Below are 115,343 nucleotides of genomic sequence, written 5' to 3' on the forward strand. Positions count from 1 at the left end.
ACCAATTCGATTGGACTTTCTAAACGTTCCAAGTAGGCTTTTAACTGAGTTTTGATGTTTTGGTCTAACATTTTAAATCTCCAAAGGAGTAAATTTTTAACTTGTTGAGAATATTACGATAAAACTTAAAATAGGTAAAACAGTATGTTTTTATGAATTTAATCGGTTTTACCGAACAAAAAAATTTATTCTTAGATTTTCTGTCCAATTCTCATGGCTCGATGTTTAATATTCTGAGCCAAGACGTAGCTCATCAATGCAATCAGTAAAGCCAATAAACTGACTCCCCAACACAATAATTTGACTATTTCAGAGAGTTGGTGAGCTTGATCAGCCTGCTTTTGAACATTTTGTGCCAATGGAGTAACCGCTTTCCCATAAATTTGCTGTTGCATACTCCAAAGCTGTTCAGGCTTAAAACCGTATTCCATAAAATGTGGATCTTGTCTTTCCGCACGAATTACGTGAGTTAAATACGGCAATGCAGTGTCTTTATCTACAGGTCGATGTAATAGCGCCGTTTGCGCCAGAAGATAATTTTTCACTGCATCTGGCGGATTAATATTTTTCAACTCATGAAAAATTGGGCTATTTTGAATGTTGTGATCATAAGCCACTAATTCTGTGTAAGCTTTGGCTTCATCACTGCTGCGGTCGTATTGTAAATAAGTTAAACCTGACCAAATCAGAATAAATCCAATTAACCACGCCACAAAGCGTAAAATCAATGAACCTAAACGTAACTGAAAAAATCTAAATTTTTTTAAAATTCGGACAAAAACAAAAGCACCAAAGAATGCAGCAAAAAGCTTTAAGATCAACCAGCCAAACCAAGACAACAGACTGCTAAAATAATCAGGTTGCTGATGAGTCAACAGTTGGTCGCCAATTGCCACAGGAATGTGAAGTTGCTCAACTTGTTGACTTAGATCAAAAAAACTAAACACCAATGTCTGTTGAGTAAACGAAGCAAGCAACGCAACAATAAAAATTCCAGTTGCTGTCAGCGTCAGTAGCATCACGCGATGTTGACGCTTTTTGAGTTGGGTCAACCGAAACTGTATCGATTGAACATTCATCGGAGCATTTTCGATGGGTGGCAACCTACTCTCCTATCGCTGTTTCACATATGACTGTTGATATTTTTTACTGCTTTGAAACAGTATTCTGACTCGACTCAATCACCAATTGATTTAGATTTTCTTGAAGTGAACGCAATCTGGTTGCCGCTTCATCACGCTTTTGCATGCCTTCTTTTTGAACCTGAATCACATCATTTACTGTTTTAATGAGGGTATTTTGTACATGTTCAAGGGTTTCAATATCAATCACAGCGCGTTGATTTGCTCTAGCTGTATCGACTGAATTTTGATGCAATAAATCTGCGTTGCGTCGCAATAACTCATTGGTGGCATCATCAATATTCTTGGCCAATTGCACGCTATTTTTCTGTTCCTGCAATGAAATTGCTAAACTAATTTGGTTTTTCCATGCAGGTAAAGTGATGTTTTTAATCGCGTAGAATTTATCTACTAACATTAGATTATTGGACTGAATAATACGAATCATGGGCAAAGTTTGCATGGCAGACTGCTGAAGAACCTGTAAATCACTGACCCGTTTTTCTAAATTATTCGCCAGATGGTTTAAATCATAAATCTGCTGTGTGCTATGTTGATCCTGTTCTTGCTGACTCAAATCGGCAATCTGCTGTTGAAGCTCCTGTTGTTTAATTTTACCCGCAGCAACATGAACACCCAGTTGTTTATATTCATCTTGAACCGCACCAAACATTTTGTCCAAGGTGTTGACACGTGTTTTGAGTCCATTCTGCGACTGTTCAATTTCCTTAACCAAAGCATCAATCTGCTCTTTGGTGGTATTGAAATGTTGATCAAAACTTTGTTTGGCACCTTTAATTTTGTTGAGCAAGCCGCCCAAAATTGGAATCGATGAGCCTTTCGGTTTATTTAATATACTGGATGTATTGAGTTGCTGAGCAACCTGAACCACTTCATTTAACTTTTGCCCAGTCGCATCGAGGTCTTTATTTTGAACCAGATTCAGTAACTCGTCGGTATAGGTTGAAGTTTTGCTTGCAATATCTTTTCCATACTCTGAAACGCGACTATGCGTCATGTCCGCCAAAGCCTGATGTGCATCCATCACCTGAGCAAAGTCTTCAGGTTGCAAACCGAGCTCTTTTAAATTAAGCCGTTCAAACTTCTGTTGCTGAAGCTCGGTGGACTGTTCAACCCATATATTTTGATGGTCTGATTTAGCATCTGTCATGGCTTAATTCCTATTTTTCTCTAATGATTTTCTTAAAGTATTCATCAATATTTCACGACTACGATCCAGCTTTTGCAACTCTACAACTGAATGTGTTTGCATGCTTTGCTGCAAATGATATTGCCAAGCAGGAATTAAAACCTGTTGAGCTTCTTTAAAACGATCCAATAGTGTAAAGGAAAGTTGCTCAGCCAGTTGCATCTGGGTAATGGCAATATCATTACTTGCCTGTAAAGTCTGCAAGGTATTTATTTTTTTGGATAATCTTTCAGCAAAATTATCCAGTGGGTGCTGCTGTTTCATAAACGCAGGATATTCATGTAAAAACTCTTGAGCGGCCACAATGTATTTTGCCATTTGCTCTCGTAAACCTAATACCTGCTGCACGCGTGCCTGTGATTTTTGAATTTCGATCTGCAAACGTTGACTCAAAAAACTGGCTTGATCAATCAGACCTTCCAATTCATTTAAGTAATTCAACTGACCATGATCATGTTCAATATCAATACCTAACCATTTTTGCAGTCCATTAAACTTACGTTTTTTAAGCACTTTATTAGATTGCGCTAACTTATTAATTAATTGAGAAATGATCTGACTCAATTCTTGATTCAATTTGGGGTCAACACCATTAAGTAATACGGACTGCGCTTGAATCAGTTGATCGGCATAATGATTCAGTTGATATTGGTTATCCAGTAGAGGTACCAGATCATTGCGTTTAACCGCCAATATTGCTTTTGGATCAACCTCAATCTGATCCAGCGGAATCAATGAATTAAATTGGGTCATAATCAAGCCATGTTTTTCGTCAATTTATCATAGGTAAAAAACAAGGAGGTGCAAAGTCTATTTTTATTTCAACTTGATGATTTTATGTTAAATCTTAAATTTTCCATACAACCATCAAAGCACTATGTATTACAAATATTTGCCTTCTCGCTCAGGCTGATAAATGACCTTTTCAATTTTAATTTGCATGAATTGGCCATCTGGCTGGGGCCATTCAATGCTTTGCCCTTCTGCAAGTCCCAAAATCGCAGCACCAACAGGTGCTAAAATATTGACCTGAGTTTTATCACCTGTAAAATCATGCGGATAGACCAAAACAATTTCGATAGACTCCGTTGAAGGTGCAATGGTCATACTGACTCGAGAATTCATACTGACCACGTTAGCTGGTACTTGATCGGGATCAACGACTTCTGCTCTTGCCAGTTCATTTTCCAAATGCTGCATAGTAACTGTCGTAGTTGGCTGATGTTCAAGCATCGTTTCCAAACGATGTAAATCCTGTGAGGAAATAATAATATTAGGTTGTTTCATTTATAAATTCCTTGAATTTATCAATTTTAAAAATAGGGTCTTAGGAATCTAAAGAGGATTATTTCGTAATAATTTGAGTAGTTCAAGGTACACATTCTCGTGCCGGCGATTGAAACGATACTCGGTTTCTTTCAAATGCAAATAGAACGTATGTTTGGCTACTCCATTGAATTTTGCTAATCGCCTTTTGGCATAGCTCCAGAAGGATTCAATGCCGTTAATATGTCGATCTCCATTAGCAAATTCATTCACTCCATGATTGACTCGAAAGTGCTTATCATAACCAATATCGACTAAGCCATCGTAACCACGCCAACCATCAGAATGAATGATTGTTCCTAAATCGACATGCCCACGAATAATAGCTTGTAGTGTAGTTCTGGAGCAATCTGGGACAATTTCTGTATATACTTTACCGTTGCGTTTTAATAAGCCAAATACGATGGTTTTGCCATAGGCTCCTCGTCCTCGTTTACCTCTTACACGATGAGCACCAAAATAAGATTCATCAACTTCTACATCACCTTGCAAAGGTGAAATGAGTTCACAATGCTCAGCGATTCGATGGCGGATTTTAAGAAAAATAGAATTAGTAGAACGGACTGAAATACCAATCAATTCTGCTGTGTTAGAAGCAGTTAAATCTAGGGCAAAACAACGAATGAGTTGTCTGAATTTAGCCTCTGTGATTTTAGAACGACAATAGTACCTATTTTTTATATTCATATTAGGAAGTTACCATAAAATTGAAATATGTTTGCTTCCTAAGACCCTAAAAATAAATAACTTAAATATAATCTTATTGTTCTATCAGATTTTAGTTCTGATCCTTAAAATATTCACATATAAAAAAAAGCTCCCTTGAGGGAGCTTCTTCTCAAGCAATGTGCTTAGTTCGCATATACAGGGAATTTTGCACACACAGCTTCTACTTTGGCTTTAACATCAGCAATAACTTTCTCATCGCCTTTGCTATCAAGTACATCTGCAATCCAGCCAGCCAAATCACGGACTTCAGCTTCACCGAAACCACGAGTGGTGACTGCTGGTGTACCAATACGAATACCAGAAGTTACAAATGGAGAACGTGGATCATTCGGAACTGCATTTTTATTGACCGTAATGTTGGCATTGCCTAACCATGCATCCGCATCTTTACCTGTGATGTCTTGTTTAATTAAAGACAATAGGAATAAATGGTTATCTGTACCACCAGAAACGATATCATAACCACGTGAAATTAATACTTCCGCCATCGCTTGAGCATTTTTTACCACTTGTTGTTGATATGCTTTATATTCAGGTGCCATCGCTTCTTTAAAGCAAACCGCTTTCGCTGCAATTGCATGAACCAATGGCCCACCCTGATTACCCGGGAACACAGCAGATTGAAGTTTTTTCTCAATTTCTTCATTGGCTTTGGCAAGAATCAAACCAGAACGTGGGCCACGAAGTGTTTTATGCGTCGTAGTTGTCGTCACATCCGCAATTTGAACTGGACTTGGATAAACACCTGCTGCAACCAAACCAGCAACATGCGCCATATCAACAAACAAATAAGCACCAACTTTATCCGCGATATCACGGAAACGCTGCCAATCTACCACACGACTGTATGCTGAGAAACCTGCCACGATCATACGTGGTTTATGTTCTAAAGCTAAACGTTCAACTTCTTCATAATCAATTTCGCCAGTTTCAGGATTTAAACCGTACTGAATGGCATTGTAAGTTTTACCAGAGAAGTTCACTTTTGCACCATGCGTCAAGTGACCACCATGTGCAAGGCTCATACCTAATACGGTATCACCAGCATTAAGCAACGCCAAATAGACAGCAGAGTTAGCTTGTGAACCCGCATGCGGCTGAACATTGGCATAATCAGCACCGAAAAGTTCTTTAGCACGGTCAATCGCCAGTTGTTCAATCACATCTACATATTCGCAACCGCCATAATAGCGTTTACCAGGATAACCTTCCGCATATTTGTTAGTCAGTTTTGATCCTTGCGCTTCCATCACCGCAGGAGAGCAATAGTTTTCAGATGCAATCAGCTCAATATGTGCTTCTTGGCGCGCGTCTTCAGCGTCAATTGCTTTGGCTAATTCTGGATCAAATTCAGAAAGAGAAATGTTGGCAAACATTAGCGAGGGTCCTATGTAGTAGGGCTTTTAAGCCGTGCTAAGATTGGGCGCTATTGTAGCATGAAGTTTGACATTAAGCAGAATGAACTTTACTCAGTTTGAAATAAAAATGGCTCAGGTTATCTACCTAAGCCATTCCAAATAAAAGTGTAGATTATTTAGCCAGCATATTATCGACATCGACTACAATATTTGAAATATTCAATGCATACGCAGTGCCATGATCCCATTTCACTGAATTAGTATCGTCGGTAATATATTGAATGGATGTACCTTTATCTTTAGCGGAATTTACCAAAGCATTGGTTGCCAAGCGTGGTACGGTCGTATCATTGCTTCCCTGATATATCGTAATTGGAGTGGATACTTTAACCGTTAACGGTTGAGCATCCTTACTGATAAAGTTCTTGACCACAGGAATATCCAGGAAATTATCCTGAGTCCGTCCGTAACCAGTTAAACTGTTATTATTGGTCGTTGCATATCGAGTCATTCCACCAGCAAAATTATAAGCCACCGCATCAGCACACGCCGTTTCTGCCGTAGCAGCAATACTTGCTGAAGGTTCTTTAAAAATTTGGGTGTATTTTAAATCTGGATTTGGATTACGCAAGCCTGCACTAATTAAGGCGGTAAACATATCCAAACCTGCATAAACTGGAATTTGAACATTTGCAGGTTGATTGGCAACTGACTGTTCACCTAATGTTAAAATCGAATCCAAATGCGATGCCGGTGCCACCGCAACGGTTCCTTTATAGTCGAGTTTGGCACGTGATGCATATTGTGCTGCCCCCAAAGCTGCTTGCCCACCCTGTGAATGCCCAACAGTCACCCATTTTTTATTGACTTTGCTCCCCAAATAATTTCGTGCAGCAACAACGGCATCGGTAATGGAAAAAGCCTCACTTTTTACATTTAAAAATGGATGCAATTCTTGACCACTTGGTTCACCTAGTCCTTCATAATCAGGTGCGACCACCACATAACCTTTCTCTAAAAATTGAGTAATCATATTTTTGACGAATTCATTCATTGGCAGTCTGGTTGGCGCACATTGGTCTGCAACACCTGTTGTTCCATGCGCCCACACCACGACTGGCCATCCACCTACAGGTGCAGCACCTTTAGGCGTAAAAACCAATGAAGTTGCTTGAACTTCCTTATTATTCACACCCAACATCTTATAAGTCATGACTAGGCTTTCACTTGCAACAGCACTCATATCAGTTGCGCTATAAGCATCCATTCGAATAAGCGGATTTGATATATTGTTTTCGGGAATATCTGAAGGCGGTTTAAAAAAATCATCCCAATCGTTGTCATCATTACATGCTGATAAAAATATTGCCGAAGAAATTGTACAAACCGTGAGTAATGTCTTGTTCACTTTATTATCCTTAAATGTATTCAACGTTCTTGTTGTGTTGCATTTTGATGCAAATTATAAATTATGCTTTTTAAATGATTGAAACAAGTTTGAGATACAAAGTGATACATAAGCTTAGGCATTAATCTGATGCTTTTCTCAGATCGTCAGCAATGTTACATTTGCATCACGTTGTATGATTGAGATCATTTATTCAATGACTGCTATTATTCTGGATACTGAAACCCATACGCTCAATGGGTTACCGATAGAAATTGCCTATGCCCCTATTATCATTCATGACGGCAAAATTAGTCTGGATAAAAGTCAATTATTTGATCAGTTATATCAAGTCAACCAACCAATCTCATACGCAGCCATGGCGGTGCATCATATTTTAGAATCGGATCTTGAAGGGCAACCCCTGTTTACTTCTTTTGAACTACCTTCCGAAACACAATATATTATTGGGCATAATGTAGACTATGACATAAATGCCATTGCAAAATGTGGTGTCGACACGCAACAGATTAAGCCTATTTGTACTTTGGCACTTGCGCGCAAAGTTTGGCCACAGGCAGATGCACATAATATTTCAGCCTTAATTTATTTAATTTCCAAAGGAAGCGAAAAAGCCAGAGAATTATTAAAAGGCGCACACCGCGCGGATGCAGATATTATTCTGACGGCCAATATTTTGATGCATATTGTTCATCATTTAAATATTGAGAATATTGAAGCTCTGTATCAAGCCTCTGAACAAGCGCGAATTCCAAGCAAAATCAATTTTGGTAAACATAAAGGTACGCTGATTCAGGACTTGCCAAATGACTATGTCAACTGGTTATTACGTCAGGATGAGCTGGATCCTTATTTAAAGAAAGCATTGGAAAACACTGTGATTTAAAAAATAAGCTTATGATTATTCGACTATTTTCATATTAGTGTAATTTTCTCGTTTTATGTTAATTGCCAATTTATAAGAGCAGGATAAATGGGGCATGTCTCACTATGATAAAACAGCTAAAGGACATCATGCACTTAACCATCGTCATCCCATGCTTAATGTCAGGCAACGTCGCCTATTATTATTAATTGGCACAGATGATTTTCATCGACTCAGTGACGAACTTAAACATAAAATTGCCCCACCGGATTTAGTTCTACAACTTGAAGAAATGGAGCTAATTCATTGTTCTATTAAGCACCAATCTCAGACAATTCCACTTGATTCTGAGCTGAGTCATCATCAAGGAAATAAATTTACCCCAGACGATACTCAAAAAATACCGTTAAAAATTTCAAATAAACGTATGAGTCATTCCGTTCAGCGTCCTTCTACGTCACAAACTCACTTCATTTCATTTGAACAGAGTGCTAATGGCGAAAATATAGCCAATTTCAACCTATTGACTATTGAAGAGATCAAACTGTTAATGACTAACACCTTATCTCAATACTGTGGTTTACTGGCGCAACAATTGGTTGAACAAATTAAAGCGGCTAATCATTTTAAACAGTTAAAAGTTTGTCAAATGCAATGGATTACACATTTGCAGGAAAGCCGGATTCCACCTCAGCAATTGAATCATACCTTACAGCAGATCAACTATGCTTTACATGATCTTCAAAATAATTAAATTTTAACTCAATCATAGCTTATTATTTTTACCATACAGTCAAATTTTAGTGGAATTTTAAAATAAACAACCCATCTTTGATGACTAGCTAGTCTATTATTTAAGCAGAAATACGACTAAAGATTTAGACCCAATTTTAAAAATTCACAGTATTATAGATACACACAAGAAATATATTGTATTTCTTAACGTTATATCAGTTTAGCCCTTTAGCTCACCTCGGTGAGCTTTTTTTATGATCAACTTTTAAATCCAATAAGCAAGAAAAATACCGAGAAAAATAATCACACCTACCCAACGGTTATGACGAAATGCCCAAAAGCACATTTGAGGCTCTCGTGTTCGAGTTTTTGACCATTGATAAAAATAATCGGCAGCAACAATTAGCAAAGCGATCAGCCCCCATGGATACAAAATATCAGCTAAATATAAGGAGCCTCCAATCAGAATAATACTCATCAATTGAAGCAATGAAATAATTTCGATATCGTATTTTCCAAACAATATCGCGGTCGATTTCACCCCTATCTTCAAATCATATTCGCGGTCTGTAATCGCATATTGAGTATCGAAAGCAACCGTCCAACATAAATTCCCAAAATAAAGTAGCCAACATGTCCAATCTAGCGGCTTACCCATGGCTGTAAACGCCATAGGGATCCCCCATGAAAATGCCATACCCAAGACTACTTGTGGTAAATGGGTATAACGTTTCATAAACGGGTAAATAAAGGCAAGTGCTAGTGCACCAAAGGCACAATAAAAGGTCTCAATCGGTAAGAAAAACAACATACAGGCACTGGCAGCCACCAAGATTGAAAATACCGCAATTGCTTCTTTGGGCTGAATGATACCAGTCGCGAGCGGTCTAGTTTTAGTTCGCTCAACATGACCATCCACTTTGCGATCCGCATAATCATTAATGGCACAGCCTGCCGCGCGCATAAAAATGGTACCAAATACAAAAGCCAACAAGATATGTAAGGGTGGAATACCTTCTGCTGCAATCCAGAGTGCCCACATCATAGGCCAAAAAACTAGCTCAGTACCAATCGGTTTATCAAAACGACATAAATAATAATAAGCTTCTAAACGTTGTCGCCAAGTGATGGATTGTACTGCTGCCATGTCTTACCCCTGCTCGTTCTGCTTTTGGATAAAGTTTTCAAAAGTTTTGAGAAATGTTTCTTGTACTATAAATTTGCAACCATGCCAGACATAGCAACTTTGTCGTGTCCAGCCATCCTCTAAATAAATGACTCGACGTTCGCAATCAGGATTGGTGCGTTGAAATAACAATTTACCGATAGGTTTTGTACCAATATGCTGAAAGATTCGAGCTTTTTTTTGTAAGCTAAGGATAGGAAAAATACTTTTTGCCTTGACCCATGGTTCTGCTTCGCAGCCATAGAGCAAACTTTCCCGTACCCATGCAGTATGTGCATGTGGCATTTTCATCCACTGACTATCTATAAAATTTAATCGTTGATAATGTTCTTTGGTCGGTACAACTTTAAATTGACCCGATGCTAAGTCGGTCAGTTGTTGAGTTAAAGAGCCCGATGCATACAACCATTTTTTTAATTCAGGAGTTAAAATTTTTTCCTGCTTAAGTTTAGATTGTATGTTTGGCATAACACGCTCACTTTGATCAGAAAGGCTAGTTTAACTGAATTTTTGTTGTGAAGATGCTGTGTTTTTAGGCAACATTCTTTTATTCATAAATTTGTAATAAATTTCACCATTTGAGAAAATTTTCATATATCATATAGGGCATTTATCGCAGGCATAGCTTAAGACCATTATGATGAATGACAAATTCAGATTTATTTTGATGTATGGTGGAATATTCTGGGGCTGTGGTTTCACTATTTTAATGTTACTTTATCGCTATTTCTTTTTGAATCAACCAAGCCTACCAATTACAGCATTCGCTGTTTATTTTAGTATCTGCTTCATTGCAGGACTGGTATGGGGAAGTTTAGTTCATCATGATATTCAAAAGAAAATAGTCAGTTAATGATTGTTCAGAAAAGTGTAAAAGCCAGTTTTTAAACTGGCTTTTGTGTTTTTAGCATTTGATCAAATCAGGCAGATGCCGAAACTTTTGCAGGCACACCACTATGAAAACGAAAAACGTCATCGGGTGTCAAAATTAGATTTTTTTCAACTTCACGAATATGCTCAATGCGCTGTTGAATATCTTCTTCTGGATTTTTCATTTTCGCGGTGGTCGCCACATCCATTGCCAAAGCGAGATAATCTTCAAAATGACGGGATTCTGATTTTAATAAATACCGATAATAACGTCCTAGTTCGTCATCGACCAACGGAGCAAGTGCATGAAAACGCTCACAGGAACGGGCTTCGACAAAGGCCCCGACAATCATGACATCGATCAGTGCTTCAGGTTCATAGGTTCGAATTTCTTTACGTAACTCCCCTGCGTATCGCCCTGCACTTACAGCTTGCCATTGCTGCTCTCGTTTTTTCATCAACTCAAGCACTTGCTCATAATGCAACATTTCTTCACGCACCAATTGCGCCAGTTTGACCTGTAGCTCAGTAAAAAAACTGTAGCGAAACATCAGGTTCATCGCGGTGCCTGCTGCTTTTTTTTCACAATTGGCATGGTCTTGCATCAACAAATCCAGATGATTCATCGCTTCATCTAACCATGCTTGGGGAGTTTCACAGCCTAAAAATGCGATTACTGGCTGTATGAGTTCATCATAGTTGGGATTTGACATGTCAAAAACTCTTATCGGGCTGCCTGAATTGCAGCTTTCATTTGTTGTACCGCTTGAGCCAAACCAACAAAAATACTATCCGCAATAATCGAATGACCAATATTTAACTCATGAATCTGTGCAATCGCAGCAATTGGCGCGACATTGTCCAGATTTAAACCGTGCCCTGCATTCACAATTAAACCTTTACTGGCTGCATATTCTACACCCTGAATGATGCGGGCAAGTTCGGCTTGTTGTTGCTGATCGTTTTCAGCATCGGCATAAGCACCCGTATGGATCTCAATGGTAGGCGCACCACAAGCGATTGCAGCATCAATTTGAGCCAGATCCGCATCGATAAATAAAGAAACTTCACAACCAATTTCAGCCAAAGCCTGAGTCGCGGCTTTAACTTTTTCCAATTGACCTACAACATCCAGACCACCCTCAGTGGTCACTTCCTGGCGGCGTTCAGGTACAAAACAAACGTGATGTGGCTTAATTTCTTTAGCAAACTCCACCATTTCATCGGTGACTGCCATTTCCAGATTCATATGCGTTTTGAGTAAAGGACGCATACGACGTACATCATCATCCTGAATATGACGGCGATCTTCGCGCAGATGCAAGGTAATACCTTGTGCACCTGCCTGTTCACAAACCAACGCTGCCTGAACTGGATCTGGATAAGTCGTGCCCCGCGCCTGTCTTAAGGTCGCAACATGATCAATATTCACACCAAGTAAAGCAGCCATAGATAAGTCCTGAGAGAAAAATTAAGAATGTGATTGTGTACTTTGTATCCAGAGCTGGCGACTTTTTAAAGGTCGGTCTCCTAGCAAGGAGGTCAGCATTTGGCGGTATAGTTTACCTAATAATTGCAGTTGTTCGGCAGAAAATTCGTCGCCTTCGACGTAATTATGCATACAACAAATCAATTCACCGAATAAGGTGGTAGAACTCCGACTGGCAACAGGCAAAAAACCTTCCGTTGCCTGAAACTGATAAGACATCATTGAACTGATCGGCTGTTGATTACAATCTACATGAAAATCAACTGCATAGCCTAATTCTTGCAATAATGCATGTTCAAACTGACGCAAAATTTGTCTTAAAAATAATGCAGGTTGTGTATGTGTCGATAAAAGTTGCAACTGCACCAGCGTTTTTTGATATTGACTAAAAGTGTGCGGCATAGCCTCTTCTAAAGGGCACAGACGCAGCAGGATTTCATTGAGATAAAATCCTGCAAAAAATGCATCACCATGAAAAAAAACAGGATGATTTAAAATTTCAAGCTTCGTGAAATTTTTTAAATCGCCTTTGCCGGTTGCCTGTAAAGTAATCGGCTGGTACTGAGGGGGCGGGGTTTGTCTAAGAATACCATCCATACGACCATATTCTTCAGTAAACAAATGCACGATATGGCTTTTTTCCCGATATTTTCGATGATGAACCAGATAGCCATGAATTACTTCATTACGCATAAACGAAGTTAGTCATCCTTTTTTTTATCATCATCGCCATCAGGAACAACTGCACCTACTACAGCCGCAGTGCCTTTCACAACAGCTTTAGTCGTGCCGTAGGCAACTTTGACTGGGACAGTCACGATTTTAGTAATACACCCTTGTAGCATCATTACACAGGCTAAAATGCTCAAACACCGTATCATGACTGTCATTGTCTATCTCAATCCGTTTTTATTTTAAATGTCGCTATAGCCCAGACTTTTCAGTGCACGCTCATCATCTGACCAGCCACCTTTCACCTTCACCCAAAGCGTGAGCATGATTTTCTGTTCAAACATCTTTTCCATGTCTGTACGCGCTTCCATGCCGATACGTTTCAGTTTAGCCCCTTTTTCACCAATCACAATGGCTTTTTGACCCGCACGCTCTACAAAAATAGTGGCATCAATATAAGTACAGGCAGGCTTTAAGCGACCTGTTTTTTCATTGATGGTTTCTTCTTCGGTTTTGAATGACTCAATTTGAACCGTTAAATCATACGGCAATTCTTCACCCAACTGGCGCATGATTTTTTCACGTATAATCTCACTGGCCAGAAAACGCTCTGAACGATCAGTAATTTGATCCATTGAATAAAGTGGCGGTTGGAATGGCAAATATTTTTCAATGGTGTCGCGTAAATGATCCAGATTTGCACCACGTAATGCCGAAACAGGTACAATTTCCGCAAAATTCATGAGTTTTTCGCGTTCACGAATCAGCGGTAAGGCTTCATTCTTGTTTTCAAAAGTGTCTAATTTGTTAATGACCAGGATAACTGGCATATCTGCATGTTTCAGTTTTTCCAAAACCAGTTCATCATTTTGCGTCCACTTTTGTGCATCCACCACAAATAAAACCAGATTCACATCGCGTAAAGCTGAATGTGCCGCACGATTCATCATTTTATTAATCGCACGGACTTCTTTTTTGTGCATGCCCGGCGTATCGACAAAGACCGCTTGCGACTTTTCACGTGAATCAATCCCCACAATTTTATGACGTGTGGTTTGTGGCTTACGCGAAGTAATTGACAATTTTTGTCCCAACAAATGGTTCATCAGCGTGGATTTACCAACATTTGGACGTCCAACAATCGCAACAAAGCCGCTTCTAAAATCACTAGGAATAGTGACACCTTGTTCACTAAAGAATTGATCAATCAGTTGATTGCCCTGATTTTCAGTGTTTGAAGTTTCAGGATTTTCATTTGAATCTGGATTGACTTGATCAGAATGCATGGACATGCAGGCTATTGCTCCAATAACTTTAATATTTCTGCCGCCGCTGCCTGTTCAGCAAAACGTCGACTTGACCCCTCACCTAGTATATTCGGCAGACCATCTACCGTACACTGCACTTTAAAGTGCTGATGAGGTGCATCACCCTGAATATCTACAACCTCGTAAACAGGGAGAGGTTTTTTACGTGCTTGTAGATACTCTTGTAAACGCGATTTAGGATCTTTAAGCTGATCACTTGGCTCAATATGATCCAGATATGGCGTATACCATTTTAAAACAATACTTTTAAGTAGCTCTAAATCACCACTGTCGACATAAATTGCACCGATAATGGCTTCTACTGTGTCAGCTAAAATCGATTCGCGATGATGTCCACCCGATTTTAATTCACCCGTGCTTAATATTAAACACCGACTAAGTTTCAAATCGTTTGCAATTTTGCCTAGAGCTTCCTGACGTACCAGTGTAGCACGCATACGGGTAAGCCGACCCTCATTTTCATGCGGATAAGCTTGATATAAATAATTGGCAATGATCATGCCAAGTAATGAATCGCCCAGAAACTCCAGACGTTCATAATTGTATTTGTGACTGACAGATCGGTGTGTTAAAGCAAGCTGAAGCAACTCAGCTTGTTGAAACTGATAACCAATCCTGCTCGGTAATCGAGGATCACTTAGCTTGGACTGACCTTTGATCAAAATTTTTCTCGAATGTTAGAACTAAATCAATATTGAATAAGAAAGGTTTTCTTATCTCATATTTCTTGCTGACGTTGAGACCATTGTTCGTTGTGACTTTGACAATATCCTTAAAATTTAAATCGCGGATATTGTTCATTTGCAAACGTTGATCCATTTGTGTATCAAACTTACTTGGTGTGATGTCTGAAGGACTGTTTTTCACCAATTCTTCAATTTGGTTATTAATCACACGGTCATCCCAATAGGCTGGCCATAATGCAACGGCAGCCTTGACTGCCAATGCAAATAAAACTACCCCAAATAAAATCGCTAAATACGAAGCACCTTGCTGAGACTTACGCATTTTAAATATTCCTAGTCGTGTTTTTAGTCAATTTTCCCATTACGACTGAACGATGGAATTTTCAAACCAGGTTCTTTGTGCATCCAGATATAAAATGCGCGACCTGTTAAATTTTCCTCAGGAACAAATCCCCAGAAACGGCTATCCGCACTTTGGTCACGGTTATCCCCCATTGCAAAATAATGCCCTTTCGGAACAGTCACTTCCCAATATAAACCATCTTGATTCGAATATTTACCATTTTCTACATAATTGATGAACGGTGCCTGACGTGCAACATTTACACCTTCAAGTTCGCGCATGGTAAAAGTATGATCCCCCAATGTCTCTTTATGATAAATTGAGGTTGGTGTGTCTAAAATGTCTTTCTCACGATGGAATTCTGTCGCCACTTTAGGAACTTTTTGACCATTAATACTCAACTTACCATGATCATAGACAATATGATCGCCCGGCAAACCAACCACACGTTTGATGTAGCTAATGGTCGGTTGTGGTGGATAACGAAATACAATCACTTCACCGCGTTTAGGTTCACCGACATCCATAATTTTCTTATTGATGATTGGTAAACGTACGCCATAGTCAAATTTATTCACCAAGATAAAATCACCCGTTTCCAGTGTAGGTACCATGGAATCTGATGGAATATTAAATGGTTCGTATAAGAAAGAACGTAAAATTAAAACAACAGCCAGAACAGGCCAAAAGTCATATGCCCAAGTAATCAGAAAATTTTCATTCTCTCGTCCTTTGCTTGCACGCTGTTTAAAAACCAGCTTGTCCAGCAGCCACACGATAAAAAACAACAGTGTGACTGGAACGAGAATCAAATTAAAATCAAAATCCACAAAACCTCACTCGCAGCACTGCTGCTCGCCTTGTGGCTGGACAAAGCATACGCTTGCCAGCCTTTATCTATCGACTTTTAAAACCGCTAAGAACGCTTCTTGTGGGATTTCAACACTGCCCACTTGTTTCATGCGTTTCTTACCTTCTTTTTGTTTCGCAAGTAATTTCTTCTTACGCGACACGTCCCCACCGTAACATTTTGCCAATACGTTTTTACGCATGGCTTTTACGGTAGAACGCGCAATAATCTGTGCACCAATCGCAGCCTGAATGGCAACATCAAACATTTGACGTGGAATCAGATCTTTCATTTTTTCAACCAGCGCAATTCCACGATGACGTGCATCCTGACGGTGACAGATCATAGCCAAGGCATCGACCTTTTCACCATTAATTAACACGTCAACCTTAACCAGAGATGAACTTTCAAAACGCACAAAGTTATAATCTAAAGATGCAAAACCACGTGAACAGGATTTTAATTTATCAAAGAAATCCATGACCACTTCAGCCATCGGAATTTCAAAGGTCAAAGACACCTGATTACCCAAATATTTCATGTCTTTTTGCACACCACGACGCTCGATACACAAGGTCATGACATTGCCCAGATATTCCTGTGGAACCAGAATATGACATTCAGCAATCGGCTCACGTAAGTCTTCCACCAAACTCCCGTCTGGCATTTTTGAAGGGCTGTCGATATAGATCGTATCCCCTTTTTTGGTCAAGGCTTCATAGACAACCGTAGGTGCAGAACTGATTAAATCCAGATCGTACTCACGCTCTAAACGCTCTTGTACGATTTCCATGTGGAGCATACCCAAGAAGCCACAACGGAAACCAAAACCGAGTGCATCTGAACTTTCAGGTTCAAAAAACAAAGCAGAGTCATTAATTTGCAGTTTTTGTAAGGCTTCACGGAATGGTTCGAAGTCACTGGCGTCAATCGGGAATAAACCTGCATAGACCTGTGGTTTAACTTTTTTGAAACCCGGCAAAGTCGCAACTTCAGGTGTTGAAGACAAGGTAATGGTATCACCCACTGGTGCACCAAAAATATCTTTGATCCCCGCAATGACGAAGCCCACTTCACCTGCTTCGAGAATATCGGTTTCAGTGTGTTTTGGGTTAAATACCCCGACAGAGGTAACCGGGTGAACCTGACCTGTGGATTTGACCAGCATTTTATCGCCTTTACGAATGCGACCTTGCTTGATCCGAACCAAAGACACCACGCCTAAATAATTATCGAACCATGAGTCGATAATTAAGGCTTGCAACGGTGCATCACGGTCACCTTCTGGCGGTGGAATCACATCGACCAAACGCTCAAGTACGCCTTCAACCCCTAAACCTGTTTTTGCAGAACAGGTTGGCGCATCTGTGGCTTCAATTCCAATAATTTCTTCAATTTCATGAATCACACGCTCAGGTTCTGCCTGCGGTAAATCAATTTTATTTAAAATTGGAAGAACTTCTAAACCTTGTTCAATTGCGGTATAGCAGTTGGCAACAGACTGCGCTTCTACGCCCTGCGCTGCATCCACAACCAATAATGCCCCTTCACAAGCCGCCAAAGAACGCGATACCTCATAAGAGAAATCTACGTGTCCCGGTGTATCAATAAAATTCAGTTGATATTCCTGACCATTGGGATGAGTATAATACAGCGTGACTGATGCCGCTTTAATGGTAATGCCACGTTCACGCTCAAGCTCCATTGAATCCAAAACCTGAGCCTGCATTTCACGGTCTTGTAAACCACCGCACATCTGAATAAAACGGTCAGCCAAAGTTGACTTGCCGTGATCAATGTGGGCAATGATCGAAAAGTTACGAATGTTTTTGATATCAACGGATTTTTTAGCCGACGCCATAGATTACTCTGAAAAAAAGTACATCTTTAAACGCAATACTTCACACAGTATGCAAGATGTAAAAGGACTGTCCTAAATTGCTGCACAGTATAAGCAACCACACATTAAAAATATAGTGCGATCATTCCGCTTTTAAAACTATTCATGTAATCATCAGCAAATATACGACCTACATAAATTTTATGATTTAAAAACACAACACAATGCAATTGATTTAGTCATAGCTGATGGTGAAATCAATTGCATTGATGTCTTGAGCTAAAGGCTGATAAGTTTGGGTAAAGGTCGGCGACATACGTTTTGGTCGACCCGTACTAATTTCCACACAAGCCCATTTGGTTTTAGCAACGAATAAGATGCTCTGGTCTTTAGGACGATAAAACACATATTGACGTGATAAATATAAGCTATCAATCGCATCCAACCATGTGCGAAGGATCACTTCATCACCTTCAAAAGCGGCTTTGCGATATTGTATATGATGCTCCACCGCCACCATGGCATGATTCATTTCCAGATACTGTTTTAAGCCTAGTCCCAGCCGATCTATATGTGCTGTTGCAACATCCTGCATCCACTGTACATATTTGACGTTATTGACATGCCCTAATTGATCAATATGTTCAGGTTGAACCTTGAGTTTTAAATCAAAAATCGCACTCATTAATTCGCTATTCCACGTTTCATCGGACTCATCCCTATTCAACTTATACGCTGTATTTTACCTGAAATATCCAATAAAAAAGCCACTTCAAATGAAGTGACTCTTCTTAATCCTAATGAGCATTTATTTAATTCGTAAACCCAACATCGCACTTTGCCCTTGACGAATAATTGAAACCCGTGCAACTGAGTTTTTCGGTAAAGCAGCGACAGTTTTAGCAAAATCATTGGTATTTAGAATGGCTGTGTTATTGATCTGAGTGATCACATCACCTGAAATAATATTGGACTGTGCTGCCAGCCCACCACGTGTTACATCCTGCACCAAAATACCACCACGTACATCTAAACGTGATTGTTCGGCTGGCGTCAGGTTGCGAATTGCCATACCCAGTACTGGACCATTTTGTTGTGTGGCACGTTCTGAAGTTGCTGGCGTATCATCTGGTGCAGTGGTTAAAGTGGCTGAAATAGTACGTGGTTTTCCATCACGCAATACATCTAGCTGAATCGTTTGTTTTGGCATGGTGCGATTCAAATAGTTTAAAAGGTCAGATGTACGTGAAATTGCAGAACCATTATATTTCATAATGATATCGCCTGATTTTAGACCCGCTTTGGCAGCAGGTGAATCTGGGGCAACTTGAGTAATGAGTGAACCCTCTGGTCGCGGTAAATTGTAAGCATCCGCAAGGTTACGATCGATATCCTGTAGCATTACACCTAAGTAGGAACGTGTGACTTTACCCGTGGTTTTAAGCTGTTGCACGACGTCCATCGCGACATCAATCGGAATGGAAAATGACAAGCCCATATAACCGCCTGTCCCACTAAAAATACGCGAGTTCACACCAACGACTTCGCCACGCTGGTTAAACAGTGGTCCGCCTGAGTTACCCGGATTTAAAGCGACATCGGTTTGAATAAATGGAACTGAGGTTTCACCCATCATATTTCGTGATTTTGCGCTGACAATCCCTGCCGATGCAGAATAATCAAAACCGAATGGCGAGCCAATTGCCAAAACAGGCTCCCCCACTTTAAGCTGATCAACATTACCAATTTTTAAAGATGGATAGCTGGTTCCATCCACTTTAAGTAACGCCACATCGGTACGTTCATCACTACCAATCACTTTGGCATCAATTTCACGTCGATCCTGCAATGTAATGGTAATACGTGAAGCATCCTCTACTACGTGATGATTGGTCAGCAAATAACCGTCATTACTAATAAAGAAAGCACTGCCATAGCCAGTTTTTTCCTGCGGGGTTTGTTGTTGTGGAATCACCACCTGATTGCCAAAAAAACGACGCAAAATTTCTGGTACTTGTTGTTGTAATAACTCTTCCTGAGTCATTTTTTTCACAACATTCACGCTCACCACTGCTGGACTGGCTTGTTCGACCAAACTTGAGAAATCAACAGGGGTTGCAGCATCCGCTTGTACAGCAGCCATAGTAAATACCATGGCATACATTCCATTTTGTAAATAGCGACTTTTCATGTAGCACAAACTCACACACTGGTTCTAGGTTTAACTCAATTGTTTTAGCACAACTTTTTTTTCATTTCCGTAATAATATGTGTATTATTTTTAGCAATGAAAAAATGTATTCTTCCATTCAATTTTTTGCGTTTTGATCATTTCAGTTTCAAACGTTTGAACGTTTTATTGAAATTTCGAGTTAGATTTAAGCATATAGAGTCTTGCCTTTTCTTAAAAAAAAGCGTGTTATTAGCAAACTTTTTGTAAATTAGCTGATGGACATGCCTGATTCAAACACAACTCATCATTTTGATGTGATCATTGTGGGGAGTGGCGGCGCTGGTTTAAGCCTCGCTTTGTCATTACCAAGTCATTACAACATTGCAGTTCTCGCAAAATCCACGTTGACGGAAGCCAGTACTTTTTATGCACAAGGCGGTGTCGCTGCGGTACTGGATGAAACAGATTCCATTCAACAGCATATTGATGACACCATGATTGCAGGCGCACATTTATGTGAACTTGATGCCGTCAAACAAACGGTTGAAGGTGGACGTCCATCAGTTTATTTTCTTTTAAATCATGGGGTTGAATTTACTCTTGATGAAGAAGATCAGCTTCATCTGACTCGTGAAGGCGGTCACTCACAGCGTCGTATCATCCATGCAGCCGATGCAACAGGCAAAGCCATTTCGACCACATTGGTACAACGCGCCAAAGAACAAAAAAATCTCACAATTTTTGAAAATTACATCGCCATTGATGTCATTACATTACATAAATTAGGGCGAAAAGATCAAAGTAATCGTGCCATTGGACTGTATGTGCTCGACGAAAAAACTGAAAAAGTGCACACCTTTTTAGCGCCATTTACCGCACTTGCCTGTGGCGGTGCAATGAAAGCCTATCTTTATACGTCTAATCCAGATATTGCCACGGGTGACGGGATTGCCATGGCTTATCGTGCAGGTTGTCGCGTGGCGAATATGGAGTTTAATCAATTCCATCCAACCTGTTTGTATCATCCACAAGCACGATCTTTTTTAATTACTGAAGCCATGCGCGGCGAAGGCGCGTATTTACGCCTGCCTGATGGCGAGCGTTTCATGCTGCGTTTTGATGAGCGTGCTGAATTGGCACCTCGTGATATTGTAGCTCGAACGATTGACCATGAAATTAAACGTTTAGGGATTCGTCATGTTTGGCTGGATATTACCCATAAACCCGCCGAGTTTATTCAGGAACATTTTCCAACACTTTATACTCGCTTGCTTGAACTGGGCATTGATATCACCAAAGATATGATTCCAGTGGTTCCAGCGGCACATTATACCTGTGGTGGTGTGGTGGTAGACGAGCATAGCCAGACGGATATCGAAGGCTTATATGCGATTGGTGAAACGTCTTATACAGGTTTGCATGGCGCAAACCGTATGGCCAGTAATTCACTACTCGAATGTTTTGTCTATGGCATGAGTGCGGCACAGGATATTCAGAATAAATTTGATTCAAGTTTTAAATTGCCCAATGTTCCCGCTTGGGACGAATCACAGGTCACAGATGCAGATGAAGACGTGGTAATTTTGCAAAACTGGGATGAATTGCGTTCGACCATGTGGAACTATGTGGGGATTGTACGCACGACCAAACGTCTGGAACGTGCCTTACATCGTATTGAAATGCTGAAACGGGAAATTAACGAGTATTATCAGGACTATCGGGTCAGTAAAAACCTGATCGAACTCAGAAACTTGGTTTTAGTTTCAGAAATGATTGTGCGCTGCGCCATGCAACGTAAAGAATCTCGTGGCTTACATTACACACTAGATTATCCTGAACTAGGAACAGAACTACGCAAAACCGTACTGACTCCGCCAAGTTTTGAAGTTGAACAACCGTTGGTGAATGTGATTTAAACGCCAAACATCAATAAATAAATGCGTGGAATATATTTTCCACGCATTTTCTATTCCAAATATTCTATTTTAAATAGCTTAGTGCTTGCTCAAACACCAATTCAGGGGCTTGTGTCGCGTCCAGACGTTTGACCCGTTCTGGATATAACTGATGTAACTCTTGATAGCCTTCACGCACGCGCTGAAAAAATTCGACTTTTTCCTGTTCAAAACGGTCTAACGCGCCACGTTCACGCGCACGCGACATCCCCAGTTCAATCGGCGCATCTAGCCAAAAGGTAATATCTGGCATCTGTGAGACAAAAGTTTGATTTAAAATACTCAGTTTTTCTTTGCTTAAACCACGCCCCGCACATTGATAGGCATAACTGGCATCGGTAAAACGATCACTGAGGACTGTTTTTCCAGCATGCAAAGCGGGAATAATCACCTGTTCCAAATGCTGCGCACGCGCAGCATAAATCAATAAAAGTTCGGTGTCATGCGACATTTTTTCTTCATGATTGACTGCAAGCAGTAAATCTCGGACGCGTTCAGCCAGTGGCGTGCCGCCGGGTTCGCGAGTTAATACAATCTGTTCACCCTGACGCTCAAAATACTCATAAATCTTGCGAATGAGCGTAGTTTTGCCCACCCCTTCCGTGCCTTCAAAGCTAATGAACATATAATCTTCCTAAATTTTGAATACTCATGTTTTTGGCTACTCGCTTTTTGATCGAAGCACGGACAAATAATCCTGAACCGCCTGATTATGTTCTTGCAAAGTGGCACTAAATTTATGTCCGCCATTCCCCGTCGCCACAAAATAAATATTGTTTGAGTTGTCAGGATGCATCGCAGCTTCAATCGCTTTTTTGCCTGGCATTGCAATCGGGGTTGGCGGCAAACCCGACATGGTATAGGTATTATAAGCAGTCGGTGTACGCAAATCCTGTCGACTAATTTTTCCTTGATATCGATCACCCATACCATAAATCACAGTTGGATCGGTCTGCAAACGCATTCCCAGTTTTAAACGGCGTACAAATACTCCAGACACTTGCTCAAGCTCACGGTCCAGACTGGTTTCTTTTTCAATAATGGATGCCATGATCAAGGCTTCATACTTATTTTTATAAGGCAAATCGGCTGCGCGATTTTGCCATGCTGCATCTAAAGTTTTCATCTGATAATGATATAAATCGGTCAGAATTTTTTGATCACTTTCCCCTTTGGAAAAGAAATAAGTATTCGGGGCAAATAAACCTTCAGGATGTGAATACGGCAATCCCAATGCTTTTGCGATGTGTTGTTCAGGTAAATTTACAACTGATTTGGTGATATACCGATCTTTTTTTAGATTGGCAATGAGTTGTTTAAAGGTTGTTCCTTCAATGACCTGAACCCGAATCATTTGTGCATTTTCAGCATTGGACAACATCACTAGAACTTGTCGAATACTCATGCCTTGAGGGATTTCATACACGCCGGCTTTCATGGTGTCATGAATAAAAAATTTCTGATAAATCTTTAAAATTAATGGAATTGAAACCTGATTTTCCTTTGCCAGACGTTCAATAAAATGCGAATACGTATCCCCACTCGCAACGACCAATAATTCCTTTTTACCTTTGACAGGATAATTTTTAAATAGATTCATCCATAATAGGCTAAATACAGCAATCACCAATATGCAAAAGACCAGCAGCCATTTTCTATTTTTCGCAAAAAAACCGATTTTACTTGGCGGCTTCTTTTTGTTCTTGGCTTTAGCTTTGTTCGAAGGTTTTGACATATCAGTGAATCTGGTTCAGTTGAAGGGTATGAAAAAGGTCTACACAAATTTGGGCGTCTAAGGATTTTCCATCAAGATGGGTCACGGCTTTCATCGGGCTGAGAGCATTACAAAAAAACAGTGCCTGAATATTGGCAATCTCATCCATATCGACAAAACCATGAGCCACAGGCACATTAAGTTTTTCCATACGGGATAAAATTTCCGCTCGCATCACACCGTGCACGCCATTATAACGAAGTTCAGGAGTAATCCATGTATCTTTTAAATAAATAAAGCAATTACTGCTCACACCTTCCACAATTAAACCTTGTACATCGGTGACTAAGGCCTCGAGCCATTGTCGTTGATCGGCTTCTTGTTTAAGTAAAACCTGTTCTAGCCGATTTAATGTTTTTAAGCCAACCAAGTGCGGCATACTCATGCCCATCACCTGATTTAAAACACCACTTGGTATCAATTCAGGTTGAAATGACGTTTGATGTTTCGGATAAAACCAGACATACACATCGGCATGCTGCTCTGGCAAGCTATAGCCACGCTGCCCCACTCCACGACTAATGATAATTTTTAGCGTACCATCCAAAACATCGAATTGATCCTGTAGTTGTTGCAGACTTTTTTCAATGAACGACAAATCTGCTTTGAGATATAAATACGCGCAGCTATTTTTTAAACGCATCAGATGTCGCGCTTTTAATTCAAAATGTCCCTGATAAATACGTGCTGTGGTAAAGCATCCGTCACCATAGTGAAAGGCACGATCTTGTAAATCCAGTGCTTCCACTTGTTCTGCATTTTTAAAACACCACATGTCCAAACATCCCGTTGATTTTCTTGCTTAGTTTAAAAACACCTAAGCTTTTTCTATTTCTTTTTTATTCATATAAAATTCATTTTTTATTATTTTTTATGGATAACAACTCGCAGTATGCTGCACGCATGTTCAAAACATTTCGATATATTTGAGGGAAAAAACATGCGTTTAGCACAATTAAAGGTGGGGATTCTAGCGACGTTGATCTCAGTGTCATCTTTTGCAGCCACAGACTTTTTAAACGTTTCATATGATCCAACACGTGAACTATATGAAAACTTTAATAAAGAATTTGGTGCGTTCTGGAAACAACGTACAGGTCAGGATGTCAATTTTAAACAATCCCACGGCGGTTCAGGCAAACAAGCCCGTGCAGTCATTGATGGCCTACAGGCAGATGTCGTGACCTTGGCTTTGGCAGCGGATATTGATGAAATCGCTAAAAATGCAAAATTGCTCCCGGCGGACTGGCAAAAGAAATTTCCACAGAACTCTACGCCTTATACCTCAACCATTGTATTCCTTGTGCGTAAAGGAAATCCAAAAGGCATTAAAGACTGGGCTGATATTGTAAAACCAGGCGTTGAAATTATCACACCGAATCCAAAAACATCAGGTGGTGCGCGCTGGAACTATTTAGCTGCATGGGCTTGGGCAAAGCATCAATATGGTTCTGATGCCAAAGCACGTGACTTTGTTCGTCAGATTTATAAACAGACCAAAGTTTTAGATTCTGGTGCACGTGGCGCAACCACGACCTTTGCTGAACGTGGCATTGGCGATGTGTTACTGGCTTGGGAAAACGAAGCGTATTTAGCACAGCGTGAACAACCGGGTAAGTTTGAAATCATCACACCATCACTTTCAATTTTGGCAGAACCACCTGTAGCCATTGTTGAAAAGAATGTGAAAAAAGATGGCAATGAAAACTTAGCCAAAGCTTATTTAAATTTCCTGTATTCACCAAAAGGCCAAGATATTGCCGCGAAAAATTTCTATCGTCCACGTAATGCAGACATTTTAAAACGTTACAGCAGTACCTTTAAGCCATTAAAACTGGTGACGATTGATAAAGAATTTGGTGGCTGGGCTAAAGTGCAAAAACAACACTTTGACAATGGTGGCGTTTTTGACCAAATCGTCAAAGAAAACAATACCAAGTAATCGGTGTATTTAAGGGAGCAGTCGCATGTTACATACAGTTATCGTGCCGGGGGTTGGAGGTAGTGAATATCAACACTGGCAATCATGGTTACAACGTGAACTGACCAACTGCTCCCGTGTGCAACAAAAAGACTGGAATCATCCAGTCTTGGATGAATGGGTTGATCAACTGCTTGCAACTGTCCAGTTGATTGATCACCCGATTCAAATTGTGGCGCATAGTTTTGGCTGTTTAACCAGTGTCGCAGCATTGGCTGAACATCCTGAGCTACGAAAAAGAGTCAAGCATTTAACCTTGGTTGCGCCTGCTAATCCAGCACGTTTTGGTGAAGCCGGATTCGCTCGCAACAGTACTCAAGATTATGCCCATTACTTTCACCAGTTAAAAATTGATGTACCGACCCAACTCATCATCAGTGAAAACGACCCGTGGTTACATGTTGATGATGCCATGCGTCTGGCTCAGGCTTGGCAGATCAAACCTGTCAATCTTGGGCAAGTCGGTCATATTAATGTGGCTTCAGGCTTTGGTCCTTTTCCAGAAATTTTCGATTATATTCTTCAGGAAAAACAGCCACATCGACTCATGCCCTATCGTGATCAATATTCAATGATCAAATACGCGATTTAGTTTTTTATTTAGATTTTGTTTAGATTTGCCTGCTATTTGTCAGGCGTACTCTTTTAGGAGTTCTCATGTCGCAGCGATCCCGAGTGCTGCCAGGATTTGGTCTTTCACTAGGTTTTACCCTAGCGTATTTATCACTCATTGTCCTTATTCCGCTTTCAGCCGTTTTTATCAAATCTTTTGGGGTTGGCTGGGATGGTTTATGGGAAATATTGAGTTCAGAACGAATCCTCAAGTCATTGCAGCTTAGTTTTGGTACTGCTCTTATTGCAGCTTTAGTCAATGTTATTTTTGGCTCTCTATTGGCATGGTGCCTAGTACGTTATACCTTCCCCGGTAAGCGTTTAATTGACGCATTGGTAGATTTACCTTTTGCCTTGCCAACAGCAGTTGCAGGTATTGCCCTCACTTCGTTATATGCGCCTACCGGCTGGATTGGCCAATATTTGGCACCCTTAGGTATACAAGTGGCTTATACCCCAATCGGGATTACCATTGCCCTGATTTTTATCGGTATTCCGTTTGTGGTACGGACCGTACAACCTGTACTTTCGGATATCGAAACAGAACTGGAAGAAGCTGCTTCTGCATTAGGTGCGAATCGTTGGCAGATTGTCAATAAAATTATTTTTCCGATCTTACTGCCTGCATTACTTACAGGTTTTGCCTTAGCCTTTGCACGTGGTGTCGGTGAGTATGGCTCGGTTATTTTCATTGCAGGTAATCAGCCATTTAAAACTGAAATTGCACCGTTAATGATTATTTCTCGTTTGGAAGAATACGACTACCCTGCTGCCACAACGATTGCAGTGGTCATGCTCGTGATTTCCTTTGTAATCTTACTCCTGATTAACCTTATTCAGGCGTGGGCAAGCCGTCGTACTGGGAGAACCGTGAAATGAGTTTAGTGACCAGCAGCAATGCACTTGCAGTCAAATTACAATCACGTGATTCTACCCGTGAACCAACATGGGTACGTTATACCCTACTGACCATCGCTTTGATCTTTTTCTTAAGTTGTCTGATCTTGCCCTTGGTTTTGGTTTTTGTAGAAGCTTTTCGTCAAGGAATTGATGTTTATGTAAATGCTCTCACCAATCCAGATACTTTATCTGCGGTCAAACTCACACTGCTTACTGCCGCAATTGCTGTGCCTTTAAATGTGGTATTTGGTGTTGCGGCAGCTTGGGCAGTTGCCAAATTTCAATTTCGTGGCAAATCCATTTTAACCACGCTGATTGACTTACCATTTTCAGTTTCACCTGTTATCGCTGGTTTAATGTTGGTTTTGATGTTCGGTATGCAGGGTTGGTTTGGACCGTGGCTGATGGATCACGATATTAAAATCTTGTATGCCGTGCCTGCTATTGTACTTGCGACTGTGTTTATTACTGTTCCTTTTGTCGCACGTGAATTGATTCCTTTAATGGAAGCGCAAGGCACAGAAGAAGAAGAAGCGGCAATTGTCTTGGGTGCGTCTGGTTGGCAAACCTTCAGAAAAGTGACCTTACCCAATATCAAATGGGGACTGCTGTATGGTGTGATTCTGTGTAATGCCCGCGCAATGGGTGAATTCGGTGCAGTTTCAGTCGTTTCAGGTCATATTCGCGGTGAAACCAATACTTTGCCCTTACATGTCGAAATTCTCTATAACGAATATACCTACAGCGCAGCCTTTGCAGTGGCATCTTTACTGGCATTTCTGGCCATTATTACCCTCATTTTAAAAACATGGGTGGAAATACGTCAGGAAAAACAAAACAACCGAAATGATTCAGCAGCTTCTTGAGGAATGACCCATGAGTATTCAAGTTAAACATATTGAAAAACACTTTGGTGCATTCCACGCACTGAAAGATATTTCACTCGATTTTCCAGAAGGACAATTGGTGGCACTACTTGGCCCATCTGGCTGTGGTAAAACGACCTTACTGCGTATTATTGCAGGTTTGGAATCCGCAGATTCAGGTCAAGTGTTACTCGAAGGCAATGATGCAACTAAAGTACATGTCCGTGAACGTCAGGTGGGTTTTGTCTTTCAGCATTATGCGCTGTTTCGTCATATGACCGTATTTGACAATATTGCCTTTGGTTTACGTGTTCGTCCACGTAATACCCGTCCAAATGAAGCTGAAATCAAAAAACGAGTCACGCGTTTGCTGGATCTGGTTCAACTTGGTTTTTTAGCAGATCGTTATCCGGCACAGCTCTCTGGTGGTCAACGTCAACGTATTGCGCTTGCTCGTGCATTGGCGGTTGAACCACGTGTGTTATTGCTAGATGAACCTTTTGGTGCGCTGGATGCCAAAGTGCGTAAAGAATTACGCCGCTGGCTCAGAACCTTACATGACGAATTGCATATTACCTCTATTTTTGTAACCCATGATCAGGAAGAAGCACTTGAAGTTGCCGATCAGATTATTGTCATGAATAAAGGTAATGTTGAACAAATTGGTTCACCACGCGAAGTCTATGAAAAACCATCTACCCCGTTTGTATTTGACTTTTTAGGTCAAGCCAACCGTTTTGATGGTGAACATCACGATGGCATCGTACAGATTGGTGAAAATAAGATCATCCTGCCTTCAACTGCTCAAGCGCCACAAGGTAAAGTCATTGCTTTTGCCCGCCCAGATGAGTTACATATTCATGCCCAACCGCATGAAAATAGTATCGAAGCTATTTTTGTACGTGAACTATGGATTGCAGGAAAAGTGATTGCCGAATTACAGGATCGTCAAGGTCGCTTGATTGAAATTGCACTCAGCCCTGAAGAAGCCAGACAGCATCAATTCAGACCGAATCAAAGTGTCTGGGTCAGCGCTTCGCAGCTTCACTTATTTGCCGATCAAGTTGCCTAGATTCAATTTGAGGATGCTGTGTATGCATCCTCAAAAGAGAGATAAAAATTATGAATTTTCAACAATTAAGAATCATACGAGAAACTGTCCGTCAAAACTTTAATTTGACCGAAGCTTCGGCAGCGCTTTACACCTCTCAATCGGGTGTGAGTAAGCACATTAAAGATTTAGAAGATGAGCTGGGCGTTCAGCTTTTTATTCGTAAAGGTAAGCGTTTGCTCGGTTTAACTGAACCGGGACAAGCATTGTTGGGTATCGTAGAAAGAATGTTGGTCGATGCTGAAAATATTAAGCGTCTTGCTGATGATTTTAATAAAGTCGATGAAGGTACGCTAACCATTGCCACCACACATACTCAGGCACGTTATGTCCTTCCCCCAATCGTCAATCAGTTTAAAAAGCTTTTCCCAAAAGTGCATTTAGTTTTGCAACAAGCCAGTCCGACAGAAATTTCTGAAATGCTGCTGCAAGGTGAAGCTGATATTGGTATTGCGACAGAATCTCTGACCACTGAGGAAAATCTGGCCAGTGTTCCGTATTATCAATGGCAACATAGCATTATTGTGCCGCAAAGCCACCCATTAAGCACGACCACGGATATCACATTAGAAGCTTTGGCCAACTTCCCGATTATTACCTATCACGGTGGATTTACGGGTCGTTCAAAAATTGACAAAGCTTTTGAAGATGCAGGTATTGATGTCGATTTGGTCATGTCTGCTCTGGATGCCGATGTCATCAAAACCTATGTTGAACTAGGCATGGGAGTCGGCATTGTCAATGATGTTGCTTATGATGCAGAGCGTGATTATCGCTTAAAACAAATTAAGACCGCTATTTTTGGCTTAAATACCACGTGGATTGCAGTGCGTAAAGGACATTTGCTGCGTGGCTATGGCTATGAGTTTATTTCGCTCTGTTCACCAGAAGCAGATATTAAGGCACTCAAAAAAGTGGCTTATCCTGATGAATAATCAGATATTATAAAATTTTCTTCATCACGATTTAGACCCTCTTTATTTTTCTCGCTAAGGGAGAAATAAAAAGGGCGTATAAAAGAAATCTATTGTTATTGGCTAAAATTGACATAAAAAAAGAACCGCAATCTGCGGTTCTTTTTTTGGAAAACTGAAACCAGATAAATTTCTTGTTTCAGATTTTCTGCTATTAACGTTTGATAGAACGTGACATACCAGCAAAACGTTGTTTGAATTTGTCAATACGACCGCCAGTGTCCACATTCTTTTGTTTACCAGTATAGAATGGGTGGCAAGCTGAACATACGTCAAGATAAAGTGTTTCTTTACCTAAAGCAGAACGAGTTTCAATCACGTTACCGCAAGAGCAAGTTGCAACTAATGTTTCGTATTTTGGGTGAATATCGGCGCGCATGGTCGATGACTCCTAATTTGAAGAAAGGCTTAAGCTGTTATCGCAATTGATCACTCTTAATATTCAATTCCAATGAATCCAACACTAAGGAAAAGGCTGGTCGACTCAATGAGGTTACACAGCAGATCAACACCATAACAGACCATTTCTCTTGGCCCACCGAGACGAATCCGTCAGAGCTAAGCACAACAAGTGGGCATTATTATATACCTAAAAAAGCCAGATGGCGAATTATTCAAGAACTGTTTTATCTTTCGGTGCGACTGGTTCATGCTTTTTTGACCAATAATTTGCAATAACACCGCACACCATCAATTGAATTTGATGAAAGATCATAATCGGTAGCACAATCATCCCCAACGGTTGTCCGCTAAATAAAATTTGCGCCATGGGTACACCACTCGCCAGCGTCTTTTTGGAACTACAAAAGAAAATGGTAATTTGATCGGCTCGATTAAATCCAAGCCATACAGGTACAAATAATGCAAGCAGCATAATGATGGTCAGTAAAACCGAACACGCCAAGACCAGATAGAATAATGTCACTAGGCTCACCTGATGCCAAAGCCCCGCAACTACAGCACTACTAAAAGCACCGTAAACCACCATCAAAATGGTGCCTTGATCAAATGCTTTGACAATACCTGGCACTTTTTTCATGTAAGGAAAAATCTTAGAACGAAATACCTGTCCCAAAATAAAAGGAACCAATAATAACAACGTGATCTGTATGATCGATGTAGTCGGATCATAGTTATGTTTCGATTGACCAAAAATAAAAAAACTGACCAATACAGGCGTAATAAACATACCGATTAAATTTGAAAATGAAGCACTGCATACCGCTGCCGCAACATTACCTTTCGCCACAGAGGTAAAGGCAATAGAAGACTGAACTGTCGATGGCAAAAAGCACATAAACAAAAAGCCCCAGTATAATTCCTGCCCCAATACAGGAAGTAGCAGCGGTTTTGCCATTAAACCCAGAATCGGAAACACGACAAAAGTAAAAGCAAAAACCAGTACATGCAGTCTCCAGTGTAAAATCCCTTCAACAATGGCTTCTCTTGAAAGTTTGGCACCATGCAAGAAAAATAAAATCGCGATGGCGATATTGGTTACCACTTCAAAAATACTGGCCGCATGACCCGACACAGGAACAATACTTGCCAGAGTCACCATCAAGATCAGTAAAACAGTAAAACGATCCAACGCCAGTAATTTGAACATCGCATGACATCCCATAAGTCATTCATAACAAAGCCCGATACATGAAAGTTACCGAGAAGTAAATTGTCATGTTATCGAGCTTGCTTGATAAAGCCAGTTTTCAAATAAAATGTTCAGTATTTCTTTAAAAACTTAACTTCTAAATCAGATAGATACACTCGGCTATTATATGCATTTTCACTCGAATTAAACACACTTAACCCAAGATAAACTGCTTCATTCAAGCCTGAATAAGCTACATATAAACCACCAATACTTATATATCAGTGCTCTTGGATGCAAGTGCCTGATGTTCTTTCAACAATTTTGCCACCCACACCACTAAAACTAGAATTGGAATACCAATCAGCGTGGTCATGAGGAAAAATTTTGGATAACCAATGTGAGTCACGATCGTACCTGAATATCCACCCAACAATTTAGGCGTTAAGGTCATTAAAGAACTGAAAATCGCATATTGAACGGCTGTAAACGACACACTGGTTAAACTCGATAAAAATGCAATAAACGCCGCGCCCGCTAGTCCTGACGCCAGATTATCCACAATAATGGCAAAGTAAAGCCAATGAGCACTATACGCCTTAATTACCTTGCCCTTCAGCTCTGTACTTGCATTTGAGTCGATTTGTACAGGTGTAATCGATTCAAGTTCAATATTCAATGCCTGACCTTGACCTGAATCAGCAAGCGTATAGTGTCGTTGAGTTTGAATTAAACTCTGACCTTGGGACGAAATCGCTTCCGCTGAAATCACTTGAGTCGATGAGTTTTTTAAAGCCTGAGAATCAATAATTCCGCTGAAATTACCCGTTGCATCCAGTTTAGTTTTAAAACTTTTGCCATCTAGCTTTAACATAATCGGTTGTTCGGTACTTAACTGATCAACCGTTAAGCCCGAAACTTGTCCTTTGACCACCACACTTTGTTTTAATTCTTCGGTCGATAATTGATTATCACTGGTTATTGGTAAAAGCTGAATTTGGGGTTCGCCTACTTTCGCACTTAAATAAGGCAAATTGACAGAAACCGAATCTGCCGGACTTTGAGCAAACTGACTTTGAACCTGAATTTGACGATTTTCCGCTAAAACTGAATTTGGAACGGATAACTTAAAATATCCGACTTCATCGGTTTGTGCCGTATAGTGGTGTGTCCCAATCTGAACCTGTACATCTGCCAAAGGCTGACCTGATTTAACCAAACCAATAAAAATTAAATTGGTAGAACTCGCCAGCACAGCACCGACAAACATCAATTTCATAATGTTCATGCGCTGTGCAAGTAAACCACCCAAAAAACCACCAATCAGACTAAAAATAACCCCATAAACTTTTACCGCTTCAGCAATTTGTTCTTTACTAAAATTTAAGTCTTGATAAAAAACATTAGAAATGACACCCGCAATAATGTCTGAGATCCGATAAAACCCAATTAACAGCAACAATACCAGCGCAAGTTTTACGCCATAGCGTTTAAAGAAATCAAGAACAGGTGCAACCCATGTTTCCATTGCCATCTGTCGGTTCACAACACCTACCCGTACCAACAGATAGCCAACCAACAAAGCACATGCAGCGGCCGTTAAAAAACGTAAAGCTTCCAAACCAAATAAAGCGGCGGTATCGGTAATATTTGCAGCACTGGTCACTAAATCGGTGACATTTCCAGAATAAATATAAGTCACCACAAAGCTTGCCACGGCGACAAAAAACACAAACACCAAACGATAATAATCACTGCGTTTATAGTCTTTATATACTCGGTTGACTTGCGGTTCACGAACAACCAAAGTGGTGATGATTCCCACCAACATGACTGCTGCCATGGTTAAATAGGTATATTTCCAAGCTTCATAAATATAATTACCTTTTGAGGTGCCCAAATATGCTGCTAAAAATAAAGCACCTGCACCCGCTACAATCATCCCAATCCGGTAACCTGCGTTATAAGTTGAGGCTAAAACCGTTTGCATTTGCGTTTCGGCAAGCTCAATCCGATAGGCATCAATCACAATATCCTGTGTAGCAGCAGAAAAGCCAAGCAATACTGCTCCAACAGCCATCTGAATCAAATAACTTTGACCAAGCGATGGATCAGAAAAAGCCATAATACAAATCGCAATCACGATCAGTACTTGTGCAATCAATAACCACGCGCGACGCCGACCCAATGTTTTAGTCAGAACAGGAACCGGAAGTTCATCAATCAAGGGCGCCCATACAAACTTAAAAGAATAGCCTAACGCTGCCCAACTAAAAAAAGTCACTGCACTTTTATCAATACCGGCTTCCCCAAGCCATAAAGATAGGCTCGAAAAGATCAGGAGAATGGGAATCCCCGCTGAAAATCCCAGAAATAACATAATCAGGGCACGACGATCGAGAAAGGCTTCAAAAGCAGCTTTCCATCCAGTAGTTTGTGTGGTCATTCGGTTATTATTTTCCAAAGATTTTATAAAACAGCCTATTCAATCGCGTTCTGAGCAAGCTTTCAATATGGTTTATCAAAAGCTGAACATTTTAATCAATAAAAAATGCGTTGAAGCTTGATATTTTGTCCTAAACCTGTATACCTTTAAATCTTACCTCTAGTTTATTTTTGGATTTCACCTGTGACCCAAAGACACGATCAAATGGCTTCAACTTTATCTTCAACTCCAACCACAGCGACAACTCTAAAAACCAATAACCTACCTACAGCATTTGAGCAAACAGAGATTCAAGCGACATTAGACAAAACCACACTTAAACCTGAGCAATTGACACATACGCCAGATCTGGACAAAATTCCATCATCTACACGTCGTATCAAACCACTGAATAATTTTCTGGGTCAGGATCGCGCCCGTGCTTCTGTAGAGGCAGGCATCTCTCTACCTTATTCAGGCTATAATATTTTTGCAGTCGGTACAGCAGGTTTAGGCAAACGCACCATGATCAAGCGTTTGCTCCAACAACATGCCAAAAATATGCCGACCCCAGATGACTGGGTCTATGTCAATAACTTTAAAAATGCGCGTCAGCCACTTGCGCTTCGTTTTCCAGCAGGTCAAGGTCCAAAATTTCAAAATGCCTTACATCAGGCATGGCAAACCATCTTAAAACAACTTGAACGACGTTTTACCGCTGAAACCTATCACAATCGTATTGAACAGATTCGTCAGGAAACAGGTGACGAACAACAAGAGGCTTTGGTTGAACTGACCAAAGAAGGCGAAACACTTGACCTCAAACTGATTTCTCGCAATGAAGAACATTGCTTTGTACCTGTACATCTAAAAGATGACCAAGTTCAGGAAATGACGCAAAATGAAATCAATGCGCTGACCACCAAGCAACGTGCTGAAATTGCAGCCAACATGCGTTACATGGATAAAAAACTTGAACGCTTAGGACTGCATTTGGGTGATCTTGAAGACGATGCACGTGATCAGGTGTCTGAATTGAATCGTGACATTGCCAAACAAGTGGTTTTACCTCGAATTGACCTGCTCATTAAAAAAAATCAGAGCGTGGTCGGACTTGAAGATTACTTACAACGTTATGCTGAAGATATTATCCAGAATGTCGAAACCATTTTGGCGCAGGAAGAAGATGATTTTTCCCCTGCACTGTTTAATCGAGTTCCCGCTCGCTATCAAGCCAATGCCATTGTAACCAACAAGCCCAACGCTGGCGCACCAGTGATTTTTGAAGACTTCCCAACCCATTACAATTTGTTGGGGCATGTTGAACAGCTTACTCAAAATGGTACGATCACTACTGATTTTACTTTAATTCGTCCTGGTTCTTTGCATAAAGCCATTGGTGGTTTTTTGATGCTGGAAGCGGAACAATTGCTTGAGCAACCTTATGCATGGCAAGGGCTAAAACGTGCGTTGAAGTCTGGACAACTCAAACTTTCTTCACTTGAGCATATGCTGACCCTGACAGGTAGTATTTCAATTGAACCTGCGGCAATACCGCTTGATATCAAAGTGGTTTTATTAGCGGAACCTGAAATTTATTATGAAATTTTAGAAGTTGAACCTGAGCTCGGCAGCGTATTTAAAATTCGCGCCGACTTCACCGATACATTACAACGTAATGACAGCAATGAGCAGGCTTATATGCAACTTATTGCCGATTATGTTCAGGTCGACAAGCTCTTGCCTTTTGATCGTTCAGCATTATCAGCATTGTTGACCGATTCAAGCCGTCAGGCAGAAGATCAAAGTTCCTTGTCTTTACATGCATCTACATTGGGTGATTTGATCCGTGAGGCGCATCACCATGCCTTTACTGCCGGTGACAAAACCGTTTCTGATAGGCATGTGAATCAAGCCCTGCATCATCGTCAGTACCGCTTGGGGTATTTGCGCGAATTGTACTGGCAAGATTTATCACGCGGTACTCAGTTGATTGAAACTCAAGGTCATCGTTTGGGTCAGATCAATGCATTATCTGTCATTCACTATGCAGATGTTGAATTTGGCTTACCTTCACGCCTAACTGCTTCGGTGTATCAAGGTGGTGGCGATATTCTGGATATTGAACGCAGCGTAGAATTGGGCGGTTCATTACATGCCAAAGGCGTGTTGCTGATGTCGAGCTTCTTAAAAGCGCATTTTGGTCGTTCGCAAATTTTACATTTTTCTGCGGCATTGGCTTTTGAACAAAGCTATGGACAGGTCGATGGCGACAGTGCAACCGTTGCAGAGCTTTCGGCCTTAATTTCAGCGATTAGCCAGATCCCCATTGATCAATCATGGGCGATTACAGGTTCGATGAACCAACTTGGTCAGGTTCAACCGATTGGCGGTGTCAATGCCAAAATTGAAGGCTTCTATGATGCTTGTAAACTACAAGGTTTGACGGGCAAACAGGGCGTCATTATTCCGCGCCAAAACATGCAACATCTAATGTTGCGTCAGGATGTGATTGAGGCAGTCGAAGCAGGTCAGTTCCATGTCCATGCGATTGAAACCATTGATCAGGCTTTAGAAATTTTGATGGCTCGACCTGTAGGCGTACTGGATAAAAAAGGTCGTTATAGCAAAGGTTCAATATACGCTGCGGTGATGGAGCAGCTTGAATACTGGCAAGCCATTGAAGATGGTGACGAAGTTGATGACGAGCCAAAGAAAAAGAAAAAAAAGAAGAAAAAGGCAAAAAATGAAGATGTGGAAAATGAAACTGCTGTAGAAGAAGCTGCGGTTTTACATCCTGTCTTTAGACGTCGCAGAAAATAAGATAATCCATAAAAAAACAAGCCTCATCACGAGGCTTGTTTTTTAGGGCATAAAACTTAACGTTTTGGTAATGGAATATATTGAGAGCTTTGGTTCTGGCTCTTACGCTCACCCACTTTAACGTCCAATGTCGCTGTTTGACCGTTGCGCTCCACTTCCAGCCTCACTGTCGTGTTCGGTGCTTGTAGTGCCACATAATTAATTAAATGCGACGCTGAATCGATCACTTCATCATTCACTTTTAAAATTTTATCGCCCACTTTGACACCAGCCTGATCGGATGGACCGCCACGTAATACATCGGCCACCACTACGCCAGCCTGACGCGGTGCTAACACATCATCCTGATCCTGATTGGGCGCAACCAGACTAATACCCAACCAGCCACGAATCACACGACCATCTTTTAAAATTGAATTAAGCACCTGCTGACAAACCTGCGCAGGAATCGCAAAGCCAATACCTAAAGAACCACCAGACTGCGAAAAAATCGCGGTATTTACCCCAATCAGATTTCCTGCGACATCAATCAACGCTCCACCAGAGTTACCCGGATTAATTGCAGCATCAGTCTGAATAAAATCCTCATAAGTATTAATGCCCAAATCAGAACGACCTGTGGCAGAAATAATACCTTGTGTGACGGTCTGGCCAACTCCAAATGGATTGCCGATGGCTAAAACCACATCACCCACTTCATTACCACTTAACTTAAAAGGCAGAACAGGGAGTTTATCCAATTCAATTTTAATGACTGCCAGATCGGTATCTGGGTCTGTTCCAATCACTTTTGCAACCGCACGACGACCATCATTCAATCCAACCACAATTTGATCTGCCTGCGCAATCACGTGATTATTGGTTAGAATATAGCCATCTGGTCGTACAATCACACCCGACCCCAAACTATTTTCATTTTCCTGACGCGGTTGCGGCAACTGATTACCAAAAAATTCACGAAAAACTGGATCATTGAGTAAAGGATTTGCGGCCTGCTTTATTTTTTGTGTGGTAAAAATATTAACCACGGCAGGTGCAGCTACTTTTACAGCTGCACTATATGAAACCACTCCCCCTGCACGTGACGTATCAACCAAAGGTTTGACATTTTCAGCGGGCATTTTTACGCCATCAGCAGCCACAGGCGCTTTAGGCTGGTTTAATTTTTGCCATGAAAGAAAACTGATAATGACAATGATGAGAAGTATCCACGGTAACCATGTAAAAGCACGACGCACGTTTACATCCTCTAAGTATGATTTAATTTATTGAAGAAAAAAGAGTTTACTTATTGTAAAGCATAAGCTTATCGATAGCTGAAAAACATAAAAAAGATTTGTCTAGCTTTAGTTACCATTCAAAATGTGTTTTGATGAACTTGGTTGAATAGATTCAGAGTCAAGTTATTCATGGCAAATTTAAATGACATTATCAAATGGTGCGATCAAACGTTATTGAGTGCAGAGTTTAAAGATTATGCGCCCAATGGTTTACAAATTGAAGGTAAAGCGGATGTAAAACGTATTGTGTCTGCGGTGACCGCATCTGAAACAGCGATTGATGCCGCCATTGAGCTAAAAGCAGACTTATTATTGGTTCATCATGGCTATTTCTGGAAAGGTGAGCCGTATCCAATTACAGGGATGCGCGGCAATCGAATTAAAAAACTGATTCAACATGATATTTCCTTAGTGGCTTATCATCTACCTTTAGATACACATCCAACTTTAGGCAACAATGTCGCAATTGCCGACCTTTTAGAGCTTCAAGATATTGAAGCATTAGACAGCAGTGAACGACATCCCATCGGCAATATTGGTTATTTAAAACAGGCAGTTTCGCCTGAAGAGTTTCAGCATAAATTACAACAGGTTTTCGACTTTAATATTGTTCATTTACCTGCCAACAAATCCAGTATTCACAAAGTCGGCTTTTGTACAGGGGGTGCTCAGGATTTTATTGCCAAAGCTGCACTGCAAAATTGTGATGCTTATTTGTCTGGTGAAATCAGTGAAAGAACTTTCTATGAAGCCCAAGAGTTAAATGTACACTATTTTGCCTGCGGACATCATGCCACAGAACGTTATGGTGTTCAGCGTTTAGGGAAAGCATTAGCTGATCAATTTTCACTCGAATATCATTATGTTGAGTTGAATAATCCAGTTTAAGTCGTATTTATTACAAGTATTTATATATACGTATTAGTTCGAGCTTTATTGTGTATTGTTATTTAAAACAATCACCTTTTGCATAAATAATCATTTACAATGAAGCCACTTTATTCTACTACCCAGCTAACGCAAGGAATAGGAACATGACAACCATTACTTTACCTGCTTTACCTTATGCTTATGATGCACTTGAACCACATATCTCTAAAGAAACTTTAGAATTTCATCACGATAAACATCATCAAACTTATGTGACTAACCTGAATAACCTGATCAAAGGCACAGACCTTGAAGGTAAAACTTTAGAAGAAATTATCCAAGCATCTGCGGGTGACTCATCTAAAGCAGGTATCTTTAACAATGCCGCACAAGTTTGGAACCATACGTTTTACTGGAACTCAATTGCTCCAAACGGTGGTGGTAAACCGACAGGCGCGATTGCAGCAAAAATTGATGAAGCATTTGGTTCTTATGAAAAATTTGCTGAAGAATTTGCCAATGCAGCAACGACTCAATTCGGTTCAGGTTGGGCATGGTTAGTGGCTGACGAAGTCAATGGTAAACTTTCAATTACTAAAACTTCAAATGCAGATACTCCACTTGCGCATGGTCAAGTTGCTGTATTGACGATTGACGTTTGGGAACACGCTTACTATATCGACTACCGTAATGCACGTCCTAAATACATTTCTACTTTCCTTGAAAGTCTGGTGAACTGGGATTACGCAAATGCAAAACTTGCGGGTCAACCAGCAGGTGTAGAAAAATAAGTTTTATTTTTCAAAAACCGCTCATCATTGAGCGGTTTTTTTTGACGTAATTAAAATGACAAATACCTATTTTGATGAATAAAACAGCATAAGTTTCTGTTTTGATGATAATTAAGTCATTTAACCCATGTTTTGAATTTTTATTCTTGACCTCATGTCAAGATGTGCCTAGAATGCGCATCAGATTCTCCAATAGCTCAGTCGGTAGAGCGACGGACTGTTAATCCGCAGGTCCCTGGTTCGAGCCCAGGTTGGAGAGCCAAAACTAATCTCCCATAGCTCAGTCGGTAGAGCGACGGACTGTTAATCCGCAGGTCCCTGGTTCGAGCCCAGGTGGGAGAGCCAAGATTCGAAAAGCCCACATATTTTTATGTGGGCTTTTTTTATTGCTATGATTTTTTCAGTTCTACACAAAATAGAAAAACAGCTTGGCTCTGCTCGCTGTTTTATCTTTCAGTTAGGTTAAACCACATAGCGGTCAGGACGATGGTTCAAAGCCAATATCAAATTGAGAATGACTGCGCCTAATATCGAGATCGCCAATAATGGCCAACTCACAAAGGCAATTGAAGCCAATAAAATGGTAATGTCCAAACCCATCTGAATTTTACCCGCTGGCACACCGTAACGTTCTTGTAAAAAGAGTACCAATAAATTAAACCCACCCAAACTCGAGCGATGACGAAATAATATTAGAAAACCTAATCCCATCAATACATTGGCAAGGATGGTGGCATACAGGGGGGTTAATCCATCCACATGAATAAAATAAGGATGTATCTCCGTTAAAACAGACAGTAATCCAACAGCTAAAAAGGTTTTTATCACCATCTGAACACCTAACCGCTTATAAGCCAAGTAATAAAATGGAATATTAATCAGAAAAAAAACCAGACCAAATTTTAGTCCTGTCACATAATGAATCAGTAATGATAAACCTGCTGTTCCACCTGTAAGTGTTCCCGCTTGCTGCATCAGCATCATGCCAAATGAGATAATAAATGTCGCAATGATCATGGCTAGACCATCTTCGATATGGGAATGGGACGACTCTTTTACGGATGGAATCATATCTGCTTTAGCCGTCATATTAGTCATGTAATTTATCCATGTTCATCATTTGATGATTTTCTTTAATGCGCTCAAGCACAATAGATGTATGACAATTACTGACGCCAATCTTAAGCGTGGTTAGTTTGTTGATCAGTTGACTCATTTCATTTAAGTCACGCACCATGACTTTTAATACGTAGTCAAAGTTTCCAGTCAGCTTATATACTTCACGAATCATATTCTCATGACGTACAAAATCCAGAAACCTTGCTAAGACTTCATCACTATATTGCAGTAATTTAATTTCAATAATGCCCATAATCGGCTGTAGCTCAGCCTCAGGATGGAGCTGCGCATAATATCCTTGAATCATACCGCGTTGTTCTAATGCAATTCGACGACGAGAACACTGCGAAGTTGAAAGCCCAATAATTTCAGCCAGTTCCTGATTACTCAATCGGCCGTTGCATTGCAAATGCTGTAAAATTTTATAATCATATTCATCAAGGGAATCATTCATTGCAGTTTTACTCACATGATCAGCTCGTCATCATCTTTAGTGTTGTGTAAAAGAGATATCATTCAACAAAAAACTAAGATTCATGGATAAGACAAGTACCCAGTTATCATAAACGCTTAAGCGAGTATCATGCAATAATATTGTATAGAATATTAATAGAAGAAATAAAAATGTAATTAACAAAAAAATAAGGGCAAATATTGCATAAAACTTCTATTGCTACTGTGAAATCCAAAAAATGGCTGTTCTGTTGAGGTTCCATCCAAGATAAAGTTGAATCGTTGATCTTACTCAATTTGCCTAAATTTAAACCATCTGCCATTTTTTTAATATTTTCATACTATTGAGGCTTGACCAATGCTCTTTAGCCACTTAAAATCCTACACCAGATTCTCCCATAGCTCAGTCGGTAGAGCGACGGACTGTTAATCCGCAGGTCCCTGGTTCGAGCCCAGGTGGGAGAGCCAAATTTTTAACCCACTCTATATGAGTGGGTTTTCTTTTGAGTGATTACAGAGCGTGTTTAGTTCATCTCAATTTTTCTTTTTGAGTCTTGGCTCTATCGCCAGCTTAGTGCTGATTTTTATTTGTTTAAAATCTTTTTTTATTTCTAAGCGACAATTTTTTGCACGTGCTCCCATGACAGCATTTGAAGCTAAAATGTTTTATCGGCTGAAGACTGCACTGCCGCATCACCATATTTTGGCTCAGGTTGCATTTAGCGCGCTCATCACCAATGACCATCTTAAAATAAGACGTAAATTTAATCGGAAGGTCACGGATTTTGTCATTCTTAATGAAACACTAGACGTGATTGCCATTGTTGAGCTAGATGATCCAAGTCATTTAGAAAAGATGCAAGAGGATCAATTACGCGACAAGATGTTGAAAGAAGCTGGATATGATGTATTTCGATATACAGAAATTCCAAATATTCGCCAATTGCAAAAAGATATCTTGTAAATTTAAGTCATTAACTCATGAAATTTTAATTTACTCAGCAGCGGATGAACTATGCTTTTTTGCAATTTCTTCGTGTTGTTGTTTATATTTTCTCTGATTTTCAGCATCACTTTTAGCTGCTAAAAATGCCATACTAAGAATGAAGAAAAGAAAACACAGACCTAATCCCATAAAGAATAAAGCTTGACGATTAGGTTTAGCTGACATTTGCATGCTCGTTTATATGAAAAATTGAATATGCAATAGTATAACAAAGAACAAATCAGGAAAAATCAATTCAGTTAAATTTAAGGTTTTTATTTTCTCTATTTCTCAGACAGTAAAAAAGATAAAAAAACCCCGATAAATCGAGGTTTTTTGAGATCGTAATAAATTAGAAACGATAGCCCAAACCAACAAAGGTCACGATTGGATTGATTTCAATCTCACTTTTACCAGTTACAACTTTAGCACCACCTAATGTATTAGAAACAATATCTAATTCTGCATTAGTTTTAAGATGTGCATACGATACAGAAGCTGTCGCGAACCAATCTTTGTTAAAGTTATAGTCTGCGCCAATGGTCGCAACTGGAGCTACAGCATCATCAATATTCACCTTTGATACTGCAAGCCCTAAATTTCCTTGAGCTGCTTGAATAGCAGCAGCCGCAGCTTGTCCAGCAGGACCAGAATTAGCCAGTATTTTACCAATTCCTTGACCATATGGACCTGCTAAATAACCAGTCATTGAAGCATTTAATGCAGGGTTTACATCACTATCCAATTTAAAATTTGAAAAGTGCGCATACATAATACCCGCCCCCACGAATGGACGGAATTTACTATTTACAGTACCAAATTGATATTTTGCTAATAATGCTGGTGTATAAGCATCAACATCACCCACTTCACCAATTTTTCCTAAATCAACAGATGGTCCAGGAAGAGAAGCACCACCTAAATTTATACCTTTAAGAATCGTTCCTTTTCCATCAATTTTCATTTTTGGAGGATAACCACCAACAAATTCAAGTGACACATTATCATTCACATAATAGTCAAAAAGAATCGCAGCAGTATCAGCATCATCTATCTCAAAACCTGCATCAGGATCTGAGGTTGTAATAGTTTTACCTAAATTTAATGCTCCAGCAACACCCTGTTTTTCACCTTGAGGCATAATGTGCATCCAACCTGCGGATACCCCAAAAGTTTTACCGTCTGAAGTTGCTGCTTGTGCTGCAAAGCTGGTCGCCAATAAAGCAATTGGGAGGAGTGCTGTTGTTAATTTTCTCATGGGAAATCCTGTCTATTTGTCGTAAATACGATAAGGTCTAAGGTATCCAAACCTTATTGTTCGACAATTATTAGAATAAATACTTAAAAGATCAATACAGAGTTAGAACTTGAAAGTTCAATTATTTATAATTATATGAATTTTCGTATAATTCTTTTTATAATTTTTACAGATAAATGTGATGAGCAATATCATATTGCTCATCTTTGTTTAAATTTTAGAAACGGTAGCCGACACCGACATAAGTAATTAATGGATCTAGATCAACTTTAGTCGTTGCATGAATTAACTCTTTTCCTGTTTTACTGTCCGTGACGCTAATGGTTGCTTTGTTATTAAAGTTCGGCATATAAGTTAAAGACATAGTTGAAAACCAACGATCAGTGAAATCATAGGTAAAGCCTGCTGTAACTACTGCACCAAAAGCATCATCAGTATCTACTTTTACGTGAGGGTCAGCTGAAGATTTACCTGAATTCTGTAAAGCTTCGCCTGCTTTACCGTCAAGTACGTTTTGTACCATATGTCCTGCATTGATCAAATCTTGTTCAACACCACCATTTAGTTTAATTTTATCAAAGTAGCCATAAACAATCCCTGCACCCAAATAAGGTCTTAATTTGTTTACGCCTGATTTACCAAAATGATATTGCGCAGTTAGTGCTGGTGTCCAAGCACGAACTTCTGCGGCTTTGCCATGTGCATCAAGATCTGTGATTAAAATATCTTTTTCTAAATGGAGACCATCGAATACTTTACTTGTAGTGCCAAAAGCATCAGCAGAAACACTTGCTACAATTTTACCTTTTCCATCAATATCCACTTTTGGCGGCACACCACCTATGAGTTGCAATGAGACATTGTCATTAATAAAATAGTTTAAAGTTAAACCGAGTGTATCTACATCATCAGCCTCTAAACCAGCATTATTTGTCCACTCACTGATTCCACTAACATTTGCATTTCCACTAAATGCTGCGGGTAATTTATCATTCTTTATGAAAGTATCTACTAAACCTTTTATAAAACCTGGTTTAATCGCATCATACTTTTCTTGAAAGTTGGTACCATATTCCGTCAAATCAGAAGCCTTAATATCTCCGACTTTATACGCGCCACCCTCTTCAACTGCTGTATTAATATGAGTTGAATTCGCCTTTCCTTGTGGCATGACATGTAACCAACCCGCAGAAACAGACCAACGTTTAAAATCCCCACTATCGGCATAGGCTAAATGTGTAGATAAAAGAAATACCGTAGGTACGACCGTTTTCAATAACTTTTTCATGATTCTAACTATCCATAAAAGCGTTCATTATTTTTCTGGTCTTAGAACCCCTTTCTAAAACCATGTGTAGGATATTAGAATATTTACTCTAAATTCAAGAAAATATATTATACTTTTCACTTAAATTTTCACTTAAATTTCAATTCTTGTGATCAACTTTGCATCTTGTTTACAATTATTTTTTATTAGATTTAACCGCAATAAAAAAATCACCTAAAAAGGTGATTTTGCAATAATTAAAGTGGACTCAATATTAACTTTCAATCTTGTCAAATTTACGATTTCTTAAACTTAATCGACCTCTGAGCACATCAGAAAACATTTTCCAGTCAGAAATAAAGCTATAAAGTGGCTGCTTAAAGCTAGCTGGCTTGTTTTTTTCGAAAATGAAATGCCCCACCCATGCACAGGCATAACCCGATAGCAAACCATAAGCGACATATTTCGATTGACGCTTACGAATCGCCTTACTTAGAAAATAAAGTCCTAAACTGCTACCTGTCACATGCAAACGACGGCTCAGAATGTCACGATGCTCTGTTAAATAGAAATGATAAAATTCCTGATAATTTTTAATTGGTAATTGAACATTGGGTGTGTTAACTGAACTTTTTGGAAATTTTACTGGCGCATTCATCGTCTTCATCCTGAGACCGTTTATTTATTTAACCACTCTAAACACTGTTTAAAAAAAAGTCTATTGGATCTACTTAAAACTTTATAGCCTACTTCATGCCAATTTAAACGTGCGTTGATTACACAGGCTTTACTCAAAATATCTTTTAAAACACATGTTTAATGTTATGCTAAATAAAACTAAACCCTTAAATTATAAGTATGTTTCAGGAGAAAATTCATGGTCGAAATCGAATTAAAATTTCAGCTTCCTGAAAATAAGAAAAAAAGTGTTTTGCAAGCACTGAAAGCCAAAACCGCACAGAAAATTCGTTTACAAGCCAAGTACTATGACACAGCAGATCGCTTACTTGCACAGCATCATATGGCCATTCGTTTGCGTCAGGAAGGTGACAACTGGGTTCAAACCTTCAAAGCATCTGGCAAAAATCATCTGGAACGTATTGAGCACGAAGTTCATTTGGGACAATGTAACGTTGAACCCGAATTAAATCTTAATCTATTTTTTGAAAATAAAGCGGTTAGAAATTTGCTTGATCAGGTATTAGGTGAACAACAGGATCAATTAACGCTACAGTTCAAAACAGATGTGAATCGTACTTTTAGAATTATTTCAATTGATGAAACCGATATTGAAGTCTGCTTGGATGATGGCATCGTTTCCACCGCAGAACAATCAGAAAAAATTTGTGAAGTTGAGTTTGAATTAAAACAAGGCTCACCTGAACAATTAATTTTATTTACCCAAGACTGGGTGAAAAAATATCAACTTTGGCTGGATGTGCGTAGTAAAGCCGAACGTGGCAATTTATTATCAATTAAACAAAAAGCATCACAAGCGGTGAAAGCCAAACCCTTGATATTAAATAACCACGATTCTACTGATATTGCAGTTCGTAAAATGGTGGCGAATGTATTGCAACAGTTGCTGCCCAATGTTGCAGTCATAGCGGATGGCGTTGCAAACCCTGAACATATTCATCAGGCACGTATTGCAATTCGGCGTATGCGCAGCATTTTTAAAAGTTTTAAGTCGTGGTCAGATGACATTGATTCTTTATGGGAAACGCAACTCAAGCAAATATTTCAAACGCTAGGCACAACACGCGATTTGGATGTGATTCGGGATGAAATATTACCTGAATTATTAAAGGCAGATGCACCCTTTCAGGATTTACCTGAAGCGGCAAAAAGCGAGGATCATGTTCATCTGCTGTTTCAAAAACCAGAAACCATGTGTTTGCTGTTGCAGCTTTTAGCATTTAGTTATCATGAACAATCAGATCATAAAAAATCAGCTAAACTTAAGAAAAAAATCAACAAATCACTGAATCAATTGCACAAAAAAATTATTCAGGATGCCGATCATTTTAGCCAGCTTGAAATTGAGCAAAGGCACCGCACCCGTAAAAACTGTAAACGCTTACGTTATTGCATCGAGTTTGTGGCAAGCTTATATGATGAGAAGTCTGTCAAAAAATACTTAAAGCAATTGCAAGCAGTTCAGGACAAACTTGGTTTATATAATGATTTACATGTGACTGAACATGTTTTTATTGAATCTGCCGACCAACAAGCGGAATATTGGTTTGCCATTGGCTGGAGTAGAGCGAAACAACAGCAACTTTTACTGGAGTCAGAACAAGAACTCAGAAAATTAGCTGATATTCATATTTTTTGGTAAGCCCAAAAGCACTAAGATTTTCAATTTAACGCTCATGTAAGATTAACGATATTTACCGAACACTTTCCAGATGCCATTGTCCGCAATCGGGTCTTGGTAACTATCATTACGTTGTTTACGTGGTTTGTCGCGAGCATCGACCAGTTTAAAATGTGGCTCAACCCCTAAAATTATCCCATTGACATAAAATCGGGTTCGGGTGTAATCACTTTGTCCATGCTGAAACACATAAGTTCGTAAATCAATAAATTCGCGATGCGCCACTAAAGCTGCGCTGTCATCACTTTCAAGCCATTGTTGCATGGCAAAAACTTGATCAGTGTCAAATTGCCCGCATTTTTCAATTAAGCTGGCAACGCCTCTAAAGGTTTTAGATTCTTTTGCTCGAGTTTTATTAATCCGAATACGATCTACATGAAAGAAAAAAAGTGGCAGATTGAGATGACTGGGTAAGTGAACTGCATCTAAAACTTCGTCTTGCATAAAAGGCTGACAAAGTACTTGCGCCCTTTCGATCAATTCTTTCCATTCGCGATAATATTGTTCGACTTCGCTTTGTAAACCATAATAAATCGGTAAACCTTCGACATGTTCAAGATGTTCAGGCGGCCAACAATGCTGACGCAATAGCGCAATATCGGTTTTTAAACGCTGAATCTCAATTGCATCTTGCATAAAGCACCTGTTTCAAATCCACTTAGGCTATTTTAGCCTAGATCAAAGGTTTAGTTTATGCAAGGCTTTCACGTATAATACGGGTATTCGTTTGTGTTGGAAAAAGCCATGTCTCAAAAAATTGATGCCACAGATATCACTGAAGAAGAAGCGTTAAATGCCGTCTTTTTTGAGCGTGCTGATGATTTCATTAAACTTGCCAATGAGTTCTGCCGCCCGAAGAAAGGTGAAAAGCCCAATCCTGCGGAAGTTCGTGGTCAGGTCAGTGCTGCCATGTTATTTGGAACCGCACGTTTTAATACATGGGTGGCGGCCAATAACTTTAAAGATGGCAATGAAATGCGTGATGCGAAAGAGCAAGTGATGTCTTATGTCCTGCAACAGTTTCAAATGATGCTTGAAGATAATTATGATGAGTATTGCGAGCAGTTTGATAATTACTTGCGCTTTCGTGAAAATGAAGAATTTCATACCCACAAGCATGAACATAAACACGATCACAACCATTGAGAAAAAGCCCTTTACGGGCTTTTTTTAATCGTCTTTTTTTAAAGATTGCTTTTATAAGTGCTTTTATTATCGCATTTGGAAGAAAATAAAGAGAATCAAAAATAGCGGGAAAAAATTCGATGAAATTTAACCATTAAATCTTACGATCCCAAACAATTTTTTTCACCTGATTATTCACCACTGTCACGGTATAGTACGTGTTATCAATCAAGTAAATATAGTCAACTGCACTTAGCGTTTTTCGATTTTCTTGCCATTCATAGCTACGCTGCGAAATAGGTGCTTGTTGCATTTTTTGCATCAGATTAGCATAGCTATCCCCTACATAGACCAAATTACCACTTTGACTGCGCATTGAGTTAGTTTCAGTGCTAGCCAAAATCAAAGTTGAACTACTCAACAATGCCATAAATACGCTATAAACAAATAATTTTCTGGTTTTATTCAACATAATTGACCTTTGTTTTAAACCTTTATATTTTTAACAAGCCTAACATAGACTTTTTTTTACTCTTGAGTCAAATCTAAGCCCAAATATAAAAAAGACTGCCGAAGCAGCCTTTATGTAGGTTGACGCTCTCTTTACTGCTTCTTTGCAACTTGACCATATTGATCTGCCATCACCTCAACAAAGTAGTCAAGCTTGATGTATTTTTTGATCACGGCATCTACATCTGCCTTGCTTAAATTGGCAATATCACGGTCACGTTGCCCGCGATCCAGCATATTTTTACCACGCTCCAACTGGCTATTTAGCATACGATGAATACTGCGTTCATCTTCTAATGTGGTGACACGTTTTTTCAAAATATCTGCTTTGGCAGATTCCAATTCCTGTTCAGTTACACCACCTTGCAATAACTTTTGCAACACGTGATGCACCGTTTGCGACACTTGTTCACCGCGACCTGCGGTATAGTTCGCTTCAATCGTGAGTGCGCCAACATTGGTGTCACTGTCTAATTGCAAATCGCTACCAAAACCATAAACCAGCGCATTTTTCTCACGAAGTTCTTGCCCCAAACGTGAAGATAATTGTGATTGACCCAAAATGTGGGTAAACACAATTAATGCAGGTGCATCAGGATGGTCTATACCGACAGGGAAAGTCAGAATACTTTGATAATTACCAAACTCGCGCTGTTCAGACAAGGCATGTACTTTTTGTGCTGGATAGTCAGTATCAGTGGATAAAATCTTTTGATAAGGTTCTGAGCTTGACCAAGAACCGAAAGATTGAGCTACAAATTGCTGCATCTTTTTAGCATCAAAATCTCCTGTGATGGCAATCTGGGCATGATTCATGGCAAAGAATTGATCATACAATTGTTTGACTTGCGCCTTCGTTGCATGGTTCAACTGCTTTTTAGCAAATTCGGGCTCAAAATGATAACGCAAATCCCCCGGTTGATAAATTTCGATAATTCGTGCCAAATTCAATGCTGCCACGGTTTCAGGCTCGGTATATGGTCGATCCAGACTTGCCAGACTTTGTGACTTAATTAAATCAAACTGGCTTTTTTCAAAGCTTGGATGCTTCATTACATCTACCACAAATTTAAAAAAGTCTTCAAATTTATCTTTACGTGCCTGAATATTAATGGTGATGCCATTTTCTGAACTGGTTGCAGTGGCTGCGCCACCCGCCTCGATTGATTTGTCGGCAACATCCTGCAAGCTGTATTGGTTTGAACCACGCAGTAACAAATAAGAGGTTAAATCCAGAACAGTGCCCTTATCAAATAACGATTTTTCCGTACCAAAGTCGAGCGTGATGGTGGCGTAAACTCGATCATCTCGGGTCTGTGTTGGAAATAGCGCATATTGCATACCGTTTTTAAGCTGACCACGCTGAATTTTCTTCTCGGTATTTTGTAAATAATCCGCCGATGATTTTACATATTGACTGACTTCCTGCTTATACACACTGGCATCTTTTAAGGGCTCTTCAGCAGTGGGGTGTTGATCCAGCGTTTTTGGTTTTTCTTGCTGTTTTTTTTGCTCCAGTGCTTTTTTCTGTTCTTCTGGTGTGGGTTTAATGTCGCCTGAAATACGATGTTCGGCACTTAAAAATTGTTTTAGGGTTTGATTAACTTCACTGACATTAAGTTTTTGCACGGCATCCAGATCATTAAAATATTGCCCCCAATTCCCTTTTGAAGACACAATATAATCACTCAAACGCGACCCTAAAGCCGTTGAATCATTCAAGATTAAATCAGCCTGATTTTGCATCAGGGTTTTAACCCGTTTTAATTCGGTATCATTAAATGCTTTGCCATTTTCCACCTGAGAGATCAGCGTAGATTCAACTTTTTTTTCATCATGATTAGGTGCATAAATTGCCCCTAGAAATACCAAGTTAAAATCCTGATCAAGCCATGTCGTGGACTGAACTGCGGTACTGATGCCTGTTTCTACTAATCCCTGATACAAATGTCCACTGGGTTGCATGGTATACAGTAACGGCGAAAGTGCCAGACTTGGCACCACTTTTTTGTTTGTACTGTCCATATAAATATGAAACTTGGCTAAATCACTACCCTTTTGTACTAAAAAGTGACGTGGATTAATTTTACTGGAATCAAGTTTTGGCACTTGTACACTGGCTGGAATATTTCGAGCAGCAATTGGACTGAAGTTTTTATCAATCGTTTTCAATACTTCTGCTTTATCAAATTTTCCTGAAATGACCATGATGGCATTATTTGGCGCGTACCATGTTCGATAGAACTTATTGACTTCATCGAGTTGAATCGATTTAAGTTCGGGTAAATCCCCAATTGGTAAACGACCTAAGTATTGATTGCCATACGCCGCTTTAAACACTTGATCCATCAGGACCGAGAATGGCTGATCCATACGGATTTCACGTTCGCGTTTAACAATTTCAATCTCAGAAGGAACAAATTTTTCCTGTAAGACCAATTTATCCATTCGTTGAGATTCTAAATACAGAATTTCATTTAAGGCTTGCGGTTCTGGACGAACAATATTGGTATAGCGCGTAGAGTAATATTCCGTACTGGCATTGGTCATGAGTGTGTACTGATCCAGACGGCGCTGAAACTCATCACCTTTCACATCTTGAGTACCTTTAAACGCCAAGTGTTCCAACAAATGCGCCAGCCCACCTTTACCTTTTGGGTCATTGAGAGACCCTGTAAAATAGATGGTATTTACAAAGACTTTATTTTCTTTATTGTTTGGGGCAAGCACCACCCGAAAACCATTATCCAGTTTATATTCTTCAATATTCTTTTCACTTTTGACCAATACGGTTTGTGACCAAGCACCTGCACTTAAACCAATAAAACACAAAGAGAGAGTAAGTTGTTTAAACCGAATTAACATAAAAATTCCAAAATTAATTTAAATCATATGAATTATTTGAACGTCGCTATAGTATGAAAATACTTGATTTTTTTATAGTGAAGTTTTGAAACGAGCGTCACATTATGCTGTAGTTCAATTGTCCCCAAAATTCAACTAAATAACATGATAAATGTGTATTTCAGATTCAATCTTCAGCACGTAATCTAAGATTTTGCTGAGTATATAAACCACAATTCCCTGAAAAAAGATAAGCCAACAAACAGGTAATGACTGCGTATTGTGCGATATCTGCGCCGAATAACTCAATTGCCAAAACAATGGAGGTCAATGGTGCCTTGCTCGCGCCAGCAAATAAACTCACCAAACCTAAGCCTGCAAGCAATGAAATAGGTAAAGGTAAAAACTGCCCCAAAGCATTGCCAAAGGTCGTACCCACAAAAAACAACGGGGTAATTTCCCCTCCTTTAAAACCTGAACCAAGCGTGGTGGCGGTAAAAATGATTTTACCGAGAAAATCAGTAATAGGAAGGTCAATATAAAATGAAGAAATAATACTGCCGACACCTAAACCATTAAACTTCTGATGACCCACCAACACCGTCATCAACATAATTAAGATACCACCAATCATGGGTCGAAACGGCATAAAACGGATGTAGCGATTGAGTTGCTTACTCACATATAAAATAGAAGCAATAAACATTCGAGCGACAAAACCGAATAATAAACCTGCCACAATCAGACTTGAGATGGTGCTGAAATTTAAATCTGGGAAACTGGAAACCACATAATACTGATGTGGATGACTAATATGAAACAGTTCAGGAATCTGTGAAGCCACCAGCGCAGAAACAAAGCAAGGAAAGACTGCTGAATAGCGTAATTTACCCAGTGAGGTAATTTCCAGACCATATATTGCACCAGCCAACGGCAATCCAAAAATAGCCGCAAAACCTGAACCAATACTGGCAATGAGAAAAATCTTACGGTTATCTCCGGGTACTTTAAAGACTTGCGTCATATGATCGGTCAATGCACCTGAAAGTTGAACTGCCGGAGCTTCGCGTCCAGCCGAGCCTCCAAAAATCTGGGTTAAAATCGCGCTGAAAAATACCAAAGGAGTCATTCGTTTTGGAATAAATGCTCTAGGATGATGAATTTCATCAATCAGTAAATGCGTTCCCTTTTCAATTGGTGTGCCATAGTAATAAAACAGATAACCCATCAACAGCCCAATAAAAGGCAAAAAATAGACCAGCCACGGATAAACAATTCGAGTTTGATTGGCAATATCAAAGCACACAAAAATAAGGCTAGAGGATAAACCAGAAATCACCCCAATCAAGACAGAAGCAACGACCCAATAAGCGGTGTAACGAAAAATCTGTGTGTATTCTGAAGATGGAAAAACTTTCATAATACTTACGGCTATAGCTATGGGATGAAAGGGGAAATTTATCGTGATTATAGTCACGACCAAATGAAAATAAGCTTAAACCTTCTGAGCAATCAATGCCATATCAGTTCAAGCTTTTAGCATTTTATCTTGAGATTTCAAGATGACTTTGCATGTATAACACTGCATAACCAGAAATTTCGATTCGTTCATGATCTAAAATACGGCAATATAATTCACCACCACGGTTTGAAGCTTGATAAGCAATGAATTCGGTTTTATTCAATTGATCTGCCCATAACGGCACGATTGCGGTATGAATGGAACCTGTAACAGAATCTTCATCAATTCCGATTGCGGGGGCAAAATAACGTGATACACAATCGTATTGCGTACTGTCAGAGGCGGTAATCGCAACGTCCAGTGTTGAGCTTGTAATGGCAGTACGCATTTTACCCAATGTTTTCAGTTTACTTAAGTCAGGCTGTTCATCAAGCACATCCTGTACGCTGTGGTATTCGATAATATAGGCCTGTGGATTGGCATATACTGCTTTAAATGGTTTAGACAATGCTTCATCTAAAATAGCAGGATATTCACTAAGCTTTTGGGCACGGCGGATCGGAAAATTCATCAAAATTTTGCCATCTTCCGCTTGAGTCACGATAAAGATCCCTAAATCTTTTACATGGAATTGTAAGGTCTTTGCTTGAGTATAATCACGAAAAAGTACAAATGCGCTTGCCAGTGTTGCATGACCACAAAAAGCCACTTCATCCGTCGGTGAAAACCAGCGAATGGCATAGTTGTCATTTTCTAGTTGTTTAACAAATGCGGTTTCCGAGAGGTTATTTTCAAACGCGATCGATTGCATTAATCCATCATCTAGCCAATCTTCTATAACCAAAACCGCAGCAGGATTTCCTTTAAATAATTGCTGGGTAAAAGCATCGACTTGATACATTTTCATGGTTAGTGTTGCCTTATTAAAATATTAAATTTAACCGTGACTCAATTCAGGATCATCGTCACTTTGTAAAATGTCTTTATTGGTTTGGTGCATGAACTGACTGGTAATTGTACCTGCGGTCATAGAACCATTCACATTCAATGCAGTACGCCCCATATCAATTAAAGGCTCAATTGAAATCAATAGTGCAACCAAAGTCACAGGCAATCCCATGGCAGGTAATACAATTAATGCTGCAAAGGTTGCTCCACCCCCTACACCTGCAACACCAATCGAACTTAAAGTCACAATCAATACCAAGGTTGCAATCCACAAAGGATCAAAGGTATTAATACCTAAAGTTGGCGCAACCATAGTCGCAAGCATGGCAGGATATAAACCTGCACAACCATTTTGTCCTATAGTCGCACCAAAGGAAGCCGAAAAGCTGGCAATTGACTCAGGGACACCGAGACGTTGAGTTTGCGCTTCGATATTTAAAGGAATGCTCGCTGCACTGGAACGGCTGGTAAATGCAAAAGTTAATACAGGCCAGACTTTTTTAAAAAATCGTAATGGATTGATGCCTGAAAGTGACAATAAAATACCATGTACAGCAAACATGATTGCCAGTCCGAGATAAGAGGCAACCAAGAATCCGCCGAGCTTTAAAATATCTGCCATATTAGAACCAGCAACAACTTTGGTCATTAAAGCAAATACGCCATAAGGTGTCAGGGTCATGACCAAACGAACCAGTTTCATGATCCAGCCTTGTAAAGACTCAATACCACGTAAAATTCGCTGACCTTTAACGTCATCATCTTTTAACAGTTTTAATGCCGCAACCCCTAAAAAAGCAGCAAAGATAACAACGCTAATAATCGACGTCGGATTTGCTCCGGTTAAGTCTGCAAAAGGATTGGTCGGAATAAATGACAACAGCAACTGTGGTACATTTAAATCAGTCACTTTGCCCATGTAGTCGCTGTGCAGTGCACTGAGTCGGGCAGTTTCCTGTGTTCCCTGCATCAAGCCTTCAGCAGTTAAGCCAAATAAATGGGTCACACCAACACCCACCAATGCAGCTATAGCGGTTGTAAATAGTAAAATCCCAATCGTATAAAAACTGATCTTGCCTAAAGAACTAGCATTATGCAGTTTAGCCACAGCCCCTAAAATTGAGATAAAAACCAGCGGCATTACCACCATTTGTAATAGTTTAACGTAACCATTGCCTACGAGATTAAACCATTGCATTGACTCAGCAAGAACAGGACTCGATTCACCATAGACCAGTTGTAAGCCTAATCCAAAAATCACACCAAGCAATAAACCGCTCAGCACTTTTTTAGCCAGACTCCAGTTGGTCTTACGTGTTTGAGCCAGTAAAATAATCAGCCCAATAAAAATAATAATATTGATCAGCAAGGGCCAGTTCATACGGACACCTGAAAATTAAATAAATGCGTTGTTAATATTGGAGCATAGATACTTGTCACGACACCAGCCCCTCGTGATTTAATTGATCAGACAATAACGTCTATCTTTATATTTTTAAAATCTAATCCATTCATTTAGATCGATATATTAAAATTATTCGTGATTGATTTGAGTGATCATTCAACAAAACATCAACAAATCATGATCTCTCAAACCGTAAACCTCTCAATACTGAGAGGCTGTTCTTAGACTATTCATCATCCATATGCTGAATAATCGCTTGTCCAAATTCAGAACAACGCAATAATGTAGCGCCTTGCATAAGTCGTTCAAAATCATAAGTGACCGTTTTGGCTGCAATCGCGCCTGAAATCCCTTTAATAATCAGATCCGCTGCCTCTGTCCAACCCATATCACGTAGCATCATTTCCGCAGAAAGTATGATTGAACCCGGATTCACTTTGTCCTGCCCTGCGTATTTTGGTGCTGTACCATGCGTTGCTTCATACACTGCAACCGATCCGCCAATATTTGCACCAGGTGCAATGCCTATACCACCGACTTCAGCAGCCAATGCATCAGAAATATAATCACCATTTAGGTTTAATGTTGCAATCACGGAGTAATCGGTCGGGCGCAATAGAATTTGCTGCAAGAACGCATCGGCAATCACATCTTTAATGATAATATCTTTGCCCGTTTTGGGATTTTTAATTTTGACCCACGGCCCTCCATCTATCAATTCGCCACCGAATCGCTCAATTGCGAGTTCATAGCCCCATTCTTTAAATGCACCTTCGGTATATTTCATGATGTTGCCTTTATGCACCAAAGTCACATTTGGCTGGTCATGATCAATCGCAAACTGAATCGCTTTACGCACCAAACGTTGCGAGCCTTCTTTCGAGACAGGTTTAACCCCTATACCGCAACTTTCTGGAAAACGGATTTTGGTCACTCCCATTTCCTCTTGAAGAAACTTGATCATTTTTTTGGCTTCGGGTGAATCCGCTTTCCATTCAATCCCTGCGTAAATATCTTCTGAGTTTTCGCGGAAAATCACCATATTGGTCTGTTCAGGATGTTGCACTGGACTTGGTACGCCTTTAAACCAACGAACAGGACGAATACATACGTACAAATCGAGTTCCTGACGTAATGCAACATTGAGTGAACGGATGCCTCCACCCACAGGTGTGGTCAAAGGACCTTTAATTGACACCACATATTCACGTAATGCTTCAAAAGTTTCTTCTGGCATATAGGTGCCATAAATAGTATTTGCTTTCTCGCCGCAGTATACTTCCATCCATTCGATCGAACGCTTGCCACCATACGCTTTTAGCACAGCAGCATCTACCACTGCTTTCATTGCTGGTGTAATATCCACACCAATACCGTCACCTTCAATGAAAGGAATGATCGGATGGTTGGGAACATTAAGTGACAGGTCTGCATTGACTGTGATTTTGTCACCATCCGCAGGAACTACGATCTTCTGATAACCCATTGTATTGGTTCTCCCTTTTGTCGCTGGCAAATGCATGTATGCCACTTGGGACATACCTTCTATTTTTATTAATGCAAAACCAGTGTAATTGAAAAACTGTTGTTGATGAGATTTTGAGCAGAAATAGCAACATTTCTCATTTAAATAAAAACACTTTTTGAAAACACTTAAATTAAAGCAGTAAATTGATATGAAAATTGTTGTATTCAATAAGCCTTATGATGTTCTGTCACAATTTCGTGAAGACAGTGCACATTTAACTGTTTCCAGTTTTATCAATGATCCTGAGTTACGTATTGCAGGACGATTAGATTTAGATTCTGAAGGTCTGATGTTCCTAACCGATCATGGTGGTTTAAATCAATTTATTACTCATCCAAGTAATAAAAAATACAAAACTTATCTGGTTCAGGTTGATGGCGATATCACTGAGGATGCTCTGGAACAATTGCGTAAAGGTGTAGAGCTGGCTGATGGTTTAACCTTACCTGCCACAGCACTGAAAGTGACAGAACCAGAGTGGCTTTGGGAACGTCATCCGCCTGTGCGTTATCGTGCCAATATCCCAACTTCTTGGGTGGAAATCTCGATTTGTGAAGGTCGTAACCGTCAGGTTCGACGTATGACTGCAACCGTTGGTTTTCCCACTTTACGTTTAATTCGCACAAAAATCGGATCAATTGACTTGGTTCGACTGGGTTTAAAACCGGGTGAACAAACTGAGATTGAACCTTTGCTCTATCCAGACTTTAAAGATGTGCCAGAGGATAAACCCTATCGTTCACGTTCTTATGTAAAAAAACCGGGCGGCACAGGTGGTAAACCGATGCAGCACAAACATAAAGAAGGTGAGAAAAAAGATCCGAATAAGAAAAAGTCAGGAACCAAGCGCATTTGGCAAATGGATGAAAGTGAGAAGCCGCGCCGTAAAACCAATGGCACAACACGTCCAAATACCAAAGCTCCACGTGGTCGCAACCGTAATGGTCGCTAAGTAAGAGTGTTTCTTTAAAGCTCAACTCATTCAGATTAAATAAAAAACCGATGCATTTGCATCGGTTTTTTTACATCAAGAACTGACATTAGTTCTTCGTGCAATTAAATACTTGCAATCGCATCATTAAAGGTTGCACTAGGACGCATGACCGCACTCACTTTAGCTGGATCAATGGCATAGTAACCCCCAATATCCGCAGGCTTACCCTGTACTTGCGAAAGTTCTGCAATAATCTTCTCTTCATTGTCAGCTAGGGTTTTCGCTAAAGGCGCAAATTTTTCTTTCAACTCAGCATCTTCGTTCTGCGCAGCTAATGCTTCTGCCCAATACAAAGATAAATAGAAGTGGCTACCACGGTTATCAATTTCACCTGTACGACGTGATGGTGACTTGTCATTATCAAGCAATTTACCCGTCGCTTGATCTAAAGTTTTTGCCAACAATTTCGCACGAGCATTATCTTCTTTAATGCCTAGCTCTTCTAAAGAAACAGCAAGCGCAAGGAATTCACCTAAAGAATCCCAACGCAAATGGTTTTCTTCAACCAGCTGCTGAACATGTTTTGGTGCTGAACCGCCAGCTCCAGTTTCATACATGCCACCACCGGCCATTAACGGAACAATCGACAGCATTTTCGCTGAAGTACCCAACTCCATGATCGGGAACAAATCAGTCAGGTAATCACGTAAAATGTTACCAGTGACAGAAATTGTATCCAGACCGCGAGCCACACGCTCTAGGGTATAACGCATCGCACGAACTTGAGACATGATATGGATATCAAGGCCTTCAGTGTCATGATCTTTCAAGTATTTTTCAACTTTCTTGATCAGCTCATTTTCATGAGGACGGTATGGGTCAAGCCAGAAAATAGCAGGCATGCCAGAGTTACGAGCACGCGTTACCGCAAGTTTTACCCAGTCACGAATAGGTGCATCTTTCACCTGACACATACGCCAGATATCACCTTGCTCTACATTTTGTGACATCAACACTTCGCCAGTTTCAAGATCGGTAATATTGGCAACACCCGCTTCTGAAATTTCAAAGGTTTTGTCATGAGAACCGTATTCTTCTGCCTTTTGCGCCATCAAACCAACGTTTGGCACAGTACCCATGGTACGCGGATCAAAATTGCCATTCCATTTGCAGAAATTGATCATTTCCTGATAAATACGGGCAAAAGTTGACTCAGGCATAACTGCTTTAGCATCATATTGCTTACCATCTGCACCCCACATTTTGCCGCCCGCACGAATCATGGCTGGCATAGAAGCATCGACAATCACGTCATTTGGAGAATGGAAGTTAGTAATACCTTTTGCTGAATCGACCATGGCAAGTGCAGGACGGTGTTCCTGACAAGCATGTAAATCTTCAATAATTTCTTCACGTAATGAAGTCGGTAATGTTTCAATCTTTTCATAAAGACCTGCCATACCGTTATTGACGTTAATACCTAATTCGTCAAATAATTTACCGTGTTTTTCAAACGCATCTTTATAATAGATTTTGACGCAGTGACCAAATACGATCGGGTGTGACACCTTCATCATAGTCGCTTTAACGTGTAATGAGAACAAAATGCCTGCTTCACGGCAATCATCCAGTTGTTTCTCATAAAAATCACACAGTGCTTTTTTACTCATAAACATCGAATCGATCACTTCGCCTTCTAGCAAAGCCACTTCAGGTTTAAGCACAATGCTTTCACCATTTTTAGTAATCAATTCCATTTTCACTTTACGAGCACGATCAAGCGTCATGGATTTTTCACCATGATAGAAGTCACCTTCTTCCATATGTGAAACATGAGTTTGAGACCATTGCTTCCACTCACCCATCGAATGTGGATGCTTTTTAGCATAGTTTTTTACTGCAGCAGGCGCACGACGGTCAGAGTTACCTTCACGTAATACAGGATTAACCGCTGAACCTAAACATTTCCCATAACGCGCTTTAATTGCTTTTTCTTCTTCTGTCGTTGGGTTTTCAGGGTAGTCAGGAATTGGAAAACCTTTTGCCTGAAGCTCTTTGATACATGCGGTCAACTGTGCAACTGACGCACTGATATTCGGTAATTTGATAATGTTCGTATCAGGGTCTTGTGTAAGACGACCTAACTCTGCAAGATTATTAGGTACTTTCTGCTCATCACTTAAATACTCAGAGAACTCTGCGAGTACGCGGGCAGACACGGAGATATCGCTTTTGTCGATCTCAATGCCAGCGGGCTTGGTAAAAGTCTCAATGATCGGAAGCAGTGAATAGGTCGCCAGTAGCGGTGCCTCATCGGTCAGTGTGTAAATGATTGTTGACTTTCCACCAGCCATATTTATCTCCTGCTTTGGACTGAGTTTTGAAGAGCAAGTGGATAACCCGCTCCTTTGAACCGATATGCTTAAATAAAACCCTGAGAGTATCGACTCTCATTACATTTCAGTCAACGTAATATCCAGTGATAGCGACATTTCGCCAAAAAATAGTAGGTGCTTAATTTAAAAATCAGTTCTGACCATAAGACTAAAATTTTCCATCTTCAATATTACATCATGACTAAAATCATGTTTCTTTTCATATGAGGGTTTATTTAGCTAATTCAATGCCTACATCGCAATTTTGATAAATTTATTATACTGATTAAATGCGATTTGATACTTGCATCTTTTAAAATCCAATTTAAATATAACTCACCATTTAACCCAAGTCGCTACAACATTATTCTCTAAATAAATTTTCCTTTTATAGCAATTTGCATGTTATTGATTTAATTTTAAACGTTCAAAATCTTTTTCTCGTTTTTCTTGGCGAAACTGTTTGACACACTTATAAATTCAACCTAATATACGCCCACCTCTGAAACGTCCCTATCGTCTAGAGGCCTAGGACATCGCCCTTTCACGGCGGTAACCGGGGTTCGAATCCCCGTAGGGACGCCAATTTTCAGATACTGCCTCACCTATAAGTCCCTATCGTCTAGAGGCCTAGGACATCGCCCTTTCACGGCGGTAACCGGGGTTCGAATCCCCGTAGGGACGCCAAATTCGAAAAAGCCACTATCAACTTATGATAGTGGCTTTTTTATTGCAATAAAATGAAGAGATTCATTTGAACCCCTTCACAAGTGTTATGCTGATTTACGTGAATTCACCCGACCTTTAATGACCGCCTTAATATTACCTTTGGCATAATTCAGGAAAACCAAAAGTGGCGATAATTTAGGATTTGGCTTTTTGCCCTTACCGATATCTCTAAACTGCGCTGCATACCAGATAATTTCCATAATCGCCATTTTATCTACAAATGGGATACCTGTTTTAATCGGCTTCACGGCATATTTTACATCCTGACCCGCAATTAAGCGATTTGCCAAATCAGTTTCAACAGCAAATGGGCGTGCAATTCCAATAAAATCACATGCGCCACTGGCTAAAGCAGCATTCATGCCCTCAACTGTACGAAAACCACCAGTGACCATCAATTTACAATTGACATGCTGACGAATTTTTTCAGCAAACTCTAAGAAGTATGCTTCACGTGCGATGGTGCTGGCTTTGCGTTTTTCAGCTTTTACACCGGCCATAGCAGGTGCTTCATAAGTTCCACCAGAAATTTCGATCAGATCAATGCCAGCTGCATCCATTGCCTTAAATACTGTAATGACATCTTCTTCAGTAATACCGCCACGTTGGAAATCAGCCGAATTTAGTTTCACTGAAATAATAAAATTTTCTGATGTTGCTGCACGAACTGCTTGATAAATTTCAATTAAAAAACGCATACGATTTTCAATTGAACCACCCCATTGATCCTGACGCTTATTGGTCAGAGGAGATAAAAACTGGCTGATGAGATAGCCATGCGCGCCATGTAACTGTACCCCTTCAAAACCTGCCTTTTCACAAATTTGTGCAGCATTGGCAAAACGCTGGATAATATCCAAAATTTCTTCATGACCAAGCTCGCGTGGGGTTGCGAACATAGATGCCAAGACTGGACTAAAAGGTACAGCCGAAGGTGCGACTGTTTCTTTATTTAAGCCTTTAGGGCATTGACGACCAGGATGCGATAACTGAATTAATTGCACCATGCCATATTTTTTCCCGACGTCTGCCCATTTCTTCAGCTCAGACAAATCACGCTCAGTTTCAATTGCAACAACGCCCGGCTCGTTCTTGGCACGAATATCGACCATGACATTGCCTGTAATCGCACAACCTAAACCACCTTTTGCCCATGCTTCATATAAGCCTAAGTGCAATTGATTTGGCTGTCCTGCATCATTGGCAAGCGCTTCACTCATGGCTCCTTTAATGATTCGGTTTTTAAATGTAGTATTTCTAACTTGAATCGAACTGGCAATTTGAGTCATTTTTTATCCTGAGATAAATTAGAGCAACCACTCTAATTTAAATTTAACAAATAGTGAATATCATTCTTTTATTACAACTTGACAATATCACATGTCAATTATCTGCAACAGTTTAATATTGACTTGCTGCAATAAGCTGACGGGTATAATCCGATTTCGGCGATAAAAATAATTGTTCAGTTATTTGATATTCAAAGACTTTTGCATGACGTAGCACCAAAACTTTCTGGCAGAGTGCACGGACGACTTGCAAGTCATGACTAATAAATAAGTAACTTAATTGCTGTTCTTGCTGTAGTCGTCGTAATAATTGAACAATTGAACGTTGCGTCGTTCGATCTAAGGCAGAGGTAGGTTCATCCAAAATAATCAATTTGGGTTTTAAAATGAGAGCTCGTGCCAAAGCAATACGTTGTCGTTGCCCACCAGATAATTCATGTGCATAGCGATGTTTAAATTCTATTGGCAATTCTACCTTAAGCAAGGCATCCTCAATGAGTGTATCGATATCAGCACGTTGAAGCTGCTTTAAAACCAGACCTTCACCAATAATTTGTGCAACGGTCATCCTCGGATTTAAACTACTAAACGGATCCTGAAAGACAATCTGAAAATTTGTCCGTAAAGACCGTAATTGAGTTTCTCTTAACTCGTTTAAATTTGTGCCTAATAAGACAATTTTTCCATCACTTTCAATCAGGCGGGTTACGGCAAGAGCCAATGTACTTTTACCTGAGCCACTTTCTCCCACAATTCCAATGGACTCTCCCTGATTCAAGCACAGGTTCATCGCCTCCAGTGCCACGACATAATCCTGAACTCGATTAAATAAACCTTTTTTGATGGGAAATTTCACGCTTAATTGTTCAAGTTGTAATAATGGCTGATCAGACTGTAGCGTTAATGCCTGACCAAAATCATGATTTAAAAGATGTTGTGTATAAGCCGATTTGGGTGAATTGAATATTTCTTCAACCTGCCCTTTCTCTTCCACTGCACCTTTATTCATTACAATTACTTGATTGGCATAGCGTTTCACTAAGTTCAGGTCATGACTGATCAAAATCATGGCCATTTTGCGCTTTTGCTGCAAGGTTTTAAGTAAGTTTAAAATCTGGGCCTGTAAGGTTACATCCAGCGCAGTAGTCGGTTCATCTGCAATTAAAATTTCAGGCTCTTGCGCCAGCGCCATTGCGATCATGACGCGTTGTCGTTGCCCACCCGATAATTCGTGTGGATAGCGTCTGAGTTTAGTTTCAGGTTCGGGAATACCCACATCGTTTAATAATTCAATGACTCGTTCACGTACGCGCTGTTTTGACCAGCCCCGTAGAATCAGCATTTCCCCAATAATTTTCTCAACCCGATGCAAGGGATTTAACGCTGTCATCGGTTCCTGAAAAATCATGGCAATTTTTTGACCACGAATTTGCCGAGATTGTGTTTGATTTAATGTCAGTAAATCTTGCCCGTCAAAAAAGGCATGTCCCTGTATGTTTAAATACTGTGGCAATAGACCTAACAGTGCCAGACTACTGATTGACTTACCTGACCCGCTTTCACCCACAATTGCCAGTGTTTCGCCTTGTTTCAGCTCAAAATCCAGTTGCTGAACCAAGGCTTGCCCCTGTTCATTTTCAATGTGAAGCCCTTCAACTTTTAGGCAAGGCTGAGTTTGAATCAGGTTATTGTCGTCTTGGATCGAATGCATCTCGCGTCGCCTCCCCGACATAAATAAGTAACGATAACACCAGTGCCAAAGTAAAAAATCCTGATAATGCTAACCAAGGCGCAGTTAAATTATTTTTGCCCTGTAATAACAACTCCCCTAAAGATGCGGCATCAGGCGGCAATCCATACCCTAAAAAATCCAGTGCAGTTAAGGCAGTAATATTGGCAGTCAACATGAATGGAAGCTGAGACAAACTAGAACTCATGGCATTGGGCAAAATATGCTGAAACATAATCGTTCGATCTTTAACCCCCAATGCACGTGCGGCACGTACATAATCAAAATTACGAGCTCTTAAAAATTCAGCACGAACCAGTCCCACTAAAGCTGGCCAGCCAAATAACAGCATAATTAAAAATAACCAATACACGCTTGGGGTAAACATACTGACCAGAATCATGACCATAAACAGCATAGGCAGCCCCCCCCACACTTCAAGTACACGCTGCCCAAGTAAATCAATCCAGCCGCCGTAATAGCCCTGTATAGCACCGACCACGATTCCAATCAGTGCCGCAAAAAAAGTTAAGGCTAGACCAAAAATAAGCGAAACGCGTAAACCATATAAAATTCGTGCCAGCACATCGCGCCCCTGATCATCCGTTCCAAGCCAGTTTTGTGGACTTGGAGCGGAAGGAACAGGAACAGCTAAATCCAAATTCGGGGTTTGATAAGCAAAGGGAATTAATGGCCAAACTGCCCAACCTTTATCCTCAATTAACTGTTGCACCGCTGGATCTTTATAATCGGCTTCAGTTTCAAACACACCGCCAAAAGTTGTTTCAGGGTAGGCTTTCACCACAGGAAAATAATAGCTGTGATCATATTTCACTAAAATCGGTTTATCATTAGCAATCCATTCTGAGCCCAAAGACAGAATAAAAATGACCATAAACAGAATAAAACAAGCAAAACCTAAACGATTTTGTTTGAATCGTCTGAAACGCGCTTGCATCATCGGAGACATTATTTTGCTCCCCGCGATTCAAAATTAATTCGAGGGTCTATCACCTGATATATCACATCACTGATTAATCTTAAAATTAATCCTAGCAAGGTAAATAAAAACAAAGTTCCAAAAATGACTGGATAATCACGCTGGGTAATGGCTTCAAAGCCTAGCAAACCAATACCATCCAGATTAAAAATAATTTCGATAAACAGATTACCGACAAAGAAAATACCTACTAAAGCCTCAGGTAAACCTGCAATTACAATCAGCATCGCATTGCGAAAAACATGACCATATAACACTCGATTTTCGGTCAATCCTTTAGATCGGGCTGCCAATACATATTGTTTATTTAACTCTTCCATAAATGAATATTTGGTCAAATAAGTCAGACCAGCAAAACCACCTAAAACCATGGTTAAAAGTGGCAGTGTCATATGCCAAAAGTAATCTTTGATTTTGTCTAAAAGACTAAGACTTTCAAAATTTTCCGATACCAGCCCTCGTAATGGAAACCATTGAAAATATGAACCACCAGCAAAGAATACAATTAACAAAACGCCAAAAACAAAGGTCGGAACGGCATAACCAACGGCCAATAAAATAGAAGTCGATTTATCAAAAAATAATCCGTGCTGTTTGGCCTTTCGGATTCCAAGTGGAATCGAAACCAGATAAATCAGTAAGGTACTCCACAGCCCCAGTGAAATCGTCACGGGCATTTTTTCATATAAAAGTTGGGTAACGGGTTTATCTTTAAAAAAGCTGGTGCCAAAATCAAGCGTTAAATATCCCTTAAGCATTAACCAGAAGCGTTCTGGTGCAGATTTATCAAAACCATATTGCGCTTTGATCTGTTCAATCATTTCGGGACTTAAACCACGTGCGCCTTGATAGGAACGATCCGAGGAGACACTGACCGTTTCCCCGCCCCCGGTCGCATTGATTCCCTGAAAGGTTTCGGCCTGATGAATCGCCTGTTCCACAGGCCCACCCGGCGCAATTTGAACCACCAAAAAGTTAATCAATAAAATGAGAAACAAAGTAGGAATAATCAGTAAAAGTCGCTTAATAATATAGGTGCCCATCATTCGGTTCCTTTGGCGTCTTTTGGTTTAATTATTGTCTGCGCAAATAGTTTGCTAAAGTTTGAGCTTTGTGTGGATTAGACCACCAATAATCCAGTCCGACTGTAAGTTTGGGTAAAGTCTGAGGATGCTCATACAGATCCCAATAAGCATACCAGTTTCCACCTTTTCCATAGGTTAATATCTGATAATAGCCTGCTCGTAACAAACGATCTAACACTCTGGTATTGGTTATCAATTCCTCACGACTAGAGGATTTCACCAGACGCTGAATCGCGGCATCAATCACAGGATCTTTAATGCCAGCAAAGTTATAATTTCCAACCTGATCCGCAGCAGAACTACTCCAGAATTGAAATTGTTCATTGCTCGGTGTTAAAGATTGAGGCAATGCCAAGGTGGTCAGATCAAAGTCATTACGACGCATGCGCTCCAGATATTGTGGAACATCGACTTGCCGAATCGACACATTAATCCCCAAGCGTTTCAGGTTACGAACCAAAGGCATCAAGGTTCGTTGTAAGCCATCCTGATGAATTAAGAGCTCAAATTGGATCGGTTTGCCCTGATGGTCACGCAATTGACCTGATTCAACTTTATAGCCTGCATTCAACAATAACTGCCGTGCAGTCAATAAATTTTTTCGATTAAAGCCACTGCCATCACTAACAGGATATTTCCAATCAGCCAAAACGCCTTGCTTCACAATTGGATCAAGTTTGGCTAAATAGGGTTGTAATATTTTAAGTTCAGCCGCAGATGGTTTTCCCACAGCAGCCAATTCACTATTATCAAAATAACTCTGTAATCGCTGATATTTACCATAGAATAGTGCTTTATTTTGCCATTCAAAATCATAGGCATAGCTTATGGCACGTCGAAATTGAATATCATTTAAAGGCGTACGACGACTATTCAGTACAATACTTTGTGTGGTAATCGGATTGCGGTGCTGAAATTCGTATTTTTTAATCATTTTCGCGTTAATGGCAGAAAAGTTATATGCAGTCACCCACTTACGCGGAGTAAACTCCTCATACCACATATATTGACCCGATTTAAAACCTTCAAATGCAATATCCATATTGCGATAATAAACAAATTTTAATCGATCAAAATTATAACGCCCCCGATTGACGGGTAAATCTTTGCCCCAGTAGTGAGGGTTACGTTTATAACTAATGCTGCGCCCAGCATCTATACGTTCAATCAAATAAGGACCAGACCCTAAAATCGGTTCAAGTGAAACTCGGGTAAAGTCTCGATTTTGCCAATCTTTTTTTGAATAAATCGGCAATGTCGCTAAAATCAAAGGCATTTCTGCATTATTGTCTGATTTAAAACTAAATTTAACTCGATATTTTGATAACACCTCAGTCTTTGCCAAATCTGCAATATACATCTGCAATCCAGGATTGGCTTTAGTTTGATAGGTATCAAAGCTGAATTTAATATCTTCAGCCGTTACTGCTTGACCATTACTAAACTTGGCAGCAGGGTTTAAGTCAAAAATTACAAAATTGGTATGCTCAGGGTCAAACGTAGCAGTCTTCGCCAGCAAGGGATATAAAACGGCAGGTTCATCCATTGAAGTGGACATCAGGCTATCAAACAGAAAATTGCTACCGGCTGTAGAACTGCCCTTGCCATTCATACTGTTTAAATTATCAAAAGTGCCATTACTGGCCTGACTCATGATTCCGCCTTTGGGTGCCTGAGGGTTGGCATAAGGCATATGACTCAAACCACTATATTTGGGCGTGGTATGAATCGCGATATATGGCGTGGTTTGTACTGCAGCACTGCTCGTGCCGCAGTACACCATTCCTGTCAGGATCAAGCTTTTTAAAATATGGCTTTTTAAAATACGACCTCGTCCATAAGTTAAATCCACGATCAGATTCCAACGTTATAAATTAGGCACTTTAATCACATCGCCAATACGCAATTGTGCATTTTGTTTAAGATCATTTAAATCCGCCAACTCCGCTATCGCCATGCCAAATTTGCTCGCCACCCCAATCAGAGTATCACCACGTTTTACCGTATATTCTGTAATAGTTTTAGGCACTTGCAAGCTTTGTCCACGCTGTAACGAGGCTCGCGCATTTAGTTTATTCAAATCTGCAAGTTCTTTACTACTTATACCCAAACGGCTAGCGATACTATTTAATGATTCACCAGATTTAACGGTATAAGTTTCAGTGTTAGCCGATGATTTATTTTTAGGTGCTACTTTTGGGCTTTCATCTTTTGCCGTTTCAGCTTTTGGCACATCGCCTGTTAACTTCAACTTTTGTCCTACTCGTATATTTGAACTACGAGTTAAACCATTTAAAGCGGCAAGATAATTTACTTGTAAATGATAGCGGCTGGCGACACTGGCTAAGGTTTCACCTGATTTAACCGTATGCACATCTGATGAGGCTTGTTGTTCAACTTTTGAAGAAGCTTCGGCTTCACCTGTCAATTTTAGACGCTGCCCAACTCTTAAGCCCGCAGTGCGGCTTAAACCATTAAGTTCGGCAATATCATTCAAATCCAGATCGAACTTACTGGCAACACTATTTAAACTATCTCCCGCTTGAACCGTATATTGTTCAGGAACACTTGAACCAGCTGGAATTTTTAAGCTCTGTCCAACGCGAACGCCTTTATTGGCTGCCATATTATTTAAACTTGCCAATTCTGCCAAACTTATTTTCGATTTAGTGGCGATGCTGGATAAGGTATCTCCACGCTGCACCTGATAACTTTCCGTTTTAATTGTATCGGTTTTAATTGCATCAGTTTTAGCTGCAACGCTGTTACGTGTTTCTTTCACATCGGATTTATCATTGCCTTGCGCAGTTACTTCATGGACAGGGACATTAATTTTCTGACCGACCAATAGATTGCTACTGGCCGTTAAACCTGAAGTTAAATCTGCTAATTCCTGATTCGATAAAGCATAACGGTCTGCAATCAGCTTGAGATATTCACCACGTTTCACAGTATATGATTTGGTAGCAACACGCGCATTTTTTAAATCAGTTGCTTTAACTTCATTACGATTCGAAGAAACTGTACTACGTGCTGAAGCGTTCTCTTTCAAAGAAAGTTTTTGCCCGACAAAAAGTCCGCTGGTCACAGACAAATTATTATAATCCGCCAACTGTTTTACAGTCAGACCAAACTGATCTGCCACTCCAGTAAGGCTATCGTTCGCCTTAACTGTATAACTTTCAGGTTTAGACTCCGTTTTTGTACTGACCGGACGATCAATCGCCTGTGGTTTGGCATCATATAAATATAAAGATGCCCCTACAAATAAAGTATTGTTCGGATCAATTTGGTTCCACTTGGCAATATCACGCCAGCTTACGCCATTTTTAGCCGCAATAATGGCTAAAGTATCGCCCGGCTGAACGGTATACGTAGAACGCTTACCTGAAGGTTGCACCACGACGATATCCGTATCGGTTTTAATATACGGTTTGCCCTGATTATTTTGGGCTTCATAACTGTTCGAACTTACCGTTTCAGCAACTGCTTTCGGATAAGCAAAGCCTTTGGTCACTTCCTTGCCTTCTGTATCCGCAACCGATTGGCTGGTCTGAATAGCAGTTAATCTAATCTTGCCGTCATAAGGATCAACAATTTCAGTTCCTTTCGGTGCAATCGCTTGTAACTCCGCGACCACCTGATCCTTTTCAGCTTGAGTTGGTTGAGGTTCCAATGCCTGTTTGACGGTTTCCTTTACGCCATCCTGCTGTACCAAAGCCACAATCTGTTCACGTTCTGCCTTGGAAATTGGAGGCTCAGCACTGACAGGTTTGACATTACTTGAAGGAGTTACTGCTACAGGAATACGTGGCGCACTCGGAATATCTGCACTTGCAGCAAACGCCGCTAATTCATCTGCACTGCGTGGGGTGGTTTTTAATGGTCGTGTTACAGATGAGGTCACAGTGCTTGTTGACGTCGTCGGGCGAGTAATACTGCTTGCTGTCATGACAGGAGGCGTAGTACGACTTGGACTAATGGTCTGAGAAGAACTGCGTGTTGTGGTATTAATACTTACCGTAGAATTCGTAGAAGGAACTGGCGTAGTATTGCTGGCCCACAAACCTGAAGCACCTTTTAAAGCTTTCAGTTTGGTATCGACCGATGGATTCACATCTGCTGGAATTAAAATGCGCATTGGACTCTCTGGGTCAATTTGCTCACCACGATAGCCCGGATTCAGTGCATAAAGCTCGGCACGACTTAAACCTGTAATGGAGGCAATTTGATTTAAATCGGCTGGCGTATTTAAAGTGACTTCTCTAAAGTGTGGTCGGTTGGCAATTGGGGGTAAATTTACATTATAAGCTTTAGGATTTTTAATAATCTGGGCAACTGCCAAAAACCGTGGAACGTAGTTCATGGTTTCCTGCGGTAATTTCAATGACCAATAGTCTGTCGGCAAGCCTGCTGCCTGATTACGGTTAATTGCCTGTTGAATACGACCCGGACCTGCATTATATGCAGCCAATGCCAATTCCCATGAACCAAATTGGTTATATAAACTTCCTAAAAACTCGTAGGCAGCGCGAGTAGATTCAACCACATCACGGCGGCCATCATACTGGCTGGTTTGTTTCAAACCATAAATACGCCCCGTACTTGGAATAAACTGCCATAAACCTGCTGCGGCTGCACTACTGGTAGCAGCGGGGTCATAAGAACTTTCAATTACAGGCAAGAGTGCTAGTTCTGTCGGAATACCACGACGCTCTGCTTCTTTCACGGTATGGTACAAATAACGACTGGCACGCGCACTTAAACGATCCAGATAAGGTTGACGTGAAATAAACCAGCTACGCTGCGCTTCAATACGCGGATCCCAGTGATTTAAATCCATTTTAAAACCGACCGTCATGCGTTTCCAGACATCACCGTGTTTTAAAATAAGTAAGCGATCACCCTCTACCGCACGCATATCTGTGGCAGAAAGTAAGTCTTCGAGAGAATCCAGACTACTGGCATCCAGATAGCCCGAACCTAATTGTTTGCTTGTTGTTGTTTTTGCAGACTGTGGAGTTGAGGAACAGCCCGTGGTCATACCTAGTGCTGCTAAAGCAGAAGCCAATATCGTAATTTTAAAAAGTGATGCTGCGGGAAATTGCCACACCATATTGGTCGGTTTATACATAAAATGTTCCAAACAACTCGCGTAAAGTTTAATTCTTTGATCTGCCATTGTAGTGAAGCATGTCGCTTAGACAAGGCAATAATTTAACGTGATTTGCGTGGAAATGTTACAAGAAATTAAAGAAATCATTCAATCAACGGCTCGGAACAGCCTATTTACATATACAATACCGTCAGTTAAGTTAATTTTTTAGTTTTGGGATTTATATGATGTCACAAACAATCACGCTCTATGTTGATGGTGCCTGTAAGGGTAATCCTGGCTTGGGTGGTTGGGGTGCATATATCATTACCGAACAGGCTGAGCACAAACTTTATGGGGGCGAAGCCAATACCACCAACAACCGTATGGAACTCACTGCTGCCATTGAAGGGATTTCGTTCTGTCCACAACATGCAAAATTGATCATCTGGACGGATTCAAACTATGTTAAACAAGGTATTACCGAGTGGATTCATGGGTGGAAAAAGAAAAATTGGAAAGATGTCAAAAACCCAGATTTGTGGCAACAACTTGATCAGGTTTGTGCAGATCGAAACATTGAATGGAACTGGATTAAAGGTCATGCAGGTCATGCAGGCAATGAAATGGCAGACCAATTGGCAAATTTAGGGGTGCAACAACCAGATAAGCAACACATCGTTGTACCTGAATCTGAATGGATTGGGCATCAACTATCTACGCCAGAAACAAAAAAAAAATCTGAAAATGACTGGTTATTAGATGATCCCTTTGGATTTGATATGACAGATACACATGAGCCAGAGGATGATTTTTCACAAGACCTCCCAGAGCAGATTCAAGTTGAATCTGATGCGACAATCTTGGCCTCAGATGCTACAGTTGCGAACTCAGCTGAACAAGACATAATTTCAAGTGATTCTGCCCAATCAACTACAGCAGCGCATCCGCATGTTGTGACTACGCCAGCAACTTTAAATATTCAAGGACCGCGTCAGCTCATTCTGGATACAGAAACCACAGGTTTTTATTTTCAGGATAGTGACCGCATCATTGAAGTGGGTGCGATTGAAATGATCAATCGCAAACTCACAGGTAGCTCTATTCATATTTATATCAACCCCGAAAAACCTGTTGGAGAATCTGAAAATATTCACGGCATTAGTGATGACTTTCTAAAAGACAAACCGAAATATGCTGAAATTGCAGACGTGCTTTTTGAATATTTGAAAGGTGCAGAAATTATTGCGCACAATGCAAGCTTCGATATGAACTTTTTAGACATGGAGTTTAAACGCGCAGGTTTGGGCAGACTGTCAGAAGTGTGTGAAGTTACAGATACCTTGGCATTGGCAAAAAGCAAACATCCGGGACAAAAAAATTCACTGGATGCACTCGTCAGACGTTATGACATCCCTGCCCGTGATCGTACATTTCACGGCGCCCTCCTAGATGCCGAGATTTTATCTGACGTTTATCTTGCCATGACGGGTGGACAGGTTTCATTTGATATGGATGCCCTGTCACAACATGAAAGTCACGGACAACAAAATAGTAGACAGCGGGTACAGGTTGATCTACCGATCATTTTTCCTGAGCCAGAAGAATTAGAACGACATGAGACATGGGTCAAACAATTTGAGGAAAAACATGGAAAACCCTGCTTTTTTGTCAAATAAAATTCATGGGAAGTTTCTGTTTAGATATTCCAACATGCTCAAGTTCAGTTATATTAGTTGATAAATCATTTAACCTGCTCAATTGAGCAAGAGAAAGCTTGAACCTACCTGTTTTTGATGATTTGTGAAATTAGACATGCAGCGTATTAATGGGGATGCATGTGCAAATCCAATCAGGTCTTTGGTTTACACTTAATCTGGTTATCTAGCACAAATATTAAAGGAAAGGTGCAGCTTACATGTCTTATCAAAGCTCTATTCACTTCGATCCAACAGCTTTACTCATAATAAAAAATGAAATTGATAACTCGATCAAACATGTTGAAAATGCAGTCACCACACTTGCTGAAGAACACGCGCTGCCTTTTGGGATTGATGATGCGCTGAATCAGTTTGAACAGTGTGCCAGCATCTTGGCCCTGATTGATATGCCACGACTGTCCCTCATTACGCACTACTCTGCTTTGCTCATGCGTAAAATTATGGCAGATCCTCAACACATCCACATGGATGATGTGGAGGCGTTGAGCGAAGGCACTGCCATGTTGAAACGTTATATTGAATTTATCTGCTTGCGTGAAGTAAAAGTCCCTCAATTTCTGATTGATACCTTAAATCGTCTGGAAATTGCATTAGGGAAGCCACAAACACGTGAAGGTGATCAAATTCTGCCGTTACTGGATTGTTTTCAGCCTAATTTTGATTTACCTCAAGTCCCCGAACTTGAAAAAAGTCGCTATGTGCACCAACTGTATAAACTATGTTTAAACAAGCTGTTGCAACATCGCGCAACAGCACTGGACTTTCAGGCGATTAAATTAATTGGCGCTTACCTTGCTTCTTTTTCCAAGCAACAGCCGAGTCAGCAATACTGGCAATTGGTCAATGTCGCATGTAGTCGCATTGAGCGTATGATTCTAAATAATGCGCGCTTAAAAGTATTGATTCAGCTCGAAACCAACATCGGTCAATATCTTGAACAAGCTTCCCAATTTCATGCAAATACCGCAGACCTAGCAGATATCCTGAGTTTATGTATCAGTCAGGAAGATGAAATCTCAGAACATATTCGTCACCAACTCAGCATTGGCGATGAATTACTGACAGATACCCAACTTGAAGTATTAAGTCGCCATTTATATGGTCCAGACTACAATACCATTCACACTGCAAGTGAATTAATTACGGATGCAATGACTCAGATTCGTAATGATATTGAATATAACTATCAAAATATGTCGACTGAAAAAGTGCAGGAATTACAGCAAAACCTTAAAAACTTGGCACATGTCTTTAAAGTATTGAATTTAAATGAAGCGTATCAGGAGTTGTATCGTCAAGCTGAAACGCTCAATCAGCCTACCATGTTGAATGATGCCAATTACGCTCAACAATTGATGAAAAGCATTCTGGCAGCTATGAATTCGATTGGAATTCTGGAACGTAATTATCTATCCAGTCGCTTACAACTTCGTGTCAACAACATGAATATCTCTTTAGATCGACTAGATGATGCACATGACGCACTTTTAAGCGAAAGTAAGGCCTTGGTGGAAGTCGTCATTCAAACCTTATTACAACTACATCAGCAGCCAGATGCAGAACCACTCGAATCGCTGGTAACGCACATGAAAGAATTGGCTGGTGCAGCGTTATTTTTAGGTAGTGAACAGCAGCAACTTGCTTTACTACAAACTGCAAAATTCTTAAATACCTATCATGACACTCAGCAAACGCTGAACACTGAACAAGTGAGTCAAATTTTGAATGTATTGGCGAGTATGGACATGCTGATTGATAATTTGCAAAACAAACAGCCTGTTTTACAGTCGATGTTTGATGTAGCATTACAAAACAGTCAAAAACTACAGACGGCAGCCTAATGTCACAACTTTCAATTGCCTATATTTTTCATCATCATCAACTTTTAGTCGATGAACACTATCAACTGCCTCAAGTTGAAGTACTGGCAACTGATTTAACATTTCATGCGGGTGATCAAGTGATTGCGCGGGATTTGATGGAGCATGAGCCAATTCCAGCGCATTTGCAGCTTGTTCCGATTCGACAACTGATTAGCTTATGGTCTGTTGATGAGTTTCAAAGAGCAAGTCGTGCAGTTCAGCTCCTCGAATGGCGACGCAACCATAAATTCTGTAGTCACTGTGGACATGAAACACACGTTCATGCTACTGAATATGCCATGGTGTGCCCTGCTTGTGGTTATCATCAGTACCCACGTGTACAACCTTGCATCATTACCATCATTACCAAAGGTCAAGATGAGGTTTTGCTGGCTAAAAATGCCAACAACAAAAGTAACATGTATGGCTTAATTGCAGGCTTTGTCGAAGTGGGTGAAACACTCGAAGAAGCCGTACAACGTGAAACACTCGAAGAAGTCGGTTTAAAACTCAAAAATATTCGCTATATGTCGAGTCAGCCTTGGCCTTTTCCGAGTAATTTAATGATTGCTTTTCAGGCCGAGTATGAATCTGGGGAGATACAACTTCAGGAAGAAGAAATTAGCGATGCGCAATTTTTTAAGTTTGATCAACTGCCAGAAATTCCATTTCAGGGCAGTATTGCACACAGCATGATTATGCAGATTATCCAACCCGCGACAAACACATAGTCCATTCTCATCTAAAGCTGTAGGTAGATGTAGATAGATTAGACTAGAACATCATATGACCAACAACTATTGAATGAATCAAACGTCCAGACTTTCTTGAATAAAACTTAAAATAGTACGTTTGGTTTTAAAATAACGGCTAAATAAGCTCGATAAAGTGCCAACAATCGAGATATGCCCAGTCTTTGCAATAATCGCAATATGACTGTGGTTGCCATGTTGTTTGAGTACACGATCCAAATCGATGCTGTTCGATGCTGCCACAATCCGATCATTTTCAGCCATGAGTAGATAATGCCGAATTTGATTAGAATCGACAAAATAATAAGGCATCACCTGTTCATAAGGGATTTCCTGATTAAATGCATGCTGTGCTAACAGGTCACCTTTATAATCAAAATGATAAGGCCCCGCAATCCCAATAATGGCCTTAATTTTGTCACGACAATGCACAATATTTGGGTGCGGATGATAAACCACCGACATCACATTAAAAGCACCCGCAGAATGCCCCATCAAAATTAAATGTTCAGTCGATATCTTTAATTTATTTTGATATTGATCCAGAAAATTTAAAGCCTGTGCCAGATCATCGACATATCTTGGGAAAATATACTCTGGAGCGAGATGATAATTAATGACTGCAACATCATAACCTTCTCGCGCAAAACTCTCGCCGATGAAAGCATATTCTTTCTTATCGCCATGTTGCCAAGCCCCACCATGAATAAAAACAATCAAAGGGCGACCAGCCACAGCTTTTTTACTACGATAAATATCCAGTCGTTGTCTCGACTTCAAACCGTAAGCGATATTTTTCTGAACATGATATGTCGATTTTGGTGTCAACATATTCAATGCATAACTTCCCAGATCATACAACCGAAACTCACGGTAACGGTGCTTAACCTGTTCCAACCGTTGTTGCAGTTGTTTAACAATCTCCGTTGAATTATTGAGCATTAACGGGTTCACCCTGATCAGGATCAATGGCAACAGGAGTTTGTACATCAGGCTGAGCTGTTGCATTGCCTACAAGTGGACTGGCAACCAAGGAGCTGGTGGTGGTTCCGGCACTAGGTTGCTCAATATTATCAATCAGCGTCACGATTTTAGTGACATTGCCTACTTTTTGTAGCACATCATTTAAGTCATTAATTTCAGCACTGTTTAAACGACCCATCACATACAATACGCCATCTTCGGTATGAACCAGTACTTTGGTATCGGAAACGACAGGCGCACGCACCAGTAGACCACGCGTATTGGCCGTCACTGCTGAATCTTGCATGATAGTTGAATAGCTGGCTTGCGGGCCAATTGTAATATAGTTATGAACGGTTTTGACGTCACTCATTGATTTGACATTGTCTTCTGCCAATTGACGCAAATGCTGATCAGGCACTTGTCCTGTCAACAAAACATTGCTGTGAAAGCTTTCAATGTTGACACGCGACTGTTTAAAACGTGGATCAAGTTTATAAAGATTGATACTGGCGGTGCGTTTAATCGAAGAGTCAATAAACACCTGACCCAGACTACGTGCACCACTTTCTGTTCCGACTGGTGCAGACCCTGTTCCACCCGAAATAAAGCTGGCACATCCAGACAAACTTGCGACACATAGTGCCGTTATTGCAATACGTTTAAACACTCAGCAAAGCTCCCTGAAAACTCTTTTGAAATCATATGTGCACCTTGTCTCAAGAGTAATGAACTCTGATTACAAAGTAAATGCATTTTCAATCCATTGCTGATCATATCGAAGTTTGGAAAAATCTTGCTGTACTGTTTTTGCAATTTTCTGTGGAAAATCAAAACAAATTACATCAAAACGACAATAAAACTGCTGATAGGATGGATAGCAGATTAAAAAGTATTCAGCAGTACGAATAATTTTACGTTGTTGGCTTGGGCGAATCATTTCACTCGCCTGTCCATAAGAACCAAGTGAACGTGCTTTGACTTCAACAAAAATAAGCTCCTGTCCACGCTGCACAATCAAATCCAGCTCTCCAAATCGAGAGTGAAAATTCTGCTGTACCAGTCGGAAACCCTGTTGCTGCAAAATATGTAATGCCTGCTGTTCCGCCCATTGACCAAGCGCATGTTGATGATTAAGCGTCATAATTTGCTTATTGTTCAAGTCGTACGATGTTATTTTTCTGTTTTTGATAGCAATGTGGAATGCGTGTCACGCGCTGTGCATTCACATCCAGATCACCTGTTCGACCCTGCAAAGTAAAATTTTTAATTTTGGGCGTTTTTAAATAAAGTTCAGTTAACATCCATGCATCTGCGCCGAAAGCGATCAGACGTTGATAAGGCATACTGACGGGTTGTTGCAAATAAGCATGTGCCACGTCACTCCATTGATGCTCATATAAGGCCGGTACATCACAAAATTTGAGACCCTTGGGAATGGGCTGATTTTCTTCAATGGTAGTGGCTTGGGCATAAACATTGTTTTTAGGCAGATGAGAAAGCTGATTCATCCATGCATCATCTCCCAAGAGTAATAATCCCTGCCCCTTTTTAAGCTTTTTAGGCATCTCCTGAACCACTTCAACCGCTTGACCAAACTGAGACATCATCGACATCAGAAATAATTCGCTTTCCTGCTCTCGACCAGTTTGGCGCAGTACAAATAACTGCGACACTTTGTCTTTGAGTAAAATCTGTTTCAATGCAAAAGCATCATCCTGTTTTGCCAGACTAAACTGAATGACATTTGCCGCCTGCCTATCAACTTCATTTAATGCCAACACACGAATTTTCGGATTCATCGCCACAACTTGTTCAACCTCATGTTTAGCCAATGGCCCCACGATCAGTTGTGTCTTTTTATTTAAGTTCTTTGCCAAAATGGTTTTGATGCTTTGTTGATCTGAATTGATAAATTTAAGTGGTACTTTTTCTTCTGACAATGCATACGCACTCATAAAACCCGACTTAATGCTGCTGGTCGCTCGCGCCATAGGACCTGATTCGGGTAGAATGACCAATACTTCAGCTTGCGTCTGGGTGACAAAAGCAGTGAAACACGCCAGCAGTAATCTTTTTTTATTATTCAACATGGAGTAAACCTTATGAGTGCTCAGTTATTTGTTGTAGCAACCCCGATTGGGCACTTGGATGATATGACTTTTAGAGCAATTGCTACACTAAAATCAGTTTCTATTGTTGCCGCAGAAGATACTCGTCAATCTGCTCAGTTATTTAAGCATTATAATATATCAACACCGCTTACTGCATGTCATGATCACAACGAAAGTAACAAAATTGAACAACTGATTGAAATGCTCAAATCAGGCAAAAATGTCGCCCTGATTAGTGATGCAGGTACACCACTCATTAGTGATCCCGGCTTTAAACTGGTACGTGCAGCACAGGAGCACGGTATTCGTGTCACGCCCGTTCCCGGTGCATGTGCTGCGATTGCAGCACTGAGTGCCGTAGGTCTGCCTAGTGACCGTTTTAGTTTTGAAGGTTTTTTATCGTCTAAATCATCTCAGCGTATGAGCCAGCTTGAAAAGCTGAAAGATGAAACTCAAACCCTAATTTTTTATGAAGCCCCACATCGAATTCTAGATTGTGTGAAAGATATGATGGCTATTTTTGGTGAAGATCGTCCTGTCGGCTTTGCCCGTGAAATTACCAAGACTTTTGAGACCATTAAAAAAATGACCTTAAAAGATTTAGTGGCATTCATTGAACAAGATCATCATCAACAAAAAGGTGAAATTGTGTTGGTTGTGGGGGGAAATCCTGAGCAAAAAGATCTTGATCAGGAAAAGCTGGATCAGTTACTAAATCGTTTATTACAGGATTTATCAGTGAAAGCAGCCTCTCAATTGGCAGCAGACTTAACAGGCATAAAAAAGAAAGTCGCGTATCAACGCGCATTAGAGCTCACTCAAGATCAAACTTGAGTCATAAAAAAAGCATCACCGAAGTGATGCTTTGTATTAATGTCTGGCTTCTTCGTCAGCTGGCACTTCGGTAATTTTTCCACCTTGAGCAAGAAATGCCGCAATTTCATCTTCCAAGGCCTGACGTTGTTTTTGCTTGGCAGTTACGGTTAAGGTTTCTGCCTCAGCAAGGTCAGTATCACTTAGATTACCACCCTCCTCTTCGCTGTCGCTTGCGCCATGTTCAGCAGCTTTGGCTTCATCTTCATCTACGGCTGAATCTTCGGATTCATCATAATCATTCATATCTGTCATTTTTTGCTCCCCATAATGATCAGCAAATGTTTTATGAAACTCATCATAAATTACGAAGAAATGTAGCAATCTCTTGGGCATTCGCAAAGAGGCTTTTGCTTCAAATTCGTATTTTTTTTAACCATATTGGTAATAATTTATAAATGATTGTTTAAAAAATATCTAGTGCTGACTAAATCGCATACTGGGTTTTCTTTAAACTTTGTAAACCATTGGCTTGTTGCATAAATGCATCTTTCAAAATTTTCAATTGATTCACCTGATGTAAACCAAAATTCCGAGCAAAAATTAAAGGTCTTAATTCACTACTCTCAAGCCAGCCGATTGCAGACATGCTATGCATCATCGCTGCATTTTGTCCCTTACGTTCATGCTCATAACGGCGCAAAGTTTGCTCATGCGCCCATACACCACGCTTTAGATCATGCAGCAATACGTCGCACAATACTGCGGCATCCAGACAGCCAATGTTCACACCTTGTCCTGCCAAAGGGTGAATCACATGCGCAGCATCCCCAATCAATGCCAGACCCGCTTTGACATAGTGCTGTGCGGAACGGGCTTTGAGTGGAAACTGTGCGCGAGATCGGACATCAATCACCTGACCGAGCATATGCTGGCTTTCTTGAGTTAAAAGCTGCATAAATTCAGCATCGGTCAGATTTGAATATTCTTCGGCATAATCATCAGGCAATGTCCAGACGATCGATTGCCAATAACCATTTTCTTGCTCATCCAGACTTGCCATTGGCAGATAAGCCAAAGGTCCTGTAGGCAAAAAGATTTGTCGTGCCACATACAAGTGTGGTCGAGTGGTTTTAATGGCACAACTGATCGCTGCCTGACGATAATCCAAGATATCTAAACCAATATACGCCTGATCACGCACAAACGAATTTGCACCGTCAGCACCAATCAGTAATTTGGTTTTTAAAATCTGACCATCTGCTAATTCAACAGTCCAGCCTTGCACCTGCTGTTCAACGCGAGCGACTTTGACTTGGGTGCGGTAGTCCTTAATCTGCTGTAGCATTTTTTGTTGAATCACCAGATTAAGTAAGCTTGGCTCAACCATTGAACCTAAAGCTTGATCTGGTCTAGGAAAAGTGGTCGATTCCTGACCAAACTCAATTTCGCCATAACCATTTTTATTCCAGACATGCATGCCAGTATAAGGCATCTGCCGAGGTAAATCCTCCCAAACCTCAACCATTTTCAACAAATGAATCGTCGCCTGACTCAGTGCCAAAACACGCGGATTTAAAATATTTTTAACCTGTTCAGGATCAAGTACAGGCGCAGCATCCAATACTGTGGCCTGCACACCGCCTTTGGCAAGTAATAAAGCAGTCAGACCACCGACTAAACCACCACCGACAATCACCACATCCAGAATATCACTCATGCTTTTAATCCCATGGCATAGTTGGCAACGAGAGGTTTAATTCCCGGAATGACGTCAAACGCGACCAATCCAGTGTTTCGCAATAATTTCAGCACTGGATTTTGATTGCTAAAACCACGCACCACAGAATCACAGAATTTAATCACACGCTGCTGATCTTTTAAGCGAGAGTGTTCATACGCTAATAAATTTTCAGGGCTGCCAATATCATCCGATTGGGTTAAATGCTGGGTCAGAAAACGCACTAACACGTCTGCATCACGCAGACATAGATTAAAACCTTGGCCTGCAACAGGATGAATGGTATGTGCAGCATTACCCATCAATACCACACGACCAACCGCCTGCTTATGTGCCAAAACTTGCGACAATGGATAACTAAATCGTTTGCCGGTTTTTTCAAATTTTCCAGCACGATCGCCATAAGTCTGCTGCAACGCATCCAGAAAATGCTGATCATTTTCCTCACCTAGCCACTCTGCTTCTGTACCTTTTTTGACAGGCCACACCACAGAACGGCGGTATTCTCCCGGTAAAGGCAATAGCGCTAATGGCCCAAGTGCACTAAAACGCTCAAATCCTACATGCTGATGCGGTTTGGATGTCTGCACCGCGGTCACAATCGCCACTTGATCATAGTCATGCACATCGACGCCAACGCCAATCGCTTGACGACAGAAAGAATCACGACCATCCGCTGCAATGAGTAATTTTGATGTTAAGGTCAATGTTTCTTGATCGCGTTTTGCCTGAATGGTCACCTGCTCTTGAGTTTGTTCCAGAGCAGTGACTTCTACGCCATCAATGAGTTCAATCAACGGTTGCTGGCGTACTTGCGTTAATAACACCCGACCTAACCATGCATTTTCAATAACTTGACCAAAGCTTTCGACTTTTTCCTGTTCTGCCACTAAACGTGCCTTACCAAAACTACCTTCTTCCGTGATGTGCACTTGAAGAATAGGGGTCGCATGTTGTTGCAAAGCATCCCACAAACCAAGCTGTTGATAAATCATGACACTACGACGTGACAAGGCCGTATTTCTGGCATCAAAACTGGAGTGATACGGTGCAAGCTGATCATCTTGATAATTCGGGTATCGAATCGCTTCTAGCAATTGAACAGCAATATTTTGTTTGGCCAGCATGAGTGCTAGACTTAAACCGACCATTCCCCCACCGACAATAATGACTTTTTGCACGGTAAAACTCCTCAATACGTTTATCGTTATATTTTGACTTGCGCCATCAGTTGCTCAATGTCGTCAGTTTCTTTGACGACAGCACCTGTTAAAACCAGAGGCCCTTGCGCAGTGGCAACCACATCATCTTCAATGCGAATGCCAATGCCCCGCCACTTTTCATCTACAGTTTCATCGTCAGGTGCAATATAGAGTCCTGGTTCAACAGTGACCACCATGCCTTCTTCATAGGGTCGCCATTCGTTTTCTTTTTTATAGTTACCGACATCATGCACATCCATGCCTAACCAGTGTCCTGTACCATGCATATAAAACTGACGGAAAGCTTCGCTTTCAATTAACTCATCCAGATTACCTTTGAGCAAGCCCAAATCCAGTAAGCCCTGAGTGAGAATACGCACCGCCACTTCATGCGGCTCACGATAGGAATTTCCCACACGCACCGCATCAATCGCGGCATATTGTGCTGCTAATACGACGTTATAAAGTGCTTTTTGTTCAGGACTAAACTTACCATTGACTGGGAAAGTACGAGTAATGTCGGATGCGTAGCATTGATATTCACAGGCAGCATCTATCAGAACCAAGTCACCATCTATGAGTGCTTTGTCATTTTCGACATAATGCAAAATACAAGCATTGGCTCCACCACCGACAATACTGTTGTAGGATGGCACACAACCATGCTGACCAAAAATATAATTCAATTCAGCTTCAAGCGCATATTCCATCATTTCAGGACGAACTTTTTGCATGGCACGCGTATGTGCAGCGGCACTAATATCCGATGCAATTTGCATCAGTTCGATTTCCTGCTTGGATTTAATCAAACGCATTTCATCGACAATACGATCAAGCTGTAAAATTTGTGAAGGTGCGCCATTACCGCGACGCTGCTGAGCATCGGCTTGTTTAATCCACTGACTCACCCGTGCATCAAATTCAGCACGATGTCCAATGCGATAATAAAGACGCTCTTTATTCAGTAATTTTTCCGCAATTTCTTCATCGAGCAAATCAATCGCATAAGCTTCGTCTGCCTCAAAGTCTTCAATTGCACCATCAATGCCCGCTCGATAACCATTCCAGATTTCCATTTCGCGGTTACGTTCACGACAAAACAAACTATAGGTGTAATCTTCCACCGTATCGAAAGTTTCAATCACTGCTACCGCTTCAGGTTCAGCAAAACCTGTGAGATAAAAAAAACTGCTATCGGTACGAAACTTATAGTCTGCATCACGGTTACGGTACGCAACAGGACTGGTTTCAATAATGGCAATACTGTTTGGCCCCATGTGTTGAGCGAGGCGGTCTCGACGAAGTTCAAAATCTGCTTGAGTCAATTTCATGAGGCTATAAGTCTTTAATTATCAAGTGGTAAAATAAAATTTAAACAACAACATCGCCCAATTAGCTTGGACGATGTGGGGTAAACATTTCAACTACGCTTTGGTTATCTTTTCGTGCAGGGTCATTTTGGCTCTTGGCATGAAAATTTTTTAACAATGAACTTTCTTCTACAGCAATCTTTTTCCGACCCATTGAAAGGCTGACAGGAATCAAACGTACAAATTCATACAGTTCTTCGTAGCTGTTTTCGCCTTCTTCGTCATCATCTGAATCTTCAAATTCAACTGCTGCCACATCCTGTAAATGTTCAATCAGTTCCATTTCATCGCTACGAATATGACCTGACGCCAAACCAAAACCAAGCACTACGCCTGCACTCCAGTCTGCCAACGCTTGAACGCGCTCTTGTAAAGAATGTTGATCATCTGGAAGCATCGGTAAATAATCCAGTTCGTCTTCCGATAAAGCATGTGCTACATCTTCTGCTTCATCACTCAGTAGCGCAAGTGCTTCATCTGTTAAATGAGGTACATTCAGTGTGGTTAAAATTTGTACCCATTCGTCACGACTCGGGGCTTCAGTCACACAAACAATGCCTGTCAGTAAGCCATGCAGCTCACTTGGGCTTGAAATCTCCTCAATTCCGTTAAAATTTGTGAACCATTCATTCCAACCTGAAATATCGTCTTGCATTCGCTTATCCAATCTCTATACTTCGTATATATTACCTTTGATTGCAATTCTGTGCGACTACGTTATGTTAGAACAATTACAGCGTCTACAGGCGCATATTGGCGTTTTAAAAACGCGTTTACATCACCTTGAAAGTGAAAATGAGTCACTGACCCAAAAAAAACAACAGGATGATGAGCAACATCATGCTCAAATTGTGCAAAAAAATGGGATCATTACCTCCAAACAGGAAGAAGTTGACAGTCTGACTGAGCAACTGTCGCAACTGCAAAATCAATTTCAACAATTGAATACTGATGCATCAGCGCTGGCTGACCGTTATAGCCGTCTGGAAAAAAGTTGTACTGATCTAAAAAATCGTTTTCAGGAGATTCTGGCAGAACGTAATGATTTACGTGTCACCAAAGAAAAACTTCAGTTACAACAGCATAAAACCCAGCAAGATCTACAAAATACCCAGCAAGAACGCGAACGTTTACTGCAAAAAAATGAACTGGCTAAATCCAAAGTCGAAGCGATTATTCAACGTCTGGCGACTTTAGGAACGGAACAGGATCAACATGCGCAAGAAATTCAGCAATTGGCCGACCCAAGTGTTGAAAATAGTGCTGAACATGATGAGGAGGCACAATCATGAGCGAGCAGGTAATGGTTGAGTTGCGCTTGATTGAACAAACTTTCCGTTTGGCAACAACGGCATCTGAAAAAGAAGAACTTGAACGTGCAGGCCAAATGCTCAATGACAAGTTTAATGAAATGCGTCGCAATGCGCCTCGGGTCGAGCATAATAAACTGGTGATTATGGTGGCATTGCAACTGATGCAAGATGTATTGAGTATGAACAAATCTCTACAAGAATATGCACACTGTGAGCGTTTACTTGACACAATCTTAAACGATGTCGAACAAATCGTATAAGTTAGCCAAGTTTTTGCGTAAAGCTTCACCATTTGAAAACTAAGTTTACATAACGACTGGCTCAAGTAATTGCCATAATATTGAGATGAGTTATACTAAAGCTGTCTCTGGGATGTTCGCCAGCGCGTCTGATTCCCCTGAGCCGATACTATCTTTTTAGGATAGCGTTCTGCGTATTTAGAGCGTATGCCTGCTCCGTGCAGGAAACCCAGCAAGTACGCGTCGCTTCCACCTTGAACTTAAGGGTTCAAGGGTAACGACATGCAGCGGCATCTTCGGAGGCATTTATTTTTTAATTATAACAATAACTTGCATCAATAAATTACTATTTATATTTTTCACTCCACATTCAAAAATAGCCTGCAAATAGACCTCATAACTATTGTATTGTTATATATTGCTAGATACAGTTTGTTTAAAGAAATGGCGACTCATATTAAATTTACTAAATATTTAGCAGTCAATGCTCAATAAAACCTGATTAGATGTTCAAGATATTAAATAGACGTCCTTATTTTAATAATATCTTTGCCAAACAATTCCAGATGTCTGCTTAGTTATATGCATATTAAGATACTTTTAACTTTTCTAGGCTGTTGACGTTCATATAGTTCATTTAATTTCATTCTTTTCAAAGTATTCTTAAGATAAGATTGAGCGTATTGACCCATAATGTTTATATTTTTTAAGTGCTGCGAATGCTTTCAAATCGGTTGTTCCGCACGATCATTATTATGAAAACAAGAGCATATTCAAATGAAACGGACTTTATCACAGCTATGCCTTACTTTAAGCCTAAGCTTGACAACTGCAACCATGACCACCTATCCAACCAATAGCTTTGCTGCTCCAAGCATAAATATTCAAACCGTACTGCAACAGGAACGTGCATGGGCAGGTTTACAAACTAAAAAACTCAAAGTGGGTGAAATTGAGTGGGTCTATAGTGAAGGCGGTCAAGCCACAAAACCGACCATTATTTTAATTCATGGATTAGCAGGCAGTCGTGATAACTGGAATCGCGTTGCGCGATATTTAACGCCAAATTATCATGTCATCATTCCTGATTTACCTGCACACGGCGATACTCAAGTTACCGACGACTTTGATCTCTCGATTCCCAACTTAACTGAAAAATTAAGACGTTTTGCCGAAGCTGGTCATTTTGAAAAAGATGTAAATATCGCAGGACATAGTATGGGCGGCGTGATTGCGCTGTTATACACGGCACAATATCCGACTGAAACCAAAACATTGTTATTGGTCGATAGCGCGGGTGTTTTTAAATCAGCGAATACAGCTTATCTGAAAAATCCAGCTTTACTCAATGAATTAGTGGTGAAAAAGTCTGGCGATTTTGACAAGTTATTCCAACTAGCAACTACTACGCCGCCATTTATTCCTGTTGAATTAAAGACTGAGCAAGAAAAACTTATGATTACTCAGTCTAAAAGTACGCAGCGCATGGTGAACCAGTTAGTTGAGATGTCTAAAATTTACACGCCTGAAACATTTGCAATTGCAGCCAAATCCATTGATACCCCAACGTTTATTGTATGGGGGGAGCAAGATAAAATTATTAATGTTGAAGCAGCGCAAGAATTAAAAGATTTACTCAAAAATGCCCAGCCACCTTTAATTCTAAAAAATGTAGGACATATGCCTATTTTAGAAGCCGATCAAATTGTGGCACAACAGTATCTAATCTTTTTAAATAAACATAAATGATTGAAATTAAAATAAAACAGGAGTCATTTTGACTCCTGCTGTTGTTATATCCAGTTAAAGTTTGCGTAATCTTAAGGCATTCAATACCACTGACAGTGAGCTGAGTGACATGGCAATGGCTGCAACCATTGGTGTTAAAAGCCAGCCTGTGAGTGGATAGAAAATGCCTGCTGCAACTGGCACACCCAAACCATTATAGAGAAATGAAAATGCAAGATTCTGTTTCATATTTTTCACCCCTTGTTTGGCCATGTGTACTGCTTGAGCAACGCCCTGTATATCGCCTTTGACCAAGGTAATCTGAGCAGTTTGTTTGGCAATATCAGTCCCCGTTCCCATGGCAATTCCAACATTGGCTTGTGCCAATGCAGGCGCATCGTTAATACCATCTCCTGCCATAGCCACAACTTTAGCTTGTGATTGATAGCGTTTTACAATCTCCAGTTTTTGTTCAGGATCAAGGTTGCCATAAGCATGTTCTATGCCTAATTGTTGAGCCACCATTTGCGCATTTTTATCATGATCACCTGTTGCCATAATGACTTCAATACCATCCTGATGCAGTTGATCAATCACCACTTTGGCATTGTCTTTAATCGCATCATGAATCACGATATATGCCAATACTGTTTGTTCATTCATGAGAAAACTGATGACATCACCTTGTTCACGTCGTTGATCAAGTTCAGCATTCTCAGCAGGATCCAAGTTTAAGCCAAGTTGATCAACTAACTTTTGACTGCCCACATAATAGGTTTTCCCTTCAATTTGCCCTTTGACTCCAAAGCCGGTGACATCTTCAAAATCATCAACTTTAAGCAATTGTTCAGCACCCACCAATTTGGTCAAGGTTTGTGCAATCGGATGGGTCGAATATTGTTCAATCGAAGCGATATAACGCTCAACGGTTTTTTGGTCTTGTGTTTGATCCAATACCTTAATCTGTTGAAGGCTCGGTTTACCTTCAGTTAAGGTGCCTGTTTTATCAATGATCAAGACGTTCACTTTGCTTAAGGCCTCAATCGCTTCGGCATCTTTAAATAACACGCCTTTTTGTGCCGCACGACCTGTCGTCGCCATGACTGACATTGGCGTCGCCAAACCGAGTGCACATGGACAAGCGATAATTAACACCGCAACCGCACACATCAGAGCCAGATCAAACTGCGCATGTCCAAACAGCATCCAAACCACAAAAGTGATGAGGCTTATGGAAAGTACAGCCATGACAAAGTACTTTGCCGCGACATCGGCAATCCGTTGCAAGGGTGCTTTGGAACGTTGTGCTTCTGCCACTGCCTGAATCATTTTTGCTAAAGTCGTTTGGGTTCCAACCGCGGTCGTTTCTATGCGAACACTGCCCTGCTGATTCACTGTTCCCCCAATTACATGATCATCTTTTTGCTTTTTGACAGGAACAGCTTCACCCGTCATCATCGATTCATCCACATAGGTTTGACCTTCGATCACCACACCATCGAGCGGAATCTGTTCGCCTGATGAAATTTGTAAAATCTCACCTTTGTGAATCAGGCCAATATCCACTTCTTCAATGCCATTTTCACCAACCCGTTTGGCTGTATGTGGTTGTAAGCGTAACAAGGCTCTCAGGGAATCAGCGGTTTGTGCGCGAGCTTTAAGTTCCATGATTTGTCCAAGCAAACTTAAGGACACAATCATACAAGCGGCTTCAAAATACACCGCCACACCATGTCCTGTTTTTGCCTGCACAGGAATAATGGATGGAAAAATGGTCGCAATTACACTATAGATAAAAGCAGCCAGTATCCCGACGCCAATCAAACTCCACATATTTAAATGACGGGTTTTATAAGATATCCAGCATCTTTGTAAAAAAGGATAACCTGCCCATAAAACGACTGGAATACTTAAAACTAACTCAATCCACGGCTGTATATGTGGTGAAATAAAGGCATGGATATGTGAACCCATCGCCAGAACCACCACCAGCAACGTTAAAGGTAAGGTTGTCCAAAAGCGTTTTTTAAAATCCACTAATTCGGGGTTTGGTCCTTCATCCAGTGTCGGTTGCATCGGCTCCAAAGCCATTCCACAAATTGGGCAGGTTCCTGGCCCTTTTTGTACAATTTCAGGATCCATCGGACAGGTATAATCAATGTCCATGGCCCCTTCGGGTATAGCACGTTGATCTAAGGGAACCAGATAAGTTTCAGGATCTTTTTTAAATTTTTCGAGGCAAGAAGGATTACAGAAATAATATTCCTTGCCTTGATAATCCGTATGTAAAGGGCTACTACTACTGACTTTCATCCCACACACTGGGTCTATTTCAGTTTGCGAACTTTCATGATCAGTATGCTGATGCTGGCCGCCGCCACAACAACTTTTGGCTTGAGGCTGAGTCTTTTCCGTAGAGGCAACCGTTTCAACAGACTTTGTTCCACAACATGACGACATAGTTGTTGCTTGGATCAGTTCATTTTTCTGATCCAGCGGTTTTGAATCGTGACCGCAACAATTCGAAACAGCTTTAGGTTCCTCTTTGCTCGAACATCCACAGCCTGATGCTGTCGAAGTTAGTTGAGTGCCATCATCATTCACACTGCTTTTTTCTGATGTTGCTTTTCCAATTGTTTTATTTGAACAACAACCAGATGCAGAAGTTTCCACGTGTTTATGTAGATATTGTTCTGGATGTTGCTCAAATTTTTGTTTACACACAGCTGAACAAAATAAATAGCGAACTCCATTCAAATCGACATAGTGTTGACTATCATCAGCAACTGTCATGCCACAGACAGGATCAGTCGTCATCATTTCTTGAGGTTGTAAACTAGGTTTAGAACAACATGAAGCTTTCTTTTGCTCGTTCACGGTGATGTTCTCATATTTTTTAGGATTATGTTAAGATAAACTCTGTACCTAGGTACGGAGTCAAGCTTTTTATTGATACACATGAGAGGTGTTGTGCATGTTGACAATTGGTAAACTCGCTAAACAGGCAAATTTAAATGTTGAAACCATCCGTTATTATCAACGCATTGGACTCATGCGGACTCCAGAAGCAATTAATCATTATCGTTATTATAATCATCGAGATATCGAAACTTTAAGTTTTATACAAAAAGCCAAAGATGCAGGGTTACAACTCACTGAAATTAAAGAACTGTTACAATTACAACTGGATGACCGAGTACAGGTTCGGCATGTCATCGCACATCGATTAGAAAAAATTGATATCCGTATTCAGGAATTACAAGCGTTAAAAAAACGTTTAAGCAGTTGGATTGATGAATGCCAATCGACTGAATCGGACGGTTGTCCTATTTTGCTAGATTTAAAACAGCAACGCTTATAATAACTTCTTTAGCATCGTAGCCTTAGTCAAAAAAAACCTGAGTTCGAAAACTCAGGTTTTTTTACATCTAAGAAGCGTTCAGTTCATTATTCTTCAGTGATATCATCATTATGTGAAACAACATCTTCAGGTTGAGCTTGTATAGCTTCACCTTCTACAGCATCACCTTCAATAATATCAAGCGTTTCATCATCTTCGACTTCAACTGCTTCAATAGATACGACGCCCACTAAGGTTTCATCATCACTTAAACGTATCAAACGAACGCCTTGTGCATTACGTCCAGTCGTCGCCACTTCAGCAGCACGCGTACGAACCAGAGTCCCGCCATCTGAAATCAACATCAGTTCCTTGGTTTCATCAATTGAAACCGCACCCACCAATTCACCGTTACGTTCGGAAGTTTTAATGGCGATCACACCTTTACCACCGCGTTTTTTGGTTGGGAAATCATCGACAGGAGTACGCTTGCCATAACCGTTCGCCGTCGCACAAAGTACTTCACCTGTTTCAGGAACAACGACCAGCGAGACAATGCGACTGACCACATTTGAATCTGAGTCATCATTTTCATCTGAATCATCATTTTCAACTTCCGCATCTTCTGTATCTAAGGTCGCAGCCAACATCACACGCATACCACGCACGCCTTTGGCGGTACGTCCCATGGCACGAACATCAGTTTCAGCAAAACGAATGGCTTTACCCTCATTAGAGAACAACATAATTTGTTGCTGACCATCGGTAATGGCTACGCCAATTAAAGTATCTTCTTCATTCAACTCAATGGCGCGTAAACCATTGGTACGAATATTAGAAAATTGCTCAAGTTCTACGCGTTTAACCGTACCCGACGCAGTGGCCATAAAGACATAATGATTTTCAGGGAAATCGGTCAATGGCAAAATCGCCGTAATGGTTTCGTTGGCGTCTAATGGTAATAAATTCACCATTGGACGACCTTTAGCGCCACGTGATGCTTGTGGCACTTCAAATACTTTTAAGCGATAAACCTTACCAACATTGGTGAAACACAACACCGTTGCATGGTTTGATGCTACAATCAAATGTTGAATAATATCATCGTCTTTCATTGACGTGGCAGACTTACCACGACCACCACGACGTTGTGCCTGATAATCTGACAATGGCTGTGTCTTGGCATAACCTGTTTGTGAAACAGTCAACACCACTTGTTCTTCTGGAATCAAATCTTCACGGCAAAAATCAACACGTGATTCAATAATTTCGGTACGGCGTGCGTCACCATATTGCTGAAGAATTTGGGCTAATTCTTCACGAATCACACCCATGAGCAAATTAAAGTCATTTAAAATGGCAGTTAATTCAGCAATTTGACCTAAAATCTCAGTATATTCAGCATGTAACTTGTCTTGTTCAAGACCTGTTAAGCGATGCAAACGAAGCTCTAAAATGGCAGCGACTTGGGCTGGTGACAAACGATAAAGATCACCAGATAGACCAAATGGACGATTTGGATCTTCACCTTCAATCTCATCTGGACGTACCGAAATCGCGCCAGCTTTTTCAAGTAAAGCGGTAACACCACCCCCTGCCCATTCACCAGCCTGTAGACGCTCACGCGCTTCAGCAGGATTGGATGAAGTTTTGATGGTTTCGATAATTTCATCAATATTGGCAAGGGCAACGGTCAGACCTTCCAAAATATGACCACGTTCACGCGCTTTACGCAATTCGAACATGGTACGACGCGTCACGACTTCCTGACGGTGACGAATGAACGCCGCAATGATATCTTTAAGATTCATCAATTTAGGCTGTCCGTTATCCAGACAGACCATGTTGATGCTAAAAGAATTCTCAAGTTGAGTATTTAAGAATAAGTTATTAACGATGACTTCCGCGTTTTCACCACGTTTTAAATCAATCGCAATACGCATACCATCTTTGTCAGACTCATCACGTAGCTCAGAAATTCCTTCGAGTTTTTTCTCTTTGACCAATTCAGCAATACGTTCAATCACGCGTGCTTTATTGACCTGATACGGAATTTCAGTAAATACGATGGTGGTACGACCTGTTTTAGCATCTTCTTCAAAATGGTATTTACCACGAATATGCAAACGGCCTTTACCTGTACGGTAGGCATCAACAATGCCAGATTTTCCGTAAATGATCCCTCCAGTCGGAAAGTCAGGTCCTGAAATATGCTCCATCAATCCTTCAATTGAAATATTTGGATTGTCAGCATACGCAAGACAGGCATGAATGACTTCAGTCAGATTATGCGGTGCCATGTTGGTTGCCATACCTACGGCAATACCAGCAGAACCATTAATGAGTAAGTTGGGTACACGAGTAGGCAGTACATCTGGAATACGATGGGTACCATCATAGTTGTCGACCCAATCGACGGTATCTTTTTCAAGATCGGCCAATAGTTCATGGGTCAGTTTCATCATACGGACTTCGGTATAACGCATTGCGGCGGCACTATCGCCATCGACTGAACCAAAGTTACCCTGACCGTTCACCAGCATATAGCGTAAACTGAAATCCTGTGCCATACGAACAATGGTATCGTAAACAGCAGTATCACCATGCGGGTGATATTTACCGATTACATCACCCACTATACGCGCAGATTTCAAATAGGCTTTATTATAATCGTTACCTAGCTCATGCATCGCATAAAGCACACGACGATGCACGGGTTTCAGGCCGTCTCTCACATCAGGTAATGCACGTGAAACAATGACACTCATTGCATAATCGAGATATGAGTTTTTGAGCTCATCTTCAATGGCAATCGGTCGGATTTCCGATACGCTCATGCATACTCCTTTCTATATGGCAAGCCTCGAAAGCTCACCACAATTTATGTATTAATCTCGCTAAACTTAGCTCAAAAAGCTGAACTAAAAGTAAAAAACATAGCTAAAAATTATAGCATAAATGATGCTGAGAATGTGACGGTTTAAAGTACTGTATCGCGTTATATTTGGCTTATTTTATGTTGAAAAAACAGACAGTTCCAAACTGAAATTTATATAAGCAGATTTTAAATATTGAAGTTTATATGCAATACGTTGCTTTAGCGTGAATTGACTTGGATAAGTCTATTGCCATGATCTTTTTCTTGTTGTTTTTCAATAAAAATGCCCTTGAGCATAATAACAATGTAACAGACATTGCTATTTACACCCAAAGGCATCAGTTAAGATTAATTCAATACAGAATTAAAGCTTAGACACTAACTCAGGTACAACAGTGTTCAAATCACCCACTAACCAGTAGTCAGCAACGCTGTTGATTGGAGCTTCTTCGTCTTTGTTGATCGCAACAATCACTTTAGAGTCTTTCATACCTGCCAAGTGCTGAATCGCACCAGAGATACCCACAGCAACGTATAGATCAGGCGCAACGATTTTACCTGTTTGACCGACTTGGAAATCGTTTGGAACGAAACCAGCATCAACCGCAGCACGTGATGCACCTTGTGCAGCACCAAGTTTGTCAGCTAATGGATCTAGGACTTTATGGTAGTTTTCACCAGAACCAACACCACGACCACCAGAAACGACGATACGTGCAGCAGTTAATTCAGGACGGTCAAGTTTTACGATTTCTTCATTTACAAAAGAAGAAACGCCAGCATCAGCCGCTTCACCTACAGTTTCAACCGCAGCAGAACCACCTTCAGCAGCAACAGGATCAAATGCTGTACCACGAACAGTACCGACAATGATCGCTTCGTCAGACTGAACAGTCGCAATTGCGTTACCTGCATAAATTGGACGCTTGAAGGTGTTCGCAGATTCAACCGCAATAATGTCAGTAATCATGCTCACATCAAGCAACGCAGCAGCGCGTGGCAAAACGTTTTTACCTGTAGTAGTCGATGCAGCTAATACATATTTGTAGCCGCCATCTTTGGTAACATCAGCCACTAATTTAGCAACATTTTCAGCCAATTGGTTGGCATAAAGTGCATTGTCAGCAAGTAATACTTTGCTGACACCAGCAACTTTAGCTGCTGCATCTGCAACTGCTTGAGCGCCAGAACCAGCAACTAATACAGTAATATCACCACCGATTTTTTGTGCTGCCGCAACAACGTTTAAAGTCGCACCATTTAATGCTTGGTTGTTATGATCAGCGATAACTAAAATACTCATGATTTTATCCTTCTGTATTAGATGACTTTCGCTTCATTTTTCAATTTTTCAACAAGCTCATCTACAGATTTCACTTGTACGCCAGCTTTACGCTCCGCAGGTGGCTCAACTTTAACAGTTTTAAGTTTAGTCCCTGTCGCCACGCCATAATCCGCAGGCGATTTAGTATCAAGTGGCTTTTTACGCGCTTTCATAATGTTTGGAAGTGCCGCATAACGTGGCTCATTCAAACGTAAGTCAGTGGTGATAATCGCAGGAAGTGTAAGTTCAACAGTCTGTAAACCACCGTCAATTTCACGTGTAACCTGTACTTTACCGCCATCTACTTTCACTTCAGACGCAAATGTACCCTGACCTGCACCCAATAGAGCACCGAGCATTTGACCGACTTGGTTTGAGTCGTCATCAATCGCTTGTTTACCTAGAAGGATAAGTTCTGGTTTTTCTTGCTCTACAATGCCTTTAAGAATCTTGGCAACTTCTAAAGCACCTACTTCATCAGCAGTTTCAACCAAAATACCACGGTCTGCACCTAGAGCCATTGCAGAACGAATTTGTTCTTGCGCTTCTTTAGGACCAATAGAAACAACAACAATTTCAGATACTGTTCCTTTTTCTTTTAAGCGAACCGCTTCTTCCACTGCGATTTCACAGAATGGGTTAATTGACATTTTAACGTTAGTAAGGTCAACCCCACTATTGTCCGGCTTAACGCGAACTTTAACGTTGGCATCAACCACACGTTTTACAGCAACAAGAGCCTTCATGTAATCCTCGGCTGTTTCAGCAAGTAAATGTTGAGAAGAGTTATATTAACGCTTCATTTCAATTTTTTTAGGTGCTTTATCTTGCAATGTGTTGGGCATTTCGGTCAAGTCACAATTACGTCAACATGGCGAAAAAAGCTAAAAAATCGAGAAATGATCAGTTCAGTCTTTCTCACTTAGAGTGTGACACACTGAAATTACACTATTTTTTAGTTTTTGTTAGCCTTTGATTTAAAATATGTTTTATTTTGATTTTACTCATCAGAATGCCTGATAGTTGCCTAAAAAATGACGATTACTCGGAACAAATGTACAACAGAGACAAATACTGACTCTACAGATCAAAAATGCAAGTCAATTGTTCAGCGATAAATTCTCGAATCAATTTAAGAAAAAAAATGCACAATTCTGCATCAGTTAATCACGCCAGCTAAATCATGCAACTATTTTTTTTGCGCACGAGGATGCGCCTGATCATAACTTTGCGCCAAACGATCGAAATCGAGATGAGTATAAATTTGGGTCGTACTTAAATTACTATGTCCCAGCATTTCTTGTACTGAACGTAAATCACCACTCGCTGATAGCATATGACTGGCAAAACAATGTCGTAATAAATGTGGATGTAAATCCACACTCACGCCTGCCCTTTGTGCCTGTATTTTTACTCTCGACTCAATTTGACGCGGTGTCAGTGCATCACCTCTTTGTGAAACAAAGACGGCGCTTTCCGAAGAAAAATTGCCTTTCCAAATCCGATAGATTTTCAACCACTCAATTAAGCTTTGCTTTGCTTTGCTTCCAAAAGGGATCACTCGAGTTTTATTGCCCTTACCTGTCACTCGCAAAAGTTGTCGGCTAAAATCAATGTCATTCATTTTCAGACTTTGCAGTTCGGCTAAACGCAATCCACTAGAATAAAGCAACTCCAACATGGCTTTATCTCTCAACCAAAGTTGCTGATCTACTGGTTTTTCTGGTGCGGTCTGATCCAGAATTTGATTTACTGTTTCAATATCAATCATGCCGGGCAAAGGACGTGCTTTACGTTTAAGCTTAAAATCTTCTGTCGGATTCATCTCAAGATAGTGACCTTGCTGCGCCCATTTCATAAATTGACGTATGGCAGACAAATGTCGTTGAATACTACTACTACTTAAATTTGATTGCTCTACTTTGTATGCCAGATACTCACGTAAGTCAGATGCCTCTATTTCGGTCAGGGACAGTTTTTGTCGCTCACAGAAGCTAAAGAAATCGCCTAAATCACGCTGATAAGCCGTAATGGTATGCTCAGATTGGTTTTGAATAATACGTTCTTTTAGCCACATGCCGAGGAGTTGCTCATTGCTATACATTGAATGCCCTCGTCTCAATAAAGATTTAATTTAAGCTGTCTAAATATTGCTGAATATATTGTGAAACTTCAACTGCATAACGATTCGCCAAATCATGTTCTCCACCGTGAATCACTTTAAGTTCAGCCTGATTCAATAAACATAGTAAATATTTTCCTACAGCGACAGGGCTAATAAAATCCTGATCACCCCAGATTAATAAAATTTTCTGCTGAATCTGAGCAAGTTGAGGTTCATAATTCATTTTCGTCGTTATAAACCAGTCTGGATAATTTAAAAACTCGTTAGCATAACTTTGTCGCCAATCCACGGCTTTAAATTGACTCAAATCTATGCCTCCTGACGTCGCGATGAGCACCACACCCTGTATTAATTCAGGTTTTTGCAACGCCGCTGCAACTGCAAAAATTCCGCCCATGGATTGAGCAACCAAGATACAAGGGCGGTCAATTTTATTGAGTACATAGTGCTGTAATTGCTCAAAATTATGAATATCAGGATCAGCAGGTTCATGACCAAAAGTAGGATAAGCAATAATTTGCGTGGTGATATTTTTAGGCAGATTTTCAATTAATGGCAGCCAAAATTCTGTACTGCCTGATGCGCCGGGAAGGAAAATAAGATGATGTGGCGTCATTTAAGTGCTTTCTTTAAATTTGTTTAAGTTTAAATGATCATAAAAATAAAAACACGACCCTGAAAGATCGTGTTTTGATGATGATCTAATGCACATCAGCTTTGAAAATAACGTAAATCCAGACGGCCTTCATACACCGTTGCTGTCGGTCCAGTCATCCAGACCACTTCACCTTCACGCCAAGCGATTTGTAGCTTACCACCCGCAAGCTCAACCTCAACTTCATTAGCAAGTAAACCACGGCGCATACCACTCACGGCTGCGGCACACGCCCCTGTACCACATGCCAAGGTTTCACCAACACCACGCTCAAAAACACGTAGGCGTACATGTTTTTCATCAAGGATTTGCATAAAACCTGCATTGACACGTTGTGGGAAACGCGCATGAGATTCAACTTGAGGGCCAATAGTTGCGACATCTGCTGTTAAGACATCTGTCACAATGGTAACCGCATGCGGATTACCCATATTCACCACATCAATTTTTAAGCTTTGATCATTGGCAAGTTCAAGAGTATACAGCGCTTCAAACTCCTCAGTAACAAAAGGAATTTCATTTGGGGCAAATTTCGGCAAACCCATATTGACCCGAACCAATCCATTTGGCCCAAGTTCAGGCTCAACGATACCCGCTTTGGTTTGCACCTTAATTTTGGTTTTATTGGTGAGTTGGCGATCATGGACAAAACGCGCAAAACAACGCACACCATTACCGCATTGCTCGACTTCAGAACCATCTGCATTAAAAATACGATATTTAAAATCAGCATTTGGAAAATCAGGCGGTTCAACAATCAACAATTGATCAAAACCAATGCCAAAGTGACGATCTGCCATGCGTTGAATTGTGGTGGTATCCAGATATGCTCGTTGGCTAATCAGATCAATGACGACAAAATCATTGCCCAAACCATGCATTTTTGTAAATTCAAGCAACATGTTTTACTCCTCAGGCAATAAACGCTCTTTATCCCACAATGATTCAATGGTTTCACGTTCACGAATCACGTAAGCTTTATCTGCATTGACCATCACTTCAGCCGCACGACCACGGCTATTATAGTTTGAACTCATCACAAAACCATAAGCACCTGCACCCAACACTGCCAATACATCATTTTCTTTTAATGCCAACGTGCGGTCTTTACCTAGAAAATCACCAGTTTCACAGATTGCACCTACGATATCCCATGCTTTTTCTTCGACGTCGCTATTGGCATCAACCGACTGGATATCCATCCATGCTTCATATAAAGATGGACGAATTAAATCATTCATGGCTGCATCAATAATCGCAAAATTACGATGATTGGTCGGTTTAAGTAAATCTACTTTGGTGAGCAGTACACCTGCATTGGCACTGATACTACGCCCTGGTTCCATATACACTTTCAAGCCCAATTTTTGCAGTGCAGGCTTTAAGGCATGGGCATATTCTGCAGCAGTTGGCGGCGTTTCATCTTTATAGCAAACACCCAAACCACCACCGATATCAATATGTTTGAGGTTAATCCCCAGTGTTTTCAACTCATCGATCATGACCATGACACGATCTAAAGCATCCACAAAAGGTTTGGTTTCTGTCAGTTGCGAACCAATATGACAATCTATACCAACCACATCCAGATTAGACAAAGATGCCGCGTATTGATAAGTTTCATAGACGGTATCACTTGGAATACCAAATTTATTTTCTTTCAATCCAGTTGATATATAAGGATGCGTTTTAGCATCGACATCTGGATTGACGCGCAATGAAATTGGTGCTTTTTTGCCAAGTTTGGCAGCAACTTTTTGAATCCGATCCAATTCTGCATAAGACTCGACATTGAAACAAGCAATACCAACCTGCAATGCTTTTTCAATATCTGCTTCTGACTTTCCTAAACCAGAAAATACGATTTTGGCAGGATCTCCACCTGCGGCTAATACACGCGCAAGTTCACCACCAGTGACGATATCAAAACCTGCCCCAAGCTTGGCTAATACATTCAATACCGCAAGGTTTGAGTTTGACTTTACCGCAAAGCAGATTTGATGATCGATAAAATCAAATGCACGATCCATATCCAGATAATGTTTTTCAAAAGCGGCTTTTGAATACACATATAACGGTGTGCCAAACTGCTGGGCAAGCTGAAGCAGTGAACATTGCTCAGCATGCAATATCCCTTGAATGCGGGAGAAACTCATGAATGTATCCTTATCTTTGAGACGTTAAGGGGATGTAGCTGGTTCTGAAGCTGAAGCTTTTTCTTTTGCCTCATTCGCATGTTGCTGTGCTTGTTGCTCAGCATCTTTTGAGGAGTAAAGTAAATATTTGGCACGCTTGTCATAATTTGGATCAGACGGCAACTGCAATGCACCAGACTGACCGCATGCCGTAAGCGCAATACCGCTCACGAATAAACTGATAGAGCAAATGACTTTAAGCATCTGAACACCGAACTTTTACAATTCGGAGCAGTATAGCGTGATCAACACAGCAGCTAAAGTGCAAACATAAAAAAACGCCAGTTTATACTGACGTTCTTTGGATTTATTGAAGCCTATTTCTTTTTAGCAAAGAAATAGCCAATCGCAAGAATAACAAACCAGATTGGGCTGACTTTTAATGATTCCAGCGTAGTTTCATCTAAAGCAAGGAAATAAATCGTTGCAAGGAAGAATATAATCACCACCCAACAGGTAAACACACCGCCCGGTAATTTGAAGATCGATTGCTCATGGAGTTCAGGTCTATTCTTGCGGTAGTTGATATAACTCCACATAATAATAATCCACACACAGATGAACAAAATGGTCGACAAGGTCGTTGCCAAGGTAAACGCAGTCACTTCATCATTGGTACCTGTTTGTACTTTATAAATGAACTGAACAAACGCACCAATAAAGATGCAGATAGAAGAGAAAATAAGTGCTTTGGCTGGAACCGCTGACTTAGACAACATCGCAAATAGTTTTGGTGCTTTTCGATCTGTCGATAAACCAAATAACATACGACTGGTCGAGAATACCCCACTGTTCATCGATGACATCACTGAAGACAGTACCACCAGATTCATAATGATTGCAGCTGAAGCAATACCTGCTTGTGAGAAGATATTCACAAATGGACTGACTTTAGGATTGATTTGATCCCATGGTGTCACACACATTACGACAAATAATGCTAAAACGTAGAAAATGATAATACGAATTGGAATCGAGTTAATCGCTTTTGGTAAATTACGTTTCGGATCCTGAGTTTCAGCCGCAGTCGTCCCCACTAGCTCTACACCCACAAAAGCAAAAATTGCAATCTGGAAACCTGCCAGAAAACCATCCAGCCCTTTAGGGAAAAAGCCGCCATGTGTCCATAGATTGGAAACGCTTGCGGTTGTACCTGTTGCATTGGTAAAGCCTGTAAAAATCATCCACAAGCCCACCAAAATTAAAACAATAATCGCGGTGATTTTTACCATGGCAAACCAGAATTCCATTTCACCAAATAATTTGACCGTGACCAGATTCAAGCCAAGTACAAATAAAATGGCAACAATACTGATGAGCAAACCACCTAATGGCGAGAATGACACCCCTCCATTAAAGAATTCCAGATAGTAAATAATGGCAGATAAGTCCGCAATTCCAATGGTGACCCAACACAGCCAATAGGTCCAGCCAACAAAATAACCTGCCCAAGGACCAATCAGATCGGTCGATAAGTCAATGAAAGATTTATAGTTAAGGTTTGAAAGCAGCAATTCACCCAGTGCCCGCATCACGAAAAATACCATGATGCCAATCAAACCATAAATAAACAGAATCGAAGGACCAGCCAAGCTAATGGTTTTGCCTGATCCCATGAATAAACCTGTACCAATCGCGCCACCAATTGCAATTAATTGTAAATGGCGATTCGATAAACTGCGTGACAGTTCACCTTCTCCAGAATGTGAACCAAAATTTTCGTTTGACATTGTTTTTTTAAACTCTCAAATTTTGTGTTTTTAAATTAGCTCAAAACCATTAAAACAAAATAGTTTTTTTCACTTATTGCCTCATATTTGTTAAATCAGGCACCTATAAGATGTTTTTTTAGACATACATACTCCGTTTTTACGTTTTGACATGATCCCTGAGATTGCAGTTTACGTGCCAATTTGTTTTTTGGCGATATTTTCAGGCAAAATTTGTATTTAAAGTCCTCAATTGTTACATTGCCCTGATTCATTTTATTTGCAGATGCACCGAATATGAGCAAAGTCAAAACCGTTTATCGCTGTGAACAATGTGGTGCAGATCACCCTAAATGGGCAGGTCAATGTTCAGAATGTGGTGAGTGGAATACCTTGACCGAAGTTCGTCTGGAACCTGTGAGTGCACATCGTGCCAAACCACAGTTAGGTGGATATGCAGGTCAAACCACAGCAGTAACAACGCTTAATAAAATTTCGGTTTCCAATGAAACTCGTTTGGCAACTGGAATTGGTGAATTTGATCGGGTTTTGGGTGGCGGACTGGTCACCGGTTCTGTGGTTTTAATTGGCGGTGACCCCGGTATTGGTAAATCCACCATTTTGCTACAAACCGCAACCTATATGGCAAATGCCAAAAGTACTGCACTCTATGTGACTGGAGAAGAATCTCTATCACAGGTTGCTTTACGCGCCCAGCGACTGGATTTACCCACAGATCAATTGAAAGTCATGGCGGAAACCTGTGTTGAGCGAATTTGTGAAGTATTAGCACATGAACGCCCTGCGGTAGCTATTTTAGATTCGATTCAAACCTTATATACCGAAACCCTACAATCTGCGCCCGGTGGAGTTTCACAAATTCGTGAATCTGCCGCCCTACTGACTCGTTTTGCCAAACATAGCGGAACGGCGCTCTTTATCGTCGGTCATGTGACCAAAGAAGGTGCTTTGGCTGGTCCACGTGTGCTTGAACATATGGTCGATTGTGTGTTGTATTTTGAAGGGCAGTCCGATTCACGTTACCGCATGATTCGCGCAGTCAAAAACCGTTTTGGTGCGGTCAATGAATTGGGCGTTTTTGGCATGACCGATAAAGGATTACGTGAAGTCGCCAATCCATCCGCGATTTTTTTAAGTCGTTACGATGAAGCGATTCCCGGTTCAATTGTCATGATTAGCCGTGAAGGAACACGTCCGCTTTTGGTCGAAGTTCAGGCACTGGTCGATGATGCTCATGGTCAACCACGTCGCGTTGCATTAGGTCTGGAACAAAATCGCTTGAATATGCTTCTTGCAGTCATGCATCGTCATGGGGGGGTACAAACCTCGGGACAGGATGTGTACGTGAATGTGGTAGGTGGCTTAAAAATTACCGAAACTGGCTCAGACTTAGCGGTGCTTTTGGCCTGTGCCTCAAGCTTACGCGGCAAAGCTTTGCCACAACAGCTTGCTGTATTTGGTGAAGTCGGACTTTCTGGCGAAATTCGCCCTGTACCAAATGGACAAGAACGCCTCAAAGAAGCCGCAAAACATGGATTCAAGTATGTCATTTTACCGCGTGGAAATGCGCCACAAAAATCGATTGCAGGTGTGCAAATTATTGCTGTTGCACGTTTACACGAAGCATTGAGTGAGGCTTTGCAACTCAGTGATGAATTGGTTTAAGAGCAGAGATATGTTTTGACATAAAAAAATATGTATTAAATATTGAAATTCCCTTAAAAAGGCTGCATAAATACAAGGGTAAATTGATTTTTTATATAGGAATTTTCGATGGAAGTACGACAGCGTGGCTTATTAGCAGGCATCATGATGGCAGCTTTAGTTGTTGCCCCACTTGCTGAAGCAAAACGTGCAGGTGGTGGCAAGAGCCACGGAATGTCGCGGTCAGCCGCACCTAGCCAATCTTATCAACAACCACGGCAAACAACTCCAGCGCAACAAGCTGCTCCTACTGCTGGTGCTGCTCCACAGCGTTCTGGTCCGGGTGTAGGTTCTATGGTTGCAGCAGGTGTTGCAGGTGCAGCTGTGGGTGCAGTTGCAGCAAATGCGCTAGCAGATGATCGACATTCAAATTCACCTGAGCAACAGGCAACCCAACAAGATGCTGCACAAGCTCAGGCACAGGAAGAGAAAAAGAGTAGTTTTGGCTGGTTATGGATTATTCTTGCCGCCGCTGCTGCATTCTTTATTTTTCGTAAATTTAGTGCAAAAAAAAAATTAGCCACAAATAATCCATACGCACCGAATAATGCGGGTGGTTCATCACCGTTTGCGCAGAACACTGCAACAATACGTTCTGGCACGAGTGACAATACCAATATTTTTGGTCAGAATGTAGGTGGTAGTAACCAAGCTGCTCCTACTTCTGCACCTTTTGGCAACGCCTATACCAACAGTGGCAATCAGCTTCCAGACGGAACTGAACCTGCTACATTCTTAAGAATTGCTCGTCAGCGTTTTAACCATATTCAATCAGTAAATTCTGCAAGCAATATTGAAGAAATTCGTCGTTATTTAACCCCAGAACTTTATGCGTCTATGCATCAAGACATCATGTCCAATCAGGATCAAGATGTTGCAGAGTTTAGTAACTTAAATGCGATGGTGGTCGATAGTGCAACTGAAAATGGTCAATATGTGGTCAGTGTTCGTTTTACAGGTACTGTGAGTGAAGACTTAAATAGCCTTCCACAACCGTTCTCTGAAATTTGGCATTTTGTTAAACCTGCAGGTTCGACTCAAGATTGGTTGGTCGCTGGTATTCAGCAAAGCTAATCCAATTAATCGGACTAGATCTAAAAATGGCTACTATAAAGTAGCCATTTTTTTGTCCAATCAATTTTAAAGATCACACCTATAAAATCTGCCTAGAAGAGCTCAATACTGTTATTTATTATAATTTTTCAGTACAGTTGAACTTACTTTTAACCTCAAAATCAGAAGTAGTAAAATAACTTTAGTCAGTCTGGCACATATAAAAAAAGCTTAAACCCTTACAGTTCAAGCTTTTCAATCAGAGTATCACATTGCGGGTTTGCGTTAATAAATCGCCATATGATTGCGATGAATCATTTCCAGAGAACGCGCTTCACCCAGAACTTGATAAACTTTATCTGAGGCTAAGCCCTTAATGATATCAGCAGATTGCGAACTAAAATTAACACGTCCAACTGCAATACGTTTACCCGATTTATCGACACATTCAACCACATCGCCACGATCAAAATGGCCTTCAACTGCTTTCACTCCCACAGGTAACAAACTACGATGCCGTTCTTTAATCGCTTCAACAGCACCATCATCAATAATTAAACGCCCCGCGGTTTGTAAATGTGCCGCTAACCATTGCTGATGCGCAGTCATTCTGTCTTTATCTGTTGTAAATAAAGTGCCCAGCATTTCACCCGCCATTAAACGTGACAAAACACGATCACTTTCACCACTGGCAATCAGTGTAGGACAACCTGCTTTAGCCGCAAGACGAGCTGCCCGAACCTTGGTCAGCATTCCACCACGTCCAAGTACTCCGCCTCCACCAGCCATGTCAAACAAGGCATCATCCAGTGCTCTAACTTCACTAAATAATTTGGCATTTGGGTTACTGCGTGGATCAGAATCAAACATCCCTTGCTGATCCGTTAAAATAATCAGCAGTTCAGCATGTACCTGTCCCGCCACCATGGCAGCCAGCGTATCATTATCACCAAAACGAATTTCATCAGTAGACACTGTATCATTTTCATTGATCACGGGAATCACACGCCAGTCGATCAAATTTTGTAAAGCATCACATGAGTTTAAATAACGACGGCGATCTGCCAAATCATCATGCGTTAGTAACACCTGTGCAGTCTGTATACCATGCTTTTCAAGTACGCTAGACCAAGTATGAATCAAACCCATTTGCCCAATGGCAGCACAGGCTTGTAAACTGGGTAGATCAGTGGGTCGGCTTGACAGCTTCATTCGAACCATGCCTTCTGCAACAGCACCCGATGACACTAATATAATTTCGTGTCCAGCTGCGTGTAGATCGGCAATTTGCATTGCCCAATGCGAAATAGCATCTAAATCTAAACCCTGCCCGTTTGCTGTGAGTAGCGATGATCCGATTTTAACAACGATTCGTTTACACTCATTGAGCTGACGTTGCCCATCCACCACTTCTATCATGTTTTCCTCAAATTATTTTCCCTGTTGCGAAGCGAACAATCACTTCACAGAAGGAATTAAAGGGGTTTGTGAAAAATCTAATGACGCATGTTAGTCACGTACATAGATACTTTCTACATCGTTATCATCATCTTCGTCATCAAAGTCGTCATCATCTTCACCTGCCAGCAAGCCTTCCAGACGTTGCGCCCGACGCATAGCACGATAAGCTTCTTTTGCCGCAATGGTTTGTTCACGCGTTTCAGCTTCAAGCTGTTCACGGAATGCTTTGACTTCTGCTGCATATTCGGGATCTTCAACTTCGCGCTCGCGTTGTTGTTCAATTTGATCCATGAGGTAATACACCACAGGTTTAGTGCCTTCTTCCAATAAACCCGAGGTTTTAAATACTGGCCCTGTCCACTGCAACTCATCAAGAATATGCTGACACCATTCGTCACGACTGTCTTCGTCCAGTTGATCCAGTTTATTAAGTACTAAGACAATTGGAAGTTTTGCCAATGTTGGAGAGAATTTTTCCAGTTCAGCAATAATCGCTCTGGCATTATGCGCGGGATCTGAACCATCAATCGGTTGTACATCCACAATATGCAATAAAATACGAGTACGCGCCAAATGCTTCAGGAAGCGAATCCCAAGGCCTGCACCTTCTGCTGCACCTTCAATAAGCCCCGGAATATCTGCCATTACAAATGAACGATGACGATCGGCATCGACCACGCCCAAATTCGGCACCATCGTAGTAAATGGATAATCCGCTACTTTCGGTTTAGCCGCACTCACCGCACGAATAAAGGTTGATTTACCTGCATTCGGCATACCGAGTAAACCCACATCGGCGAGTACTTTTAACTCTAAACGAATTTCACGAAATTCGCCTTTTACCCCAGTGGTAAATTTACGCGGTGCACGGTTAGTTGATGATTTAAAATGGGTATTCCCCAAACCACCATCACCGCCATTTGCAACTAAAACACGCTGACCGTCTTTGACCAAATCACCAATAATATCGCCTGAATCGGTATCAACAATGGTGGTTCCTACTGGAACTTTTAATATTACATCTTCACCGCCACGCCCTGAACAGTTCGCACCTGAACCATTTTTACCACGTTCTGCGCGGAATTTACGGGTATAACGATAGTCAACCAATGTACTGGTGTCGTCATCTGCCTGAATATATACGCTGCCACCACGACCGCCATCGCCGCCATCAGGCCCACCGAAAGGTACAAATTTTTCACGGCGAAAACTGGCTACGCCATTGCCACCGTCGCCAGCCTCTACGGTAATGACTGCTTCATCAACAAAGCGCATGTGCCAATCCTCTGAAATCTCTAAAAACCGCCTATTCTGCCATATTTTAATAGATTTCTCGAATAGAAAAAGCAACAAACTGACTTATTTAAAAGGATTGCTTATTGGTTGGTAAAATTAACATCTGACCAATAACATTGCACGGTTGCAAATTTGCCCTTTTTCTCAATATCAAGTCCAGCAGATTGTTTCGGTTGCTTAAAATTGAATTTGATTTTTGCAAAGTTATGTTGTGCCTTAGCCGTTGATAAATCAAAGTAAAGAGTTTGATTGGTTTGCTTTGCCATATTTCCATAAGAAAATTCGATGCTCTTCACTGGAATACCTTTATATTCAACATTTTTTAAAAAGAACGTATTGCTCACATAAGCCTGTTCTTCTACAAATTTATTCTTAATCACATAAGGTCTAAGCACTTTGGCAATATTTGGAAATTCATATAAATCGTAATTATCCCGAATGGCACAATCCTTCTCATAACGATCTTGCATGACTTGTTGAAGATCGTATGCTGCTGAATGGCTATACGTTGGAATCACCGCCATAGCCAGCAAAAAACAATACAAATATTTTTTCATTTTCTGTACCACCTTTAAGGTTTATCAACAGCTCAAGAAATTCTATTGTAAAGTTAATACTGAAATTTTCTATCACTATAGAAAAATTAGGGTCTTACATTTTTTAAAGGCAATTGCATCTTCATTTCAAGATTAGCTTGTGTATTTTGAACTTCGTTGTACATGATGGCATTAAATGTCGCAATTTTACGCATCGTCATCGGATCATTAATATCTAAAGTCGGTTTAAATTGATGCTTTACATGCAAATCAAGTGGTTCATTAAATTCAAAATAAACAGGACCGCTAAATGCAATTTTTACAGGTAAGGTATAACGTCGCTTAAGATTGAATGGAACATCCAGTCGAACAGGAATTTCTAAATTTAAAGGAAATTTGGGCAATAATTTGTTTTGGTAAATCAAGTCCGTCGTGGTTTCGAGCGACATGCTTTCATCAACTTTCAGCATGGTTGAGTAGTCAATATCCACTGTAATCGGGGTTTCTACCTCAAAGCTTAAATTGGCAAGATACTTACCACGTAATGGCACAGCTAACTCTCTGTTGACATCAATGGTGGTGTCTAACTGACCTATCGAACGTGCCTCCAGATAATTACCCACGTGAATTTTGGTCGGGAGGGACTCTGGCAAATGAATTTGAGCATGATGAGAAGAAACCGCAACTGAGGCCTGAATATTAAGATACAACCAGAATAAAACAGCCACCAGTATCACGATACTTAAAAAAGTGATGATCGCTCTTTTAGCCGATGCAAAAATCCACATGGGCTATTCCTTTTGAGCTGATGGAATAGCAGTCGATGGCTGAGCGTTACCTGCTTGTTGAAGTCGAACACTCGAAAGTGGAATTTTCAGTTCACCCTGCTGGATTTTAATCGGTAAAGTATTTTGTACATCCACCGAAGCTGCAAGTGCTGTTTCAATAGGTACATTCAAATGACCACTGATGGGAATATTGGTTTTGAGTGTAGTATCGAGTGGAATATTAAGATTTTCTTTTAAAACAGTACGTACAGGTGCATCAAATTTAAGATGTACTTTTTGTTCTAATGGAACCTGAACATCAATTGGAACATTGAGTTTGATTGGAATAGTTCCTTTTAAAGGTAAGGTAATGTCCTTCCCTAATACTTTGACCTGTACTTTGGTATCAATCGGTAAATCCTGATTGACCTTTAAAATTTCCTTGACAGGAATAGTGGTTTTAATCGGCACCTGATTATCAAAATAAACACGCGGAGTCAGCGTCTGAGTTAAAGGTATATTCAGGTTTTCTTTAATCGGAATGGATGCATTGACTCGCCCAGTCACATCTACATCCAGAGCATCCTGAATTTTAACCTTTGCCTGTAAAGGCTCTTGTAAATCAATATTGACGGCTTGATCTTTTAGTGGGATATAAATATTAAAATGTTTAAAAACCCAAATGGCAACACTGACACCTATCAGTGTTGCCAATACAATAAATGCCAATCCGCTGAGCATATGTTTGACTTGCAATGATCTATCCTTAGTAACTGTCTTAATTTTCCTAAGCTCCTAGTGTTCACATAATTTGTAAAATATTCAGCATCGGTTTTGTATCGTTTGTAAAAAAGCTCAGTCGAAACTGAGCTTTTTTGAAACTTTTGCAGTAAAAAGTTTAAGCGTTGGTTTCCGCTGGAACTTTTGGATAGCTCACGCCACACATTTGCTCAGCAATACGTAACACCTGACAGCTATAACCGACTTCATTGTCATACCAAACATAGGCAGTTAAACGGTTACCAGAAGTAATTGTCGCTTGCGCATCAAAAACACCCGCAGTACGTGAACCAATAAAGTCACTTGAAACCACTTCAGTCGAGTTGGTATAACCAATTTGACCTTGAAGATTAGAGTTGATCGAAATCTGGCGAATATATTCGTTCACTTCTTCACGATCAATGTCTTTATCTAAAGTCAGGTTTAAAATGGCCAAAGAAACGTTTGGTGTTGGTACACGAACAGAGTTACCTGTCAATTTACCCTTTAACTGAGGAAGTGCTTTCGCTACGGCTTTCGCAGCACCTGTTTCAGTAATAACCATGTTCAAGGTTGCAGCACGACCACGACGATCCGCTTTGTGATAGTTATCAATCAAGTTTTGGTCATTGGTAAATGAGTGAACAGTTTCAACGTGACCATTCAATACGTGATACTTTTCATCCAGAACTTTCAAAATTGGGGTAATTGCATTGGTGGTACAGCTTGCAGCAGAAATGATTTTATCTTCATCAAGGATATCGGTATGGTTAACACCGAATACCACGTTTTTCATTTCGCCTTTGCTTGGTGCTGTTAATACTACACGAGCAACACCCGGGCATTTTAGATGCTGGCTCAGACCTTCTGCATCACGCCATTTCCCTGTGTTATCAATTAAAAGTGCGTTGTTGATTCCATACTGAGTATAGTCCACTTCGCTAGGGCTAGAAGCGTAAATGACTTTGATGTAGTTACCATTTGCAATAATGGCTTCATTTTCTTCATCAACAGAGATAGTACCAGCAAAAGTTCCATGAATAGAGTCACGGCGTAACAAAGATGCACGTTTCGCCAAGTCACCGTCAGAAGATTTACGTACCACAATCGCTTTCAGGCTTAAGCCACGTCCCAAACCAGATTGACTAATAATTAAACGCGCCAAAATACGACCGATACGACCAAAACCGTACAACACGACATCTTTTGGTTGTTCAGACGTTGCATTACCTTTGATTGATTCAACAGCTTGTGCAACAAATGCATCAATATCGCCGCCTTTTTCTTTGTATTCAACCGCAAGTTTACCGATATCAACTTCTGCTGAACCAATGTTTTCAACTTTTGCCAAAGCTTCCAAGATTGGGAATGTATTTACAACAGATAATTCAACATCCAACATGCGTGTACGGCGGTGTGATTTTAAAATCTGAATCACAGAGCGGTTGATTAAAGAACGACCGTAAACAGAAACGACAATATTTTTTTCGCGGTATAACTGCCCAATTAAAGCAATCATGTGTTCCGCGATTTCTTCGCGGTTTTTCCAACGACCATGGTGTTCTGCGTGTAGGGCGATGATAGTGTCTTTGCTCACAAATACGTCCTCTAATGAATATTTTCTAGGCGTGAATTTTAAAACCCCATAATTGTAAAGGAATTATCATCAAGATTGAATCAAAAGCTGCGAGAGAAGCGCATATTTTCGATGATATTCACTATAAATTTATAAAATACTTATAATTTTTTATTTTAATTTTATCTATCATTTCATCTTTAAAGCACAAAAATAGACTTTTGGTATTGTTTTTAATCAAAACCTCCAACTTTAAAGCACTTTGCTTTTGCAGCCCACTGAAGTTTTTTGTTTGCTTTCATTGCACAATAAGCACACTGAATCAATAACTTATTACTTCTTTGTTAACCGTTGCTCATAGTTCTGCACATTTCGTTCTAAGGCCAATGCATGTCTGCGTTGTTGATAAAGATGCCAACTTCCTTCAATCACTAACAACAATACTGCGCACCAAATGGGAATATAGGTGTACCATTCCTGCGGTGTAATTTTCTCCCCTAACAGTAAAGACGCCAAGGCCAATAAAATCGGTTCTAAATAGCTCAGTAAACCAAACAGAATCATAGGTAAAAAACGACTGGCTAAAATATAGCTTCCCAAACCGACTGCACTCAAGATACCAAGCCCAAATACCACCAACAACATCACTGGCTGCTGTTGTATAAGCGCCAAAGAACCCTCGCCTTTTTGAATAAAAAATACAGCAATCGGTAAGATGATCACGATATCCCACCAAAAACCACCCAAGTTGTCTGTCCCAATTTTTTTACGCAATAAAAAATACGCTGAATAGCCAAAAGCCACCAATGCGGTTTCCCATGCAATAGAACCTAAGCGAAAAACTTCGTGGCTTACGCCAATCACAGCAAGCGTTACAGCCACAATCTGAAATTTAGAAAGCTTCTCACCATAAAACAAACTGCCACTTAACACCAAAACCAAAGGCAATAAGAAATATCCAAGCGAAACCTGTAAACCGCGTCCATTCATTGGCCCCCACAAAAACAACCAGAGCTGAACTGACGTTAACACTGAAGACAAAATCAACAACAACAGAAATGCAGGTCGCGCAATGATTCGTTGATAAATGGTTTTAATATGCCCTAAATCGCCCAATAACCACATCAATAAGGTCAAAAATGGCAAAGTCGCCAACATCCGCCAACCAAAGGTCTGCTCACTGTCTAGTCCAGTTAACAACTGGGTATAGAAATACAATACGCCAAAGGTCACCGATGCAATGACTGACAACATAATGCCTTTAAACATTCTTTGCTCTTAATCTTTTCATAAAAAATACTTGAATAATCATATATTAAAAAATAAAAAAACCATGCATCCGCATGGCTTTATCTTACGATGATCCAGTTTATTTTAGAGTATGTTGAGCTCGAATAATATCACTTAAGTCATAACCTAACGATTTTGCATAATTCAAATATTCATTGATAATTTCTTCTGAAAGATCAGGAGTTCTGGAAAGTACCCATAAATATTTGCGTGAGGGCTCGCCGACCAAAACTGTTTGATAGTCTTCATCCAACTTTAAAATCCAGTAATCACCCCGTGCAACAGGAATCCAGCGAACTGCTTCAGGTAAAAAACTGACTTTTAATTTGGTATTAAAGGGTGGATTTTCAATAAATGCCTCACCCAGAGACTGTTTGAGTACACCTTCTTTGCTGTAGCAACTATTATCTACCACTACATTGCCGTTTTCATTCAGGGTGTAAGTTGCGGTAATGTCACGTGCGCATTGATTTTCAAAAAACATCGGTTTACGTGCAATCTCATACCAAACCCCTAAGTATCGATCCAGCTCTACACGGTCTACAGTGGGTAAAGGTTTATTTTGGGCATAAGCCATGGTCACCATCGCCAAGCCAGTCAACACGACCCCGCCTAAAGCAATTTTGGTCAACGTCCAACTGGCTTTTGGCAGGTTCTGTTTTAATGACATTTCTGTTCCCCTATCAATTGCCTAAATTCATTGTTAATGCGTAATCAATATTCACATTAGCTTGTTTTTCATGCAAATTATGTAGAAAAATGTAGTCACTGTTTCAAAATTACTCACCGTTATTATTGCAACATTTGTGCTTTTAAACGCACAATTTCATCACGTAAACGTGCCGCCTGTTCAAACTGCAACTCTTTCGATGCCTTGATCATCTCTTTTTCCAGTTTGGAAATGTGCTTGGTAAACAGTTTTGGATCGGCAAGAATATGTCGTTCATCCGCAGAGAGTGCTTTAGCCTGAGCTGAAACTTTGCTTTCAATTTCATCATCATTAAAGACTTCGCCTGTATCAATTTCCTTGATTTTTTGGCGAACTGCACTGCGTGGCGTAATCCCATGTTCATGATTAAACTCAATCTGTTTGGCACGACGTCGCTCAGTTTCATCAATGGCTTTTTGCATGGAATCCGTAATACGGTCTGCATACAAAATGGCTTTGCCTTTAAGATTACGTGCGGCACGACCAATAGTTTGAATGAGTGAACGCTCCGAACGTAAGAAGCCTTCTTTGTCTGCATCCAATATTGCCACCAACGACACCTCAGGCATATCCAAACCTTCACGTAGCAGGTTAATACCAACGAGTACATCATAAACCCCTGTTCTGAGTTCATGAATAATTTTGACCCGTTCTACGGTATCAATATCGGAGTGTAGATAGGCGACTTTTACCCCATATTCTTTCAAATATGAGGTTAAATCTTCTGCCATACGTTTGGTTAAAGTCGTCACTAAAACTCGCTCATCCAAATCTTTGCGAATATTAATTTCAGACAACACATCATCGACTTGCGTCAGCACGGGACGAATTTCTATTTCAGGGTCAACTAAACCAGTTGGACGCACCACTTGCTCGACAATCTGATCTGATCGTTCCAATTCATATTTGGCTGGGGTTGCACTGACATAAATGGTGGTCGGAACAATTCGCTCCCATTCTTCAAATTTCATTGGACGGTTATCCAATGCGCTTGGTAAACGGAAACCATAATTCACCAGATTTTCTTTACGTGAACGGTCCCCTTTATACATCGCACCAATTTGTGGAACAGTCACATGTGATTCATCAATAATTAACAAAGCATCATCGGGGATATAATCAAACAAAGTCGGTGGTGCTTCGCCTGCTGGTCGACCCGATAAATGACGTGAATAGTTTTCAATGCCGTTGGTATAACCCAACTGTTGCATCATTTCCAGATCATAACGGGTACGTTGCTCAATGCGTTGTGCTTCAATGAGCTTGTCATGTTCGCGAAAGAACTGTAGCTGATCTTTCAGTTCGACCTTAATGGTATCAATCGCGCGGGATAAATTGTCTTTAGGCGTGACGTAATGACTTTTCGGGTAAATGGTCACCCGCGGCACTTGGCGCAACATTTTACCTGTGAGTGGATCGAACCAGCGAATTGATTCAACTTCATCATCAAATAATTCAATACGAATGGCATTTTGATCCGATTCAGCAGGAAATACATCCAGAATTTCACCCCGAATTCGATAAGTACCACGCAAGAATTCTAGCTCATTGCGGGTGTATTGCATTTCCACCAAACGGCGAATCAAATCGTCACGATTGATACGATCACCTTCAACCACATGCAAAAGCATTTTCATGTAGGCTTCAGGGTCACCCAAACCATAAATGGCTGAAACCGAGGCCACAATAATCGCATCACGACGCTCCAGTAACGCGCGGGTCGCTGACAAACGCATCTGATCAATATGATCATTAATCGCAGCATCTTTTTCAATGAATGTATCCGACGAAGGCACATAGGCTTCTGGCTGATAATAGTCATAATAACTGACGAAATATTCCACTGCATTATTAGGGAAAAAAGCCTTAAACTCGCCATAAAGCTGTGCAGCCAGCGTTTTGTTGTGCGCCATTACAATGGTGGGACGTTGCGTTTGGGCAATCACATTGGCCATGGTATAGGTTTTACCAGAACCGGTAACCCCTAAGAGCAATTGATTGCGATAGCCACTTTCAACACCATGCACCAGTTTTTCAATGGCCTGAGGCTGATCACCCGCGGGCTGATAACTGGTCACTAAATCAAAGGGTTGCTTATCGCTCACTCGCACGCTCTCTTTTTCTAAATGGTCATTCACTCTGCTCTTTATGGGGCAATTCCCCCTCAATTTAAAGGCTTTTCCTGTAAATTTAATTTCACATTTTAGACTTGACCCATCTGCGTTTCCTCTGCAACATGGGAGAAATTACAATCAGAACTGAAACGACATGGCATATCATTATCACGACGAAAGCATTGTCACTGAACTTCCTGAAGATACGGTTTTTGTCTTTGGTAGTAATATGGCGGGACAACATACACACGGTGCAGCGCGTGTTGCAGCACAGCATTTCGGCGCAGTCAATCATGTTGGTCGTGGCTGGGCGGGTCAAAGCTTTGCCATTCCCACTTTAAATGAGCATTT

At 40.6% G+C, this 115,343-nt stretch carries 103 protein-coding genes, 5 tRNA genes and 1 other RNA gene (1 of these 109 cut by a window edge); 34 read left to right on the forward strand and 75 right to left on the reverse strand.

The genetic code is table 11. From position 1 onward, the window contains the following. Nucleotides 1–191 precede the first annotated feature (191 nt). The 7 genes from E0D95_RS05855 to E0D95_RS05885 form a co-directional block, all read right to left on the reverse strand. Nucleotides 192–1,103, reverse strand: coding sequence for a hypothetical protein (locus E0D95_RS05855; protein ID WP_130803011.1), 912 nt, complete (start codon nucleotides 1,101–1,103; stop codon nucleotides 192–194). A 43-nt stretch (nucleotides 1,104–1,146) separates the two neighbouring features. Further along, nucleotides 1,147–2,292: a toxic anion resistance protein gene (locus tag E0D95_RS05860; protein ID WP_130803012.1), complete on the reverse strand. Its 1,146-nt coding sequence runs from the start codon at nucleotides 2,290–2,292 to the stop codon at nucleotides 1,147–1,149. A gap of 3 nt (nucleotides 2,293–2,295) precedes the next feature. Continuing rightward, on the reverse strand, nucleotides 2,296–3,084 hold the full coding sequence (locus tag E0D95_RS05865) for a tellurium resistance protein (RefSeq protein ID WP_130803013.1): 789 nt from the start codon (nucleotides 3,082–3,084) through the stop codon (nucleotides 2,296–2,298). A 129-nt stretch (nucleotides 3,085–3,213) separates the two neighbouring features. Next, nucleotides 3,214–3,618 (reverse strand): nucleoside diphosphate kinase regulator, encoded by a 405-nt coding sequence (rnk, locus tag E0D95_RS05870; protein ID WP_130803014.1) that lies wholly within the window; start codon nucleotides 3,616–3,618, stop codon nucleotides 3,214–3,216. A gap of 48 nt (nucleotides 3,619–3,666) precedes the next feature. Further along, nucleotides 3,667–4,344, reverse strand: coding sequence for an IS1595 family transposase (locus tag E0D95_RS05875; protein ID WP_130803015.1), 678 nt, complete (start codon nucleotides 4,342–4,344; stop codon nucleotides 3,667–3,669). Nucleotides 4,345–4,508: 164 nt separating this feature from the next. Next, the gene (gene glyA / locus E0D95_RS05880; RefSeq protein WP_130803016.1) at nucleotides 4,509–5,762 is read right to left on the reverse strand and encodes a serine hydroxymethyltransferase; all 1,254 of its coding nucleotides are present in this window, start codon (nucleotides 5,760–5,762) and stop codon (nucleotides 4,509–4,511) included. A gap of 154 nt (nucleotides 5,763–5,916) precedes the next feature. Then, on the reverse strand, nucleotides 5,917–7,152 hold the full coding sequence (locus E0D95_RS05885; protein ID WP_130803017.1) for an alpha/beta hydrolase: 1,236 nt from the start codon (nucleotides 7,150–7,152) through the stop codon (nucleotides 5,917–5,919). 196 nt (nucleotides 7,153–7,348) lie between these two features. On the opposite strand from E0D95_RS05885, the gene E0D95_RS05890 reads away from it, so the two are divergent. Both E0D95_RS05890 and E0D95_RS05895 read left to right on the forward strand, forming a co-directional pair. Next, entirely contained in the window at nucleotides 7,349–8,038 is a 690-nt protein-coding gene (locus E0D95_RS05890; RefSeq protein WP_130804844.1) for a putative quorum-sensing-regulated virulence factor, read from the forward strand. A gap of 94 nt (nucleotides 8,039–8,132) precedes the next feature. Further along, complete coding sequence (locus E0D95_RS05895) at nucleotides 8,133–8,771, forward strand: hypothetical protein (protein WP_130803018.1); 639 nt, start codon at nucleotides 8,133–8,135, stop codon at nucleotides 8,769–8,771. Between the two features lie 246 nt (nucleotides 8,772–9,017). Here E0D95_RS05895 and ubiA read toward each other — a convergent pair whose 3' ends face one another. Continuing rightward, nucleotides 9,018–9,899 carry a 4-hydroxybenzoate octaprenyltransferase gene (gene ubiA / locus E0D95_RS05900; protein ID WP_130803019.1) on the reverse strand — a complete coding sequence of 294 codons (882 nt, stop codon included), beginning with the start codon at nucleotides 9,897–9,899 and terminating at the stop codon, nucleotides 9,018–9,020. Between the two features lie 3 nt (nucleotides 9,900–9,902). Next, the gene (locus tag E0D95_RS05905; RefSeq protein ID WP_130803020.1) at nucleotides 9,903–10,406 is read right to left on the reverse strand and encodes a chorismate--pyruvate lyase family protein; all 504 of its coding nucleotides are present in this window, start codon (nucleotides 10,404–10,406) and stop codon (nucleotides 9,903–9,905) included. Between the two features lie 172 nt (nucleotides 10,407–10,578). Here E0D95_RS05905 and E0D95_RS05910 point away from each other — a divergent pair, with 172 nt between their 5' ends. Next, nucleotides 10,579–10,791 (forward strand): hypothetical protein, encoded by a 213-nt coding sequence (locus tag E0D95_RS05910; protein ID WP_228258834.1) that lies wholly within the window; start codon nucleotides 10,579–10,581, stop codon nucleotides 10,789–10,791. A gap of 67 nt (nucleotides 10,792–10,858) precedes the next feature. Here E0D95_RS05910 and E0D95_RS05915 read toward each other — a convergent pair whose 3' ends face one another. The 11 genes from E0D95_RS05915 to E0D95_RS05965 form a co-directional block, all read right to left on the reverse strand. Then, a complete protein-coding gene (locus E0D95_RS05915; RefSeq protein ID WP_130803022.1) occupies nucleotides 10,859–11,521 on the reverse strand; it encodes a MiaE family protein in 663 nt (220 codons plus the stop codon). A gap of 11 nt (nucleotides 11,522–11,532) precedes the next feature. Continuing rightward, complete coding sequence (gene pdxJ, locus E0D95_RS05920) at nucleotides 11,533–12,258, reverse strand: pyridoxine 5'-phosphate synthase (RefSeq protein ID WP_130803023.1); 726 nt, start codon at nucleotides 12,256–12,258, stop codon at nucleotides 11,533–11,535. A gap of 21 nt (nucleotides 12,259–12,279) precedes the next feature. Further along, nucleotides 12,280–12,990, reverse strand: a complete 711-nt coding sequence (recO, locus tag E0D95_RS05925) for a DNA repair protein RecO (protein ID WP_130803024.1) — start codon at nucleotides 12,988–12,990, stop codon at nucleotides 12,280–12,282. 8 nt (nucleotides 12,991–12,998) lie between these two features. Beyond that, nucleotides 12,999–13,187: an NF038104 family lipoprotein gene (locus tag E0D95_RS05930; RefSeq protein WP_130803025.1), complete on the reverse strand. Its 189-nt coding sequence runs from the start codon at nucleotides 13,185–13,187 to the stop codon at nucleotides 12,999–13,001. Nucleotides 13,188–13,211: 24 nt separating this feature from the next. Next, the gene (gene era / locus E0D95_RS05935; protein ID WP_165443256.1) at nucleotides 13,212–14,255 is read right to left on the reverse strand and encodes a GTPase Era; all 1,044 of its coding nucleotides are present in this window, start codon (nucleotides 14,253–14,255) and stop codon (nucleotides 13,212–13,214) included. 11 nt (nucleotides 14,256–14,266) lie between these two features. Beyond that, the gene (gene rnc / locus E0D95_RS05940; RefSeq protein WP_130803027.1) at nucleotides 14,267–14,959 is read right to left on the reverse strand and encodes a ribonuclease III; all 693 of its coding nucleotides are present in this window, start codon (nucleotides 14,957–14,959) and stop codon (nucleotides 14,267–14,269) included. After that, nucleotides 14,931–15,305, reverse strand: a complete 375-nt coding sequence (locus E0D95_RS05945; RefSeq protein WP_130803028.1) for a DUF4845 domain-containing protein — start codon at nucleotides 15,303–15,305, stop codon at nucleotides 14,931–14,933. Before E0D95_RS05945 ends, rnc begins: the two co-directional genes overlap by 29 nt. Before the next feature lie 23 nt (nucleotides 15,306–15,328). After that, nucleotides 15,329–16,156, reverse strand: coding sequence for a signal peptidase I (gene lepB / locus E0D95_RS05950; protein WP_130803029.1), 828 nt, complete (start codon nucleotides 16,154–16,156; stop codon nucleotides 15,329–15,331). Nucleotides 16,157–16,219: 63 nt separating this feature from the next. Next, nucleotides 16,220–18,037 carry a translation elongation factor 4 gene (gene lepA, locus E0D95_RS05955; protein ID WP_130803030.1) on the reverse strand — a complete coding sequence of 606 codons (1,818 nt, stop codon included), beginning with the start codon at nucleotides 18,035–18,037 and terminating at the stop codon, nucleotides 16,220–16,222. Between the two features lie 214 nt (nucleotides 18,038–18,251). After that, complete coding sequence (locus E0D95_RS05960) at nucleotides 18,252–18,701, reverse strand: thioesterase family protein (RefSeq protein ID WP_130803031.1); 450 nt, start codon at nucleotides 18,699–18,701, stop codon at nucleotides 18,252–18,254. A gap of 123 nt (nucleotides 18,702–18,824) precedes the next feature. Beyond that, nucleotides 18,825–20,207: a Do family serine endopeptidase gene (locus E0D95_RS05965; RefSeq protein WP_130803032.1), complete on the reverse strand. Its 1,383-nt coding sequence runs from the start codon at nucleotides 20,205–20,207 to the stop codon at nucleotides 18,825–18,827. A 257-nt stretch (nucleotides 20,208–20,464) separates the two neighbouring features. Between E0D95_RS05965 and nadB the strand changes: the two genes are divergently transcribed. Continuing rightward, the gene (gene nadB, locus E0D95_RS05970) at nucleotides 20,465–22,105 is read left to right on the forward strand and encodes an L-aspartate oxidase (protein ID WP_130803033.1); all 1,641 of its coding nucleotides are present in this window, start codon (nucleotides 20,465–20,467) and stop codon (nucleotides 22,103–22,105) included. 64 nt (nucleotides 22,106–22,169) lie between these two features. Here the strand turns inward: nadB and tmk are convergent, their stop codons facing one another. Genes tmk through pabC form a run of 3 tightly spaced genes read right to left on the reverse strand, consistent with a single transcriptional unit; the run spans nucleotide 22,170 to nucleotide 24,693 of the window. Then, nucleotides 22,170–22,769, reverse strand: coding sequence for a dTMP kinase (tmk, locus tag E0D95_RS05975; protein ID WP_130803034.1), 600 nt, complete (start codon nucleotides 22,767–22,769; stop codon nucleotides 22,170–22,172). A 36-nt stretch (nucleotides 22,770–22,805) separates the two neighbouring features. Beyond that, on the reverse strand, nucleotides 22,806–23,879 hold the full coding sequence (gene mltG / locus E0D95_RS05980; protein ID WP_130803035.1) for an endolytic transglycosylase MltG: 1,074 nt from the start codon (nucleotides 23,877–23,879) through the stop codon (nucleotides 22,806–22,808). A 1-nt stretch (nucleotide 23,880) separates the two neighbouring features. Then, a complete protein-coding gene (gene pabC, locus E0D95_RS05985) occupies nucleotides 23,881–24,693 on the reverse strand; it encodes an aminodeoxychorismate lyase (RefSeq protein ID WP_130803036.1) in 813 nt (270 codons plus the stop codon). A gap of 165 nt (nucleotides 24,694–24,858) precedes the next feature. Between pabC and E0D95_RS05990 the strand changes: the two genes are divergently transcribed. The 6 genes from E0D95_RS05990 to E0D95_RS06015 all read left to right on the forward strand — a co-directional run bounded on the left by E0D95_RS05990 (nucleotide 24,859) and on the right by E0D95_RS06015 (nucleotide 30,323). Beyond that, entirely contained in the window at nucleotides 24,859–25,860 is a 1,002-nt protein-coding gene (locus tag E0D95_RS05990) for a sulfate ABC transporter substrate-binding protein (RefSeq protein ID WP_130803037.1), read from the forward strand. Between the two features lie 25 nt (nucleotides 25,861–25,885). Then, nucleotides 25,886–26,491 carry an RBBP9/YdeN family alpha/beta hydrolase gene (locus tag E0D95_RS05995; protein WP_130803038.1) on the forward strand — a complete coding sequence of 202 codons (606 nt, stop codon included), beginning with the start codon at nucleotides 25,886–25,888 and terminating at the stop codon, nucleotides 26,489–26,491. Between the two features lie 65 nt (nucleotides 26,492–26,556). Beyond that, entirely contained in the window at nucleotides 26,557–27,390 is an 834-nt protein-coding gene (gene cysT, locus E0D95_RS06000; RefSeq protein WP_130803039.1) for a sulfate ABC transporter permease subunit CysT, read from the forward strand. Further along, nucleotides 27,387–28,277 carry a sulfate ABC transporter permease subunit CysW gene (cysW, locus tag E0D95_RS06005; RefSeq protein WP_130803040.1) on the forward strand — a complete coding sequence of 297 codons (891 nt, stop codon included), beginning with the start codon at nucleotides 27,387–27,389 and terminating at the stop codon, nucleotides 28,275–28,277. Before cysT ends, cysW begins: the two co-directional genes overlap by 4 nt. A 10-nt stretch (nucleotides 28,278–28,287) precedes the next feature. Further along, nucleotides 28,288–29,349: a sulfate/molybdate ABC transporter ATP-binding protein gene (locus tag E0D95_RS06010; RefSeq protein WP_130803041.1), complete on the forward strand. Its 1,062-nt coding sequence runs from the start codon at nucleotides 28,288–28,290 to the stop codon at nucleotides 29,347–29,349. A 50-nt stretch (nucleotides 29,350–29,399) separates the two neighbouring features. Beyond that, on the forward strand, nucleotides 29,400–30,323 hold the full coding sequence (locus tag E0D95_RS06015; RefSeq protein ID WP_130803042.1) for a CysB family HTH-type transcriptional regulator: 924 nt from the start codon (nucleotides 29,400–29,402) through the stop codon (nucleotides 30,321–30,323). 193 nt (nucleotides 30,324–30,516) lie between these two features. On the opposite strand, the gene rpmE is transcribed toward E0D95_RS06015, so the two are convergent. The 3 genes from rpmE to E0D95_RS06030 form a co-directional block, all read right to left on the reverse strand. Further along, complete coding sequence (gene rpmE, locus E0D95_RS06020) at nucleotides 30,517–30,741, reverse strand: 50S ribosomal protein L31 (protein ID WP_004989885.1); 225 nt, start codon at nucleotides 30,739–30,741, stop codon at nucleotides 30,517–30,519. 231 nt (nucleotides 30,742–30,972) lie between these two features. Continuing rightward, nucleotides 30,973–31,986, reverse strand: coding sequence for a bile acid:sodium symporter family protein (locus E0D95_RS06025; RefSeq protein WP_171478534.1), 1,014 nt, complete (start codon nucleotides 31,984–31,986; stop codon nucleotides 30,973–30,975). A gap of 241 nt (nucleotides 31,987–32,227) precedes the next feature. Continuing rightward, on the reverse strand, nucleotides 32,228–34,417 hold the full coding sequence (locus E0D95_RS06030) for an AmpG family muropeptide MFS transporter (protein ID WP_431830740.1): 2,190 nt from the start codon (nucleotides 34,415–34,417) through the stop codon (nucleotides 32,228–32,230). A gap of 186 nt (nucleotides 34,418–34,603) precedes the next feature. Here E0D95_RS06030 and E0D95_RS06035 point away from each other — a divergent pair, with 186 nt between their 5' ends. Continuing rightward, nucleotides 34,604–37,201, forward strand: a complete 2,598-nt coding sequence (locus tag E0D95_RS06035; protein WP_431830754.1) for a Lon protease family protein — start codon at nucleotides 34,604–34,606, stop codon at nucleotides 37,199–37,201. Nucleotides 37,202–37,257: 56 nt separating this feature from the next. On the opposite strand, the gene E0D95_RS06040 is transcribed toward E0D95_RS06035, so the two are convergent. Next, the gene (locus E0D95_RS06040) at nucleotides 37,258–38,439 is read right to left on the reverse strand and encodes a trypsin-like peptidase domain-containing protein (RefSeq protein ID WP_130803046.1); all 1,182 of its coding nucleotides are present in this window, start codon (nucleotides 38,437–38,439) and stop codon (nucleotides 37,258–37,260) included. Nucleotides 38,440–38,610: 171 nt separating this feature from the next. Here E0D95_RS06040 and E0D95_RS06045 point away from each other — a divergent pair, with 171 nt between their 5' ends. The 4 genes from E0D95_RS06045 to E0D95_RS06060 all read left to right on the forward strand — a co-directional run bounded on the left by E0D95_RS06045 (nucleotide 38,611) and on the right by E0D95_RS06060 (nucleotide 40,487). Next, complete coding sequence (locus E0D95_RS06045) at nucleotides 38,611–39,369, forward strand: Nif3-like dinuclear metal center hexameric protein (protein WP_130803047.1); 759 nt, start codon at nucleotides 38,611–38,613, stop codon at nucleotides 39,367–39,369. Between the two features lie 146 nt (nucleotides 39,370–39,515). Continuing rightward, nucleotides 39,516–40,142, forward strand: a complete 627-nt coding sequence (locus tag E0D95_RS06050) for a superoxide dismutase SodB (RefSeq protein ID WP_130803048.1) — start codon at nucleotides 39,516–39,518, stop codon at nucleotides 40,140–40,142. A 186-nt stretch (nucleotides 40,143–40,328) separates the two neighbouring features. Further along, nucleotides 40,329–40,404 (forward strand) — tRNA-Asn (locus tag E0D95_RS06055). Nucleotides 40,405–40,411: 7 nt separating this feature from the next. After that, a tRNA-Asn gene (locus E0D95_RS06060) sits at nucleotides 40,412–40,487 on the forward strand. Nucleotides 40,488–40,604: 117 nt separating this feature from the next. On the opposite strand, the gene E0D95_RS06065 is transcribed toward E0D95_RS06060, so the two are convergent. Continuing rightward, nucleotides 40,605–41,231: a YitT family protein gene (locus E0D95_RS06065; protein WP_431830755.1), complete on the reverse strand. Its 627-nt coding sequence runs from the start codon at nucleotides 41,229–41,231 to the stop codon at nucleotides 40,605–40,607. A gap of 1 nt (nucleotide 41,232) precedes the next feature. After that, nucleotides 41,233–41,715, reverse strand: a complete 483-nt coding sequence (locus tag E0D95_RS06070) for an Lrp/AsnC family transcriptional regulator (protein ID WP_130803050.1) — start codon at nucleotides 41,713–41,715, stop codon at nucleotides 41,233–41,235. 391 nt (nucleotides 41,716–42,106) lie between these two features. On the opposite strand from E0D95_RS06070, the gene E0D95_RS06075 reads away from it, so the two are divergent. Both E0D95_RS06075 and E0D95_RS06080 read left to right on the forward strand, forming a co-directional pair. Then, nucleotides 42,107–42,182, forward strand: a tRNA-Asn gene (locus E0D95_RS06075). A 52-nt stretch (nucleotides 42,183–42,234) separates the two neighbouring features. Then, nucleotides 42,235–42,678, forward strand: coding sequence for a DUF2726 domain-containing protein (locus tag E0D95_RS06080; protein ID WP_130803051.1), 444 nt, complete (start codon nucleotides 42,235–42,237; stop codon nucleotides 42,676–42,678). Nucleotides 42,679–42,708: 30 nt separating this feature from the next. Here E0D95_RS06080 and E0D95_RS15670 read toward each other — a convergent pair whose 3' ends face one another. The 4 genes from E0D95_RS15670 to E0D95_RS06095 form a co-directional block, all read right to left on the reverse strand. Beyond that, entirely contained in the window at nucleotides 42,709–42,891 is a 183-nt protein-coding gene (locus tag E0D95_RS15670; protein ID WP_431830741.1) for a hypothetical protein, read from the reverse strand. A 160-nt stretch (nucleotides 42,892–43,051) separates the two neighbouring features. Continuing rightward, nucleotides 43,052–43,957, reverse strand: coding sequence for an OmpW/AlkL family protein (locus tag E0D95_RS06085; protein ID WP_130803052.1), 906 nt, complete (start codon nucleotides 43,955–43,957; stop codon nucleotides 43,052–43,054). 217 nt (nucleotides 43,958–44,174) lie between these two features. Continuing rightward, entirely contained in the window at nucleotides 44,175–45,245 is a 1,071-nt protein-coding gene (locus E0D95_RS06090) for an OmpW/AlkL family protein (RefSeq protein WP_130803053.1), read from the reverse strand. A gap of 253 nt (nucleotides 45,246–45,498) precedes the next feature. After that, on the reverse strand, nucleotides 45,499–45,882 hold the full coding sequence (locus E0D95_RS06095) for an Mpo1-like protein (protein ID WP_130803054.1): 384 nt from the start codon (nucleotides 45,880–45,882) through the stop codon (nucleotides 45,499–45,501). A 219-nt stretch (nucleotides 45,883–46,101) separates the two neighbouring features. On the opposite strand from E0D95_RS06095, the gene E0D95_RS06100 reads away from it, so the two are divergent. After that, a complete protein-coding gene (locus tag E0D95_RS06100) occupies nucleotides 46,102–47,565 on the forward strand; it encodes a CYTH and CHAD domain-containing protein (RefSeq protein WP_130803055.1) in 1,464 nt (487 codons plus the stop codon). A 42-nt stretch (nucleotides 47,566–47,607) separates the two neighbouring features. Here the strand turns inward: E0D95_RS06100 and E0D95_RS06105 are convergent, their stop codons facing one another. Continuing rightward, entirely contained in the window at nucleotides 47,608–48,240 is a 633-nt protein-coding gene (locus E0D95_RS06105; RefSeq protein ID WP_130803056.1) for a hypothetical protein, read from the reverse strand. A gap of 108 nt (nucleotides 48,241–48,348) precedes the next feature. Here E0D95_RS06105 and E0D95_RS06110 point away from each other — a divergent pair, with 108 nt between their 5' ends. Next, nucleotides 48,349–48,750, forward strand: a complete 402-nt coding sequence (locus E0D95_RS06110; RefSeq protein WP_130803057.1) for a DUF3144 domain-containing protein — start codon at nucleotides 48,349–48,351, stop codon at nucleotides 48,748–48,750. Nucleotides 48,751–48,883: 133 nt separating this feature from the next. On the opposite strand, the gene E0D95_RS06115 is transcribed toward E0D95_RS06110, so the two are convergent. The 6 genes from E0D95_RS06115 to icd all read right to left on the reverse strand — a co-directional run bounded on the left by E0D95_RS06115 (nucleotide 48,884) and on the right by icd (nucleotide 57,384). Next, complete coding sequence (locus E0D95_RS06115) at nucleotides 48,884–49,201, reverse strand: hypothetical protein (protein WP_130803058.1); 318 nt, start codon at nucleotides 49,199–49,201, stop codon at nucleotides 48,884–48,886. Nucleotides 49,202–49,332: 131 nt separating this feature from the next. Further along, entirely contained in the window at nucleotides 49,333–52,104 is a 2,772-nt protein-coding gene (locus E0D95_RS06120; RefSeq protein WP_130803059.1) for a M16 family metallopeptidase, read from the reverse strand. Between the two features lie 166 nt (nucleotides 52,105–52,270). Further along, nucleotides 52,271–53,503 (reverse strand): voltage-gated chloride channel family protein, encoded by a 1,233-nt coding sequence (locus E0D95_RS06125; protein WP_130803060.1) that lies wholly within the window; start codon nucleotides 53,501–53,503, stop codon nucleotides 52,271–52,273. A 124-nt stretch (nucleotides 53,504–53,627) separates the two neighbouring features. Further along, nucleotides 53,628–54,452: a PhzF family phenazine biosynthesis protein gene (locus tag E0D95_RS06130; RefSeq protein WP_130803061.1), complete on the reverse strand. Its 825-nt coding sequence runs from the start codon at nucleotides 54,450–54,452 to the stop codon at nucleotides 53,628–53,630. Nucleotides 54,453–54,482: 30 nt separating this feature from the next. After that, nucleotides 54,483–55,874, reverse strand: a complete 1,392-nt coding sequence (locus E0D95_RS06135) for an L-cystine transporter (protein WP_130803062.1) — start codon at nucleotides 55,872–55,874, stop codon at nucleotides 54,483–54,485. A 250-nt stretch (nucleotides 55,875–56,124) separates the two neighbouring features. After that, a complete protein-coding gene (gene icd, locus E0D95_RS06140) occupies nucleotides 56,125–57,384 on the reverse strand; it encodes an NADP-dependent isocitrate dehydrogenase (RefSeq protein ID WP_130803063.1) in 1,260 nt (419 codons plus the stop codon). A gap of 190 nt (nucleotides 57,385–57,574) precedes the next feature. On the opposite strand from icd, the gene E0D95_RS06145 reads away from it, so the two are divergent. Further along, the gene (locus E0D95_RS06145) at nucleotides 57,575–58,378 is read left to right on the forward strand and encodes an rRNA large subunit pseudouridine synthase E (RefSeq protein ID WP_130803064.1); all 804 of its coding nucleotides are present in this window, start codon (nucleotides 57,575–57,577) and stop codon (nucleotides 58,376–58,378) included. A gap of 104 nt (nucleotides 58,379–58,482) precedes the next feature. On the opposite strand, the gene E0D95_RS06150 is transcribed toward E0D95_RS06145, so the two are convergent. Beyond that, nucleotides 58,483–60,714 (reverse strand): NADP-dependent isocitrate dehydrogenase, encoded by a 2,232-nt coding sequence (locus tag E0D95_RS06150; protein WP_130803065.1) that lies wholly within the window; start codon nucleotides 60,712–60,714, stop codon nucleotides 58,483–58,485. Nucleotides 60,715–61,244: 530 nt separating this feature from the next. On the opposite strand from E0D95_RS06150, the gene E0D95_RS06155 reads away from it, so the two are divergent. Continuing rightward, nucleotides 61,245–61,320 (forward strand) — tRNA-Glu (locus E0D95_RS06155). Between the two features lie 26 nt (nucleotides 61,321–61,346). Then, nucleotides 61,347–61,422: transfer RNA gene (locus E0D95_RS06160), tRNA-Glu, on the forward strand. A gap of 86 nt (nucleotides 61,423–61,508) precedes the next feature. Here the strand turns inward: E0D95_RS06160 and E0D95_RS06165 are convergent. The 6 genes from E0D95_RS06165 to E0D95_RS06190 form a co-directional block, all read right to left on the reverse strand. Beyond that, a complete protein-coding gene (locus E0D95_RS06165; protein WP_130803066.1) occupies nucleotides 61,509–62,753 on the reverse strand; it encodes an NADH:flavin oxidoreductase/NADH oxidase family protein in 1,245 nt (414 codons plus the stop codon). Between the two features lie 112 nt (nucleotides 62,754–62,865). After that, entirely contained in the window at nucleotides 62,866–64,464 is a 1,599-nt protein-coding gene (locus E0D95_RS06170) for an ABC transporter ATP-binding protein (RefSeq protein ID WP_130803067.1), read from the reverse strand. Then, nucleotides 64,439–65,452 carry an ABC transporter permease gene (locus E0D95_RS06175; protein WP_130803068.1) on the reverse strand — a complete coding sequence of 338 codons (1,014 nt, stop codon included), beginning with the start codon at nucleotides 65,450–65,452 and terminating at the stop codon, nucleotides 64,439–64,441. Before E0D95_RS06175 ends, E0D95_RS06170 begins: the two co-directional genes overlap by 26 nt. Next, nucleotides 65,452–66,525 carry a microcin C ABC transporter permease YejB gene (gene yejB, locus E0D95_RS06180; RefSeq protein WP_130803069.1) on the reverse strand — a complete coding sequence of 358 codons (1,074 nt, stop codon included), beginning with the start codon at nucleotides 66,523–66,525 and terminating at the stop codon, nucleotides 65,452–65,454. Before yejB ends, E0D95_RS06175 begins: the two co-directional genes overlap by 1 nt. 31 nt (nucleotides 66,526–66,556) lie before the next feature. Continuing rightward, the gene (locus E0D95_RS06185; RefSeq protein ID WP_130804845.1) at nucleotides 66,557–68,350 is read right to left on the reverse strand and encodes an extracellular solute-binding protein; all 1,794 of its coding nucleotides are present in this window, start codon (nucleotides 68,348–68,350) and stop codon (nucleotides 66,557–66,559) included. Between the two features lie 84 nt (nucleotides 68,351–68,434). Beyond that, nucleotides 68,435–71,701: a lytic transglycosylase gene (locus tag E0D95_RS06190; RefSeq protein ID WP_130803070.1), complete on the reverse strand. Its 3,267-nt coding sequence runs from the start codon at nucleotides 71,699–71,701 to the stop codon at nucleotides 68,435–68,437. A 209-nt stretch (nucleotides 71,702–71,910) separates the two neighbouring features. Between E0D95_RS06190 and dnaQ the strand changes: the two genes are divergently transcribed. From dnaQ to nudC, 3 genes are all read left to right on the forward strand, one after another. Then, entirely contained in the window at nucleotides 71,911–73,341 is a 1,431-nt protein-coding gene (dnaQ, locus tag E0D95_RS06195) for a DNA polymerase III subunit epsilon (protein WP_130803071.1), read from the forward strand. Nucleotides 73,342–73,580: 239 nt separating this feature from the next. After that, the gene (locus E0D95_RS06200) at nucleotides 73,581–75,224 is read left to right on the forward strand and encodes a BAR domain-containing protein (protein ID WP_130803072.1); all 1,644 of its coding nucleotides are present in this window, start codon (nucleotides 73,581–73,583) and stop codon (nucleotides 75,222–75,224) included. Beyond that, nucleotides 75,224–75,976: an NAD(+) diphosphatase gene (gene nudC, locus E0D95_RS06205; RefSeq protein WP_130803073.1), complete on the forward strand. Its 753-nt coding sequence runs from the start codon at nucleotides 75,224–75,226 to the stop codon at nucleotides 75,974–75,976. Before E0D95_RS06200 ends, nudC begins: the two co-directional genes overlap by 1 nt. A gap of 78 nt (nucleotides 75,977–76,054) precedes the next feature. Here nudC and E0D95_RS06210 read toward each other — a convergent pair whose 3' ends face one another. From E0D95_RS06210 to E0D95_RS06225, 4 genes are all read right to left on the reverse strand, one after another. Further along, nucleotides 76,055–76,939: an alpha/beta hydrolase gene (locus E0D95_RS06210; protein WP_130803074.1), complete on the reverse strand. Its 885-nt coding sequence runs from the start codon at nucleotides 76,937–76,939 to the stop codon at nucleotides 76,055–76,057. Continuing rightward, nucleotides 76,929–77,630, reverse strand: a complete 702-nt coding sequence (locus tag E0D95_RS06215; RefSeq protein ID WP_130803075.1) for a BON domain-containing protein — start codon at nucleotides 77,628–77,630, stop codon at nucleotides 76,929–76,931. Before E0D95_RS06215 ends, E0D95_RS06210 begins: the two co-directional genes overlap by 11 nt. A 69-nt stretch (nucleotides 77,631–77,699) precedes the next feature. Continuing rightward, nucleotides 77,700–78,104 (reverse strand): YraN family protein, encoded by a 405-nt coding sequence (locus tag E0D95_RS06220; RefSeq protein WP_130803076.1) that lies wholly within the window; start codon nucleotides 78,102–78,104, stop codon nucleotides 77,700–77,702. 7 nt (nucleotides 78,105–78,111) lie between these two features. Further along, nucleotides 78,112–79,053, reverse strand: a complete 942-nt coding sequence (locus tag E0D95_RS06225; RefSeq protein WP_130803077.1) for a penicillin-binding protein activator — start codon at nucleotides 79,051–79,053, stop codon at nucleotides 78,112–78,114. A gap of 12 nt (nucleotides 79,054–79,065) precedes the next feature. Here E0D95_RS06225 and rsmI point away from each other — a divergent pair, with 12 nt between their 5' ends. Continuing rightward, nucleotides 79,066–79,908, forward strand: a complete 843-nt coding sequence (gene rsmI, locus E0D95_RS06230; protein WP_130803078.1) for a 16S rRNA (cytidine(1402)-2'-O)-methyltransferase — start codon at nucleotides 79,066–79,068, stop codon at nucleotides 79,906–79,908. 36 nt (nucleotides 79,909–79,944) lie between these two features. Here the strand turns inward: rsmI and E0D95_RS06235 are convergent, their stop codons facing one another. From E0D95_RS06235 to E0D95_RS06255, 5 genes are all read right to left on the reverse strand, one after another. Continuing rightward, nucleotides 79,945–80,202, reverse strand: a complete 258-nt coding sequence (locus tag E0D95_RS06235) for a hypothetical protein (protein ID WP_130803079.1) — start codon at nucleotides 80,200–80,202, stop codon at nucleotides 79,945–79,947. A gap of 172 nt (nucleotides 80,203–80,374) precedes the next feature. Then, nucleotides 80,375–81,607 (reverse strand): FAD-dependent monooxygenase, encoded by a 1,233-nt coding sequence (locus E0D95_RS06240; RefSeq protein WP_130803080.1) that lies wholly within the window; start codon nucleotides 81,605–81,607, stop codon nucleotides 80,375–80,377. After that, nucleotides 81,604–82,809, reverse strand: a complete 1,206-nt coding sequence (gene ubiH / locus E0D95_RS06245) for a 2-octaprenyl-6-methoxyphenyl hydroxylase (RefSeq protein WP_130803081.1) — start codon at nucleotides 82,807–82,809, stop codon at nucleotides 81,604–81,606. Before ubiH ends, E0D95_RS06240 begins: the two co-directional genes overlap by 4 nt. A gap of 26 nt (nucleotides 82,810–82,835) precedes the next feature. Next, nucleotides 82,836–84,161, reverse strand: a complete 1,326-nt coding sequence (gene pepP, locus E0D95_RS06250; protein WP_130803082.1) for a Xaa-Pro aminopeptidase — start codon at nucleotides 84,159–84,161, stop codon at nucleotides 82,836–82,838. 61 nt (nucleotides 84,162–84,222) lie between these two features. Beyond that, nucleotides 84,223–84,855, reverse strand: a complete 633-nt coding sequence (locus tag E0D95_RS06255) for a UPF0149 family protein (protein ID WP_130803083.1) — start codon at nucleotides 84,853–84,855, stop codon at nucleotides 84,223–84,225. Between the two features lie 64 nt (nucleotides 84,856–84,919). Between E0D95_RS06255 and E0D95_RS06260 the strand changes: the two genes are divergently transcribed. The 4 genes from E0D95_RS06260 to E0D95_RS06275 all read left to right on the forward strand — a co-directional run bounded on the left by E0D95_RS06260 (nucleotide 84,920) and on the right by E0D95_RS06275 (nucleotide 87,501). Continuing rightward, on the forward strand, nucleotides 84,920–85,492 hold the full coding sequence (locus tag E0D95_RS06260) for a hypothetical protein (protein WP_130803084.1): 573 nt from the start codon (nucleotides 84,920–84,922) through the stop codon (nucleotides 85,490–85,492). Further along, nucleotides 85,489–85,773 carry a cell division protein ZapA gene (locus E0D95_RS06265; RefSeq protein WP_120370243.1) on the forward strand — a complete coding sequence of 95 codons (285 nt, stop codon included), beginning with the start codon at nucleotides 85,489–85,491 and terminating at the stop codon, nucleotides 85,771–85,773. Before E0D95_RS06260 ends, E0D95_RS06265 begins: the two co-directional genes overlap by 4 nt. A 101-nt stretch (nucleotides 85,774–85,874) precedes the next feature. Further along, a non-coding RNA gene (ssrS, locus tag E0D95_RS06270) (6S RNA) lies at nucleotides 85,875–86,059 on the forward strand. 470 nt (nucleotides 86,060–86,529) lie between these two features. After that, on the forward strand, nucleotides 86,530–87,501 hold the full coding sequence (locus E0D95_RS06275; RefSeq protein WP_130803085.1) for an alpha/beta fold hydrolase: 972 nt from the start codon (nucleotides 86,530–86,532) through the stop codon (nucleotides 87,499–87,501). Between the two features lie 54 nt (nucleotides 87,502–87,555). Here the strand turns inward: E0D95_RS06275 and E0D95_RS06280 are convergent, their stop codons facing one another. Further along, nucleotides 87,556–90,300: a heavy metal translocating P-type ATPase gene (locus E0D95_RS06280; protein WP_431830756.1), complete on the reverse strand. Its 2,745-nt coding sequence runs from the start codon at nucleotides 90,298–90,300 to the stop codon at nucleotides 87,556–87,558. Between the two features lie 154 nt (nucleotides 90,301–90,454). Between E0D95_RS06280 and E0D95_RS06285 the strand changes: the two genes are divergently transcribed. Further along, nucleotides 90,455–90,841 (forward strand): MerR family transcriptional regulator, encoded by a 387-nt coding sequence (locus tag E0D95_RS06285; RefSeq protein WP_130803087.1) that lies wholly within the window; start codon nucleotides 90,455–90,457, stop codon nucleotides 90,839–90,841. Between the two features lie 86 nt (nucleotides 90,842–90,927). On the opposite strand, the gene gyrA is transcribed toward E0D95_RS06285, so the two are convergent. The 9 genes from gyrA to E0D95_RS06330 form a co-directional block, all read right to left on the reverse strand. Further along, a complete protein-coding gene (gene gyrA / locus E0D95_RS06290) occupies nucleotides 90,928–93,657 on the reverse strand; it encodes a DNA gyrase subunit A (protein ID WP_130803088.1) in 2,730 nt (909 codons plus the stop codon). 405 nt (nucleotides 93,658–94,062) lie between these two features. Beyond that, on the reverse strand, nucleotides 94,063–95,001 hold the full coding sequence (locus tag E0D95_RS06295; protein WP_130803089.1) for an FAD-binding protein: 939 nt from the start codon (nucleotides 94,999–95,001) through the stop codon (nucleotides 94,063–94,065). A gap of 17 nt (nucleotides 95,002–95,018) precedes the next feature. Further along, complete coding sequence (locus tag E0D95_RS06300) at nucleotides 95,019–95,768, reverse strand: electron transfer flavoprotein subunit beta/FixA family protein (protein ID WP_130803090.1); 750 nt, start codon at nucleotides 95,766–95,768, stop codon at nucleotides 95,019–95,021. 443 nt (nucleotides 95,769–96,211) lie between these two features. Next, nucleotides 96,212–97,099: a site-specific tyrosine recombinase/integron integrase gene (xerA, locus tag E0D95_RS06305; protein ID WP_165443257.1), complete on the reverse strand. Its 888-nt coding sequence runs from the start codon at nucleotides 97,097–97,099 to the stop codon at nucleotides 96,212–96,214. 52 nt (nucleotides 97,100–97,151) lie between these two features. Then, nucleotides 97,152–97,763 carry an alpha/beta fold hydrolase gene (locus tag E0D95_RS06310; protein ID WP_130803092.1) on the reverse strand — a complete coding sequence of 204 codons (612 nt, stop codon included), beginning with the start codon at nucleotides 97,761–97,763 and terminating at the stop codon, nucleotides 97,152–97,154. Between the two features lie 95 nt (nucleotides 97,764–97,858). Beyond that, a complete protein-coding gene (dapF, locus tag E0D95_RS06315) occupies nucleotides 97,859–98,704 on the reverse strand; it encodes a diaminopimelate epimerase (RefSeq protein ID WP_130803093.1) in 846 nt (281 codons plus the stop codon). Nucleotides 98,705–98,707: 3 nt separating this feature from the next. After that, the gene (lysA, locus tag E0D95_RS06320; protein WP_130803094.1) at nucleotides 98,708–99,958 is read right to left on the reverse strand and encodes a diaminopimelate decarboxylase; all 1,251 of its coding nucleotides are present in this window, start codon (nucleotides 99,956–99,958) and stop codon (nucleotides 98,708–98,710) included. A 24-nt stretch (nucleotides 99,959–99,982) separates the two neighbouring features. Then, nucleotides 99,983–100,201 carry an LPS translocon maturation chaperone LptM gene (gene lptM / locus E0D95_RS06325; protein WP_130803095.1) on the reverse strand — a complete coding sequence of 73 codons (219 nt, stop codon included), beginning with the start codon at nucleotides 100,199–100,201 and terminating at the stop codon, nucleotides 99,983–99,985. Nucleotides 100,202–100,314: 113 nt separating this feature from the next. Beyond that, nucleotides 100,315–101,727 carry an amino acid permease gene (locus tag E0D95_RS06330; protein WP_130803096.1) on the reverse strand — a complete coding sequence of 471 codons (1,413 nt, stop codon included), beginning with the start codon at nucleotides 101,725–101,727 and terminating at the stop codon, nucleotides 100,315–100,317. A gap of 276 nt (nucleotides 101,728–102,003) precedes the next feature. On the opposite strand from E0D95_RS06330, the gene radA reads away from it, so the two are divergent. Beyond that, entirely contained in the window at nucleotides 102,004–103,392 is a 1,389-nt protein-coding gene (gene radA / locus E0D95_RS06335; RefSeq protein WP_130803097.1) for a DNA repair protein RadA, read from the forward strand. A gap of 108 nt (nucleotides 103,393–103,500) precedes the next feature. Beyond that, complete coding sequence (locus E0D95_RS06340) at nucleotides 103,501–104,505, forward strand: Tim44 domain-containing protein (RefSeq protein ID WP_130803098.1); 1,005 nt, start codon at nucleotides 103,501–103,503, stop codon at nucleotides 104,503–104,505. Between the two features lie 264 nt (nucleotides 104,506–104,769). Here E0D95_RS06340 and proB read toward each other — a convergent pair whose 3' ends face one another. The 9 genes from proB to uvrB all read right to left on the reverse strand — a co-directional run bounded on the left by proB (nucleotide 104,770) and on the right by uvrB (nucleotide 114,983). Next, nucleotides 104,770–105,903, reverse strand: coding sequence for a glutamate 5-kinase (gene proB / locus E0D95_RS06345; RefSeq protein WP_130803099.1), 1,134 nt, complete (start codon nucleotides 105,901–105,903; stop codon nucleotides 104,770–104,772). A gap of 90 nt (nucleotides 105,904–105,993) precedes the next feature. Further along, nucleotides 105,994–107,220, reverse strand: coding sequence for an Obg family GTPase CgtA (gene cgtA, locus E0D95_RS06350; RefSeq protein ID WP_130803100.1), 1,227 nt, complete (start codon nucleotides 107,218–107,220; stop codon nucleotides 105,994–105,996). A 101-nt stretch (nucleotides 107,221–107,321) separates the two neighbouring features. Next, entirely contained in the window at nucleotides 107,322–107,798 is a 477-nt protein-coding gene (locus tag E0D95_RS06355; protein ID WP_130803101.1) for a hypothetical protein, read from the reverse strand. 86 nt (nucleotides 107,799–107,884) lie between these two features. Then, a complete protein-coding gene (locus E0D95_RS06360) occupies nucleotides 107,885–108,559 on the reverse strand; it encodes a hypothetical protein (protein ID WP_213073709.1) in 675 nt (224 codons plus the stop codon). A gap of 9 nt (nucleotides 108,560–108,568) precedes the next feature. Further along, complete coding sequence (locus E0D95_RS06365) at nucleotides 108,569–109,285, reverse strand: MFS transporter (protein ID WP_130804846.1); 717 nt, start codon at nucleotides 109,283–109,285, stop codon at nucleotides 108,569–108,571. Between the two features lie 157 nt (nucleotides 109,286–109,442). Further along, nucleotides 109,443–110,900, reverse strand: coding sequence for a glyceraldehyde-3-phosphate dehydrogenase (locus E0D95_RS06370; RefSeq protein ID WP_130803103.1), 1,458 nt, complete (start codon nucleotides 110,898–110,900; stop codon nucleotides 109,443–109,445). Between the two features lie 312 nt (nucleotides 110,901–111,212). After that, on the reverse strand, nucleotides 111,213–112,148 hold the full coding sequence (rarD, locus tag E0D95_RS06375) for an EamA family transporter RarD (protein WP_130803104.1): 936 nt from the start codon (nucleotides 112,146–112,148) through the stop codon (nucleotides 111,213–111,215). Between the two features lie 100 nt (nucleotides 112,149–112,248). Further along, nucleotides 112,249–112,839 carry a lipocalin family protein gene (locus E0D95_RS06380; protein WP_130803105.1) on the reverse strand — a complete coding sequence of 197 codons (591 nt, stop codon included), beginning with the start codon at nucleotides 112,837–112,839 and terminating at the stop codon, nucleotides 112,249–112,251. 122 nt (nucleotides 112,840–112,961) lie between these two features. Continuing rightward, complete coding sequence (gene uvrB / locus E0D95_RS06385) at nucleotides 112,962–114,983, reverse strand: excinuclease ABC subunit UvrB (RefSeq protein WP_130803106.1); 2,022 nt, start codon at nucleotides 114,981–114,983, stop codon at nucleotides 112,962–112,964. A gap of 163 nt (nucleotides 114,984–115,146) precedes the next feature. Between uvrB and E0D95_RS06390 the strand changes: the two genes are divergently transcribed. After that, on the forward strand, nucleotides 115,147–115,343 hold the start of the coding sequence (locus E0D95_RS06390) for an A1S_2505 family phage non-structural protein (protein WP_130803107.1). 604 nt of this gene lie beyond the right edge of the window; only the first 197 of its 801 coding nucleotides appear in the window; its start codon is at nucleotides 115,147–115,149; the stop codon falls past the right edge of the window.

Origin of the sequence: Acinetobacter ihumii, from assembly GCF_900625095.1 — a bacterium.
GTDB classification, from domain to species: domain Bacteria; phylum Pseudomonadota; class Gammaproteobacteria; order Pseudomonadales; family Moraxellaceae; genus Acinetobacter; species Acinetobacter ihumii.

Excerpts from the sequence above, each read along its gene's own strand:
- E0D95_RS05860 (WP_130803012.1), bottom strand. The coding sequence starts at position 2,292 with ATGACAGATGCTAAATCAGACCATCAAAATATATGGGTTGAACAGTCC.
- E0D95_RS05865 (WP_130803013.1), bottom strand. The coding sequence starts at position 3,084 with ATGACCCAATTTAATTCATTGATTCCGCTGGATCAGATTGAGGTTGAT.
- rnk (WP_130803014.1), bottom strand. The coding sequence starts at position 3,618 with ATGAAACAACCTAATATTATTATTTCCTCACAGGATTTACATCGTTTG.
- E0D95_RS05875 (WP_130803015.1), bottom strand. The coding sequence starts at position 4,344 with ATGAATATAAAAAATAGGTACTATTGTCGTTCTAAAATCACAGAGGCT.
- glyA (WP_130803016.1), bottom strand. The coding sequence starts at position 5,762 with ATGTTTGCCAACATTTCTCTTTCTGAATTTGATCCAGAATTAGCCAAA.
- E0D95_RS05890 (WP_130804844.1), top strand. The coding sequence starts at position 7,349 with ATGACTGCTATTATTCTGGATACTGAAACCCATACGCTCAATGGGTTA.
- E0D95_RS05895 (WP_130803018.1), top strand. The coding sequence starts at position 8,133 with ATGTCTCACTATGATAAAACAGCTAAAGGACATCATGCACTTAACCAT.
- ubiA (WP_130803019.1), bottom strand. The coding sequence starts at position 9,899 with ATGGCAGCAGTACAATCCATCACTTGGCGACAACGTTTAGAAGCTTAT.
- E0D95_RS05905 (WP_130803020.1), bottom strand. The coding sequence starts at position 10,406 with ATGCCAAACATACAATCTAAACTTAAGCAGGAAAAAATTTTAACTCCT.
- E0D95_RS05910 (WP_228258834.1), top strand. The coding sequence starts at position 10,579 with ATGAATGACAAATTCAGATTTATTTTGATGTATGGTGGAATATTCTGG.
- E0D95_RS05915 (WP_130803022.1), bottom strand. The coding sequence starts at position 11,521 with ATGTCAAATCCCAACTATGATGAACTCATACAGCCAGTAATCGCATTT.
- pdxJ (WP_130803023.1), bottom strand. The coding sequence starts at position 12,258 with ATGGCTGCTTTACTTGGTGTGAATATTGATCATGTTGCGACCTTAAGA.
- recO (WP_130803024.1), bottom strand. The coding sequence starts at position 12,990 with ATGCGTAATGAAGTAATTCATGGCTATCTGGTTCATCATCGAAAATAT.
- E0D95_RS05930 (WP_130803025.1), bottom strand. The coding sequence starts at position 13,187 with ATGACAGTCATGATACGGTGTTTGAGCATTTTAGCCTGTGTAATGATG.
- era (WP_165443256.1), bottom strand. The coding sequence starts at position 14,255 with ATGCATTCTGATCAAGTCAATCCAGATTCAAATGAAAATCCTGAAACT.
- E0D95_RS05945 (WP_130803028.1), bottom strand. The coding sequence starts at position 15,305 with ATGCGTAAGTCTCAGCAAGGTGCTTCGTATTTAGCGATTTTATTTGGG.
- lepA (WP_130803030.1), bottom strand. The coding sequence starts at position 18,037 with ATGGCGTCGGCTAAAAAATCCGTTGATATCAAAAACATTCGTAACTTT.
- E0D95_RS05960 (WP_130803031.1), bottom strand. The coding sequence starts at position 18,701 with ATGAGTGCGATTTTTGATTTAAAACTCAAGGTTCAACCTGAACATATT.
- E0D95_RS05965 (WP_130803032.1), bottom strand. The coding sequence starts at position 20,207 with ATGAAAAGTCGCTATTTACAAAATGGAATGTATGCCATGGTATTTACT.
- nadB (WP_130803033.1), top strand. The coding sequence starts at position 20,465 with ATGGACATGCCTGATTCAAACACAACTCATCATTTTGATGTGATCATT.
- tmk (WP_130803034.1), bottom strand. The coding sequence starts at position 22,769 with ATGTTCATTAGCTTTGAAGGCACGGAAGGGGTGGGCAAAACTACGCTC.
- mltG (WP_130803035.1), bottom strand. The coding sequence starts at position 23,879 with ATGTCAAAACCTTCGAACAAAGCTAAAGCCAAGAACAAAAAGAAGCCG.
- pabC (WP_130803036.1), bottom strand. The coding sequence starts at position 24,693 with ATGTGGTGTTTTAAAAATGCAGAACAAGTGGAAGCACTGGATTTACAA.
- E0D95_RS05990 (WP_130803037.1), top strand. The coding sequence starts at position 24,859 with ATGCGTTTAGCACAATTAAAGGTGGGGATTCTAGCGACGTTGATCTCA.
- E0D95_RS05995 (WP_130803038.1), top strand. The coding sequence starts at position 25,886 with ATGTTACATACAGTTATCGTGCCGGGGGTTGGAGGTAGTGAATATCAA.
- cysT (WP_130803039.1), top strand. The coding sequence starts at position 26,557 with ATGTCGCAGCGATCCCGAGTGCTGCCAGGATTTGGTCTTTCACTAGGT.
- cysW (WP_130803040.1), top strand. The coding sequence starts at position 27,387 with ATGAGTTTAGTGACCAGCAGCAATGCACTTGCAGTCAAATTACAATCA.
- E0D95_RS06010 (WP_130803041.1), top strand. The coding sequence starts at position 28,288 with ATGAGTATTCAAGTTAAACATATTGAAAAACACTTTGGTGCATTCCAC.
- E0D95_RS06015 (WP_130803042.1), top strand. The coding sequence starts at position 29,400 with ATGAATTTTCAACAATTAAGAATCATACGAGAAACTGTCCGTCAAAAC.
- rpmE (WP_004989885.1), bottom strand. The coding sequence starts at position 30,741 with ATGCGCGCCGATATTCACCCAAAATACGAAACATTAGTTGCAACTTGC.
- E0D95_RS06025 (WP_171478534.1), bottom strand. The coding sequence starts at position 31,986 with ATGGGATGTCATGCGATGTTCAAATTACTGGCGTTGGATCGTTTTACT.
- E0D95_RS06035 (WP_431830754.1), top strand. The coding sequence starts at position 34,604 with ATGGCTTCAACTTTATCTTCAACTCCAACCACAGCGACAACTCTAAAA.
- E0D95_RS06045 (WP_130803047.1), top strand. The coding sequence starts at position 38,611 with ATGGCAAATTTAAATGACATTATCAAATGGTGCGATCAAACGTTATTG.
- E0D95_RS06050 (WP_130803048.1), top strand. The coding sequence starts at position 39,516 with ATGACAACCATTACTTTACCTGCTTTACCTTATGCTTATGATGCACTT.
- E0D95_RS06065 (WP_431830755.1), bottom strand. The coding sequence starts at position 41,231 with ATGACGGCTAAAGCAGATATGATTCCATCCGTAAAAGAGTCGTCCCAT.
- E0D95_RS06070 (WP_130803050.1), bottom strand. The coding sequence starts at position 41,715 with ATGAATGATTCCCTTGATGAATATGATTATAAAATTTTACAGCATTTG.
- E0D95_RS15670 (WP_431830741.1), bottom strand. The coding sequence starts at position 42,891 with ATGCAAATGTCAGCTAAACCTAATCGTCAAGCTTTATTCTTTATGGGA.
- E0D95_RS06085 (WP_130803052.1), bottom strand. The coding sequence starts at position 43,957 with ATGAGAAAATTAACAACAGCACTCCTCCCAATTGCTTTATTGGCGACC.
- E0D95_RS06090 (WP_130803053.1), bottom strand. The coding sequence starts at position 45,245 with ATGAAAAAGTTATTGAAAACGGTCGTACCTACGGTATTTCTTTTATCT.
- E0D95_RS06095 (WP_130803054.1), bottom strand. The coding sequence starts at position 45,882 with ATGAATGCGCCAGTAAAATTTCCAAAAAGTTCAGTTAACACACCCAAT.
- E0D95_RS06100 (WP_130803055.1), top strand. The coding sequence starts at position 46,102 with ATGGTCGAAATCGAATTAAAATTTCAGCTTCCTGAAAATAAGAAAAAA.
- E0D95_RS06105 (WP_130803056.1), bottom strand. The coding sequence starts at position 48,240 with ATGCAAGATGCAATTGAGATTCAGCGTTTAAAAACCGATATTGCGCTA.
- E0D95_RS06110 (WP_130803057.1), top strand. The coding sequence starts at position 48,349 with ATGTCTCAAAAAATTGATGCCACAGATATCACTGAAGAAGAAGCGTTA.
- E0D95_RS06115 (WP_130803058.1), bottom strand. The coding sequence starts at position 49,201 with ATGTTGAATAAAACCAGAAAATTATTTGTTTATAGCGTATTTATGGCA.
- E0D95_RS06120 (WP_130803059.1), bottom strand. The coding sequence starts at position 52,104 with ATGTTAATTCGGTTTAAACAACTTACTCTCTCTTTGTGTTTTATTGGT.
- E0D95_RS06125 (WP_130803060.1), bottom strand. The coding sequence starts at position 53,503 with ATGAAAGTTTTTCCATCTTCAGAATACACACAGATTTTTCGTTACACC.
- E0D95_RS06130 (WP_130803061.1), bottom strand. The coding sequence starts at position 54,452 with ATGAAAATGTATCAAGTCGATGCTTTTACCCAGCAATTATTTAAAGGA.
- E0D95_RS06135 (WP_130803062.1), bottom strand. The coding sequence starts at position 55,874 with ATGAACTGGCCCTTGCTGATCAATATTATTATTTTTATTGGGCTGATT.
- icd (WP_130803063.1), bottom strand. The coding sequence starts at position 57,384 with ATGGGTTATCAGAAGATCGTAGTTCCTGCGGATGGTGACAAAATCACA.
- E0D95_RS06145 (WP_130803064.1), top strand. The coding sequence starts at position 57,575 with ATGAAAATTGTTGTATTCAATAAGCCTTATGATGTTCTGTCACAATTT.
- E0D95_RS06150 (WP_130803065.1), bottom strand. The coding sequence starts at position 60,714 with ATGGCTGGTGGAAAGTCAACAATCATTTACACACTGACCGATGAGGCA.
- E0D95_RS06165 (WP_130803066.1), bottom strand. The coding sequence starts at position 62,753 with ATGACTCAAATTGCCAGTTCGATTCAAGTTAGAAATACTACATTTAAA.
- E0D95_RS06170 (WP_130803067.1), bottom strand. The coding sequence starts at position 64,464 with ATGCATTCGATCCAAGACGACAATAACCTGATTCAAACTCAGCCTTGC.
- E0D95_RS06175 (WP_130803068.1), bottom strand. The coding sequence starts at position 65,452 with ATGTCTCCGATGATGCAAGCGCGTTTCAGACGATTCAAACAAAATCGT.
- yejB (WP_130803069.1), bottom strand. The coding sequence starts at position 66,525 with ATGGGCACCTATATTATTAAGCGACTTTTACTGATTATTCCTACTTTG.
- E0D95_RS06185 (WP_130804845.1), bottom strand. The coding sequence starts at position 68,350 with ATGGTGTACTGCGGCACGAGCAGTGCTGCAGTACAAACCACGCCATAT.
- E0D95_RS06190 (WP_130803070.1), bottom strand. The coding sequence starts at position 71,701 with ATGTATAAACCGACCAATATGGTGTGGCAATTTCCCGCAGCATCACTT.
- dnaQ (WP_130803071.1), top strand. The coding sequence starts at position 71,911 with ATGTCACAAACAATCACGCTCTATGTTGATGGTGCCTGTAAGGGTAAT.
- E0D95_RS06200 (WP_130803072.1), top strand. The coding sequence starts at position 73,581 with ATGTCTTATCAAAGCTCTATTCACTTCGATCCAACAGCTTTACTCATA.
- nudC (WP_130803073.1), top strand. The coding sequence starts at position 75,224 with ATGTCACAACTTTCAATTGCCTATATTTTTCATCATCATCAACTTTTA.
- E0D95_RS06210 (WP_130803074.1), bottom strand. The coding sequence starts at position 76,939 with ATGCTCAATAATTCAACGGAGATTGTTAAACAACTGCAACAACGGTTG.
- E0D95_RS06220 (WP_130803076.1), bottom strand. The coding sequence starts at position 78,104 with ATGACGCTTAATCATCAACATGCGCTTGGTCAATGGGCGGAACAGCAG.
- E0D95_RS06225 (WP_130803077.1), bottom strand. The coding sequence starts at position 79,053 with ATGTTGAATAATAAAAAAAGATTACTGCTGGCGTGTTTCACTGCTTTT.
- rsmI (WP_130803078.1), top strand. The coding sequence starts at position 79,066 with ATGAGTGCTCAGTTATTTGTTGTAGCAACCCCGATTGGGCACTTGGAT.
- E0D95_RS06235 (WP_130803079.1), bottom strand. The coding sequence starts at position 80,202 with ATGACAGATATGAATGATTATGATGAATCCGAAGATTCAGCCGTAGAT.
- E0D95_RS06240 (WP_130803080.1), bottom strand. The coding sequence starts at position 81,607 with ATGAGTGATATTCTGGATGTGGTGATTGTCGGTGGTGGTTTAGTCGGT.
- pepP (WP_130803082.1), bottom strand. The coding sequence starts at position 84,161 with ATGAAATTGACTCAAGCAGATTTTGAACTTCGTCGAGACCGCCTCGCT.
- E0D95_RS06255 (WP_130803083.1), bottom strand. The coding sequence starts at position 84,855 with ATGCAAGACGATATTTCAGGTTGGAATGAATGGTTCACAAATTTTAAC.
- E0D95_RS06260 (WP_130803084.1), top strand. The coding sequence starts at position 84,920 with ATGTTAGAACAATTACAGCGTCTACAGGCGCATATTGGCGTTTTAAAA.
- E0D95_RS06265 (WP_120370243.1), top strand. The coding sequence starts at position 85,489 with ATGAGCGAGCAGGTAATGGTTGAGTTGCGCTTGATTGAACAAACTTTC.
- E0D95_RS06275 (WP_130803085.1), top strand. The coding sequence starts at position 86,530 with ATGAAACGGACTTTATCACAGCTATGCCTTACTTTAAGCCTAAGCTTG.
- E0D95_RS06280 (WP_431830756.1), bottom strand. The coding sequence starts at position 90,300 with ATGATGACGACTGATCCTGTCTGTGGCATGACAGTTGCTGATGATAGT.
- E0D95_RS06285 (WP_130803087.1), top strand. The coding sequence starts at position 90,455 with ATGTTGACAATTGGTAAACTCGCTAAACAGGCAAATTTAAATGTTGAA.
- gyrA (WP_130803088.1), bottom strand. The coding sequence starts at position 93,657 with ATGAGCGTATCGGAAATCCGACCGATTGCCATTGAAGATGAGCTCAAA.
- E0D95_RS06295 (WP_130803089.1), bottom strand. The coding sequence starts at position 95,001 with ATGAGTATTTTAGTTATCGCTGATCATAACAACCAAGCATTAAATGGT.
- E0D95_RS06300 (WP_130803090.1), bottom strand. The coding sequence starts at position 95,768 with ATGAAGGCTCTTGTTGCTGTAAAACGTGTGGTTGATGCCAACGTTAAA.
- xerA (WP_165443257.1), bottom strand. The coding sequence starts at position 97,099 with ATGTGGCTAAAAGAACGTATTATTCAAAACCAATCTGAGCATACCATT.
- E0D95_RS06310 (WP_130803092.1), bottom strand. The coding sequence starts at position 97,763 with ATGACGCCACATCATCTTATTTTCCTTCCCGGCGCATCAGGCAGTACA.
- dapF (WP_130803093.1), bottom strand. The coding sequence starts at position 98,704 with ATGTTGCTTGAATTTACAAAAATGCATGGTTTGGGCAATGATTTTGTC.
- lysA (WP_130803094.1), bottom strand. The coding sequence starts at position 99,958 with ATGAGTTTCTCCCGCATTCAAGGGATATTGCATGCTGAGCAATGTTCA.
- lptM (WP_130803095.1), bottom strand. The coding sequence starts at position 100,201 with ATGCTTAAAGTCATTTGCTCTATCAGTTTATTCGTGAGCGGTATTGCG.
- E0D95_RS06330 (WP_130803096.1), bottom strand. The coding sequence starts at position 101,727 with ATGTCAAACGAAAATTTTGGTTCACATTCTGGAGAAGGTGAACTGTCA.
- radA (WP_130803097.1), top strand. The coding sequence starts at position 102,004 with ATGAGCAAAGTCAAAACCGTTTATCGCTGTGAACAATGTGGTGCAGAT.
- E0D95_RS06340 (WP_130803098.1), top strand. The coding sequence starts at position 103,501 with ATGGAAGTACGACAGCGTGGCTTATTAGCAGGCATCATGATGGCAGCT.
- proB (WP_130803099.1), bottom strand. The coding sequence starts at position 105,903 with ATGATAGAAGTGGTGGATGGGCAACGTCAGCTCAATGAGTGTAAACGA.
- cgtA (WP_130803100.1), bottom strand. The coding sequence starts at position 107,220 with ATGCGCTTTGTTGATGAAGCAGTCATTACCGTAGAGGCTGGCGACGGT.
- E0D95_RS06355 (WP_130803101.1), bottom strand. The coding sequence starts at position 107,798 with ATGAAAAAATATTTGTATTGTTTTTTGCTGGCTATGGCGGTGATTCCA.
- E0D95_RS06365 (WP_130804846.1), bottom strand. The coding sequence starts at position 109,285 with ATGCTCAGCGGATTGGCATTTATTGTATTGGCAACACTGATAGGTGTC.
- rarD (WP_130803104.1), bottom strand. The coding sequence starts at position 112,148 with ATGTTTAAAGGCATTATGTTGTCAGTCATTGCATCGGTGACCTTTGGC.
- E0D95_RS06380 (WP_130803105.1), bottom strand. The coding sequence starts at position 112,839 with ATGTCATTAAAACAGAACCTGCCAAAAGCCAGTTGGACGTTGACCAAA.